The organism is Spongiactinospora sp. TRM90649 (assembly GCF_029382225.1).
Classification (GTDB): Bacteria; Actinomycetota; Actinomycetes; order Streptosporangiales; family Streptosporangiaceae; genus Spongiactinospora.
This window is the reverse complement of record NZ_JARLTC010000021.1, coordinates 1-111,862: the sequence shown is the minus strand read 5'-3', so window position 1 is coordinate 111,862 and position 111,862 is coordinate 1. Positions and strand designations below refer to the sequence as shown.

Genomic DNA, 111,862 nt, shown 5'->3' with positions numbered 1-111,862 from the left:
TCGGTGGTGGTGGCCAGGGCCTCCGTGGCCGATTCGCCCGCGCTCACCGTCGCGAGGTCCAGCACCGACAGCGGGACTCGGGCATCGCCCCTGGCGATGCCCCTGATCTCGTCGCTCACCTCGGGCACAACCTGGAGCATGCCCGCGGGTATTCCGGGTGACGCTCCGCCCCTGGTGGGTAAGCAGAGACTTTATGACGATGGGAATCGATCCGCGGGAACTGCCGGACGAAGATCTTCTCCGCGAGCTGCGGCACGTCCACGAGACACGGACGGACACGCTGCGGCACGGCTCCGACGACGCGCTGGACAACCACACGGTGCGCACCAGGGAACTCGAGACCGAGTACCTGAGGCGTTACCCCGAGCGGGAGATCGACCCCGAGCGCCTGCGGGAGGGAGCGCGGCAACGTGTCTAGGAAGACGACCGGTCCGGCCGCACTGCACGACGTCCAGGCCCTGTCCGACGCGCAGACGCACGTGTACGAGGCGGTGGCGTCGCTCGCGGTGGACGGCCGGATCGCACATGTGTCCGACGTCGCCCAGATGACCGGGTGGCCGGAGCACGACGTACGGCAGGCCCTGGTGACACTGGTGGAGAACGGCTGGCTGATCCAGAAGGGCGACGGGTTCGTGATGGGTCCACACGACTGGGGGCTGGACTACCGGTAGGCGACTGGGAAAGAGTGTCCAATATCCTCGTAAAGGAGGATCTATGACGCCCTCGGATGTGGGCGCACTCGACCCCGCCGCCGCCAGGGAGCTGTTCCGCAGGGGCCTGCGCACGCCCACGGCGGGCTGGTGCCTGGGCTGGACCCAGGCGAACCTGCTGGCCGTGCCCCGGTCCTTCGCCTACGACCTGCTGCTGTTCGGGCAGCGCAACGCGAAGGCGTGCCCGGTGCTCGACGTGGGCGACGCGGGGGCGACCGCCACCGCGATCTTCGCCGGCGACCTGCGCACCGACCTGCCCGGCTACCGCGTCTACGAGAACGGCGAGCCGATCGCCGACGTGCGGGACGCGACCGGGCTGTGGCGCGAGGACCTCGTGCCGTTCCTGATCGGGTGCAGCTTCACCTTCGAGGACGCGCTGATCCGCGCGGGAGTGCCGGTCCGCCACGTGGAGGCCGGGGTCAACGTGCCGATGTACCTCACCTCGGTGAAGTGCGAACCGGCGGGGGCCCTCGGCGGGCCGCTGGTGGTGTCGATGCGGCCGGTCCCTGCCGGGCTGGTGCCCGAGGCGATCCGCGTCACCGCCCGCTACCCGGCGGTGCACGGAGCGCCCGTGCACGTCGGCGATCCGGCGGAGATCGGCATCGCCGACCTGGCCAGGCCCGACTTCGGCGACCCGGTCGAGGTGCGCCCGGGGGAGATCCCGCTGTTCTGGGCCTGCGGGGTGACCCCGCAGGCGGCGGTGATGGCGAGCGGCGTGCCGTTCGCCATCGGTCACCTGCCCGGCCACATGGCGATCACCGACGCCCGCGACCACCGGTTCCAGGTGCCCTAGCCGTCCGCGGGCTCCGCGCGGGACAGGGCGACCACCGGGATGACGCGGTCGGTGCCGGCCTGGTGCTCGGCGAAGAACGAATGGCGTTCGACCGCCGCCGCGAACAGCCGGTCGCGCTCCTCGCCCTCGGTGGGCACGGCCCTGGCGCGGTACTTGTCGGAGCCGACCTCGACCGTCACGGACGGGTCGGCGATCAGGTTGTGGTACCAGTCGGGATGCCTGGGCGCGCCCATCACGGAGGCGAAGACCAGCAGGCGGTCGCCGTCGCGCAGGTACATCATCGGGGCCGTGTGCGCACGGCCGCTCCGGCGCCCGGTGGTGGTGAGCAGCAGCAGCGGGCGATCCGCGAAGGGGCCCGCGCCGCCGTTCGCGCGGAACTCCTCGATGGTCCTGCGGTTGATCTCCTTGATGTCGTCCAAGTTCATGCCGTCATGCTGCCCCCCGATGCTGTCAGAAACTGTCAGGTACGGGCGGGGCGTCCGGTTACGGCGAGTCGTCCGCGAGGATGACGCCGGGGTGTGAGAGTCCCCCTATCCTGGGATCAAACGGGAGCTTCGAGGGGGTCAGGTGGCGATCTCAGACGGGGAACGGCGAGTGAGTCCCGGCCGTGCGGCCCCGCGTGAGCCCGGCACACCCGGCGACGCCGCGGCCGGCGCGGGCGCTCCGGGTCCGGTGCCGCCGGAGCCCGCCACCCCGGCCGGACGGCCGGCCTATCCGCCGCAGGGCGATTCCGGTGAGACGCGGATCGGCGACGCCGACGTCCTGAAGGAGGACGCGGCACGGCGGTCGGGCCTGCGCGGCTGGCGCGAGGGGATCCGGGCCACGCCCGGCGGGAGTCTCGCCCTCAAGATCGTCGTCGGGGTCATCGGGGCCGCCCTGGTCATCGGGGGCCTGATCATGGTGCCCTTCCCGGGGCCCGGCTGGCTCGTGGTGTTCGCCGGGTTCGCCGTGCTGGCCACCGAGTTCGCCTGGGCGCACCGGGTGCTGCAGTTCGGCAAGCGCACCCTCGCCTCCTGGACCGACTGGCTCAAGGAGCGCGGCTGGACGGTCCGCATCCTGGTCGTGGGCGTCACCTTCCTCGTGGCGGGGGCCATCATCTGGGCGGCGCTCAAGCTGAGCATGGGCATCGACGTCATCGCCATGACGCGGGACTTCTTCTCCCGCCCCTGATCTCGCGTGGTAGATGTAATCCCATTTGTTAATGGTGTAATTTTTCGCGACTAAAGCGGTTTATGATGCCGACGTGAGATTATCCATCCGTATCGGGGTGCTCGCGGGTTGCCTGACACTGGCCGCGCAGACGAGCACCGCCGTGGCGGCACAGGCCGCCGAGGAGATCGCGATCGACCTTCCCGACACGGGGGTCAAGTTGCACGAGGACGCCGCCGATCCGGTGCTCGTCAGGACTTTCACCATCAAGGACGATGTGTACCTGCGTCCCAAGGACAGCGATGATTTCGTGAAGAAGGCCGGTTATACCGAAATCACCGTGGCCCCGGGCGGCGCGCTGGCCGCAGGTCTGCGCGACAAGTACTCCAAGGCCGGGTACGACCAGGTGATCATCATCGACCAGGGCGGCGGCGCCGCCAAGCCGATCCGCACGGTCAAGCGGCCCTACATCACCGCCTCGCTCTTCTGGTCCCGCGACGGCCGCCAGATCCTGGGCACCACCCAGCGCAAGGTCGGCAAGAAGTGGGTGACCTCGGGATTCACCCTGGTGGACGTCGCCGGGCGGACCAGCCGCCTGGTGCAGGTGCCGAACCTGAAACAGGACACCGTCTTCGAGTGGGCCCCCGACGCGCGCGGCGTGATCGCGGTCTACGACAAGAAGATCCGCGAGTACGACCTCAAGGGCAAGCTGCGCCGCACCCTCGACATCGGCACCACCGTCTCCGGCGACGACGTGTACTCGCCGTCCGGCAAGCGGCTGCTGACCTGGTGCCCGAGCCGCTACCGTGAGGACGTCTGCGTGTCCGACCGGGTGTCCGGCAAGATCGTCAAACGGGTCGCCTGGGACCCCGAGTACCTGTGGGGCTGGTGGGACGAGACCCACTTCGTCGGCGTGGTCAAGAAGGGCCGGGCCTACCAGTCGGTCGTCGCCGACCTGACCGGCAGGACCACCCGCGTCCTCGCCGACATCACCGCCAACGCGTGGAAGAAGGACGACGTCTACCTGTCGTACTCCCGCCGCTGACCCGGCGCCCGTGAGCGCCCGGCTCAGCGGATCACGATCGTGTGCTCTCCGCGCGGCACCAGCCTGCCGATGACGGGCGCTCCCGGGATCTCCCCGGCGAGCAGCAGCCCGCCCGAGGTCTGCGCGTCGGCGAGCAGGAGGAGCACCTGCTCGTCCGCGCCCCCGGCGTCCAGGTGGGGGGCGACCCAGCTCAGGTTGCGCCGGGACCCGCCCGGCACGTGGCCGTCGCGCACCGACTCCCTGGCGCCCTCGATGAACGGCACCGCCGAGGCGTCCAGCTCGGCGGTGACTCCCGAGGCCCTGGCCAGCTTGTGCAGGTGACCGAGCAGGCCGAAACCGGTCACGTCGGTGGCGCAGCGCACCCCCGCCCGCACGGCCAGCTCGGCGGCCCCGGCGTTCAGGGCGGTCATCACCTCGACGGCCTGCGGGAACACCTCCCCGGTCGTCTTGTGCCGGTTGTTCAGCACCCCAGAGCCGATCGGCTTGGTCAGCGACAGCGGCAGGCCGGGACGGCCCGCGTCGTTGCGCATCAGCCGCTCCGGGTCGGCGGTGCCGGTGACCGCCATGCCGTACAGCGGCTCGGGGCCGTGCACGCTGTGCCCGCCCGCCAGATGGCACCCGGCCTCCGCCGCGACGACGGCCCCGCCGCGCAGCACCTCGGCCGTCACGTCGTACGGCAGGCCCTCGCGCGGCCAGCACAGCAGGTTGAGCGCGACCAGCGGCTTGCCGCCCATCGCGTAGACGTCGGACAGCGCGTTGGCCGCCGCGACGCGCCCCCAGTCGAAGGGGTCGTCCACGACGGGCGTGAAGAAGTCGGCGGTGCTCACGATCGCCTGCCCCGCCGAGATCCTGACCACGGCGGCGTCGTCGCCGGTGTCCAGGCCGACCAGCAGCTCGCCGTGCTCGCCGCCGTGCCCGCCGCCGGGGGCCGGCAACCGCGCCAGCACCTCCTCCAGCTCACCGGCCGGGATCTTGCACGCGCAGCCGCCGCCCTGGGCGTAGTGGGTCAGCCGGAGCGTCGTTCCGCCGTCCGGGCTGATCGCGGGAGCGTTCATCGGACCTCCAGATGCCGGGCGGCGGAGCGTGCCAGGTGCCGCCACAGGGCCCGCAGGCCGAGCCGCAGCGCGGCGGCGCGCCTGCCGGGGGCGACGAGGGTCGCCGTCCGCAACGGTAACCGCACGCCGCGCAGCAGTTCCATGCCTCCCGAGCCGTCGATCGCCACCGCCATGGGCACGGCGCAGGCGTCGCGTGGGCGGGCGGCGCGCAGCACGGGCAGCTCGGCGGCCAGGTGCGGATCACGGCAGGACCGCGTCACGACCGGGACGGTGAGCAGGCCCGCCAGCGCGGCGGCGATCGACGAGCACCCCCCGCACGCGCCGTCGTGCACCAGCACCAGCCGCGTCACGCCCCTCACCGCGTCACCCCCGCGGCCAGCGCCACCACGGTCGCCAGGGCCGTCGCCAGCGCCATCGGACGGCGGGCGGACCGCCAGCGCCCCTGCCACGCGGCGCCCGCCGTCCGGTCGTGGACGGGCGCGGCGGCGGCCACGATCCAGCGGGCCGCGGCGAACCCGGCCGCCGCCGCGAACGCCCCCGGCAGCGGCACCGCAAGCAGCAGCGCGGCCAGCAGCAGATGCGGCAGCGCGGACGGCGAGTAGGTCCGCATCCCCGTCCCCATCTCGAACCCGAACTGCAGCGCCCCGGCGACCGGCCCCGCGCCGGCCACGTGCTCGGGCACCAGCCGCCGGTTCTCCGGCACCTTCACCCGCAGCAGCCCCGCCTCACGCGACAGCACGACCGCCGCCAGGACGGCGAGCGCCGGCAGACGCGCCCAGACGGGCGTCAGCGCCTGGACGACCGCGCCCAGCGCCCCCGCGACGAGGGCGACCGCGCATGCGCCGGCGAGCAGGCCCACGCCGAACACGGCCAAGGCGCCCAGGGGAGTACGTCCGCGCCAGACCGGCGCGCTCAGCAGGAAGGCCGAGTTGTGCGTTCAGGTGCTGCCCGAGTTGGCGTATCCGGCGTTGAGCCCGGCCCACAGGAACAGCGCGGGCGCCGGAGCGCCCAGGGCGGCCAGCGCCCCCGCCCCGGCCACGATGGGCAGCGCGACGGCCCAGGGGGCCAGCACGGCACGCCGCAGGCGCGCGGGAGCCGTCATACCGCGCACATCGCGATGGTCAGGCCCCGGTAGCTGTCGCCGTCGTTCCAGGTGACCTCGGTGACCGCGTCGGAGCACCGGTAGACGCTCCCGGCGGCGGTCCACCGCCAGGCGTTCCTCGCGCCGGTCGTCCCGCAGAAGGAGTCCGTCCGCAGCGACATGTACTCCTCCCCGACGTCGGTGTTGCTCCGGTACCCCTCGAAGTGCCACTTCGAGTCGTTGCACGGGTAGGAGCCGATCCGCCAGCCGCCGTAACAGACGGCCGGGCCGGAGAACCAGTTGGCGGGGGCCTCCGTGTAGCCCTCGGGGTAGGCGTCGGAGCAGTTGGAGGAGGTCCACTCCGAGGCCGGGCCCCGCGCGGCGCGCGCCTCGCGCCGGGTCAGGTACCACTCGAACGGCGCGAGCGTGGCCGCCAGGGCGGCCACGAGCAGCCCCTTCAGCAGCGTCCTGCGCGGCGTGGCCGGGTCCGCGATCCGCGCGCGCACCCGGCTGGGCACGGGGGAGACGGACGCGTCCGCGGGGCCGCCGTCGGCGCCGATCTGCGGGATCACGTCAACGGGGTCAGCGCGCATGGCCGTCTGGTCCTCCTGGGATCGCGGGTACGGCGGGCTCGGGCAGGATGCGGGCGAGCAGCGCCGGGATGTCGGTGTCGCCGTAGACGAAGTGCCGGTGAGTGACGGCCCCGGCCGCGCCCACCAGGTAGACACACGGCGTGTAGCCCTCGTACAGCTCGGCCCACATCGCGGCGTCGGCGATCAGGGTCTCGCCGGACGGGTCGCGCAGCCGCTCGGCGGCCTCCTGCCCCGCGACCAGGCCGATCAGGCGGACCTCCGCCCGGTCGGCGGCGAACGCGCGGGCCGCCCGCCACAGACGCGGGCAGATCGGGCACCCGGCGTCCATGAGCAGCACCAGCGACACCACGTGGCCGGAGCCGGGCAGCAGCGGCGCGGGCGCGTGCCGGATGTCCTCGGCGCCCGCCCGTCCCCGTTCCAGGGCGCGCAGGCGCGCGTAGACCGCCCCGACGGCCAGCACCGTGAACCCGGACACGACCAGCGACAGCAGCGCCAGCGCCGTCGCGGCGTTCACCGGCCCCGCCCCGGTCCGCGCATCACGCCTCCCACCGGACCCGGATGCCGGCGAGCACGGCGTCCACCGCGTCGCCCGCCGACTGGGCGCGGATGTTGGGCGCCGCCGGATGCGCGGGGAAGATCACCGTGTAGGCGGCGGTGCAGGTCGCGTAGATGTAACGCCACTCGAACGGCGTGCCCCTGAGCGCGGCGTGGTGGGCGGGGTCGAGGTCGAGCCGCTCCTTCCACACCTCCGCCTCGCCCAGCGGGGCGCCCCGCCACTCGGGCAGGCCCGGCTTGGCCGAACCGGCGTCCCTGATCGTGACGATCAGGTGCTTGCTCATCCCGGCGACGATTGTGCCGTACTGGCGGATGCCCGCGCCCCTGCGAGGGCCAAGATTGGCCCCCTCGGGCGCGTCGCGGAACCGCACCGACCGGGTGATCCGCTCCAGCACGTCCTGGCGCGGGGCCGGGCCGCCGAACCACGTCGTCGCCTCGTGGTACGGACCCGCCCAGACCAGGCAACTGTTGGAGCGGTCGGCCGCCTCGTACACGATCAGGTCGTGGCCACGGCGGGTCACGACGCGCGGGCTCGCACCCGGGAGGATCTTCTTGGGGATCACCGCGTGCTGGCCGACCGGCGCCAGGTCGAAGGCGCGCAGCAGGCGCGGCCCCGCCATGCGGGTGTGGCCGAACCATCGCAGCGTGCCCGCCGCGGGCGGCAGGTCCACCGTGACCCGGGCGCCGTCCGCCGACCTGAGCACGGCTCGCGCCGTCGTCGCGACCATCCGGCCCCTCTCCGTCGAAGTCGTGAACTCCGGGTCAGGCTAGGGGGCCGCGGGGCGGGGACGACGGCGCAACACACCACATGGGCAACGCTTGAACCGAACGCGTGTCAGGCGATGGGACGGGCCGCGGGCCAGTTCGTCGTCGTGCTGAGGGCGCGGTCGACGAATGACTGCGTCCAGACGCGGTCGCCCGCCTGGTAGCGCATGCTGGAGGTCTCGTGAGGTCTACAGGTACAGCCCGGTGCCGTGGTCGGTCTGCGGGGTGGCCACGGCGTGCAGGTCGCGCTCGCGCATCACCAGGTAGAGCTGCCCGTGCACCTCGACCTCGTACTGTTCTTCCGGGTTGAACAGCACCTTGTCGCCGACCTTGACCGAGCGGGCGTTGACGCCGACCCCGCAGACCTCGCCCCAGGCAAGCCTGTTGGCCATCTTGACGGTGGCGGGGATGACGATCCCGGCGGTGCTGCGCCGCTCCTCGGTGTCTCGTTCCACCTTGATCATCACGCGGTCGTGCAGCATCTGGATCTCGAATTTCGGCTCAGCCACAGACGAAGTCTATGCACCCCGGCGGATCGTCATGGCAGCCGCAGCTCGGCGACCACCGTCTTGTGGTCGGTGCCCGCCAGCGGATGGGCGCGGAAGGCGAGCGTCGCGATCCGCTGGTCGGCCAGGACGTGGTCCAGCGTGACCCCTGGCAGAGTGGACCAGCCCTGCATCGGCCACGTCGGCGTGAGCCCGTGGCCGGTGACGTCGGCGGCGTCGCGGTAGCCGCTCGCCACCAGGTCGCGCATCGGGGCGTGGTCCAGCGTCGCGTTGAAGTCGCCCGCGAGGACCGTGAGGGTGGCGCCGGGCCGGGGCAGGGCGCGCAGGCCGTCCGCCCAGCAGGCGTACTTGTAGTCGTAGGCGGGGGCGCATGGATGAACGGAGACGATCTCCACCGGCGGCCCCGAGGGCAGGGACAGCAGCGCGCGGGACTGGCCGAAGTTCCCCAGGTCGATCGGGGTCAGCTCGCGGACCGGGAACCTGGCGTAGACCGCCGAACCGCCCACGCCGGGACGGATCAGTGACTCGGTCCGGTAAGGCAGCAGGGCGCGCAGGCCGTGCTCGTCGAGTGCCAGCGCGGCGGCCGGGGTGATCTCCTGGAGGGCCATGACGTCGGGGCGCTCGCGGCGGATGAGCTTGGCCAGGGCGTTGGCGTCGGCGCCGCCCTTGGCCAGGTTGGCGGCCATGACCCGCAGGTTCGGGCCGCCCGCCGGGGGATTGCCTTCGGCGAACGCCCTGGGCAGGACGGCCAGCGCCAGGCAGATCGCGGCGGCGGCGCACGCCGTACCGGCCAGGCGGCGGCCCAGCAGGAACACCACGGCGCAGACGGCCACCGAGGCCAGGGCGACATAGGGAGTGAAGGCGACGAGCTGCACCCACCGGAACCCGGCGTCCCACCCGGTCAGCCGCAGCACCGTCCAGGCGAGCACCGGCGCGGCCGGCAGCCAGGCCAGGGCGCTCACCCATCGGCCGCGCCGCCGTCGCCCGCGCGTCGTCTCCGGCGGTACGTCCGTCACGTCCAGACCCATGGGCGGAGCGTAAACGATCACATCCGCGGAACGCCGGGCCCGCACGGGATCTGCACGAGTCCTGCGCGGAATCCCGTCGTGAGCGGGTTTTCGTGAGGAGCCTAGGATGCGGCGGCCGCGCTCGGCACGCGGCGGCGGGCCTCGGGGACGATCAGCGGGGTGCCGGTCTGCGGATCCTCGATGATCTCGCAGCGCAGTTCGAACACCTCGGCCACCAGTTCGGCGGTCACGATCTCACGCGGATCGCCCTCGGCGACGATGCGCCCGTCGCGCATCACGAGCAGGTGCGTGGCGTAACGGCACGCCTGGTTCAGGTCGTGCAGCACGGCGACCAGCGTGCGTCCCTGCTCGTGCAGCTCGGCGCACAGGTCGAGCACCTCGATCTGGTGGGCGATGTCCAGGAACGTGGTCGGCTCGTCGAGCAGCAGGATCGAGGTCTGCTGGGCCAGCACCATGGCCAGCCAGACGCGTTGCCGCTGCCCGCCGGACAGCTCGTCCACCGGCCGGTCGGCGAGGTCGCGGACGTCGGTCGCGGCCATCGCCGCCCCCACCGCCGCCTCGTCGTCGCGCGACCACTGGCGCATCAGCCGCTGGTGCGGGTAGCGCCCGCGCGAGACCAGGTCGGCGACGGTGATGCCGTCGGGCACGATCGAACTCTGCGGCAGCAGCCCGAGACGCCTGGCCACCTCCTTCGACGGCAGTGAGGTGATCACGCTTCCGTCCAGGTAGACGGACCCGGCGCTCGGCTTGAGCATCCGGGCCAGCGCGCGCAGCGTGGTCGACTTGCCGCAGGCGTTGGGGCCGATGATCACGGTGAACGACCGGTCGGGGATGGTGATCGAGAGGTCGGCGGCGATCTCGCGTTCGCCGTAGCCGAGGGTGAGGCCGCTGCCGTGCAGTCGCGCGTCCGTGCCGTTGAAGCCCAACGTCGCTCCTTCCGCCTTCGATGAAGGTTAGCCTAACCTCATCGAAACGCATGGAACGGGTCGGGATCAATCCCCGCCGGCACTCGATCGCTACACGTGCGAGCCCCGCACCTCGACGATCTCCGCCAGTGGGAACTCCAGGTAGTCGCCGGCCTCCTCACACCAGGCGTCGAGCACCCCCGGCCGCAGCTCGCCGTGGCTGATCGTCGCCGTCAGGCCGTCGGTGAGGGTGATCGCCGCCCGCACCCCGCGATCGACGACGAACCCGAGCAGCGACTGCTGCGCCGTGGGCAGCCGCGTGGCGTTCCGGCCGATCACGGCCCAGGTGCGGCCGCCCTGCTGGCGCTCGGGGTCGCCCATGGTGAGCAGCCGCCTGGCGTGCTCGCGCGGATCGGGCACCGGCTCCATCAGCGCGCCCGGCGGGGCCTCCAGCTCGGCCACCTGGCCGCCGGGCAGCAGGATGAGCCGGCCGCCCTGCGGTTCCTCGATCTTGGCGCGGCGGATCGTGATCTCGCCGGTGTCGTCGACGGGCACCGGCGCGTAACCGGCCTCGCGCAGCGCCGCGAGCGTGCGGTCGGCGGGGGCCGACCCCGCCAGGACCGTCGGCGCGAGCACCCGCAACCCCAGCCGGGACAGCCGCCGGTTGGCCGCGATCTCGGCCAGCAGGACCGGGTCGGACGCCTGCACGATGCACGACACGGTGGTCACGGTCACCTCGCCGTGCCGCCGCGCCACGTCGTGGATCAGGTAGTTCAGCGGCTGGGGGACCGTGCCCACCGTGGCCAGGTCGTCCAGCAGGCCCTCGGGGGTGTCGCCCGCGTCGAGCGCCCTGCGCACGCTCTGCCGGGAGAACCGCCAGACCGACGCGGAGGCCGCCCCTCGCGACTCGCGGTCGGCGGCGCGGTCGAGCAGCGCGGCCAGCTCCGCCGACGGCGGGCCGGTGACGACGGCCGTCAGGTCGGCCCCGAACAGCGCGCTGCGCCGGACGCTGGCCAGCGCCCTGGCCGAGCACTCCACCAGCGCGGGGTCGTGCTCCACGGCGGGCGAGCAGTCGTCGTTCTCACTGCCCGCCAGGCGATCCAGGACGGCCAGCGCCCGCCCGAGGTCGGTGATCGCGTCATGCGCGATCAGGCCGAGCAGCCGGGCCTCGTCCAGCACGGCCGGGGTGATCTCGGCCAGCAGCGCGATGTCCAGCGTGGGCGCGTACCAGTGCACGTGACGCACCAGCTCGGCGCGGCTCGTATGCGCGGTGGCGGCGGGCAGCCCGGCGAGCACGCCGAGCACCGAGCGGCGAATCCGGGCGATCATCGGGCCCGCCGAGTCGTCGCCGAGCACCGTCGTGTACTTGCCGTCCACCCTGCGCAGCGAGGAGCGCTCCATTCGCCACCACGCCGAGAGCAACGTGCGCAGCCGGGCCGCGCCGTCGTCGAGCCGCCAGTGGTCGAAACGGTCGGTCGGCACCAGGCCCCCGGCCCCTTCGTCCCACGCCAGCAGCCTGGCCACCGCGCAGATCTCCAGCAGCAGCCGGGTCTCGTCCTCGTCGCAGGCGGTCTCCTTGGCGACCCTGCGCACCTCGCGCACGCCCACGCCGCCGCTCTTGAGCAGCGGCAGCGGGGTCTTCGCGGTGTTGTCCAGCAGCGCCGCGCAACGTTCCACCACATGCGGCGCGGCCAGCGCCATCAGATGGTCGACCTCCTCGGGATCGACCGGGAGGGTGGCCAGCTCGGGCGGGGCCTGCGTCAGCGGCGGGTGGTAGCCGGGGCCGCGCACGGCGAGCGCCACCTCGCGCGGCATCTCCGCGACGTTCCAGCTCGGGCGGTACAGCAACCCGTGGTCGGCGGCCCACTTCTCGGGGGTGCCGGGGGTGACGAACCGCCCGCCGTCCACGTCGCGCACCGGGCCGTCCCAGGCGAACTCCTCGGCCAGCTTCCTGCCGCCCGCCGGGGCCGTCTCCAGCAGGGCCTCGACCTGGGCCGGGTCGGTCAGGATCTCGGTCACCTTGGCCGCGACGCGGCGTTTGGGCCCGTGCGAGGCGACGCCGAGGCCGCGCGCCAGCGAGCGCAGCGCGTCGGTGCTGATCGTCCAGGAGTTGAGGTAGCTCGACAGCGGCTCACCGAGCCCGCACGGGGCGGCCCACCAGCGCGACACCGCCTGCGCGAGGTGCACCCTGCCGTCGTCGTCAGGCCAGCCGAGCGCGTGGTCGAAGAGCCGGTCGAGCCAGGGCCGGACGTCCTCCTCGCGCACGTCGAGCAGCCGGGCCAGCTCGGCCGGGGTGGGCGAGCCGCCGAGCACCGCGCACGCCTGCGCGGTCTCCAGGCACGGCAAGGGCAGCCCGCGCAGCGCCTCCATCACCGCGAAGCCGTTGCCGAGGCGCTGCGCCAGCGTGTCGAGGCGGCGCGGCCACGGGGCCGCGATGGCGTCGGGCCGGTTGGCGAGGAGGCGGGCGAGCCGGTCTTCATCGAGGGTTCTGAGCCAGCCGAGCAGGTGATCTTCCATCTCTCAGCTCTCTTCGGGGGTCGCGCGGGACTAACCGAGTGCCATAGGCAACCACGGTAATGCAGATCACATCCTTGACGGGATGAGCCGGCCACAATAGAACGCGTTGCATGACCCCCGACATCGATATCTTCTCCGCGGAGCCATACGGGCTGGGCGTTCCCCACGACCAGTTCGCCTGGTTACGGGCGAACGCCCCGGTCTTCTGGCACCCGGATCCCGACTGGCCGGGGTTCTGGGCGCTCACTCGCCATGAAGACGTAACTTATGTTTCTCGTCATCCGGCACTGTTCTCCTCATATCGCCGCTCGTCAATGCTCTACGACGCGGATGAGGAGCGTCTGCGACGAGATCGCATGATCCTTCTGAATCAGGACCCACCCCGGCACACCGCATTGCGCGCGGTGGTCAACCGTGGATTCACCCCACGCGTGATCGCGCGCCTCGAAGACCACATCCGTGCCGTGTGCCATCGGCTGATCGACGGAGTCGGCACCGGGAATGTGGACTTCGTCACCGAGATCGCCGCGCCGCTGCCGCTGCACGTGATCTGCGAGCTGCTGGGAGCGCCCCCCGAGGACCACGAACGGATCTTCCGCTGGTCCAACCGGCTGATCGGCTTCGACGACCCCGAGGTGCGGGCCGCGCACACCGATCCGATCAACAGCCTGTTCCACTACGGCGTCACCCAGGCCGACGCCCGCCGCGAACGCCCGGCGGACGACCTGATCAGCCGGCTGGTCAGCGGGGAGGACACGCTGAGCGAGGTGGAGGTCGGGATGTTCGTGACCCTGCTGGCGGTGGCGGGCAACGAGACCACCCGGCACGCCGTCAGCGGCGGGATGCTGGCCTTCTTCGAGCACCCGGGGGAGTGGGAGCGCCTGCTCGCCGACCGGTCGCTGCTGCGGACCCTGCCCGACGAGGTGCTGCGGTGGGTCTCGCCGCTGATGGCCTTCCGCCGTACGGCGACGCGGGACACCGAGATCCGCGGGCAGCGGATCCGCGAGGGCGACAAGGTCGTCCTGTACTACGCCGCCGCCAACCGCGACGAGGACGTGTTCCCCGACGCCGGGCGCTTCGACATCGGCCGGGACCCCAACCCGCACGTCGCCTTCGGCGGCGGGGGACCGCACTTCTGCCTGGGGGCGCACCTGGCCCGGCTGGAGCTGCGCGTGCTGTTCGAGGTGCTGGCCGAGCGCATGCCGGGCATCCGTCCCGCCGGACCGGCCAGACGGCTGGTCTCCAACTTCATCAACGGGATCAAGGAGCTGCCGGTCACCGTGTGAGCTCGGGCGTCCCAGGTGGATCGCTCGGCCGGCATTGCGCCGTCTGAGCGGCGAGGACCGCCCAGACGATCTTGCCGTACGGCGGGAGCGGTGACCAGCCCCATCGGGCGCTGAGCGACTCGACGATGTGCAGCCCGAGCCCGCCGGGCTCCAGCGGCCCCGGGTAGCGCAGCACCGGCCCGGTGGCGCCCGGGTCCGCGATCGCGCAGGTCACCAGGTTGCCCCGGCGTACCAGCGAGAGGCGGATCTCCTCGATCCTGGAGTCGCGTTCCGGCCGCCGTTCGGCGGCGCGCGCCGGGTCTCCCAGGGAAAGGCCGTGCCGAAGCGCGTTGGTGGCCAGCTCCGAAACGATCAGCTCCATGTTCTCGTTGAGCTCGGGAAGCCCCCATCCGGTGAGGGTCCCCATGGCGAAGCTGCGGGAGGAGTGTACGGACTCGGCGCTTGGCGGCAACACGAACGTGGCGCTGGCCGGCGTGGCGTCGGGGGTGATGGTCAGCAGATCGCGCGCGGCGTCGGGCCACCATCCCACCGGAGGCCACCAGCCCAGCGTGGTCCATTGACCGAAGGCCCGTAGTACTCCGTTGTGAGCGGACTGCACAGGATCATGATGGTGCAAACTAGCGTGCAGGTGCAAGAGCGGATGCACGTGCATCGGGGTCGTGCAGGCGCTACCGTTACCCCTTGAACCGGTAAATCGGCAGCAAAGGGGAAGTCGGCCGCGGGTCCTGATCTTCGGCCCGCAAAGTGACAGACTGTAAATAACGGAAACGACCAAGGAGCAGCACGTGTCGATGGATCCGCCGGGAACCGGCTCGACTGTCCGGCGCATCATGCTGGGCGCGAGCCTGCGCCGGTTGCGTGAGAGCAGAGGACTCACCCGTGAGGCGGCGGGATTTCACATCCGCGCCTCCGAGTCCAAGATCAGCCGGATGGAGCTCGGACGCGTCGGATTCAAGACCCGTGACGTAGAAGACCTGCTCACGCTGTACGGTGTGCTCGACGACGCCGAGCGGCGGAGCCTGCTGGAGATGGTCCGCGAGGCGAACACCCCTGGGTGGTGGCACAAGTACGGCGACGTCCTGCCGGGCTGGTTCAACACCTATGTCGGACTGGAAGAGGCGGCGAGCGTCATCCGCACTTACGAGGTGCAGTTCGTTCCCGGCCTGCTTCAGACGACGGCGTACGCGCGGACCGTGGTCCAGTTGGGTTACCCCGACGACTCTGCGGATGACATCGAGCGACGCGTGCATCTGCGCATGCAACGGCAAGAGCGCCTGACCAAGAAGGACGGCCTGCGGTTGTGGGCCGTCATCGACGAGGCGGCGCTGAAACGGCCCATCGGCGGGCCGGCCATCATGCGCGAGCAGCTTCACCATTTGCAGGAGGTCGCCACCCTGCCCAACATCACCATCCAGGTGATGCCTTTTCGGTTCGGCATGCACGCCGCCGAGGGAGGCGCCTTCAGCATTCTGCGGTTTCCCGAGTCCGACCTGTCGGACGTCGTATACGTCGAGCAGCTCTGGGGTGCCCTCTACCTGGACAAACGTGAGGACGTTGACCCGTACCTGACGGCCATGGAGCAGTTGTGCGTGGAAAGCACCACTCCTGGGGGCACTGCCGAGATCCTCGGCGAACTTCTCAGAGAGATCTAAATGAACCTCACCTACAACGGCATGCCCGCACATGACCTGATCGACGTGAGCTGGCGCAAGTCCCGGCGGAGCAATTCGACGGGGAACTGCGTTGAGCTGGCGAAGCTTCCGGACGGAAGTGTCGCGGTCCGAAACTCCCGGTTCCCGCAGGGGCCCGCGCTCATCTACACGCGCGAGGAGATGCGGGCGCTCGTCATGGGGGTCAAGGACGGCGAGTTCGACAGCCTGCTCGTGTAACGCCGTTTTCACATCCGGCGCACCGGCTTAACAGGGCGCGCGGGATGATTTAACGGGGTGGTCTCGTCCGTCCGGCAGATTCGGGCCCACGATCGGTTCGTTGGGGGCCTGAAGCATGCTCGATCAGATGACCTTGTATCCGGTGGCGGACGACGTGCTGTTCGCGCCAGGCGGGCGCGTCGTGATCCGGACCTACGGCGTCGCGGCCGCGGCGTCGGCGGACGGTATGCCACGCGACGTGTCCTATCGGACCTGGGTCGTCGGGGTGCGCGACCATCCGCGCTACTGGAGGTGGACCCACTACGAGGACGCCTGCCACGGCCACCGCAAGGTGCTCGAATGGCTGACCGGGCGTGGTCCCGCGCCACACGCGGAGGCCGCCTGAGCCCGGCCCGGCGGTTCGCGAGCGCCGGCGACGGCGGTCGATCCGGCATGCGCTCGTGGGGGCGGTCGTTCTCATCGCGTGGTCAAGGGGTGCCGTAGCCCACACGGCGCCCTCCAGATATTCGGGTGCCGTAGCCCACACGGCGCCCACCCGCCGCCACGCGGTGCGCACCCGACTCATCCGACCCCTCCGTCGTGCTCCAAAACCGTTAGACGCGCGAGTTCCAGTGGAGGATTACCGGAATGTCGTGTTCGTAGCCGAGTTCGCTGAAGGTGCCGGTATCGAGCCGGAACAGTCGGCCGTCCTTCGGTGGCAGTCCCAGCCACCGCGCCGCCAGCACCCTCAGCATGTGCCCGTGGGCGACGACGGCAACGGCGCCGTCCGTCGCGCGGGCACGCGCGATCACCTTGTCCGCGCGCTCGCCCACCTGCGCGATCGATTCGCCGGGATGGTCCGCGTCACCGGGCACCACGCCATCACGCCATAGGTACCACCCCGGACGGGTCTCCCTGATCCGCCTGGTCGTGATGCCCTCATAACCGCCGTAGTCCCACTCCCACAGATCGGGCTCGACCTCGTAGCGGGCGAGCCCGGCAAGCTCAGCCGTCTCCCGCGCCCGCCGCGCCGGACTGACCAGCGCGAGCTCGAACTCGCGCCCCTCCACCAGCGGCGCGAGCGCCCGAGCCTGCCCCTGCCCCCTCGCCGTCAACGGCACATCCGTCCGCCCGGTATGCCGCCCGTCCCGGCTCCACTCCGTCTCCCCATGCCGCAACAACGTCATCGTCTCCATAACCCCTCCATCCTCCCCACCCCTACCCGATCTCTCCCTCCCAGCCGAGTCCCGGGACGGATACGGCCAGGCAGAGCCACCGCTGCCCCGACAGCGCACGCTATCCACCGGACGGCATGGCATTCGCTATGCCGTAGGCGCGCAGGCCGAACCTGTCCTGCGAGGGGCGCTCGGCGGGTAGCCGACCCCTGTGTCCCGGTTATGACCTGGGTATGCCGAGTGTCTGTTGGCGCGTTCGTCGCCTTGGGTCCGGGTGACGGGCGATCCTTAGCGCGTCAGGCAGCGGCGTCGGCGCTGCTTCGCGTCTCAGGACCCTGAGAAAGGTCGGCGAGGTTGCGACGGTGGATCTTGAGCAGGATGTGGGCGGCAAGGGCGTAAGGCGGACCGTAGAAGAAGGGTGGAACGCCCACGCCTGTGCCGTTCCTGTAGCAGTTGTAGCCGTCGGGGAGAAGTAGATCCTCGGGGGGCGGGCAGTGGGTCAGGTCCGACCAGGGGCCGACGATGTTGGCGGCGAAATTGATCACTGCGAGAACTCCAAGGAAGACCGCCAGGAGCAGGGTGGTCCGATCTCGCCACTTTCGCCGGAGCAAGGCCGCCGCGGCCACCATGGGTACGGGGAGGGCGAAGGCCAGCACGGCGATTTCGGCATTCCACAGCGGCCGAATGATGTCCATGCCGACGTCGCCCAGATAGCCGATCCCGAGTCCCTGAGACAGAGGGAGGATTCCGATTCCGTCGATGACGTCGAAGTCGTAGTAGAACAGGCCGGTGCTCGCGATGATCTCGCTGCCGAACCAGGCGATGGCCGTGGGGAGCAGCGCGAGCAAGGCGGCGGCCGACCACCTCTGTATCCGCATAAGTCCTGCTTTCCACTTCAATATTCAGTGAATCCGCCGTCTCGTGCAACGCACGCCACTCGTGGAGTCGGCGTCCCGCCAGTCCCTGATGAAGTCGTCGCCGTCGCGGACGTCCCACATCACGTCGTGCTCGGTGAGGGCGAAGAAGTCGGCGTCGGTCTTGTCGCGTACGTGGTCGAACGCCGCGTCCGGAGTCTCGGCTCCGTCGCTCATTCCGGTGTGCGAGTGGAACTCATCAGTGTAGAGGGATTTGCCGAGGTAGGTCGGCCGATCCGCGGGGGCCGCCGAGGCGGGGGAGGCCGGTACGACGACGAGGGTGCCGGCCGCTAGGGCGATCGCGGTGATCGCACCGGGCCAGGCAGGTGATTCGTGGGTGTCAGGGTGGGTGGGAGGGGCATGTGTACGCCCCGGCTCGGTCCCGTCGGCCGGGGTGCGGGAGCGTAAGGTCATCGGGAAGTGCTCATGGAAGGGCGGGCCGGGCATGGAACCCGTAGCGGTCGGACTGGTGGGAGCGGGGCCGTGGGCGGTGCGGACGCACGCTCCGGTGCTCGCGGCAGGGCCGCACACCAGGCTGGCGGGGGTGTGGGCGCGGCGGCCGGAGGCGGCGGCGGGGCTCGGGGCGCCGGTCTATGAGCGGCTTGAGGAGCTGTTCGACGTGTGCGAGGCGGTGGCGTTCGCGGTGCCGCCCGCCGTCCAGGCCGAGCTGGCGGTGCGGGCGGCGCGCGCCGGGAAGGCGCTGCTGCTGGAGAAGCCGCTCGCCGCCGATCTCGACGGGGCCGAGCGGGTCGCGGAGGCCGTGGCGGAGACGGGCGTGCCGTCCCAGATGGTCTTCTCCTGGCGGTACGCCGAGGGGGTGCGCGCGTTCCTGACGGCGGCGCGGGACCTCGCCCCCTTCGGGGCGCACGCCGCGTACGTCTCGGGTTCGCTGCGGCCCGAGTCGCCGTTCGCCACGCCGTGGCGGCTGGCCAGGGGCGCGATCCTGGACATCGGCCCGCACATGATCGACCTGGTGGACGCCGCACTCGGCCGGGTGGTCGGCGTGCGGGCGCGCGGCAACGTGCTCGGGTGGGCCGGGCTGATGCTCGAACACGAGGGCGGCGCGCTCAGCGAGATCTCCCTGTGCATGAGCGCGCCGGGCGAACGTCACGCCGCCGTCACCGTGTACGGCGAGAACGGCCGCGCCACCGTCGATCACACGGCGCTCAGCGGCGACGCCGTCTTCCCGGCCATGGCCGCCGAGTTCGCCGGGACCGTCCGCGAGCGGTCGCCGCATCCCCTCGACGCCGCGCACGGCCTGCGCGTCCAGCGGCTCATCGCCGCCGCGGAGGCCCAGCTCACCTCGTGAGAAGAAAATCGGGGCGCCATGCAAAGACATGTAGAGAACGGTTTCCCGGCTCCGACCCCCTCATGACACGGCGCCGAAGGGGCGCCCCACGAGAGGACGGCAGTCAGATGAGCAGGGTCGTTTGCGACATGGCGATGTCGGTGGACGGTTTCGTGGCGGGCCCGAACCAGAGCCTGCGGAACCCGATCGGGGAGAACGCCGAGAACCGCCTCCACGGGTGGATGTTCGAGGACTCGGAGGCGCACGCGGAGGCGATCGCGGCCATCGTCGACGCGGGGGCCTTCATCATGGGCCGCAACATGTTCTCCCCGGGGCGCGGCGAGTGGGACCTGGACTGGAAGGGGTGGTGGGGCGACGAGCCGCCGTACCACGGGCCGGTCTTCGTCCTCACCCACCACGCGCGTGAGCCGATCCCGATGGAGGGCGGCACGACGTTCCACTTCGTCACCGACGGGATCGACGCGGCCCTCGCCCTGGCGCGTGAGGCCGCCGGGGAGCGCGACGTGTCGATCGCGGGCGGCGCCTCGACGGTGAACCAGTACCTGGCCGCGGGGCACATCGACGAGCTGCGCCTGCACGTGACCCCGGTGATCCTGGGCAGGGGAGAGCGGCTGTTCGACGGCGTCGGCGACATCGACCTCGAACCGGCAGGCCCGGTGACCGGCGACTCCCGGGTCACCCACACGAGGTACCGCGTCGTCCGCTAGCGGTGGTTCGGCACCTTGACGGAAGCGTCGGCAGCGGGATTGATAGCGTTTGTCCGACGCGCTGCGCGCAGCGAAGTCCGGTGTGAAACCGGCGCTGTCCCGCAACTGTGATGGCCCCCCAGCCAGAGCCAGGTCGCCTGCTCGCCGCGCCGACGTCACAGCCCTCGTGGAAAAGGGTGATCCGTCGTTTCACGGGTCTCTCGGTTCCCGGCGACTTCGGAAGGAATCCTCGTGAGGCCCTTGAGAACGGCCTACGCGGGTGCCCTGCTGGGGGTGCTGGTGCTGGCCGGATGCGGTCAGACAGGCACTTCGGGCGAAGGCACGGCCGCGTCGGTGTCCCCCTCCCCCTCCACCTCCGGCGCCTCGGCGGGAACGGGCTTCCCCGTCACCGTCGAGGCGGGCAACGGGTCCGTGACCATCGCGGTCCGGCCCCAGCGCATCGTCTCGCTCGCCCCCACCGCGACCGAGAGCCTGTTCGCCATCGGCGCGGGGGCGCAGGTCATCGCGGTGGACGACCAGTCGAACCATCCGGCGGACGCGCCCAAGTCGGCGCTGTCGGGCTTCAAGCCCAACGCCGAGGCGATCATCGCGCAGAAGCCCGACCTGGTCGTGCTGGCCAACGACATCGGCGGGATCGTGGGCACTCTGCAGAAGGTGAAGATCCCGGTGCTGCTCGAACCGGCCGCCACCAAGCTGGAGGAGAGCTACGACCAGATCACCGACCTCGGGGCGGCGACCGGGAACGCGCCGGAGGCGGAGAAGGTCGTCGGCGAGATGAAGGAGAAGATCGACAAGCTGGTCGCCGACGCGCCCAAGGACCACAAGCTGACGTACTACCACGAGCTGGACGTCACGCCGTACTCGGCGACCTCGGACACCTTCATCGGCCAGATCTACGGCCTGTTCGGGCTGACCAACGTGGCCGACGAGGCCCCGGACCCGGCCGGGGGCTACCCGAAGCTGTCGGCGGAGTTCGTGGCCAAGGCCGACCCGGACCTGATCTTCCTCGGCGATACCAAGTGCTGCGGGCAGTCCAAGGACACACTGGCCAAGCGCCCCGGCTGGTCGGGCCTGTCGGCGATCAAGAACGACCGGGTGGTCCAGCTCGACGACGACATCGTCTCCCGGTGGGGTCCCCGGGTCGCCGACTTCGCCGAAGTGGTCGCCACGACCGTGAAGAAGGCCGCGGCGGAACAGTGAGGCACCACCTCTCCCTGACCCACCCCCGCCGGGCGCGATGGTGGTGAGTACGCGGGAGCGGAGCACGGTGCGGCTGCGGCCCTGGTGGATCGTGGCCGCGCTGGTGCTCCTCACAGCCGCCCTCCTGGCCGGGCTGCTGGCCGGGGCGGCGGGCCTGCCGGTGCGCGGCGTGGTGCTGCAACTGGCCGACTGGCTGCCGTTCGTCTCGGTGGACTCCGGGCTGGCCCCCATCGAGCAGGGGCTGCTGCTGGAGCTCCGGCTGCCCCGGGTGCTGCTCGCCGCGGTGGTCGGCGGGCTGCTGGCCGTGGCCGGAGCCGGATACCAGGGGGTGTTCCGCAACCCGCTGGCCGATCCGTACCTGCTGGGCGCGGCGGCGGGCGCGGGCCTGACGGTGACGCTGGCGATCGTGCTGGTGGGCGGGGACGCGGCGTCGGCTGCGGTGCCGCCGATGGCGTTCGTGGGCGCGATCGGCGGCGTGCTGCTGGCGTACGCGCTCGGCCGCAGCGCGCGGCGCGGCGGCGACGGGACGGCCACGCTGGTGCTGGCCGGGGTCGCGGTCACCTCGTTCCTGACCGCCATCCAGACGTTCGTCCAGCAGCTCCGGGTGGAGGAGCTGCAGCGCATCTACGCCTGGATCCTCGGCGACGTCGCCGGGGGATGGGAGGACCTGCGGCTGATCGCGCCGTACGCGCTCGTCGCGGCGGGGGCGATGCTGCTGCACGGCCGCATGCTGGACGTGCTGTCGGTGGGCGACGACGAGGCGGTGAGCCTGGGCGTGCGGGCGAGCCGGGTACGGCTGGCCGTCCTGCTCGCCGCGTGCCTGGCCACGGCGGCTGCCGTGGCGGTCAGCGGGCTGATCGCGTTCGTCGGCATCGTGATCCCGCACGTGGTGAGACGCCTGGCGGGCGGGTCGTACCGGATCGTGCTGCCGCTGTCCCTGATCGGCGGCGCGGCGTTCCTGGTGCTCGCGGACCTGGTGGCGCGGACCGTGCTGGCCCCCGCCGAGCTGCCGATCGGCGTGGTCACCGCGTTCGTCGGCGCGCCGTTCTTCGTGTTCGTGCTGCGGGTCACCCGGCGGGTGGAGACGTGAGCATGATCTCGGTCACGGACCTCACGGTGACCCTCGACGGCCGCCAGGTGCTCGGCGGCGTCGATCTCGCCGTGGCGCGCGGCGGCTGGCTGGCGGTGATCGGCCCCAACGGGGCCGGGAAGTCGACGCTGCTGCGCGCGCTGGCCGGAGTGCTGGCCGGCCGGGGGGAGATCCTGCTGGACGGCGAGCCCGCCACCGGCCTCACCCCGCGCGGCCGGGCCCGGCTGGTCGCCTTCGCCCCGCAGACCCCGGCGCTGCCGCCGGACATGACGGTCTTCGACTACGCATTGCTCGGCCGCACGCCGTACATCTCCTACCTGGGGCGGGAGAGCAGGAGCGACCGCGAGGTCACAGAAGGGGTACTGGAACGCCTGGACCTGGGCGCGTTCGCCGCCCGGCGGCTGGGTCACCTGTCGGGCGGGGAGCGGCAGCGCGTGGTGATCGCCAGGGCGCTCGTCCAGCAGGCCCCGGTGCTGCTGCTCGACGAGCCGACCACGGCCCTCGACCTGGGGCACCAGCAGCAGGTCCTGGAGCTGGTGGACCGGCTCCGGCTGGCCGACCGGCTCACGGTGATCTCCACGCTGCACGACCTGAGCGTGGCGGGCCAGTACGCCGACACCATGACGCTGCTGGCCGACGGCGCCTCGGTGGCCTCGGGGACCCCGGCCCAGGTGCTGACCGAGGAACTGATCGCGGCCCACTTCGGCGCGAACGTGAAGGTCGAGGCGGGCCCGGACGGCAGGCCCCAGGTGCATCTGATGCGAAGGGATCGGTGATCACGGGTGTGTCCTGAGTGCGCTGACGGCGGTTGCCCCGCATGCGTGCGGCCGGCCGCCATGGGCCCCCGGCCGGTGCTGAGCCGCCGGACCGAGGACGGCGAGCCGCTCGGCGCGCTGCTGTGGGAGTTCGGCCCTGGCTGGCGGATGATCTCCTCCGCGATGCTCGGCGGCGGCATCGGGCCGCGCGAGTGGGTGCTGAACGCGCAGGTGGTGGCCGGGTACGCGCGGATGGACCCGGTGGAGCACCTGACCGGCCTGGCGCCGCCGGGCACACCGGGCGTGGGGATGATGACCGCCGCGCACGTCGAGCGGTACGCGCTGTGCGAGGACGGCGGGGTCCGGGCGGTGGCCACGGTGGGGCTGCGGGTGCCGACCTGGGCGGCGGCCCCGGCGGACGTGCCCGACCTGGAGCTGGCGCCGATGGTGGGCGGCGGCGGGGCGCCCGCGCCCGGCACGATCAACATCGTGGTGGCGGTGCCCGCTCCGATGACCGACGCCGCGCTGGTCAACGCGGTGATGACGGTGACGGAGGCCAAGACGCAGGCGCTCGCGGAGGTGGGCTTCCCCGGCACGGGGACCGCCTCGGACGCGGTGTGCGTGGGCGTCCGCGATCCCGGCGCCCCGGCGCGGCACGACTCGCCGGGGGCGGAGGAACTGTTCGGCGGGCCCCGGTCGCACTGGGGGGCGCGGGTCGCGCGGGCCGTCCACGCCGCGGTACGGCGGGGCGCCGCCGACTGGGCGGCGTTCGCCGCGCGGGACGGCGTCGGCTGGGACGCCGCTCCGCCCTTCCTGTCACGTTCCAGTGAAACGTGACCAGGACTCACATAAGCAGATTGCCCTGGTGAACCAATTTGGTAACGCCTTTTGGTGTTTCGCCCGTGTCCACCCATAAAAGTATTGACTTATGTCGTCCGGTTGGGAACCTTGTCGTATCCCGTTGGCTGCTCCCGTGGGGGGAAGGCGTGATGCGGCGCCCTGGCCCGTTGACCCTGCTCGCGTTAGGCACTCTCACCGCCGTGACCGGTCTGTCCGGCGCGGCCGTCCCCGCGTGGGCGCATGAGCATCCCAGCGGCATCACCGACCTCGTCACCCCCGCGCTCGTGCGGGTCGAGGCCGTCTCGCACGTGAAGGTCACGCTGCTGGATCACATCGGCAAGCTTCAGCATGTGGAGCGGTCCTACGACGTACCGATCGGCACGGGGACCGGGTTCGTGGTGAACCCGGAGGGCGCGGTGGTCACGCTGACCAACGTGGTGAAGACGGACGATGACGTGGCGGTGTACGCGGCCAACAAGATCTTCGCCGAGCACCACAAGGTGGACATCGACGATGACTTCGACCGGCACACCCTGAAGGACGAGTTGCTCAACCGGCATCTGCAGGAGTGCTACCCGCCGAAGACGTCGACCACGAGTTGCCTGACTGAAGTATCCACCCGGATTAAGATATTTCCGAATATCCTGCCCACCGAAAAGGAGGGCATCTCCGCCGAGATCGCGCACACCGGTGACCAGCCGGAAGCCCCGGCGGTGCTCCTGCCCACCGGGCGCGCGGAGGGCGGCACCGGGATGCCGACCGCGCCGCTCGCCGTCCAGGTGCCCGACAAGGCCGGATCCCCGGTCTCGGTCGCCGGGTTCACCGGACGGCCCGCGGCCGACCGCCCGCACACGATCGACATCGCCCACCTGGACGCGGGCGGCTCCGGCAGCTCCGGCAGGCCGTTCAAGAACCCCGAAGGCAAGGTCGACGAGCCCGCGAAGATGGGCGCGCTGATCGACAAGGGGCTCAGCGGGGCACCGGTCATCGGCGACAAGGACGGCGCGGTCGTCGGCGTCCTCGCGGGAGGCGGCTCCGAAGGCCGCATGATCGGCGTCAGGGAGGTCACCAAGGCGCTGGCCGAGGCCAAGGTCAAGCCCAGGCGCGGCCCGATCGACGCCGCCTTCGAGGTGGCGCTGACCCGCTTCCACACCAAGTACTACGGTGACGCCGTACCGGCGCTGGGGCGCGTCCTGGAGCTGTATCCGGGGCACGTGATCGCGACCCGCTACCTCAAGACCGCCCAGGAGAAGCGCGACGGCAAGGAGGACGCGGGGGCCAAGGCGGCGGTGCCCCCGAGCACCGGCGGCGGCATCCCGCTGTGGCCGTTCATCGCCGGGGCGGGACTGCTGGTCCTGATCGTGCTCGGCGTCGCCCTGCTCCTGCTGCGCCGCCGCGCCAAGGACGAGGACACGGGCGTACCGACATCGGCCCCCGCCTCAGCGGCGCGGGCTCCGATGGTGCCCGAACCCGTGGCCTCCGCCGCACCACCGACGGGACCATCGACCGGCCCATCCACGAGCCCATCCACTGGCCCATCCACTGGCCCGCCGACCGGGCCGCGGATGCCCGTGCCGTCTCCGGGTGAGGACCCGTCGCGGGGCGAGCCGTCCCCCACCGACGTGACACGGATCGTCTCCCGAGCGTCCTTCCCCGCCCCGTCCGCCCCGCAGACCGGTCCGATCCCGGCCGAGCAGGGCGGCGCCCAGTCCCAGCCGCTGCTCACCGCCCGGCCACCGGTCCAGCCCGCCCAGCCGTCAAAGGCGCCCGTCTCCACCACCCAGCAGGGCGCGACGGGCAAGACGCAGCGGTTCTGCACCGCCTGCGGGATGGGCATGGGCCCGGCGCACCGGTTCTGCGGCTACTGCGGTCACCCGGCCGAGACGTGATGCCGGTGAACGAGCGCTCCCTGATCGGCCAGGAGGTGGCCGGCTACCAGGTCGAGGAGATCATCGGCAAGGGCGGCATGGCCGTGGTCTACCTCGCCACCGACCCCCGGCTCAGCCGCCGCGTGGCCCTGAAGATCCTGCACCCGGTGCTGAGCACCGACGACCGGTTCCGCCAGCGCTTCGTGCTGGAGTCACGCACCGTCGCCGGAATCGACCACCCCAACATCATCCCGATCTACGAGGCCAACGCGGACGGCGAACTGCTCTACATCGCCATGCGCTACGTGGACGGCATGGACCTGCGGCGGCTCTTCATGGACCGCGGCCCGCTGGAGATCAGCCAGGTCAACCGGATCTTCGCGCAGGTGGCCGCCGCGCTGGACACCGCGCACGCGCACGACCTGATCCACCGCGACATCAAGCCCGCCAACATCCTGGTCGCCGGGGGAACGAACGCCGAGCACGTCTACCTCACCGACTTCGGCATCACCAAGCACCGCACGTCGATCTCCGGGCTGACCCAGACCGATCAGTTCATCGGCACCCCCCGCTACATGGCGCCCGAGCAGATCAACAAGGACACTATCGACGGCCGCTGCGACCAGTACGCGCTGGCCTGCGTGGTCTACGAGGCGATGGCCGGGCGCCTGCCGTTCCAGCGGGACAACGACATCGCGCTGCTGTGGGCGCACCTGGCCGAGGCCCCGGCCCCGCTCAGCTCGCTGCGCCCGGAACTGCCGCTGGAAGTGGACGGCGTGATGGCGCGGGCCCTCGCCAAGTCGCCCGACCAGCGCTTCGCGAGCTGCGGGGAGTTCGTCGCCGAACTGCGCGACGCGATCGGCGGCAGGAGCACCGGCACCTTCTCGATGCCCGTCGGGTCGCCGGTCGCACCCCCCGTAGCGCCGCCCACGGCGTCACCCATTGGCGCTCCCGTGGCGGCCGACCCCGTGCCGCAGTCGTGGCCGGGCTCGCCGGTCACCGGACCATCGGCCGGAACCCCCACCGTCCCGGTCGCCGCGCCGCCCAAGGCGCGCGGCGGGCGCAAGGGCATCCTGATCGGGGCCTCGGCGGCCGTCGCGGTGATCGTGGCCGCGGCCGCGGTGCTGTCCATCATGCTGCGCGGCACAGGCGAGATCGAATGGGCCAGGTACGACGGGTCGAAGGCGGCTCCGCTGCGCTTCGACTACCCTCAGGACTGGACCACCAAGACGCACGCAGACCTGTTCACCGTCGCCTCGCCGCACGGGACGGAGTTCGAGCGGCTGTTCGTCACCCCGGTCAGCGCGGACTGGACCGAGACCAACCGGCTGCTGCGCGCCGACCCCGCCACCGCGACCGGCCTGTACGTGCAGGTTCTGGACACCCTCGACCCGAACGCCCAGGCCCAGGAGCTCCAGGAGACCCTCCAGTCGTCGATGCCCGGCGGCGTGAGCATCACCTCGGGCGTGGTGCAGGTGTCGGTCGGCGGGCGTCCCGCCGTGCGCATCGAGGGCGCTCTCGCCGACCCCCAGGGCGGCGGACGGCTGGACTTCGTCGGCTACGCGATCGACCGTCAGGGGGCCGCTGCGTTGCTGGTGTACTTCTGCGCCCCGAACACCTGCCAGGACACGGTCGCGCAGCGGATCGCCGGGAGCGTGGATCTGCTGCCCGGCTGAGGACGGCCCGGGCCGGACGGGCCGTCACACCGGCCTTCACACTTGGGGCTCACTTGCAAGCCGGTTGGCTGGGTGATTTGTCCGGTATGCAAGGGGGCCTGTGCGGGTTTAGGCTCCGGAAGACGTGCTCCTGGAGGTGCAGGGATGGGTACGAAGCCCCCGATCCGCATCATGATCGCAGACGATCAGGCGATGGTCCGCGCCGGTCTGCGCATGGTGCTCGAATCCGAAGAGGACATGCGGGTGGTCGGGGAGGCGGCCGACGGCGTGGACGCGGTGGCCGTCGCCCGCCGTACCGAACCCGACATCGTGCTCATGGACCTGCAGATGCCCCGCATGGACGGCCTGGCCGCGACCACGGAACTGCTCTCCCGCCCCAACCCGCCCAAGGTGGTCGTGCTCACCACCTTCGACACCGACGAGAACCTCTACGCCGCGCTGCGCGCCGGGGTCAGCGGCTTCCTGCTGAAGGTCTCCCCGCCCGAACAGCTCGTCGAGGGCGTCCGGGTGGTCGCCGCGGGCGAGGCGCTGCTCGACCCCGCCATCACCACCCGGGTGATCGCCTCCTTCGCCGGCCGTCACGACCCGGTCCCGCCGCCGCGCCTGGCCGAGCTGACCCCGCGCGAGCTGGAGGTGCTGCGCCTGCTCGCCAGGGGCCGCAGCAACGCCGAGATCGCCGGAGAGCTGTTCGTGGGAGAGGCCACCGTGAAGACGCATGTCGCGCGGGTGCTGATGAAGCTGCACCTGCGCGACCGCGCCCAGGCGGTGGTCTTCGCCTACGAGGCCGGGGTCGTGCGCCCCGGCTCGGCCACCGGGTCCACCGGGGTCGCCGGGTCGCGCAGCGCCACCGGATAGCCCGCCGCCCACTCCTCGGCCGTCATCCGCAGGATCCGCACCCCGACGGCGCCCAGCGCCACGGCGGGCGCCACCCAGAACGGGATGGTCAGCGGCCCGTAGGGCACCAGCATCGAGCCGCCCAGCCCGGCGATCACCACGGTGGGCACCCACCAGTGCACCGCTCCCGCCCGCCACACGGCGACCGTCAGCAGCGGCAGCCCGATGAAGCCGAGCCACAGCCACGGAATGGTGAAACCGAAGGTCACACCGGGCAGGTCGAGCACCTCGTTGGTGAGGCGCTCGGCCTCCTCGGCCGGGTAGCGCGCGCCGAACCACCACGACACCGGGTCGGTGAGCAGCAGCGCCGACATGCTGATGTATCCGACGACGGTCATGGTCCCGGCGATGTTGCCGAACACCACGGCCCGGCGGCGGGTCAAGTGCATCAGCCCGAAGGCGGCGATCGCGGTCAGAATCCAGCTCCAGTGGTAGAGCACCGACTGGAGCTGGGCCAGCGCCGGGTTGTCGCCGAAGCTGACGGCCTCCCGGTCGTCGCCCCAGGTGCCGGGGTCCACGACGACGGCCGCCGCCTGCAGCAGCGGGGCGACGATCAGCAGCACTCCGCTGGAGACGCGCCTGAACCTGGTCGAGTCATTGAGCATGGCGGCCCCCCATGGTCGCGTTCGTTTCCACGGTCCGGCCGTGACCGATGTGGCCGCCGTACCGTCCGGGCTCGGACGCTACCTGCCGGAATGTTCCCGGGGCGTCCGCCGTACGGGGGACCGGCCGTCCGTCGCGCGGGGGAATTCGGGCCGTCCGGCGTGCCGGATTACGTGGAACCCGATCGCCCGGCGGTGTGGAATTCCGGAGGACGCGCGTCGTCACCGGGGCCGCGGCTCGCGGACGAAGTCCGGTTGCGCCTGTTCCGAGGGGCATCGCGCCGTAAGCTCTGTCACGTCGTCGAATCCACGGAGGGGATCCGCTGATGAGCGCGAAGGTGGTCGTCGTCACGGGGGCGGGAGGTCCGGCGGGACAGGCCGTCGTGCGCCGCCTGTCCGCCGAGGGGGACACGGTCGTGGCGGTGGACCACCGCCCGCATCCCGAGGTCGCGGGCGTCCAGCAGGTCACCGTCGACCTGCTGGAGCCGCACGCGGTGGGCGACCTCGCCCGCCAGGTCGCCGCCGAGTACGGCCGGGTGGACGGCGTCGTGCACCTGGTCGGCGGCTGGCGCGGCGCCAAGACCTTCGGCGAGGCCTCGCTCGAAGACTGGGAGGTGCTGCACGACCTGCTGATCCGCACGCTCCAGCACGTCTCCCTGGCCTTCGACCCGCTGCTGTCCCGCAGCGACAACGGCCGGTTCGTGATCGTCTCGGCGAAGGTCGCCCAGGCGCCCACCCAAGGCAGCGCCGCCTACGCCGCGGCCAAGGCCGCCGCCGAGGCATGGACGCTCGCCATGGCCGACGCCTACGAGGGCACCGGCGCCGCAGCCACCATCCTCGTGGTCAACGCCATCGTTCACGACGCCATGCGCGCCGAGAACCCCGAGGCCACCTTCCCCGGCTTCACCGACGTCGAGGACCTTGCGGAGATGGTCGCGGGCCTGTGGGAGGCCCCCGTCAAGGAGGTCAACGGCCGCCGCCTGGACCTCTCCAAGTGACCTTCGCACGCCGCCACGACCCGGCCGCCCGCGGCTTCGCCAGCGACAACCACGCCGGCGTCCACCCGGAGGTGCTGCGGGCGATCGCGCTGGCCAACGAGGGCCACCAGCCCGCCTACGGCGACGACGTCTACACCGAGGCGATGGGCGAGGCGTTTCGCGCCCACTTCGGGGCCGGCGCGCAGGTCTGGCCGGTGTTCAACGGCACCGGCGCCAACGTGGTCGGGCTGCGCGCCATGTGCGCCCCCTGGGAGGCCGTGATCTGCGCGGAGAGCGCCCACGTCAACACCGACGAGGGCGGGGCTCCCGAGGTCACCGGCGGGCTCAAGCTGCTCACCGTGCCCACCCCGGACGGCCGGCTCACCCCCGACCTGATCGACCGGCGGGCCATCGGGTTCGGCGACCCGCACCGGGCCCAGCCCAGGGTCGTGTCCATCTCCAACGCGACCGAGCTGGGCACGATCTACACCCCGGAGGAGACCAGGGCGATCTGCGAGCACGCCCACGGGCTCGGGCTGGCCGTCCACCTCGACGGCGCGCGCCTGGCCAACGCCGCCGCCGCGCTCGACGTGCCGCTGGCCGCGCTGAGCACCGACGCGGGCGTGGACGTGCTCTCCTTCGGCGGCACCAAGTCCGGCCTGCTGTACGGCGAGGCCGTCGTGGTGCTCGACCCCGGGGCCGCGCGCGGCGTGGAGTACGTCCGCAAGACGGCCATGCAGCTCGCCTCCAAGTCGCGGTTCGTGGCCGCCCAGTTCGAGGCGCTGCTCGGCGGCGACCTGTGGCTGCGCAACGCCCGGCGGGCCAACGCGATGGCGGCGCGGCTGGGCCGGGCGGTGGCCGACGTGCCCGGCGTCCGCGTCACGCGGCCGGTCGAGGCCAACGTGGTCTTCGCGGTGCTCCCGCCGGCGGCGTCGGCCCGGCTGAGCAAGCGGTTCCCCTTCTACGTCTGGGACGAACCGGCGGGCGAGGTCCGCTGGATGTGCGCGTTCGACACCACGGAAGACGACGTGGACGCCTTCGCGGCGGCCGTCGCCGAGGAGATGGGCGGCACCGGGTAGGCGGGTCAGGGCTCCCGCAGCGCGAGGCGGGCGGCCTGCCGTCCGCCCATGCCGTGCGCGCCGCCGCCCGGCGGCGTGCTGGAGGAGCACAGGTAGACGCCCCGCAGCGGGGTGCACCACGGGCGGGGGGAGAGCACGGGACGGCAGGCGAACTGCCACAGGCTGGCCAGCCCGCCGCCGATGTCGCCACCGACCAGATTGGGGTTGCGCCGCTCCAGCTCGGCCGGGCCCCTGGCGGCGCGCGCCAGCACCAGGTCGCGGAAACCGGGCGCGAACCGCTCGATCTGCGCCTCGATCGCCTCGGTCATGTCCACGGTGGAGCCGTTCGGCACATGGCAGTAGGCCCAGAGGGTGTGCCGGCCCTCGGGGGCGCGGGACGGATCGGCCGCGCACGGCTGCACCAGCAGCACATAGGGCCGCCGGGGATGCCGCCCGGCCGTCACCTCGGCCTCGCTGAGCGCGATCTCGGCGAACGTGCCGCCGAGATGGACGGTGCCCGCGCGGGCCACGGCAGGATCGCGCCAGGGCACCGGGCCCGACAGCGCCCAGTCGAGCTTGAACACCCCGGGGCCGTAGCGGAAGCGCGCCAGGCCGCGCCGGTAGCCGGGCGGCAGCCGGTGCCCGGCCATCCGCAGGAACTGGCGGGGGGTGACGTCGAGCAGCACGGTGCGCGCGGCGGGCAGTTCGGCGAGATCGCCGACCCATTGGCCGCTGACGGCCTCGCCGCCGAGCTCGCGCAGCCTGGCCACCATGGCGTCGGCGACGGTCTGGGAGCCGCCTCGCGCCACCGGCCAGCCCACCAGGTGGGCGAGCGTGGCCAGCGTCAGGCCGTATCCGGCGGAGAGCGCGGCACCCAGGTCGAGCATGGAATGCGCGGACATGCCCGCCAGAACCGCTCGCGCCCGCTCGCCGCGGAACACCGTGCGGGCCAGCGCCGTGGCGGGCAGCAGGCCGAGCGCGCCGAACCTGGCCGCCGCCAGCGGCGCCCCGGGCACCCCGAGCGGCGCGAGCAGCGTGTCGATCAGCGGCGTCCCGGCCCGCACGGCCGCGCCGACGGTCTCCAGCCAGGCGATGCCGTCGCGGCCCAGCCCGGCGGCCGTGCGGGCCGGATCGCGGTGCACCAGGACGGCCGGCCCGTCGTCGAGCGGGTGCGCGCCCGGGATATCCGGATGCGCGAAGTCGATCTTGAGATCCAGCTCCCGGAACGCGGGAGAGGCCAGCGTGACGGCGAGCACCGAGGCGCACACGTCGTGCGCGTAGCCCGGCAGCGTCAGCTCCTCGGTGCGCAGCCCGCCGCCGAACCGCTCGGCGCCCTCGACGAGCAGGACCCGCCGCCCGGCCGAGGCCAGCGTCAGCGCGCCGGTCAGCCCGTTGGGGCCGGAACCGACCACCACCGCGTCGAAACCGTCGGCCCGCACTCGTGCGCCTCCCCCCACAGAGCGCCCGGACATCCCGGATCGCTCATACCTTTCACGCCTTTCACGCCTTTCACACCTTGTGGCCGGTTTCCTTCTCATAGGCGGTGAGCTGCTGCTCCAGCGCCTTCATCAGCTCGAAGACCTGGCTGGGAGGGAGCCGGATGCGGCTGACGATGCGGGTCGGCACGCTCAGGATGCGTTGTCCCGACTGCGGGTCGCCGGTGAGCTGCGGTGGCCTCGTGATCACGGCGAAGTCGAGGACGAAACCATCGCGGGTGTGCCAGACCGATGCGAAGTTCGCGTACATTCCCGCTTCGACCTCGGCCGAGATGCTCACCTCAAGATGGCTCTCCGGCTCGTCGTTCACTGTCTCTCCGTCCTTCGCGGCTGTGGGGGTGGAGGGGGAGTGGTTCGCCCTGGAATCGGGACGTCAGTCGAGGATCGTCGGCAGCGGCGTCGCGCCGCGCTCACGGAGCATGTCGGTCATCAGCTTGATCTCGCCGCTCTGACCCTGGGTGATGTTCCTGGCCATGGTGGCGACCTCCTCGCGGTCGGACAGGCGCAGCAGCCCGTCGGCCATCTGCACGCCCCCCTCATGGTGTCGGATCATCAACTGCAGGAACAGGATCTCGGAGTCCTTGCCGGTGGCCTGTCGCAGCCGTTCCAGCTCGGCGGCGGACGCCATGCCCGGCATCGCCGTGCCGGAGGCCCCGGCCGTCCCCGGAGCACCGGCCGCGTGCCCGCCGTGCCCGGCCATCCACGCCATCCGCGGGCGCTCGCCCGCCTGGTTCAGCCCCCACTGCTGAAGCCAGGCCATGAACATGCCGCGCTGTGCGGTCTGCGTGATGATGATGTCACTGGTCAGCGAGCGGAGCCGTTCGTCCTTGGTCGCGTCGCGGGCGGCGAAGGCCATCTCGACGGCCTGGGCGTGGTGGAACGCCATGTCCCTGGCGAAGCCCGCCTCCGGCGAGGCGTCGGAGGGAGTGCCGTAGCGGCCGGCGAAGAGCAGGGCGGCGACGGCGGCGGCCACCACGACGCAGACGGTGACGATCAGCGTGCGGCGCCTGGGCCTGGCTGGGGTTTCAACAGGGACGTCCATCGTGCGCCCAGAGTACCCGCGATCTCCGGTAAGCGGCGTGAAGCAGGCGCAAGGCACCTTTATCCTCCACATACATAAGTTACGAATAAGGTGACCCCTACTTGGGCCCGCCGATGGAGGAACGATGTCGTCGAAGGAGAAATCGCAGGCGAGGCGTGAGCATCTCGCGCGGATGCGTGCCGAGCAAAAGCGCAAGGAACGTCGCACCGCCATGCTCATGTGGGGCGCCGGCGGTCTCGTCATCATCGTGCTCGTCGGCGCCGTCGCCTTTTACCTGATCCGCGAGAGATCGCTGACGTCGCTGTCAGAGGTGGCCACCGCGAGCTACCCCGCCAGCCAGCACAAGGAAACGAAGATCAGTTACAAGGAGACCCCGCCGATGGGCGGGGAGCACAACTCCATCTGGCAGCGTTGCGGCGTCTACGACGAGCCGATCAACAGCGAGCACGCCGTCCACTCGATGGAGCACGGCGCGGTGTGGATCACCTACCGCCCCGACCTGGCCAAGGCGCAGGTGGACAAGCTCAAGCAGCTCGCCGCCGAGGAGTACATGCTGCTGAGCCCCTACCCGGGGCTGCCCTCACCGGTCGTGGCCAGCTCGTGGAACAACCAGCTCAAGCTGCCCAACGCGGAAGACCCCAAGCTCCAGCGCTTCATCTCGAAGTACCGCAACAGCGCGACCACCACTCCGGAGTTCGGCGCCTCCTGCGAGGGACCGAACAGCACCGACAAGACGGCGGCACAGGAGCCGATCCCGACGACCGCGCCGAAGAGCACCCCGGACACGATGGCCACCCCCACGCCCAGCTCCTGAGCGTCCGCCCGGCGCCTGGCACCGTCAGGTCAGCGCGTCCTCCACACTGACGAACTCCAGCCCGTGCGCCTCGGCCACGGGCCGGTTCGTCAGTGAGCCGGCGTGCGTGTTGAGACCGCGGGCCAGGGCCGGGTCGGCCCGCAGCGCCGCCCGCCAGCCCAGGTCGGCGATGGTCAGCGCGTACGGGACCGTCACGTTGGTCAGCGCGTAGGTAGAGGTGTGCGGCACCGCGCCCGGCATGTTCGCCACGCAGTAGAACACCGAGTCGTGGACCCGATAGACCGGGTCGGCGTGCGTGGTCGGATGCGAGTCCTCGAACGACCCGCCCTGGTCGATGGAGATGTCCACCAGGACGGATCCGGGGCGCATCCGCGAGACCAGCTCGTTGCCGACGAGCTTGGGCGCCCGCGCCCCCGGCACCAGCACCGCCCCGATGACCAGGTCCGCCTCCAGCACGGCCCGCTCGATCTCGTAGGCGTTCGACGCGATCGTCTGGAGGTGGCCCTGGTAGATCACGTCGGCCTGGCGCAGCCGGTCGATGTTCTTGTCCAGCAGCAGCACCTCGGCCTGCATGCCCAGGGCGATCGCGGCCGCGTTCATCCCAGACACCCCGGCGCCGATCACCACGACGCGGGCCGCGTGCACTCCTGACACGCCGCCCATCAGCACCCCGCGCCCGCCGCCCATGCTCATCAGGTGGTAGGCGCCCACCTGGGGCGCGAGCCGTCCGGCCACCTCCGACATGGGCGCGAGCAGCGGCAGGAAGCCGGCGGCCGTCTGCACCGTCTCGTAGGCGATCCCCGTGATCCCCGCGTCGAGCATGGCCTTGGTGCACGGCGCCGAGGCCGCCAGGTGGAGATACGTGAAGAGCACCTGGTCCTTGCGCATCCGGTGGTACTCCTCGGCGACCGGCTCCTTGACCTTGAGCACCAGGTCGGCCTCGCCCCACACGTCGTCCGCCGTCGGCAGGATCGCCGCCCCGGCGGCCTCGAAGTCGGCGTCGAGGATCGCCGACCCCACCCCGGCCTCGCGTTCGATGAGGACCTGGTGCCCGTGCCGGACGAACTCGTGCGCTCCCGCCGGAGTCAGGGCCACCCGGTATTCGTGGTCCTTTACCTCGCGCGGAACTCCGATCTTCACGGCCCCTCCTCGGCTCGCCCTCTTTCACTGTGAGTTCCCCGGAGGAGGCGGACCATGGCGCAGGATGGATTGAATCGCGAGGGCTTGATGACAATTTGTCAACGACAGCGTGGCTTTACGCGCGGATTACCCGCAGTTGGCGACGATCGGTAGGCTCTGCCGCGAGCACCGTTCCGAATATGGGGTCGACACCGATGGAGAAGCAGCCGGTTCCGGGCATGGAGCCCGGGCCGCCGTCCTCCGCGCCGGGGGATGACGCGCCGAGGGCCAGCAGGGTGACCACCGCGCTCCTGGCCATCGCGCTCGTCGCGGTCGTGGTCACCAGCGGAGTGCTGGGCACGGTCGCCGTGCTGATGACCACGAATCCCGACGTGCTGCCCGGGGGCACGCCGCCGAGCAAGCTGGCCGCGCCGATCTACTTCGCGCCCCTGACGGCCACACGGCCCGCGCCCTGTCCCGGGGTGGAGGCGCTGCTCGACGAGGCGGGCACCACGTGCTACCTCGCGGCGGCCGGCGTCGAGGTGACGTCGGTGCACGCCATCGAGGCGGTCGAGGAGTCGAAGGGCACCTACGCGGTGCGGATCGCGCTGCCCGCGCCGTTCCGCGACCAGGTCGGCGCGCTGACCCAGGAGGCCGTCCGCGAGCAGATCGTCGTCGTCGCGGGCGACCGGGTGATCGCCGCGCCGAGGGTGGCGGAGGCCATCACCGAGGACAGCCTCAGCATCTCGGGGGCGTTCACCAAGGAGGTCGCCGACGGCATCGTGGCCCGGCTCCGGGGACCCGGCGCCGAGTGCCCGCCCGGTACGGTGCCCAGCGGCCTGGGGCAGACCGCCCCGCAGACGGCGCCCCAGACGGCCCCGCAGACCGCCCCGGAGACGCTGCCGCAGACTCCGCCTCAAACAGGGCCTACCGGCACGTCCGAAACCACGGGTCCGGGTCCGGTGAACCCACCCTCCTCCGGTCAACCGGGCGCGTCCCAGCCGCCGGGCGGCGGACGGCAGGCGCAGCGCGGCGCGCCCCAGCCCGGCGTCACCCCGCCGGGAGGCGCCCCCACCGGGCAGGGCCAGCCGACCGGGCAGGACCAGCCCACCGGTCAGCAGCAGCCCACCGGAGCGGTGCCCAGCGGCCAGGGCCAGCCCACGGGCCAGGCGCCCACCGATCAGGGGCAGCCCACCGTGCCGCTTCCCACCGATCAGGGCCAGCCGGGCACCACGCCGCCCGCCGAGTCGCCCGCGCCGTCGTTCACCTGTGTCCCGGCCGCGCCCTCAGACGGGGCGACCGCCCCCGGGGTTCCCACCGGCACCGTGACGGGCGCGACGACCCCTCCGGTGGCGCCGCCGACGACCGCGCCCGCCACCGCCCCTCTGCCGGACGGGGCGCCCGACACGAGGTTCGCCACGTGCCGGGAGGCCAACGACGCGGGGTACGGCCCCTACTACAAGGAGACCCACCAGGAGTACTTCTACTATCCCGACCGCGACCACGACAACGTGGCCTGTGACCTGGACGAACTTCGCTGACCGGACGGCGTTTTTCGCCCACGGCGGACTCTTCTTTCACTGTGCGTTAGACGGCATTGACCGTGCGTTAGAGTGTGCCTACGTTCAAGCGTTGGCAAGCCCCACGCACCTCACCACGGTCGGGAGTTCGACGATGGCTTTGAAGTTCCTCGGCAAAGATCCAGCCAGTGACGTTGACGATTGCCCCTCGGTCTGGGTGGACGAAAGCGATGGAAGCATCGTGATCCAGGGCAGGGAGGTAGAAGACCCTGAGACCAGGGTGCTGATGACGGCGCGAAACCCGGTCGCCGAAGGAGAGCGGGTGGTCAGAATCCCGTTTCGGATGGCTCCGCTCCTCCTGGAAGCGTGCCGTGACGCCGACCCGCGGCGATCACAGTGACCTGATCGCATCGGCCCTGATCGCGTCGGCCCCGGTTGTGCCGGTGTGTCACACTGACAGCACCGTCGGTGGCGGGGGCGCCGCCGTTTTCGAGCCGGTCGCTGCGATCGGCAGTCTGTGAGCTGGTTATGGGATCCGCGCAAGCGCTGTCGCCTCGACTGACACCCGTTCGCCGTCCACTGGGGGCCCTCCCCTCCAGCAGTGTGCTGGCCGCCCGCCGACTCATCGCGCAGCGGCTGCGCGAACTGAGGCTCGACGCGGGCCTGAGCGCCCGCGCCCTCGCGGCCGCGGCTGGCTGGCACGAGTCGAAGTCCAGCCGGATAGAGAACGCCAAGACAGTCCCGTCCGACGCCGACCTGCGGGCCTGGTGCGGCGCGTGCGGGGCCGAGGGGGAGATCGAGGAACTGATCGCGGCCGCCAGGCAGGCCGACGAGATGTACGTCGAGTGGAGGCGGGTGCACCGCGCGGGGCTGCGGCGGACCCAGGAGTCCGGCATCGCGCGTTACGAGGCGACGAGGCACTTCCGGGTCTACTGCTCGCACGTGGTCCCGGGGCTGTTGCAGACCGCCGACTACGCCCGCGCCCTGCTGGCCTCGGTCGCGGCGTTCCGCGGGTTGCCCGACGACTCCGAGGCCGCGGCCGAGGCGCGGCTGACCCGCTCGCGCGTGCTGCACGAGGGCGATCACCGGTTCGCCATCCTGATGGAGGAGTCGGTGCTGCACTACCGCATCGGCGACGCCGCCATCATGGCGGGCCAGCTCGATCACCTCGTGGCGGTGATGGCGCTACCGCGCGTCTCGCTTGGGGTGATCCCGCAGACCGAGTCGCGCCGCCTGTGGCCCGTCGAGGCCTTCCACATCTTCGACGACACGGCGGTCAAGGTGGAGCTGCTCACCGCGTCGGTCAACGTCATCCAGCCACGTGAGATCGCCCAGTACGCCAAGGGTTTCGACGAGCTGGCGGGGATGGCGCGGTACGGCAGGCACGCCCAGGAGCTGATCACGGTCGCGCGGCAGGACCTCGCCTGAAGCGGCAGGACCTTGCCCAAAGTCGCGTGCAAGTTCGTGCAAGCTCGTTGAGCCGGGAAACGGCGCGTTCCTATCGTCGGAGGCATGCCTCCCAGCGCTACGGGCCCGGCTGAGACCCCGCCGCTACGAAACCGGCCGACAGAGTGGTCTGCCGATCGATTCGAGGCCCAGCGCCGTCCGGCGCGGAAGCGCTTCCAGGTTCGCCCGGGGCTTCCGCGCCGTCCGGCGGTCCCGGAGTGCACGACCGACCGGAAAGGCGTGTCATGGCTCATGGCGACTGGACCATCGTCGGAAGGGTGGCCATTCGTTATGCGAACGGACGCCAGATCGTGGTGGCCCCCGACAGCCGGTTCCGGACCCTGGACGAGGCCATCCGGCACTGGGAGTCCGGGGAGTCCGAGCGGCGGAAGCGGGAACTCGCCGAGCTGGGGCACGTCGTCAACACCGCGCTGAAGCGGATGGAGCGGGCCTGCCGGCGCACGAACGAGATCAAGTTCGAGACGGGGGATCTTGTGTGATGAGCACTCTCGGGGGCCGGACGACCCCCCGTCACGCGGGAGACCCGCCCTGGCGTGGCCCTGAGCAACACCCGGCCTCCGAGAGACCACGGCCACGCACGGCCCCGCCGCGCTACGCGGCGCCGTGAACTCCTGCCGCGGGAAGCCGGTCCCGCGGCAGGTCCCCGGCCCCGGCCCGGCCGCTCGACATTCCGCTGGGCCCGGCCGCCGAACGGCGCGTCCGGGTCAGCCGCCGAACAGGCCGACCGCGAAGAAGAGCACGAACAGCGCGGCCACCACGTAGAGCAGCGGATGCAGCTCTCGCCACCGCCCCCGACCCAGCTTGACCGCCACGTAGGCGATGATCCCCGCGCCCAGCCCGGTGGTGATGCTGTAGGTGAACGGCATCAGGGCGATGGTCAGGAAGGCCGGGATGGCCACGTCCAGGTCCTGCCAGGGCACGTTGCGCGCCTGCGTCATCATCAGCGCGCCGACGACCACCAGGGCGGGCGCCGCCGCCGCGGCCGGCACCACCGTGGTGATCGGGGTGAACAGCAGGGTGAGGCCGAGCAGCGCCCCGGTGACCAGGCTGGCCAGGCCGGTGCGGGCGCCCTCGCCGACGCCCGCCGCCGACTCCACGAAGACCGTGTTGGCCGAGGCGCTGGCCGCGCCGCCGAGCGCCGCGGACACTCCGTCCACGGTGAGGATCGCGCCCAGCCGGGGCACCCGGCCCTGTTCGTCCACCAGGCCCGCCTCGTCGCTGACCCCGATGATGGTGCCCATCGCGTCGAAGAAGCCGGACAGCACCAGGGTGAACAGCACCACCGTGGCGGTCACCGCGCCCGCCGTGACGAACCCGCCGAACAGGTCGAAACGGCCGAGCAACTCGAAGTCCGGGGCCGAGATGATCGACTCCGGCACCCGGGGGGCCACCACGCCCCACTCCGCCGGGTCGATCGTGACCAGCTCGTTCACCACGATCGCGACGACCGCGGTGACCACGATGCTGATCAGGATCGCGCCCGGCGTGCGCCGGGTGTAGAGGACGATCATCAGCAGCAGGCCGAAGCAGAAGACGGTCACCGGCCACCCGGTCAGGTGCCCGGTCGAGCCGAGCTGGACCGGCGTGCCGGTGCCCCTGGCCACGAACCCGGCGTCCACCAGGCCGATCAGCGCGATGAACAGGCCGATGCCGACGCTGATCGCGTGCTTGAGCGCGAGCGGGATGGCGTTCATGATCATTCGCCGCACGCCGGACAGCGCGAGCGCCACAATGGCGATGCCTTCGAGCACCACCAGCCCCATGGCCTGCGCCCAGGTCATGTGCGGCGCCGCCTGGTAGGCGACGACCGCGTTCAGGCCCAGTCCGGCGGCCAGCGCCAGCGGCGCGTTGCCGACCACCGCCATGAGCAGCGTGCTGACCGCCGCGGCCAGCGCCGTCGCCGTGGTGAGCTGGTGGATGCTCAGCCTGGCCCCGGTGACGTCGGTGGCCCCCGCCAGGATGATCGGGTTGAGCAGGATGATGTAGGCCATCGCCACGAACGTGGTCACCCCGCCGCGCACCTCGGCGCCCACGGTGGTCTCCCGGCCGCGCAGCTCGAACAACCGGTTCAGCCAGTCCACGCGTCCCCCTTCGCGGCGACGGGGGGACGAGGACCGTTCTACCCAGATGCGGGCATAGCGATGTGCGCCGGGCTGATCGGGACGCGGGCCAGCGCCAGTCCCGTGGCGTCGCGCACGGCGGCGGCGATGGCCGGGGTCGAGGACAGCGTCGGCGGCTCGCCCGCCCCGCGCAGCCCGTACGGCGCGGCCGGATCCGGATACTCCAGAATCGACACCCGCATCGGCGGCATGTCCAGGATCGTGGGGATGAGGTAGTCGGTGAACGACGGATTGCGCACCAGCCCGTCCACCACTCGCACCTCCTCCATCAGCGCCAGGCCCAGTCCCTGCGCCGACCCGCCGTGGATCTGCCCCTCCAGTGCGACCGGGTTGAGCGCCCGACCCACGTCCTGCACGGCGGCCAGCTCGACCACCTTCACCAGGCCGAGCTCCACGTCGACGTCCACGACCGCGCGGTGCACGCACAGCGCGAGCTGGGTGTGGGAGGCGCCCTGACCGGTCGCCGGATCCATCGGATACGTCGGACGGTGCCGGTAGACGCGGGTCTCCTCGATCGGGCCGAAGCGCTCCAGCAGCCCGGCCGCCGGCAGGCCGGGGTGCCGCCTGGCCAGCGCGTCCAGCCGGTCGCGGACCGCCTGGCAGGCCGCCCTGACCGCGCCCCCGGTGACGTACGACTGGCGGGACGCCGAGGACGACCCGGCCGAGGCGACGGTGGTGTCGGCGGGCGCGATCGTGACCTGGCGCACGCCGTAGCCGGCCAGCTCGGTGCGGGTGATCTGCTCCTGGACGGTCACCAGGCCCTGCCCGACCTCCGCCGCGGCCGTCCGGACCAGCGCGTGCGGCTCGCCGCCCGAGACCGAGAGGCGCACCACGGCGGTGGAGCTGTCGTCGAACCCCTCGGAGAAGCAGATGTTCTTGATGCCGACGCCGTAGCCGACGCCCCGCCGCACCCCTTCGCCATGGGTGGCCTGCGAGACGCCGCCCGGCAGTTCCCGCAGGTCGGCCGGTACGGCGGGCGGCGGCAACGGGAACCCCTCCAGCTCGCGCAGCATCGCCGCCAGCGGCGCGGGGGAGTCCACGACCTGCCCGGTGGCCAGGCGGGACCCCTGCGAGACCGCGTTGCGCACCCGGACCTCCACCGGAGACACCCCGCAGGCGGCGGCCAGCCGGTCCATCTGCGACTCGTAGGCGAAACACGCCTGCACCGCGCCGAACCCGCGCATGGCCCCGCACGGCGGGTTGTTGGTGTAGACGCCGTAGGCGTCGATCGCCACGTTCGCCACCTCGTAGGGCCCGACGCCCAGCGAGGCCGCGTTGCCCACCACGGCGGGGGAGGTGGAGCAGTACGCGCCGCCGTCGAGCACGATCTCGGCCTTGACGTAGATCAGCCGCCCGTCGCGGGTGGCCCCGTGCTCGTAGCGCATCAGCGCCGGATGCCGGTGGACGTGCCCGAAGAACGACTCCTCCCGCCCGTAGACCATCTTCACCGGCCGGCCGGTGCGCAGCGCCAGCATGCAGGCGTGCGTCTGCATGGACAGGTCCTCACGCGCGCCGAACGCGCCGCCCACCCCGGCCAGCGACAGGCGGACCAGCTCGGGCGGCAGCGCCAGGCACGGCGCGATCTGGTCGCGGTCGGCGTGCAGCCACTGGGTGGCCACGAAGAGGTCCACGCCGCCGTCCGGCGCGGGCACCGCGAGCCCGGACTCCGGGCCGAGCGGCGCCTGGTCCTGCATGCCGACCTCGTACTCGCCGCGCACCACGACGGGCGCGCGGAACTCCGAGCCGGTGCGCACCGGCTGATGGCGCAGCACGTTGCCGGAGTCGTGGACCTTCGGGCAGCCGGGGTCGAAGGCCGCCCGGCGGGCGTCGGTCACCGGCTCGGTGGTCTCGTAGCGGACCGCGATCGCCGCCGCCGCCCGCCTGGCCTGTTCCGGATGGTCGGCGGCCACGAGCGCGACGGGTTCCCCCTGGTAGCGGACCCGGTCGATGGCGAGTACCGGCTGGTCCCTGCGGTTGAGGCCGTAGTGCTTGTCGCCGGGGACGTCCTCGTGGGTGAGCACCGCCAGCACGCCCGGCATGGCCAGTGCCGGGCCCACGTCGATGGAGCGGATCCGCGCGGCCGGGTGGGGGCTGCGCAGCGTCGTCCCCCAGATCATGTCGTCCAGCCACAGATCGGAGGAGAAGGCGAACTCGCCCGTGACCTTCAGCGTGCCGTCGGGGCGCGGGGCGGGCCGCCCCACGCCCAGGACGGGCGCGCCGGTGTCGATGCTGGTCACATCGGCAGTACATCAGCGCGGCCGGGAAAGGGCCTATGGGCTCGGCGATCAAACCGGGCGTCCGCCCCGCGCGTGTGGTTGTAGCTTCCTCCAAATGGCGGGGGTATCGTTACCTGTGCGAATACGCGAACTCCTGTCCATGGAAAGGCTCGGCCTTTCCCTGCTCGCCGGCGGTGAATATCTCGACCGGGAATTCACCGGCGTGCACATCACCGATCTGCCCGATCCCGGGCGTTATCTGGGCGGCGGTGAGCTGGTGCTCACCGGGTTGATGTGGCGGACGGACCCCGCCGATTCCGAGCGTTTCGCCGAGGCACTGCGCGGGGCCGGGGTGGCGGCGGTGGGCGCCGGCCGGGCCCGGCTGGGCATGATCCCGGACGACCTGGTGCGGGCCTGCGCCGAGCGCGGGCTGCCGGTGTTCGCGGTGCCAGAGGAGACCTCGTTCCGCGAGATCACCGAGGTGCTCGGCGCCCGGCTGACCGTGGACGTTCGCGACGCGCTCGGCAGGCACCGCCGCCTGGTGGCCGCAGTCGCCGAGGGCGCCGGGCTGACCGCCGTGTTCGACCTGACCGCCCGTGAGCTGCACCTGGACGCCGCGGTCGTCTCCGCGACCGGCGAGGTGATCGTCGGCGACCTGGCGGGCGCCCCGCTGGACCGGCTCGCCCACGTCTACCTCACCGCGCCCCGGCTGCCGCACGTGGCGCCCATGCCGGACGGCCGCTACACCGTCTTCGGCGTCTGCCGGGGGCACCGGGCCGCCGGATGGGCCCTGATCTGCGCCGGAGACCTCACCGAGCAGGTCGACCTCGGTTACGAGCTGGCGGCCTGCGTCGCCCTGGAGCGGACCCGGCTGGAGGAGGGACGCCGGGTGGAGCGCAGGCTCGCCGAGCAGCTCGTCTCGCTGGCCGTGGCCGGGGGCGAGCCCGCCGAGGTGGCGACCCGGTTCTCGGCCTGCGGGATCGACCCCGCCGAGCCGTACGCGGTGGTGGCCGCCGTGGCGGCCAGGCCCCGCGCCGGGCGCGGCCCGGACGCGCCCACGCTGGGCGGGCAGATCGTGGAGGAGCTGGCGGGCGGCGGCGTCGTCGCCCACGCGGGGGCGGACGGCGCGGTCGCCGTGGTGCCCCTCGGCGACCGCGAGACCGTCGCCGAGCTGGCCGGACGGCTGCGCGACGGCGCACGGGCGCTGGCCCAGGGCGTGCCGGAGATGCGCGTCTCGATCGGCGTCAGCGGCGCGCTCACCGGCGCGGCGGCGCTGCGCGGCGGCGCGGAGGAGGCCGGGCACGCCAGAAGGCTCGCCGAAGCCCGTAACGGGGGTGTGGTGACCAGCGATGAGATTTACACGCACGACCTGCTGCTGGCCACGGTCCCGGGGGATGTACGGCGGTCGTTCGCCGCACGCCTGCTCGACCCGCTACTCGACTACGACGGCAGACACCAGTCGGAGCTCGTGCGTACGCTCGGCGCGTTCCTGGACTGCGCGGGCTCCTGGAACATGTGCGCCGAGCGCCTGCACGTGCATGTCAACACAGTGCGATACCGCATCCGCAGAGTGGAGGAACTGACCGGCCGCGACCTGTCCACGATGACCGACCGCGTCGATCTCTTTCTCGCTCTACGGATTACTTAACAGCATCGCGGGGCGTCGGTGTTTACCGCGGGAGACGTAGAGACCTCCGCAGTCATAGCATTGACTGGCACGGCCGAGAGGGCCGTGTACAGGACGGCCAGGGCGAAGAGTGTGAGGCGTCGACGCATGGTGGTGCTCCCGTCACTGGGTTTCGTTCGACGACATTGTTCCAAGGGGTGCCGGTGAGTCAAGATCTGGTGGGCCAGCGCATTAAGACAATCCGCAGGCAGCGCGGACTTTCCCAAGCTCAGCTCGCGCATCCGGAGCTGAGCGACAGTTATGTGTCACTCATCGAGAGCGGGAAACGCACACCCACCCCGGCGGTCCTCGACCTGCTGGCGCGCAAACTGGACTGCTCGCTGAGCTATCTGGTCAACGGCGTGACCGCCGAGCAGATGCAGGAGCTCGAACTGGAGCTGGGCTACGCGCGGATCGCGCTGGAGAACGGCGAGGTCTCCGAGGCCCGCAGGCGTTACGCCGACCTGGTCGCCGACAACAACGTGGCGGGGCTTCTCACCGTCCGGATCGACGCCGAGTTCGGGCTGGCGCGGGCGATGGAGGCCGGGGGCGACCTCGACTCGGCGATCGCCACCCTGAACGGCCTGCGCGCCTCGGCCGGTGACGGCATGAGCCCCGAGCGGCACATCGCGGTGGCGATCGCGCTGTCCCGCTGCTACCGGGAGCGCGGCGACTTCGCGGCGGCCGTCCAGATCTGTGAGCAGATCCTGATGGGGCCGGTGCGTCCCGCCTGGACCGACGATCTCGTCGAACTGGGCGCCACCCTGCTGGCGGCCTACGACCTGCGCGGCGACCTGCTGCGGGCCCAGCAGTTCTGCGCCGAGCTGATCGCCGCCGCCGACCTGCTCGGCAGCCCCCGCGCCACCGTCGCCGCCTGCTGGAACGGCGCGCTGCTGGCCGAGGTGGTCGGCCGCAAGGAGGAGGCGCTGACCCTGGCCACCCGGGCGCTCGCGGTGCACGCCGAGATCGGCGACCAGCACAACCTGGCGCGGGTGCGCCTCGCCTACACCTGGCTGCGGCTGCGGCTGCGCCCGGAGGAGGCGGAGGACTGCCGCGCCGCGCTGCTGCACTCGCAGCGGGAGCTCGCCGAGTCGTCGGCGAGCGTGGCCGACCAGGCGCGGTGCGAGCTTGAGCTGGCGCACGTGGAGCTGGCCCTCGGCAACTTCTCCCGGGCGATCCACCACGCGGTGGCCGCGCACGACCTGGTCTCCAGCGCGACCAACGGGCTGGGCGCCGACGCCCAGCTCCTGCTGGCCGCCGCCTACGCGATGGCCGACCGCCGCGTCGAGGCGCGCACCGCGATCGACGCGGCCAAGCGGTGGCTTGAGCAGGTGACACCCGCGCGACGGGCGGCGCAGGGCTGGCGGACGGTCGCCGAGGTGCTCGGCAAGCTCAACGACGGCCCCGGTAGCGTCGCCGCCTACCAGCGGGCTCTCACCAGCGTCGGGCTGTGACGACGGTACCGGGACGTGTAACGACGGCACCTCGGCCGGCGATGAATCAGACGCGCACGGTCTGGCGCCGGCCGAGATCCGGGGGAGGGGCGGAGATCCCGCACCCTGCCGGCACTGCGCCCCGGGGGTTCGTCGACTGCGGTGATCGGTGCAGCCGATCAGCTTTCTAGCAGCAGAAGATGTCCTTCGCGTTGGTGATGATTTGCGTGCCCGGCGGACCGGCGTACGCGGCGCTAGTATTGGCCACGACAGCCAGGATGGTCGTGCATAGCACGGTCAGGGCGGAGACAGCGAGGCGTCGACGCATGGTGGTGCTCCCGTCACTGGTTTTCGTTCGACGACATTGTTCCAAGGGGTGCCGGTGAGTCAAGATCTGGTGGGCCAGCGCATTAAGACAATCCGCAGGCAGCGCGGTCTGTCCCAAGCTCAGCTCGCGCATCCGGAGCTGTCCGACAGCTATGTATCTCTTATCGAAAGCGGGAAGCGGACGCCAACTTCGGCGGTTTTGGAGCTGCTCGCGAATAAGCTCGACTGCTCGCTGAGCTACCTGGTCAACGGTGTGACCGCCGAGCAGATGCAGGAGCTCGAACTCGAACTCGGCTACGCCCGCATCGCGCTGGAGAACGGCGAGGTCTCCGAGGCCCGCAGGCGTTACGCCGACCTGGTCGCCGACAACAACGTCGCGGGCCTGGTGCAGTTCCGCCTCGACGCCGAGTTCGGCCTGGCACGGGCGATGGAGGCCGGGGGCGACCTCGACTCGGCGATCGCGACCCTGAACGGCCTGCGCGCCTCCGCCGGTGACAGCATGACGCCGGAACGGCACGTCGCCGTCGCCATCGCGCTGTCCCGCTGCTACCGGGAGCGGGGCGACTTCGCGGCGGCCGTCCAGGTCTGCGAGCAGATCCTGATGGGGCCGGTGCGTCCCGCCTGGAACGACGACCTGGTCGAGCTGGGCGCCACGCTCCTGGCCGCCTACCAGCTCCGCGGCGACCTCATGCGCGCCAAGCAGTTCTGCGCCGAGCTGATCGCCGCCGCCGACCTGCTGGGCACCCCGCGCGCCACCGTGGCGGCGTGCTGGAACGGTGCGATGCTCGCCGAGGCCCTGAACCAGAAGGAGGAATCCCTGGTCCTGGCCGAGCGGGCGCTCGCCGTCCACTCCGAGAACGGCGACCCCCGCAACCTGGCGCGCGTCAAGCTCGCCTACACCTACCTGCGCTTCCGCATCCGCCCCGACGAGGCCGAGAACTGCCGGGAGGCGCTGCTGCGCTCCCAGCACGAACTGGCCGAGACCTCCGCGGGCAGCGGCGACCAGGCCAGGTGCGAACGCGAGCTGTCCCGGGTGGAGTTCGCGCTCGGCAACTTCGACGAGGCCGTGGTCCACGCTGCCGCCGCCCACGACCTGGTCTCCAGCACGACCAACGGCCTGGGCGCCGAGGTCCAGCTCCTGCTGTCCGGCGCCTACGCCATGCTCGGCAAGCGGAACGAGGCCCACGCGGCGATCGACGCGGCCAAGCGGTGGCTGGAGCAGGTGACGCCCGCGCGGCGCGCCGCGCAGGGCTGGCGGACGGTCGCCGAGGTGCTCGGCAAGCTGGACGACGGCCCGGGCAGCGTCGCCGCCTACCAGCGGGCGCTCACCAGCGTCGGGTTGTAGCCGGGTCAGGGGGCCCAAAGGCGGTGCTCCGAGGTCCGGACCGGCCCGTGGTCTCGGTAGCCTGGGGGCGTCATGAAGACTTTCCCGTTGGGCGCCGTGCTGGCCGTCCTCTTCGCCGTGTCACTGGGCGGGGCCCTGGCCCCGCCCGCCCTCGCCGACGCGGCCTTCGCCCCCTCGGGGGATGAAGGGCCCGGTATGTGGTTGTGGATCATCATCGGCGGCCTGGCGGGCGTCGGCATCGGCATGGTTCTCAGCCTGCGCGGCAAGAAGAAGCGGTGACCCGGTGAACAGGAGCGTGCGTCTCGCGCTGGCCGCCTCCGCCGCCGCGGTGGCCGCCCTCGTGGTGGCGATGTACGTCGGGGGCGCGGCCACGCCGCGCATCATCCCCGGCCTGCCCGACGAGGGCATGCTCACCAGGTGGGGCCTGCCGCTGTCCAAGCTGGTGATGAACGCCTCCGGCGTGCTCACCGTCGGCGCGCTGCTGGTCTCGACCATGCTGCTGCCCAGCGACAAGGGGCTGCTGGCCAGGCCCGCCCCGGAATACGTCAAGGCCGCCTCCTGGCTGGCCCTGGCCTGGGCCGGGGCCACCGCCGCCACGATGCTGTTCACCGTCTCGGAGATCTGGGGCGCGCCGGTCTCCCAGGTGCTGAACGGCAACGAGCTGCTCAGCTTCGCCAGCCAGAGCTCCCAGGGCGTTGCGCTCACCCTGGTGGTGCTCTTCGCCGTCGCCATCGCCCTGTTCTCCCGGGGCGCGATCACCACGGGCGCGTCCGGCGGGCTGCTGGTCCTGGCCGTGGCCACGCTGCTGCCGCCCGCGCTGACCGGCCACTCCTCCTCCTCGCCCAACCACTCGATGGCCACCAGCGGCATCGCCTTCCACCTGATCGCCCTGGCCCTGTGGGTGGGCGGGCTGGTCGTGCTCACCGTGCACGCCATGCGCGGCGGCCCGCACCTGCCGATCGCCGCCGCCCGGTTCTCCCGGATGGCGCTGTGGTGCTTCGTCGGCATGGGCCTGTCCGGGGTGTTCATCACCCTGGCCCAGCTCACCACCCTGTCCGACCTGTTCACCTCCAGCTACGGCCTGCTCATCGTGGCCAAGACGACCGCGTTCTGCGTCCTCGGCGTGCTGGGCTACCTGCACCGCGAGCGCACGCTGCCCCGCCTGGCCAAGGGCGAGCCCCGCTCCTACATCCGGCTCGCCACCGGCGAGACCGTGCTCATGCTCGCCACGGTCGGCCTGGCCATGGGGCTGGGCCGCACCCCGCCGCCGCCCGCGCCGGTGCCGATCGACCGCGCCTTCGAACTGCTCGGCTTCCCGGTGCCGCCGGAGATCTCGCTGGGCAACCTGGTCTCCCTGTGGTGGTTCGACCTGTTCTTCGCCGTCGTCACGGCGCTGCTCGGCGGCCTCTACGCGGCCGGGGTGATCCGTCTGCGGCGGCGCGGCGACCACTGGCCGTGGGGCCGCACCGCGGCCTGGGTCGTCGGCGTCCTGATCCTGCTGCTGGTCACCCAGAGCGGTGTCGGCCGCTACGCCAAGGTGCTGTTCAGCGCGCACATGGCCGAGCACATGGTCATCTCCATGCTGGTGCCGATCTTCCTGGTGCTCGGCGCGCCGGTGACGCTGGCGCTGCGGGCGCTCAAGCCCGCCGTCCGCCGGGGCGACCGGGGGCCGCGTGAGTGGATCACGGTCATCCTGCACAGCAGGGCGGCCCGGTTCCTGGCCCATCCGGCGATCGCCACCACGATCTTCATCGTCTCCACCTACGCGCTGTACTTCACGCCGCTGTTCGCCTCCGCGATGGAGAGCCATCTCGGCCACATCGCGATGTCGGTGCACTTCCTGGCCAGCGGCACGCTGTTCTTCTGGGTGATCATCGGCGTCGACCCGGCCCCGCACTCGCTGCCGCACGTGGGCAGGCTGCTCACGCTGTTCGTGACGATGCCGTTCCACGCGTTCTTCGGCATCGCGCTGATGATGATGACCACCCCGCTCGCGCCGACCTACTACGACCAGCTCGGCCGCACGTGGGGCACCTCGGCCGTGGTCGACCAGCAGACCGGCGGCGGGATCGCGTGGGGGTTCGGCGAGATCCCGACCCTGATCGTGCTCATCGCGCTGGCCATCCAGTGGTGGCGCGACGACGACCGCAAGGCCCGGCACGCCGACCGCAGAGCGGACGCAGTCGCGGCGCGCACCGGCGGCAGCGGCGACGCCGAGCTCGACGCCTACAACGCCTACCTCGCCGAACTGGAGAAGCGCGACCGCGCCGAGTGACGCGCGCTCCGGGCACCTCCCGCCGCGCGGTGTGAGGGCGGGGCCGCGTGGAGTAGCGGCGAGGCCACGCCCTTGTATCCTCACCAGCGACATCTCTCACCTGGCCGGTAGCCTTTGAGCCGGGGGGAGACGCGCATCACACCACGACACGCGCCGTCTCGCGTTCTTCGCCGAGCCGGCGCGGGTGAGCGTCCACGCGGAGCGCGCGAGGTGCCCCCGTGCGAGAGGACGCATGGCAGTGACCGAAGAAACGCGCATGCGCGGGGGCAGTCCGGGGCTGGCCGAGGCCCTGGAAGACCACCTTGACCGCTGGTCCCGCCGTACGGGCGTCACGGTCGAGACGTGGGCGCTGCCGGAGGGCGACGTCGAGCCGCGCGTGTCACGCGCCGTGCTGGTCGCCTTCCGCGAGGCGCTGGCCAACGTCGAACAGCACAGCAGGGCCACGACCGTGTCGGTCGCGGTCACCCTCGGCGCGTCCGGGCTGCGCATGACGGTCAGCGACGACGGCATCGGCTTCACCGCGCCGCGGGGCGGGCGCGGCACCGCGATGATGCGCGCCGCCTTCGCCGAACTGGGCGGCTCGCTCACGATCGGCGGCGTGCCCGGGGAGGGCACGACCGTCACCGGCGTCATACCCACCCGCTGAGGCGGGTCAGGGGAGGGTGAGGATCTCCCGGCCGGAGTCGGTGACCAGCACGGTGTGCTCGAACTGCGCGGTGCGGCGGCGGTCCTTGGTGACGGCGGTCCAGCCGTCGGGCCAGATGTCGTAGTCGATGGTGCCCAGGGTGAGCATCGGCTCGATGGTGAACGTCATGCCCGGGACCAGAGTGGTGGTCAGCGACGGGTCGTCGTAGTGCGGCACGATCAGCCCCGAGTGGAAGGTGGTGCCGATGCCGTGCCCGGTGAAGTCGCGCACCACGCCGTAGCCGAACCGCTTCGCGTACGCCTCGATGACCCGGCCCACCACGTTGAGCTGCCGGCCCGGGGCCACCGCCCGGATCGCCCGCTCGGTGGCCTCCCGGGTGCGCTCGACCAGCAGCCTGGACTCCTCGTCGACCTCGCCGACCAGGTAGGTGGCGTCGGTGTCGCCGTGCACGCCGCCGATGAACGCGGTGATGTCGACGTTGACGATGTCGCCGTCGCGTAGCACGGTGTCGTCGGGGATGCCGTGGCAGATGACCTCGTTGATCGACGTGCACAGCGACTTGGGGTAGCCGCGGTAGCCGAGCGTGCTCGGGTAGGCCCCGTGATCGCAGAGGAACTCGTGGCCGATCCGGTCGAGCTCGTCGGTGTTCACACCCGGCGCGACGTGCTTGCCGACCTCTTCGAGGGCCTGGCCCGCCAGCTTGCCCGCCACGCGCATCCGCTCGATGATCTCGGCGGACTTCACGTCGGGCTCACCGGTCTTCGGCGCCTTTTTGCCGACGTATTCCGGCCGCTGGATGTGGGCGGGCACTTTGCGCATGGGCGAGATCCGCCCGGGCCGGAGCATTGTCGTCATGGGCGCAAGTCTAGTTGGGCCCTGGACCGGGCAGGATTCATCACGTGAGCGGCAAATGGTGGTTCTGTCTGACGCATATGCAGGTCGAGCCCGACGAAGGCTGTCCCGACAAGGACCGCATGGGCCCGTACGAAACCCGCGAGGCCGCGGCGCGCGCGCTACAGACGGCGGCCGAGCGCAACGAGGCGTGGCGGAAGGCCGACAAGGAGTGGGACGGCGACTGAGCGCGCGCGTGCGCGGCTCGCGCGCCGTCCCAGCACGATGAGCCACCCGGGGATCAGCGGGCGGGCACCGCCGTCCGCGCCCGGGCGATGACCCTTGCGCGGTCGCCGGGCATGAGCGTGACGCTCTTCAGCAGCACCGCCTCCGGACCGGCGCCCGCAGGGGCCTCAAGGTCGAAGCGGTTCAGCACCTCGCGGATGATGACGCGCATCTCCAGCAGCGCGAGCTGCGCGCCCACGCAGTAGCGGCGCCCGCCCCCGAACGGCATCCACGAACGGCGGGCGCGCTCGGCGGCCTCCTCGTCCCGGCCCTCGCCGGCGGGGAGGAAGCGCTCCGGCCGGAACTCGTCCGGATCGGGGAAGGCCGTGGGGTCGCGGTGGATGAGCGCGATCAGCGGCGCGACGTACCACCCCGCCGGGATCTCGTGCCCGCCGATCGCGAGCGGACGGTCGAGCAGGCGCGGAGCCTCGTAGACGACCGGGCGCGAACGCAGCGCCTCCTTGATCACGGCGTCGAGGTACTCGTCCCCGCCCGCCGCGAGGTCGGCTCGGAGCCGGTCCAGCACCCGGGAGTCGCGCACCAGCCGCTCGAACGTCCAGGCCAGGCCGGTGGCGGTGGTCTCGTGCCCGGCCAGCAGCATGGTGATCAGCTCGTCGCGGATCTCCTGGTCCGTCATCGGCTCGCCGTCGGCGTCACGGGCTGCCAGCAGCCGGGACAGCACGTCGGTCGCGCCCTCGACGGGCGCGGCGCGCCGCTGCGAGATCTCGTCGTGCAGCAGCGCGTCCACGGCCTCGCGCAGCACCGCCACGCGGGTGGTGGCCAGATACGGCACGCGCCGCAGCAGCGGCGAGGCGGTCATCCGCTCCCGCAGCCCGACGGGCAGCATCATGAACTGGGACGATCCGCTCTCGTCGATGAGCCGGGGGAGCAGCGTCCGCAGCCGCCCGAACCGCGCCGCGTCGTTGATCCCGAACACCAGCCGGATGATCACCTCCAGGGTGATCTCCTGCATCCGGTCGCGGAGCCGGAACGGCTCGTCCGTGGGCCAGGTGTCGAGCGCGCGGAGGGTGATCCGGGTGATCTCGTCGCGGTAGCCGGAGATCGCCCGGCCGTGCAGGGGCGGGCTGAGCAGCTTGCGGTGCCGCCGCCAGGGCTCGCCGTCCAGGCTGAGCAGCGAGTGCCGGCCGACGACCGGCTCCATGAAGTCCTTGCGCACCTGCCCGGCCCGGCCGCCGCCGTCGCCGTCGAGGGCGTAGACGCGCTCGGCCAGCTCTGCGGTGGTGATGTAAACCTCCGGCGGGAAGCCGAGGTACCTGAGCGTGAAGATCGGGCCGTGGCGGCGGGCGGTCTCGCCGAAGAGCCCCATCGGGTCGCGCAGGAACCGGTAGGTCTGGCGGAAGACCGACTTACGGGGGCCGGGCGGTGGTGAAGGCATCGTGTGTCCTCTCGTCTGATCTATTCGATCGTACGCCCTATGCATTTGAATAGATTTGTATCATGTCCTCTGTGTCACGTGAACAGCCGGTGGGCGGACACCGGGAAAGACTCCTCGCCGGGGCCATGCTGTGCCTGCGGGAGAAGGGCTACGCCGGGACCACGGTCCGCGACCTCGTCGCCGTTTCCGGCACCAACATGGCCTCGATCGGCTACCACTTCGGCGGCAAGGAGGCGCTGCTGCACGAAGCCCTGGCCGACTGCTTCGGCCAGTGGGTCTCACGCGTGGAAAAGGCGCTCTTCGACCGCGACATCACGGACGAGGGCCTGGCCGGGGCGCTGTCCCGCGCCCTGTCGGTGCTGTTCGAGGTGTTCAGGGAATCCCGCCCGATGCTGGTCTCCTTCATCGAGGCGTTCCCCCCGGCCGCCCGCTCCGAGACCCTCCGCGCCAAACTCGCGGCCACCTACGCCGAAACCCGCGCCGCGGGCGTGGCCATGGTCCGCCGCGCGGCGGCCGAGGCGGGCGTCGAGCCACCGTTCGACCCGGAGGTCTTCGTCACGGTGGTCATCGCCCTGCAGGACGGCCTGATCCTGCAATGGCTCATCGACCCGGACAACGCCCCAGACGCCCAACAGGTCATCCGAACCTTGTCCGCCCTCTCGGTGGCCCTCAACCCCCCTCCCGGCTGAATGCCGCAGGTGGCGGTGCTGCCGGTGGGCGGGGGCGGGCCGGGGTCTGGCGGGTCAGTCGATCTGGGGGCCGCTCACGCGTTCGAGCAGGCGGGCCAGGCGGTCGCGGAGGCCGCCGCCGCGACGTTCGGCCGCGGCCATGCTGACCAGGTGCTGGGCCGCGTCGAACGACAGCGGGGCGTCGGCGGGGACCGTCAGCGCGTCGTGCGCCAGGCCGCTCAGTTCCGGATCGCCTTCGTCGCCGTCGAGCGCGAGGATCGTCGCCCCGGTGCGGCGCGCGTCGTCCAGCCGTTCCAGCAGCGGGACGGAGGCCCCGTGCTCGGTCACCACGAACAGCGTCTCGCCGCGCCGCGTCGCGCGCAGCCGCTCCAGCCCGACCCGCAGATGCGGCGGCGCCCCCACCGGGACCGACCAGCGCACCAGCGTCGGCGCGAGCTGCGGCATGCCCGCCAGCCGGGCCTCGTCGTCCAGATGCGCGGCGACGTGCCACGGCTCCTCCGCCGGAGTGCCCACCACCAGCAGCCCGCCTGGGGAACGGGTCGCGCGCAGCCCGAGCGCGAACTCGCGCGTGCGCTCCACCCATCCGGTAGGAGCCAGCGCCTCGCGCAGGAATTCGACCGACGACGCGTCCATGTCCTTCATGCTGCCTCAGCGACCCCGGAGGCGCCGGGCTATTCACCTCCTGGCATGATCTGGGCTTACGGTGATTGAAGGAGTGATGATTGTGGCGGACAGTGCGATTCCCGACGTCAGCGGGCTCTCATTGGGAATCCTCGGCGGCACGGGCGACCAGGGCAAGGGCCTTGCCCGGCGCTTCGCGCTGGCCGGGCACAAGGTGCTGATCGGGTCCAGGAACGCGGAACGCGCCCAGCAGGCGGCCGAGTCGATCGGCCACGGCGTGGCGGGCGGAGAGAACGCCGCCGTCGCCACCGAGAGCGACATCGTGATCATCGCCGTGCCGTGGGACGGCCACAAGGCCACGCTGGAGTCGCTGCGCGAGCAGCTCGCGGGCAAGATCGTGGTCGACTGCGTCAACCCGCTCGGGTTCGACAAGCGCGGTTCCTACGCTCTGCCGGTCGAGGAGGGCAGCGCGGCTGAGCAGGCCGCCGCCGTCCTGACCGACAGCCGTGTCGTGGCGGCCTTCCACCACGTCTCGGCGGTCATCCTGCTCGACCCCGAGGTGCCGGAGATCGACCTGGACGTCTTCGTACTCGGCGACGACCGCGAGGCCACGGACACCGTCCAGGCCCTCGCCTCCCGGATCCCGGGCATGCGCGGCATCTACGGCGGCCGACTGCGCAACGCCCACCAGATCGAGGCCCTCACCGCCAACCTGATCTCCGTCAACCGCCGCTACAAGTCCCACGCGGGCATCCGCGTCACCGACGTCTGACCGATCGCGGTCACAGCGCCGCCGCGCCGTACGGGCACCTTGTCGTACGGCGCGGTGGTCATATCGTCGGCGAAGGCGGGCGGGGGGTGCGGCCGGTCGTTCGCATGCCGTTGCGCACCACGATCCTGAGGATGCCGGCACCGAAAACGAGAGAGCTGGCGCCCCAGCAGCGCGCCAGTGCCATGAAGCCCGCGTTCACGTGCTCGCCGTTTCCTACGGGGTCCGGGGCGAGCTTCATGGCGATCAGCGGAAGCATGAACAGGACCGGCTCGTACGGCAAGCCCTTCCAGCCGACGTCCCGCCCACCGCCGCCCGGTCACCGGCGCTCACCGGGCGCGTCACGTCTCGCCGTCACGGCACCGGCTTCCAGGGCACCGGAGTCGTGGCGATCCCTCATTCGCCGCGAAGCCCACCCCCTTGAAACGGCGTCCCACGCGATCGGCGGACCGTCTCCCGGGAATGATGGATTTTCCGTCTGGGCCCCGTGTCCGGCATAAGATCGGCCGTTATGCACGACAGCTTGAGCTTTCTATTGTTGCTGATTCCGGTGATCGCGCTCGGCCACGCGATCTACCGTTCCTTTGCCTACGGCGCCGACACCGCCACCGTCGTCCGTAACGGACTCGTCGCCGCTCTCGTCCTCGCGGTCGCGCAGCGGCGGAGTTGACGGGCGGCCCGGCTCAGACCGTGAATCCGAGGTCTCGTGCGTAGAACTCCACCGCCCGCTCATATCCGCCGACCTGCCTGCCCTCGGCGAGGAGTCGCAGCAGATCCTGGACGGCCTCCTGGTGCTTCCCTAGATTGTGCAGGGCCATCGCCCGGAACGCGCGCAGCCCCCGATCGCCGGGAAACTCCGTCAGCCCTTCGTCGAAGGCCGCCAACGCCTCCTCATAACGCCCGCACACGCGCAGCGTGCTGCCGTAGCCGGTCCACATGCCGAGTCGGTCGCTCGCGCCCGCGGCCAGCGCCCTTTCGTAATAGGGCAGCGCCTCGTGCTCGTTTCCCAGCGCGTCGTTGGCATACGCGAGCTGCCGAAGGACCTCTGGGTCGCCCTGGTCCCGAGTCAGCAGATCGGCCAGTCGCTTCCGGAGTTCCTCATCACCCATGAAGATCAGTATGCCCTCACGCTCGGGAGGATCTTATGTCAGATCTCTATATCGCCGACCACCGCCGCCCGGTCACCCGATGGCTGCCCGATTCGGCCTGCGTCACCTGGTGTTCCGGCCTCGACGTCGAACAGGTCGCTCATTGCTTCGGCGCGGAGCCGGAGAGCGCCACGCCGATGACACTCCTGGACGCCGAGATGGAGCACTACGACGAAGCCTGGCAGACCGTCCTGGTCGGTTCACTCGACGGCTGGACCCTGGCCATCGAACCGAACGGCGGCGAAGCACGCTCCACCGGTGTCCTGACCGCGCTCTCCACGGCCGGCCGGGCGTTCGGCCTCTACTGGAACGGCCCGGTGCACACCGAGTTCAACTACGCGGCACAAGGGTGCTTCATCGCAGCAGTACCCAGATCCCCCGTCACCGAGTGGCCCGCCGCCATCCAAGGCGTGGTCGCCCCGCATATCGCCGGCCTGCCCTTCCCGACCACTCCCGACGATCAATGGTTGAACTCCGCCTTCGCCCTCGCCACCCGGCTGAGCGACACCCACATGACCGTCCGGTGGCTGCACACGGAACACTCTCGCTTCGTCATATCGACCGAGATCTGCACCTTAGCCGACATCTCCCCGGCGGACGTGACCCCGCGATGAACCGGGAGTCCTGTAGCCGCGCACTCAGGTGGCTCAGCCGTTCCGGCCGATCTTTAGATCTCGTACGGGGAGGGATGCCTGGTCATTCCCTTACCTGCTGTCACACTCAGCCCATTTTCGCCTGACTCGCCCATTGGGCCCCTGGATCGTGCATAGGTCTGCAATTGCTGTGGAACGTACCAACTTGAGATCGCCGAACATGGTCAGTGCGATCACCGCATGCCAATCATTTGAAGATCACCCGTAAACATGATACAAGTCGAGATGAATGCTGATCCTCTTCCTGTGACCCCGCACGTCTATTGGCGTAGCCGGAAAGTTGAGCCGGATGATGACTGCATCGAGAGCGTCGGGTGCCGCACTGCGATGGCGTAACGCGCGGAACATCGTCGCCCTGCGTGTCTTGATAAAGCTATCCGTACCCACCACGCTGGGATTTTTTGCCAACTTGGTAGCCAATAGCGTCTCTGACGGGCAAAGACTGGCATCGGTGCCGGGTCGCCTCGGCTGGTGGAATCTCCTACTGCCCATAGGAGTTGCCTTGCTCATTTTTGACCTTATAAACGATATATTGACGCAGCGTGCCGCCGCGGCCGCCGAACGGAAGGCACACTTGGAATCCCTGAAGCGGCTGAAGGAGAGCAATCGTCAGATAATCTTATCGCTCTTACAGTTGATAGGCAGGAGCCCGCGACGCGGAAACGTCAACGTGCATCTCTTCTATGCGGACGGTGTAGACGGTCGGACGGTGCTTCGTAAAGATCGTCTTGTCTACTATGAATGTGAGGACCTGCCGCTCAACCATTCCCTTGACATAGCGTACCCCGACGTTGACGAGCTGGTCATATGTGACTCCTACAGGGGCGATGAGATAATTTACGAAGAGCTTCCGGTGACGCACCCGGAGCGGTACAACGCGCGAATCAAAAATAAGGTGGACCCGCAGATCACATGGGTGCTGGCGTTGCCCATGCACCGTGAGAACGAGACGCCGGCGGGCGTCCTGTGTGCGTTTGGAAACAAGAGGGTGCTGGCGGAGGCGGCCGTTCGCAGAACGTTTCAGGGTCTGGCGGTCGGCGTGACGGACGTCATAGTCCGCCTCAAGGTGCTGGAGACGGAAGAGGAGAAGAGGGCGGCCGGGCATGGATGACATGCATCCCAGTGAGCAGGCGATGGGGGAGGCGATAAAGATCGCTGAAGGCGCGGAGTCGTCGGGAAACTATCCGGTCGGTTCCATCGTCATAGGCGGCCGAATGACGGTCATCGGGGCGGGGTTCACCGAATTGCACTCGCAGCCGGATCCGACCGCGCATGCCGAGATACTCGCCCTTCGGCGCGCGTGCAAGGCCGTGAACAGCAGATACCTGCCCGGCTACTTCCTGTACACGACCTTGGAGCCGTGTCCGATGTGCACGTCCGCCGCGATATGGGCCAAGGTCGAGGGAATCGTCTACGGGGCGAGCCTGGAGGATGCCTTCGACTTCGCCGGCAGGTCCGGGTCGGATCACTCGTGGCGGCGGATAAACATCAAGTCGTCCTATGTGGTGGCCCGGGGCGCGCCTGTTCTCACACTTCACGAGAGATTCATGCGTGATGAGTGCCTCAAACTAGTCTGAGTGCTTCCATGTATGAGCCCTATGATTACGTTGCCATCTCGGGAGGCGTTCTGGGGTCGTTCCGTGCCTACACGGAACGCGGAGACGTGGCCTTCCGGCCCGTCTACCGGCGTGCCGGCTGTGCATGGGCGAAGCTGACGCCGTCGACTGCGGCGGCCCTGCCGGGGCGAAGACACCTGCTGCTGGACCGGGATTGTGCGCTGGCCAGGGCGGAGGAGGTCGCTCTCGTGGCCCCGTGGAGGTCCCGGGCAGTGGACGCATCAGGCTCTTATGCGAGAGACCAGCCCGCCGCGCTACGGGGGTTGGTGTCCGAGATGCACTCCCGGGGGGCTCATGCGTACCTTTACGGGTCGCGTCTGCTCGGCCGGAATTCGGCCGGCTCCGACTGGGACTTCATCGTCGAGTGCCGGGGCGATCTCGCCGAACTTCTGCGAAGCTGCAACGCCCGGCCGGACGCTTTTCCCAGATGGCCGGAGATCTCAAGTGTCGCTGCGTCGTACGAGGTCAACACACTCGGCTCGACCAGCAGGAAAGATGTTCTCAGGATACTACGGAAAGGCTGGTGCGCGCTGCGGGTCGACGGGGCGGTGGCCGACTTCTTCCTGGCGGGCAGCGGAAACAGCAGAATTCCGGACGTGCGGTCCGGAAAGGTAATTCTGACCGATTGCGAAGGTGTCATCGAGCCTGGTTCTGGACAGAGCTTCGGTATGCCGCGCTGGATACGTATACGTACCCCGACCGCGCGGATAGTGCACCTCCATCATGTCTCGTGGATACTCTGCGGGCTTGAGCGAATGGCCGGATCAAGGGTGATGCTAAGGGATGTTCTGGTAAGTGGTGCCTCTGATCTCTGGCTGAGCCCCTGGATCTCCAAGCTCTCTTTCAACGCGTAGGGATCACGCTGGGCTCATGGCTCGCCACTTCAGCACTCACTGTATGCTCTGCTGGCGCCTTTCTCGCCACTGCAACCGTGCATGTCCATTCTGCCTGTCCACCAGTGGCCCGCGCGTCGAACATCCCGAACACGATCCGTTCATGATCGCGAATAGGCTGGTGGAACTGGGAGTCGAAAAGATCTCCTACTCCGGTGGCGAGCCGTTCGAGTATCCGCTGATCGCCTCTCTGGTGCGTCATGTGCGCGTCCTGGGCATGATTCAGCTCGTCACGACGAACGGTGATCGGCTGTTGACCGGAATTCCCGAGTGGATCGGGGTGTTCGAGTACGTGAAACTCTCTTTCTATGGATCGCGTTCCTCCCACGATCGCTTGATGGGGAGTGGGAACTACGATCAGCAGTTGTCGCTGGCCAAGCGGCTCATCGCCGACCACGGTGTCATCGTGGGTGCCAACTACATGCTGTCAGCGGAATCTCTGGTCGATGTCGGGGATTTTCTCGACGACGTGGCCGTGCACGGCTTCAACGACGTGTTGTTCCAGACCTATATTTATAACCGGCGTGCACACGTCGACTCCAGGTTCGGGCTTCGGGACACGCCGCAGGCCCTGGCCGAACTGAGGGATACGCTGTCCGGCCGCGCGGATCGCCTGCCGGGAGGAATGAAAGTACACGATTACTCGCGTCGCGACTGGTTCATCGTGCTCGACGACTCGGGGCGGCTCACCCTTCCGTCGAGCACGGTGGATCAGGACTTTGTGATGGGCCGGGTGACCGATGAGACGCTCCAAATCGCCCCCGAGGTGCGCGTCTCGGCGAGGACGGCACTCGAAACTATCTGGAAACGGCGGCATGACACGGAAGCGATCATTGATCTTGGATGACCGAACGGGCCTCCGGCCGGTCATCCCCGCAGCGGTCGCAGTTCGGGCCGCTTCGCCGTTCGGCCGTCGCCGGATGAGCGACCTCGCAGGCGGCGGAGTGCCCAGGGGCCCAGGAAGGTCGTGGCCCAGACCGCCTCGGTGCGGGCGCGGCGCCAGGCGCCGGGCGGGGGAAGGGGGGAGAGGGGCTCGGTCCAGGAGGCGTCGCTGCCGGGGAGTCGCAAGGTGTGCGCCACCGCCGCCGCGATGCGGGCGTGGCCGAGGGGGGTGGCGTGCAGGCGGTCGGGGCTCCACAGGCGGGGGTCGGTGGTGACCGGGTGCGGGAAGGTGTCCACCAGCAGGGCGCCGTGGCGATGGGCCGCCGCGCGGATGCGGTCGTTGAGGTCGATGACCCTCGGCCGCAGGCGTCGCATCAGCGGGGCGATGCGGGCGACGTCGGGGAAGGTGAAGGTCACCACCTGGGCGCCGGTGGCGCGGAAGGCGGCCAGCATTGCCTCCACCTCGGCCGCGACGGCGGCGGCGTCGAAGCCCGGCCGGGGCATGTCGTTCATGCCCGCCATGACGGTCACCAGGTCGGGCCGCAGGGCGAGGGCCGGGGCGGTCTGCTCGGCCCGGATGCGGGCGGCCAGCCGCCCGCGAACCGCGAGGTTGGCGTAGCGGAACCCGGGCTCGGCCGCCGCCAGCGACTCGGCCAGCCGGTCGGCCCACCCCCGGTAGCCGATCGTCTCGTCGCCGTCGTTCATCCCTTCGGTCTGACTGTCGCCGACCGCGACGTATCTCAGGTATCCCATCGCCCCGCCTGCCTTCGTGATCGGCCGGGTGTCACTTCGCCGCCGCCGAGCGCCGCCGCAGTACGGCGAGCGCCCACTCGCACCAGCGCCGGTTCTCGTGCTCGAAGGACAGCCCGCGCGCCAGCGTCAGATAGGGGCCGATCCGTTCGGCCCCGGCGAGGAACTCGTCCTCGTCGCGATCGCCGAGCAGCCGGCCGCGCAGGCGCTCGTATCGGGCGATCTTGGCCTCGGCCCACGCCTTGCGCTCCTCGATCGCCGCGCGGACGGCGTCGGCGTCACCGGCGTCCACCGCCTGGACCTGGACCATCAGCTCCTCGCGCATCGCGCCCGGGCGGGGCGGCGTGGCGGTGAACTCGCGCAGGGCGCGCAGGCCGTCGTCGGTGAGGGAGAACAGCCGCTTGTCGGGGCGGCGCTCCTGCTGGACGACGCGCGCCTGGACCAGGCCCTCGGCGAACATCCGGTCGAGCTCGCGGTAGAGCTGCTGCGGCGTGGCCATCCAGAAGTTGGCCACCGACGCGTCGAAGCCCTTGGCCAGGTCGTATCCGGACGCCTCGCCTTCGAGCAGCGCGGCCATCACCGCGTGGCGCAACGACATGGCCCGACCATATCGCCGAGTTGACTATTCAACAATGTGACTATCGCCACGGACGCCTCGCCTGGACGCGCGCCACCTGCCGGGCTAGCGTCGCACATGATTCGCCAACATAGTCAACAAGTTGAATAGGGGGCGGACATGTCTTCGTTCCGCGAGGCCGTCGAGGCTCGGGACCTGGCGGCGATCGAGGCGCTGCTGGCCGACGACGTCGTCTTCACCAGTCCGGTCGTGTTCCGGCCGTATCCGGGCAAAGCGCTCACTGCGGCCATCGTCCGCGCCGCCGTCCGCGTGTTCGAGGACTTCCGGTACGTCCGGGAGATCGTGGACGGCCGCGACCACGCGCTGATGTTCGAGGCGACCGTGGCGGGCAAACGGGTCCAGGGCTGCGACTTCCTGCACTTCGACGACGACGGCCTGATCGACGACCTCACGGTCATGGTCCGCCCGCTGTCGGGCGCCAATGCCCTCGCCGAGGCCATGGGCGCACAGTTCGACCAGATCACCCGCGAGGCCGTCCGTACCTGACGGCCCAGGCCCGCGTGAGTACCACGCGGCCGAATGGGCCTGGCCGGGGGTCGCCGGCGTCGCTAGTGTGAACGGATGATCACCAGGGCGCCGGGCTGGTCGCCGGGAGGACCGGAGTCGCGGGCTGGTGGGGCTCTACGTGGTGTGCGGCATCGGCCGCCAGTAGACGACCACTCCATCGGGGTCTCTCGCCATGCCCCCAGAGTTCGCCTCGCCGCCCTGTCTGTGAACGGTGACGGCGCGACTTCATGGCGTCAGATCTGTTCGGGCCAGGCCCGTCGTGGGGTCGTAGGGGTAGGAGACGTGCTGGTGGACCATCGACCAGCCGTCCGCCGAGCGGCGGAACACGCGGGTGCCCCGGGACCAGCTCTCGCCGATCTCCCCGCCGGGCCGTCCAGCCGTCATCCGGTTGAGGCCCCAGGCCACGGCCAGGTCGCCGCGCACCAGGATCCGCAGGTCGGGCACGTCCCAGCCGACGGGGCCGGTCGCGGCGCGCAGCCCGGCGTCGCAGACCTCGCGGACGTCGGCAGCCCCGGTGTAGCGCAGCGGCGTCTCGTGCTCGTAGGAGACGACGTCGCCGGCGATGTGCGCCATGATGCCGTCGAGGTCTCTGGCCGAGGTGCCCTCGAACCAGTCCTGGTGGATCGCCCGGATCTCGTGCTCCGACTCGGCGTCGTCCTGGTCGCCGGTGTGGGCGAAGGAGTGGTGTTCGTGGGCGACCACCCAGCGGTCGCCGTCCCGGCGCAGGCCGATCGTCAGGCGCAGCCGTCGCTCGGGATGCCGGGCCAGCTCGGCGGGGGTGCCGCAGCGCAGCAGGGCATGGGCGAAGGCCACGTCCGCGCCCGCCGTCACCTCCAGGGAGGTGATCTCGAAGACCGCGCCGGACGCCTGCCATTCGAAGAACGGCGGCCACGTGCGGCGGTACTCGCCGAGGCCGCGCACGCCGTCGTGCGGCGGCGGGACGTCGAACATCACGATGTCGTCGGCGTGGTCGGCGAGCACGGCGTCGAGGTCGCCCGCGTGGACGGCCCGCGCCCACTCCTCGATCATTTCCTTGATCCGCGTCTCTTCGGTGGTGCCCATGTGTCTGCCCTTCTCCGGTGGGGTCGTACGCGACTACAACCCCCGGCGGACGGCGAACTCATCGCTCCGCGCCGGATCTCTTTCTCAGCCGCTCAGCTCGGCGGGTAGCCCGAAGGCCGTGAGGTCGGCCGTCAGGAACGAGACCACCTCGCTGATCAGCCCGTCGCGCAGCGCGACGACGTCGAGCCCGGCGGCCACGAAGCGGCCGGCCCCGGCGTCCCACATGTAGGTGCCGAAGGCCAGTTGGCCGTTCGCCGCCGCGCGCACGACCCGCCACCGCCGCGTCAGCGGGCCCTCGCGCAGGAAGGCGGCGATGCCGTCCGTGCCCTCGTACCAGGCGGTCAGCGGCGGCATGGAGTACCTGGCGTCCTTGGTGAGCATCGCCACGATGGCCTCGACGTCACCGGCCTCCCACGCGTCGGCGTAGCGCCGGGCGAGATCGCGGACGGCGGGCTCGCCCAGCGCGCTCAGCGTCGCCCGCTGGGTGGTCTCGGGGAGTAGGCCGTCGAGGGTGCGCCTGGCCCGTTGCAGCGCGCTGTTGACGGCGGCCACGCTCGTGCCCAGCGCGTCGGCGACCTCGGCTGCGCTGAAGCGCAGCACCTCGCGCATCAGCAGGACGGCCCGCTGGCGTCCCGGCAGGTGCTGCGCCGCGGCGACGAAGGCCAGCTCGACGCTTTCGCGGGCGAGGAGCCTGGCCTCCGGCCCGCCCGGGTACGGCTCGACCCACGCCGTCTCGGTCACGGGCGCGGTACCCGGGCTGAGGTCGGTGGGCAGCTCCCTGCGGCCCCTGCGCTCGATCTCGGTGAGACACCGGTTGGTGGCGATCTTGTAGATGAGCGGCCGGACCGCCGACGCGTCCTCGATCCGATCGACCGTCCGCCAGGTCCGGACCAGCGTCTCCTGCACCATGTCGTCGGCGTCGTGGGCGGAGCCGAGCATCCGGTAGCAGTGCGCGTGCAGCGCGCCCAGCAGCGGATCGACCAGCCGCCCGAAGGCGTCGCGATCGCCTTCGCGCGCCGCCGCGAGGTCGTCGTCCGCTGTCGTCCCGGTGCCCTTCATCCTCCCAGGATGCACGGTGTCAGGTGCGGCCGGTGCGCATCAGGATGGCGAGCTGCCCGGCCAGCGCCTGCGCCAGCTCGGCCGGGGTGGGCCGGGTGATCTTGTGGTGGATGCCGAGCGCCAGCTCCGCCAGGCCGGGCGGATCGTGCCGAGTGGCGGTCCAGACGCCGTCGATCAGGGTGATCTCCCAGCCGGGGAAGGTCTGCTCCAGGGCGGCGAGGCGGTTGCGCGTGGTCGGGGTCAGTTCGTCCATGTCACACCGCACCGTGTGTCGTCGTGGTGGGCGACCAGGGTGGTCGCGCCGTACTCGTAGCCGATCGCGCAGATCGGCAGGCGGGCCGTACGGACCCGCCCCTGCCCGCCGGGGATGTCGTGAAGCGCGCGCCGGAGGCGCTCCTGCCGAGGCCGGTGACCTCCCAGACCGCCAGCGGGTGCCGCTCCAGATCGGGTACTTGCTCGGCGTCCACGGTTGCACCTTTCCGTCACTTTGCGATTACGTAGCGTAATAGAATCGTGGACGGCGGCGGCCCGGGAAGACGTTGACCGTTGGCCTGCCGCGCCGGGGCAACGGTCAACAGGGCAACTGGGCAACAGGGCAACAGGCGGAACACCCGGGAAAGGACGGTCGAGTGGCTGCTTTCGGGGAAAAGGTTCGCGAGCTGATGCGTGAGCGCGGCTTCTCATTGCGCGGCGTGGCAAAGGCGATCAATTATGACGTCGGATACCTGAGTAAAGTGCTCAACGGTCAAAAGCCGCCGTCCGTTGCGCTGGCTCAGCGGCTTGATAACGTATTGGGTGCGAAAGGCGCTGTGGCGGCGTCGGTGCCGCCTCCGGCTTCCGCCGAGGAGGTGGACGCGACGAAACGCCGTGACGCGTTGCGGCTGGGCCTGGCCGCCACCGTCGTCCCCGAGGTCCTGCATCGCGTGCTGGGCGATTCCGTCGCCGAGGCGATGGAGTTCACCCGCCTGAGCGGTGAGAGCGTGGTGGGAAAAGGCACGCTTGAGCACCTTGAGTCTGTTGTAGCGAGTCTCAATGCCGCTTATTGCTATGGCGATCAGACCACCGCCGAACTCTTCGCGATCACCCGCGCCTATCGGTTGAAGGTCGCGAAACTCCTGCAAGGAGCGCACACCCTCGCGGAGGGGCGTGAGCTCTACGTTCAGGCGTCGTGGTTGTCGGAACTGCTCGCCTGGGCGGCCCACGATCTCGGGGCGTCACCCGCTGCCGAGGCATGGGCCGTCGACGCGTTCGAGCACGGGGATCAGGCGGGCCACGACGAGCTGTGCGCGTGGGCCACCGACGCCATGGCGTCGATCGCGTTCTACGGCGGTCGCAATGACCACGCGATCGCCGCCGCCCGCAGGGGCATCGCGAAGACGCCCGCCCGACACCCGTTGCAGATCCGGCTGCGCATGCAGGCGGCGCGCGCGCACGCCCGGGTCGGGGAGGCCGGCGACTTCCAGGCGCTGTTCGCCGAGGCCATCGCTGAGAACGATCGGCTGCCGTCCCGTCCTCCTGGGCACCTGGGGACGGACACCGCGCCGACAGTCGAGTTCTCGCTGACGAGCTACCCGGCATCGGCCTGGACCTGGCTCGGCGACTTCGAGAAGGCGCGGGGCTACGCCAGGGCGGCGGTGAGTGCGCAGGAGTCCCTGCCCCTGGGCGTGAACACGGCGGCCAGGGAGGCGATAGCGCGTGCGGAGCTGGGCATCGCCCTGGCCGAGCTGGGCACGCCCGACGAGGCCGCCGCGCTCGGGCAGCAGGCGCTGACCTGTCCCCGCCTGATCCGTTCGGTTCGCACCAAGGCGCGCGACCTCGACCGCGTTCTAACCAGGCGCTACCCCGGGCTGGGGGTCGCCCGCGACTTCCATGAGGCGTATGCCAACGCGGTGGGGAGCCGTAATGTGACGCCTGATCGTACGTGAATCACGGAGGTGTCAGGCGATGCGGCGGTTCGACGGCAGGGTCGTGATGGTCACGGGGGCGGCGCGGGGCATCGGACTCGGGATCGTCGAACGGCTGACGAGTGAGGGCGCCGCCGTCGCCGTGGCCGACCTCGACATCGAGGCCGGGCGCGCGGTCGCGGAGCGACTGACCGGCGAGGGCCGCAAGGCCGTCGCCGTGACGTGCGACGTCACCTCGCCAGAGAGCGTCGCAGCGACGGTGGGCGAGGTCGTCGAACGGCTGGGACGCCCCGACGTGCTGGTGAACAACGCCGGGGGCGGGCTGTCCCTGCCCGACTTCGACGAACTGACCACCGGAGATTGGCACCGGCAGCTCGACGTCACGCTGATGGGGGCGGTCCACTGCGTCCAGGCCGCCCTGCCGCACCTGTCCGCCTCGCCGTACGGCGGGGCCGTGGTGAGCGTCGGGTCGATCAACGGGCTGGCCCCGTTCGGCTCGCTCGCCTACTCGGCGGGCAAGGCGGGCCTGGTCAACCTCACCCAGAACCTCGCCGCCCGCTACGCCAGGCGGGGCGTGCGCTTCAACGTCGTCACACCGGGCACCACCCGCACCCGCGCCTGGGACGACCAGCCGGACGCGCTGGAGCGGATCGAGCCGACCATCCCGCTGGGCCGGATCGGACGGCCCGCCGACATCGCCGCCGCCGTCGCCTTCCTGGCCTCCGACGACGCGGCATGGATCACCGGCGTCACCCTCCCCGTGGACGGCGGCGCTCTGCTCGGCGCCGGTCGCGCCTTCCAGAACACCGACGGCGAAGGAGCCGCCGCTCACGGCGGGTAGGGCTGCCACTCCGCTGACGTTCAGGTGTGGACCTCAGGCAGTGATCAGCGGATGTCGCGGCTCCGGTCGCCTCACATTTCCAGCGGCTATTTCGTTGGACTGGTAACCGGATCGCAGGGCACCAAATGATGATCACCATGGAGGACCCATGTTCGCCGCCTACGCGACGATCACCATCTTCGGCGCACTCCTGTACGGCAGCGCAGCGGTCGTCTACCTGATCGGTCACGAATTCCCGAAGGCCCAACTGGACATCAAGGGCCTGCCGCGATCGTGGGTGCCGGTCCTGGGCATGATGCTGGCCTTGGGCGCCTTGGGGTTGCTGGGCGGGTTCGTCATCCCACTGCTGGGGACTCTGTCCGCCTACAGCCTCGTGGTGTATTTCGCCATCGCGCTTCTCGCGCACCTGCGAGTGGGGTCCAGAAAGCTTGGAAACTGGGCCTTGTTCTTCTGCACGGCGGTGGCCGCGCTGGGCGTGGACCTGCTCTACCACTGGTGGTGATCCACCCCCGGACGGTCAGAGCCGGCCCGCGTCCTGGGCGATGCGGATGGCGTCGATCTTGTTGCGGGCACCGGTCTTGGTGATCGCGCTGGTCAGGTAGTTGCGGACCGTCCCCGCCGACAGGTTGAGGCGAGTGGCGATCTCCTCGGCCGTGGCGCCGCGCGCGGTCTCGCGGAGCATGGCGGTCTCGCGCGCGGTGAGCGGGCTTTCGCCGTACGCCATGGCGGACGCCACCAGTTCCGGACGGCCGCCAGCATGTGCGGGAAGCTCGCCCAGTAGCCGCCGAAGACGAACATCGGCAGGAAGACGGCGAGCACGAGCACGACCAGGTCGATCGTGACCCCGCCGGGCGGCGCGCCCCGGAACGCCGCCCGGAGCTGCCGCACGCAGGGCACGTAGAAGGCGACCAGGCAGGCCACCATCAGCGCGATCTGACCCGGTGTGGCCAGGGCCACGATCATCATCACCGCGACCAGTGGATAGCCGATCATGATCGTTGTGACGACACCGACGGCCAGACGTTGGGGAGACACGACGCTGATTATGACCGCCGGGGCTCCCACCGGAACCAGCGGACGATCACGAAGATCGCGAGCGCCGCCCACGCGAGTAGTCTGACCGGGGGCCACAGCGCCGCCTCCAGGTCTCCGGCGAGCGTGCCCGGGGCGTAGGCGAGGCGGGCGACCTCGACCACGGGGTCGGTCGGCAGCACCTGGAAGACCGCCCGCACGCCCGAGGGCATCAGGCTCGTCCAGGAACAGCACGTCGGGACGGCCGAGCGTGGCCATGGCCAGGTCGAGTCTTCGCCGTTCGCCGCCGGAGAGCTGACGCACCTTGGTGTCGGCGCGCGCGGTCAGCCCGGCCAGCGCGAGCGCCTCGTCGAGCGGGCGCGGCGCGGCGGTGAAGTCACGCCACGCGGAGATCGTCTGCCGGACCGTCAGCTCGTTGAAGAACCCGGCCTCCTGCAACATGACTCCGGTCCGTCTGCGGGTCTCCGCGCGGTCGCGGATCGGGTCGAGACCGAGGATCCTGATCGTGCCGGCGTCCGGAACTGGAAACCGGCCAGCATTTCCACTGTGGTGGTCTTGCCCGCGCCGTTGCGGCCGAGCAGGGCGAAGATCTCGCCCTCGGCCACCTGGAAGGAGACGTCCTTGACGGCCTCATAGTCGCCGTAGCGCTTGCGCAGGCCGTCCACCGTGATCGCTGCTGTGCTCGTCACATGCTCGATTGTGGGCACACGGCCCGGGCGGCGGCAGTGAGAAATTCACGACTTGCGATGCTTGAGGCATGAGCGAACTACGGCGTGAGACGCGTGTCGTCCACCATCCGCAGCCCCCGGTCGAGGGCGGACGGCCGATCGCCGTGCCGCTCTACCAGACCTCCGGCTTCGCGTTCGACGACCCGGCCGTCTTCGCCGACGGCATGGGGCGGCCGGACGGCGCGTTCGTCTACGGACGGCTGAGCAACCCCACCGTGCGGTCGCTGGAGCAGGCGGTGAGCGGCCTGGAAGGCGGCGCGGCGGCCATCGCCACCGCCTCGGGCATGGGCGCGATCAACACGGTGCTGCTCGCGCTGCTCGGCCCCGGCGACCACGTGATCGCCCAGCGCGCCCTGTACGGCGGGACGGCGGGCGCGCTCACCGAGCTGACCGCCCGCTTCGGCGTTCAGGTCACCTACGTGGCCGAGGACGACCCCGAGGCCATGCGCGCCGCCATCGGGCCGCGGACGCGGCTGCTGTACCTGGAGACCATCGCCAACCCCACGACCCAGGTGGCCGACCTGCCCGCGATGTGCGCCGTCGCCAGGGAGGCCGGGGTGCTCACCGTCGTGGACAACACGTTCGCCTCGCCGCTGCTGTGCCGTCCGCTGGAGCACGGGGCCGACGTCGTCGTCCACTCCAGCACCAAGTACCTGAGCGGGCACGCCGACGTGCTGGGCGGCGTCGCGGTCTTCGCCACCGACGAGCTGTACCGCAGGGTGTGGGCGTTCGCCGTCGAGCTGGGGGCCACGGCCGACCCCTTCGCGGCCTGGCTGACCCTGCGTGGCATGCAGACCCTGCACCTGCGGATGGAGCGCCACTGCCACAACACGCGGACCCTGGCCACGCGGCTGGACGGCCACCCGGCCGTCACCGTCGTGCACTGGCCGGGCCTGCCCTCGCATCCCTCGCACGCCCTGGCCGTCCGCCTGCTGCCGGACTTCGGCGGGGTGTTCTCCTTCGACCTGGCGGGCGGTCGCGCGGCGGGGGAGCGCTTCATGGCCGCCGTGCGGCTGGCGCTGCTCGCCCCCTCACTCGGCGGCGTCGAGACGCTTGTCATGCACCCGGCGACGACCTCCCACCGGATGCTGAGCGCCGAGGAGCTGGCCCGGCAGGGCATCGGCGAGGGGACGGTCCGCGTGGCCGTCGGCGTCGAGCATGTGGAGGACCTGTGGGCCGACCTGGCGCAGGCGCTCGCCGTCGCGACCGCCTAGGCGGACGCGCCCGGCGTTCCCTGACCGGGCAGCAGGTGGTCGAGCAGGCCCAGGCGGTCCACCGCCAGCGCACCCGCCACCGCCAGGGTGGCGATCGACCAGCCCACCGGGCCCACCGGCACCGAGCCGAAGAAGTGACTCAGCCCCGGCGTCTGCACCACCGCGGCCAGGGCCGCCGTCGAGCCCAGCGCGCTCACCAGCACCGTGCGGTCCCAGCCCCCGGCCTGGAGCGTCTGGGCGAGCTGCGCGCCGACCAGCGCCAGCAGCCCGACCGTCCGCGCGCGGGCGGGTGAGCCGGTGAGCCGGGCGGCGGGCCAGGCCGCTCCGGCGGCCCCGGCGGTGATCACCGCCCGCCGCACGATGTCGTGGGTGAGCACCTGCCCGAGCGAGGACTCCGGGCCCTCCTGGAGCAGGCCGTCGGCGGTCTCGCGGGTCGGCGCGCGCAACGCGATGGCCAGCGAGGGCGCCAGGTCGGTGAGCATGTTGACCAGCAGGAGCTGCCGGGCCGTCAGCGGCGAGCGGCCGGTGGCCAGCGCGCCGAGCAAGGTGAACGCGATCTCGCCGAGGTTCCCGCCGACCAGGATGGCCAGTGCCTCGCGCACCGACGCCCACAGCGCCCGGCCCTCGACCAGCGCGGACACGATCGTCTCCAGCCGGTCGTCGGCCACCACCAGGTCGGCGGCGGCCCGTGCGGCGGGGGTGCCGGTACGGCCGAGCGCGATGCCCACGTCCGCCAGCCGGATGCCCGCCGCGTCGTTGGCGCCGTCGCCGGTCATCGCGATCGTCCGGCCCAGCCGCTGGAAGCAGCGCACCACCTCGACCTTCTGGGCGGGGGTGCAGCGGGCCACGACGTCCACGCCGGGCAGCCGCCGGTCCAGCTCGCCGGGGTCCATCTCCGACAGGTCGGCCCCGGTGAGCACGCGCGGGTGACGGCCGTCGGGGATCAGCGTGGCGGCGATCGCGCTCGCGGTGCTGGGGTGGTCGCCGGTGAGCATCACGATCTGCACCCCGGCGGCGCGCAGGCGGGCCACGGCCGGGGTGGCGGCCTGCCGTACGGTGTCGGCCAGGCCGAGCAGCCCCACGAACACCAGGCCGGTCACGTCGTCCTCCCCGAGATCGCCACCGCCGCCACTGCCGGTCGCGGCGGGACGGCGTTCGGCGACGGCCAGGACCCGGTGCCCGGAGGCCGCGAGCGTCTCCACCGCCTCGTCCACCCGCCGTCGTTCCCGTGCGGAGAGCGGCACGCTCTTCCCGTTCACCCGGATCCGCGCGCAGCGCGGCAGCACCGTCTCCGGCGCGCCCTTCACGCTCAGCAGCCGTGTCTGCCCGGCGCGGCCCACGGCGGCGTGGAAGCCGCGCGACGGCTCGAACGGCAGCGCCGCCTCCTCCCGCCAGCCCCGCGCGCCGGTCTCGCGGGTCACCCCCGCCCGCTCACCGCCCTCGGCGACGGCGGAGTCGGTCAGGTGGCTGTGCTCGCCGTCGCCGTCGCGTTCCGGGGTGGCGCGCAGCGCCGCGCCCAGGACGCGGGTGAGTGCGTCGTCCAGCTCCGCCAGGGGACGCTGGGAGCGGGCGTCGGCCACCGTGGTGAGCCGGATCTCGCCCTCCGTGAGCGTGCCGGTCTTGTCGAAGCACAGCACCTCGACCCGGCCCAGCGCCTCGATGATCGCCGGGTCGCGCACGTGCACACCGTGCCCGGACAGCCTGCGGGTGGCGGCGAGCTGAGCGGCGCTGACCAGCAGCGGCAGCCCCTCGGGTACCGCAGCCACGGCCAGGTTGACGCCCTCGGCCAGGCTCTCGCGCAGCGCGCGGCCGCGCGCCAGGCCGGACAGCGTCACCGCGGCGGCCGAGCCGAGCGCGATGGGCGTGGTGGCCCTGGTGATCTGGGCCAGCCGGTCGGCCACACCGCTCGTCCGCGCCTTCTCCCCGGCGGCGGCCATCGCGCGCCCGGCCTCGGTGTCCGCGCTCACCGCGACCACCACGGCCCTGGCCGTACCAGCGGCCACGGACGTGCCCTCGTAGAGCATGCTGCGCCGGTCGGCGACCTCGCGGGCGTCGATCGGCGCGGGGTCCTTGCGGACCGGCAGCGACTCGCCGGTCAGCGCCGACTCGTCGGCCTCCAGCCCGTCGGCCTCGATGATCCGGCAGTCGGCGGGCACCACCTGGCCCGCCGACAGCAGCACGATGTCGCCGGGCACCAGCGCGGCGGCGTCCTCGTCGCACTCCCGGCCCTCGCGCAGCACCCGCGCGGGGACCTCGATGTGGCGGGCGAGGGCGGCGAGCGTCCTGGCGGTGGCCGTCCGCTGCGCGCCGCCGACCAGCGCGGACATTCCCATGACGGCCACGACCAAACCGGCGTCCACGATGGAGCCGAGCACGGCCGACCCGGCGGCCCCGGCGGCGAGCACGGGCGTGAACGGATTGTTCAGCTCGGCGGCCACGCCGCCGAGCAGCGACGGGTTCTCGGCGGTGGGGCGTTCGCGCGGGCGGCGGGGGGCGGGCGCCCGCGGCAGGCCGTCGGGGTGCGCGCCGAGTTCGGTCAGCACGTCCTCGACCGGCATGGAGTGCCAGGCGACGCGCCTGGCCGGTTCACGGACGGGGTCGCGGACCGCGCGCCAGGCCCGCCAGGCTCCGTAGCCGATGGTCACGCAGGTGGTGGCGCCGACGGCGGTGAGCGCCTGCTTGGCGGAGCGCTCCTCGGGGCCGGTGAGGGCGAGGATCGCGGCGACGGCGGTGCCCGCGCGGGCCAGCCGCACGCCGTCCCGGCTGACCTGGCGGGCCGCCGCCGTCGCGCCGAGCAGGTGCACGACGGAGGACGGGCCGCCGGGCAGGATCACGTGCGCGCCCCAGGGCGGCGGGCCGCCGTCGGCGGGCACGCCCACCCCGCAGTCGGCGGCGGCCAGCGCCGGGCCGTCGCGGGACACCACCAGCACCCCGGCGCCCTGCCGCTGCGCGTCGCGCACCTGTTCGGCCAGGTCCCCGGACTCGTCGAGGGTGATCAGGCGCAGCCCGGCCGCGCCGGTGGCGGCCTCGATCGGCTCGGCGTACGGCGAGCCGTCCAGCACCCGCTCGTCGAGCGCGACCGTGTCGATCCGGTCCAGAAGGCGCAGCGCGCGCCGGTCCACGACCACCATGCCCCGGCGGGCGAGCACCGTGCCCAGCTCGGAGGCGAACGCCTCGCGTCCGGCGAAGACCGGCTTCGGCGTGAAGATCATCGAGGTCTGCAGGCCACGCCGGGGCACCCCGGTCACCAGCGCGCCGGTGACCCCGCCCAGCGGGGCTCCGGTCAGCAGCAGGTCCGCGTACCGCTCGGCGGGCCCCGGTGGCAGAGGCGCCGGCCGTACGGCGGGCGCCAGGTACGACGCCGCCCGCTCGGGCGTCCCGGTCAGCTCCGGCTCCACCGCCCGCCACGCCCCGGCCAGCGCCAGTGCCTCGCGCACCTGCACGATCCGGTGCGCCGTGTCCACGAGCAGCCCGGAGATCCCCGGCGCGAGCCCCTGCGCGGCGGCGCCCAGCACCGGCAGCCACGCCTTCAGCGCGTCGGCGTGGGCGGCGCGGCCCGCGGCCTGGCGCAGCCTGGGCATGGTGTCCACGAGCCCGACCAGCCCGGCGGCCTCGGCGGGCAGCGGCGTCCGGCCGAGCACCCACTCCAGCACGGTCACCGCCATGCCGCCCAGGTCGGCGGCCAGCATCAGCGCGGGCGGCGGCTCCTCGGGGTGCGGGTGCTCGGTCTCCTCCTTGGTCCGGCGCTCGACCTCGCCGAGCGCCGCGACCAGCGCGGCGGTGCGCGGCGCGGGGTCGCCCACCGCGACGATCACCCGGCCCGCCGGCTCGTTGACCCGCGCCCAGAGCACCCCGGGCACGGCCGCCAGCGCGCTCTCGACGGCCGCTGCGGGGGCGGGGCGGCTGCGCAGCTCAAGGTGGACCCGGCCGGGATACGACCACGTGGGGCGGCCCGCGAACGGGCCCGCGAGCGTCGTGGCGACGTCCGCGACCCAGCGCAGCGACGCGCGCAGGCGGTCGGATCCCAGTGGCATGACCGGCCAATACCCGGTATCGGGGGTTAGGTCGGCTGCCAGGTGAAACCTTGGCTAATCACTGATACGCCAGAAATTCGCTACTTTGGAGCGTCGGTTGTGCACGGGGGCGGAGGGCGGCCATGGATGTGACACGCGTCGAGGTCGAGCGGGCGGCGGAGCGCATCGCCGGATATGTCAGGCGGACACCGGTGATCGAGGCTGAGCCGGGGGTCTTCCTCAAGCTGGAGTACCTCCAGCACGCCGGATCCTTCAAGCCGCGCGGGGCCTTCAACCGGATCCTCACCGCCCGCGAGGCGGGCGTGCCGCCCGCGTCCGGGGTGATCGCGGCGAGCGGCGGCAACCACGGGCTCGCCGTCGCGTACGCCGCCCGCACGCTGGGCGTGCGCGCGGAGATCTTCGTGCCGGAGGTGACCGCCCCGGTGAAGGTCGCCGGGCTGCGCGAGCTGGGGGCCGAGGTCAACCAGACCGGCGCGGTGTACTCGGACGCGTTCGCCGCCTCTCTCAAGCGGGCGGCGGAGACCGGCGCGCTCGACGTCCACGCCTACGACCAGCCGGAGGTGGTCGCCGGACAGGGCACGCTCGGGCTTGAGCTGCGCGAGCAGATCCCCGGCCTGGACACCGTGCTGATCGCGGTCGGCGGCGGCGGGCTGGTCGCGGGAGTCGCCGCGGCGCTGGGCGACACGGCGGAGGTGGTGGCCGTGGAGCCGGAGCGCATCCCGACGCTCGCGCACGCCCTGACGGCGGGCCGTCCGGTGGACGTGGAGGTCGGCGGCGTGGCGGCGGACGCGCTGGGCGCCACCCGCCTGGGCTCGATCGCCCACCGCCTGCTGGCCGAGGAGCGGGTGGCGCGGGTGCGTAGCGTGCTGGTGAGCGACGAGGAGATCACCGAGGCGCGGCGCGAGCTGTGGCGGTCGTTCCGGATCGCGGTGGAACCCGCCGGGGCCGCCGCCTACGCGGCGCTGCTCGCGGGCGGGCGCCGGCCGGGGGAGCGGGTCGCGGTGGTGCTCTGCGGGGCCAACACCGACCCCGCGGACCTCGTCGTCCGGGGGGAGTGAGCGTGCTCCGTCCGGCGCGCGGGGCGCACGCCGGACGGGACGGCCCTTGACTAGCGGTAGCTGTGCTCGGGGGCGGGGAACACGCCGCTGGTGACCTCGTCGGCGAAGCTGCGGACCGCGCTGTCCATCGCCCCGGCCAGGTCGAAGTACTTCTTGACGAACTTCGCCGGGCGCTCGGTCAGGCCCATCAGGTCCTGCCAGACGAGCACCTGGGCGTCGCACGATGGCCCGGCGCCGATGCCGATGGTGGGAATGGACAGCGAGGTGGTGACCCGCTCGGCGAGCTCGGCGGGCACGCACTCCAGCACGACGGCGAACGCGCCCGCGTGCTCCAGCGCCTTGGCGTCGGCCATCAGCTCGTCACCGGCCTGGCCCCGGCCCTGCACCCGGTAGCCGCCGAAGGCGTTGACCGACTGCGGGGTGAGCCCCAGGTGGGCCATCACCGGGACCCCGGCCGAGACCAGCGTCTCGACCTGGGGGAGCACCCGGCGCCCGCCCTCCAGCTTGACGGCGTGCGAGCCGGTCTCCTTCATGAAGCGGGCGGCGGTCTCCAGGGCCTGCTGCGAAGAGGCTTGGTAGGAGCCGAACGGCAGGTCGGCGACCACGAGCGCGCGCGAGGAGCCGCGTACCACGGCGGCGGCGAGCGGGATGAGATCGTCGACCGAGACGGGGATGGTGGAGTCGTACCCGTAGACGACCATCGCGGCGGAGTCGCCCACCAGCAGGACCGGAATTCCGGCCTGGTCGAAAACATGGGCGGTCATCGCGTCGTAGGCGGTCACCATGGGCCAGCGCTCGCCGCGTTCCTTGGCGGCGGCGATGTCGCGGACGGTCACTCTCCGGCCGGCCTGGCCGCCGTACAGCGTGGTCGGCGGGCCGGACGGGGTCGAACCGGTGGCGGGTCGGGCGACGGCTGACAGTGCAGAGGACATCGTGGATCCCTCCTGGTCTCGAAGCGCCCCTGTGGCGTCTCCGGACCCTTCGATGATGGCATGCCGGGCATGTCCGTAACACCCCTGCTGTCAACGCTCCCCCCAGTCGTGGTAATCCGGGGAAAAGGCCGGGCGCGGTGACCCGGTGGGAATCTGTCAGGGGCCTCATGGAGAATGCATCCGGAGGTATCCGACGAGATGGATCTAAAGCCCTACAAATGGGTCATGGCGGTACCGGGCGTACGCTCGCTGATGTTGGTCGGTCTCGTCGCGCGGATCCCGCTCACGGCCGCCGGTCTGGCCCTCACGTTCCATGTGATCGAGACCATGGGGCTGAGCTACGCGCAGGCCGGTCTGGTGGGCGCGGTCGTCACCGTGGGAATGGCCGTCGGGGCCCCGGTGGCCGGGCGGTTCATCGACCGGCGCGGGCTGCGCCCGGTGATCGTGGTGACCACGGTCGCCCAGTTGCTCTTCTGGTTCGCCGCCCCACTGCTGCCGTACTACGCGCTGCTGGCCGCCTCGGCGGTGTCGGGCCTGCTCAGCCTGCCGCTGTTCAGCGTGATCCGGCAGTGCCTGGCCGCCATGGTCGGCCCCGCCCGGCGCAGGTCCGCGATCGCCCTCGACTCGATGGCGGTCGAGCTGTCCTACATGATCGGCCCGGCGGCGGCCGTCGGGCTGGTGACCGGCCTGGGCAGCGGCTGGGCCATGGCGCTGATCGGCCTGGGGCAGGTGGGGGCGGGCGTGGCGCTGCTGGTGCTCGACCCGCCGATCCGCGCGGAGGACGACGTCCCGGCGGGCGCGCCCGCGGCGCCCCGCCGTCAGTGGCTCGGCGCGAGGCTGATCACCCTGCTCGGCACGGTCGCCGCGCTCACGTTCGTGCTCACCGCCACCGAACTGTCCCTGGTGGCCACGGTGCGCGAGGACGGCGCGGCCACCTGGACCGGCCTGGTGATCGGCCTGTGGTGCTTCTACTCCCTGATCGGCGGCTTCGTGTACGGCGGGCTGTCGCGCCCCATCTCCCCGCTGACGCTGATCGCCGGGGTGTGCGCGCTGACCGCGCCGCTCGGCCTGGTCGGCGGCGGCTGGTGGTGGCTCTGCCTGGCGCTGGTGCCCGCGGGCATGCTGTGCGCCCCGGCCCTGGCCGCGTCGGTGGACGCCGTCATGGACGTGGCCCCCGCCTCTGCCCGGGGTGAGGCGATGGGCCTGCACGCCACCGCGCTGACCATCGGGATGGCGGCGGCCGGGCCGGTCGCCGGGGCGGTCATCGACGCCCACGGACCCGGCTGGGCGTTCATGGTGACCGGGGTGATCGGGGCGTTGCTGGTGGGCGCGGCCGTGCCGTTCTGGCGGCGCAAGCCGGGGGCGGTCAAGGCGGAGGAGGCCGACGCCGTCGCGGTGTGACGGGTCTCACCCGGGTAGGGGCACCTATTTCGAAACGGGACGGTTGCGTATCGGAAAGTAGATCCGCTACGGTTGCGTTGCGAAACTTGCGCGTATCGAAATCTAGGCACCCCGCTCGGGAGTTCCCCCTTGGACGCACAGCAGGGTCACCCACGGCGGTGGCCGATCCTCGGTGTGCTGGTATTCAGCCTGCTCGCCGTGGTCCTCGACAACACCATCCTCAACGTCGCGCTGAAGACGATCGCCGACCCCGTGGAGGGGCTGGGCGCGACGCAGAGCCAGCTCGAATGGGCGATCAACTCCTACACCCTCGTCTTCGCCGGTCTGCTGTTCACCTTCGGCGTGGTGGGCGACCGCACCGGCCGCAGGCGAATGCTGATCATCGGCATGCTGCTGTTCGGCCTGGCCTCCCTGGCCAGCGCCTACGCGCAGGACCCGATGCAGCTCATCGTGGCCAGGGCCTTCATGGGCGTCGGCGGCGCGGCGATCATGCCGGCCACCCTGGCGATCATCTCGGTGGTCTTCCCGCCGCACGAGCGCGGGCGGGCGATCGGCGTCTGGGCCGGCGGCGTCGGCCTGGCCGTCGCGATCGGGCCGATCACCGGCGGCCTGCTGATCGAGCACTTCTGGTGGGGCTCGGTCTTCCTGGTCAACGTCCCGGTGGTGCTGGTCGGCATCGTGCTGATCTCGCTGGTCGTGCCCGAGTCGCGCGACCCCAAGCCCACCAGGCTCGACCCGGTCGGCGTGGTCCTGTCGATCATCGGTCTGGTCGCGCTGACCTACGGCATCATCCGCGGCGGTGAGCTGGCCACGATCGCCAGCCCGCAGGTGCTCGTGCCCGGCCTGCTGGGCGTCGCCGTGCTGGCGGCCTTCATCTGGTACGAACGGCGCATCGACCACCCCGCCTTCGACGTCACCTACTTCCGCAACCCCCGGTTCTCCTCCGCCATCGGCATGGTGGGCATCGCGTTCTTCGCGATGATGGGCACGATGTTCTTCCTGATCTTCTACCTGCAGACGGTGCTGGGCTTCACCCCGCTGCAGTCGGGCGCGCTGATGATCCCCTTCGCCGCGGCGCAGCTCATCTTCGCCCCGCTCAGCCAGCGGATGGTGACGCGGTTCGGCGGCAAGGCGTCGGCCGGGGTGAGCATGGTGGTGGTCGCCCTGATGCTGGCCTCTTACGCGCTGATGGACGCGAACACCCCGATCCTGCTGATCGAGGTGGTGTTCTTCGTGCAGGGCGCGGCGATGGCCAACATCATGCCGCCCGCCACCACCGCCATCATGGAGTCGCTGCCCAGGGACAAGGCCGGCGTCGGCTCGGCCATGAGCAACACGGTACGCCAGGTCGCGGGGGCACTTGGCGTGGCGATCCTGGGCTCACTGCTGTCGGCCACCTACCGCGACGGCATCGCGCCCGCGCTCGGCATCCTGCCCGAGGCCGCCCGGCACGACGCCGGGGAGTCGCTGCCCGCCACCATGGCGGTCGCGCACGGCCTGGGCGAGCGCGGCCTCGCGCTCATCGAGCCCGCCAAGGCCGCCTTCGTCGACGGCATGCACGTCACCGCGCTGGCCGCGGCGGCGATCGCCCTGATCGGCGCGCTGGGCGTGCTGCGCTGGCTGCCAGGCAAGGACAAGGATCAGAAGCCTCCGCTACAGCGGGAGCACGACAAGGAACCGGCTGTAGTGTGAGTGTCTGATGACGACGCATGGAACGGCCGAAGGGACGGTCCGCACGGCGGGCCGTCCCCGTTCCGCGAAAGCGGAGAGGGCCATCATCGAGGCCGCGCTCGACCTCATGGGCGAGGGCATGACCGTGTCCGAGCTGACCATCGAGGCGATCGCGACGCGCGCCGGGGTGGGCAAGACCACGATCTACCGGCGCTGGTCCAACAAGGAGGACCTGGTCGTTGACGCCCTGGCGACGCTCAAGGCCCCCATCCCGCCGCTGCCGGGCACCTCGGTGCGCGACGACCTGGTGGTCTACCTCCGCACGGTGCAGCGCGAGGCGGCCGACCCCCGCAACCGGTGCGTGATGAACATCGCGATGAGCGAGTCGGACCGCCATCCCCGGCTGGCCGCGCGGGTTCGCGAGGTCACCATCGAGCCGCGCCGGGCCGTCCTGCGCGGGGTGCTCAGCCGGGGCATGGCCACCGGCGAGCTACGGCCCGACCTGCACCTGGAGATCGCGATGGCGAGCGTGGTGGGCACCATGATGTGGTACACCAAGTGGCTCACCGAGCAGGACGCCGCGCTCGACGACATCGCCGAGACCGTCACCGACGAACTGCTCGTCGGCCTGCGCGCCGCCTGACCGTCACGAGGGCCGCTCGCGCCAGCGGTTCGTGATGGGCAGCCTGCGGTCCCTGCCGAAGTTCTTCGGCGTGATCTTCGGACCGGGCGGATACTGCCTGCGCTTGTACTCCGCCAGGTCCACCAGCCGGATCACCCTGGCCACCAGCTCCGGGTCGTGCCCGGCCGCGATCAGCTCCGTGGCGCCCATGTCCTTCTCCACGTAGTCGTCGAGGAGACGGTCCAGCAGATCGTAGGAGGGCAGCGAGTCGGTGTCGAGCTGCCCGGGGCGCAGCTCCGCGCTGGGCTCCTTCTCGATCGAGTTCTCCGGGATCGGCGGGCGCTCGAAGCCGTGCAGGAACTCGCCCGGCCCGCGCTGGGCGTTGCGCCACCGGGAGAGCTGCCAGACCATCGTCTTGGGCACGTCCTTGATCGGCGCGTAGCCGCCCGCGGAGTCGCCGTAGAGCGTGGAGTAGCCGGTGGCCAGCTCGCTCTTGTTGCCGGTGGTCAGCACCAGGTGCCCGTGCTCGTTGGACAGGCTCATCAGCAGCATGCCGCGCACCCGCGCCTGGAGGTTCTCCGCCGCCAGGCCGCTGAGCTTGATCTCCGTCTCGAAGGCGTTCACGATGCCCTCGATCGGCACGAGCCGGTGCCGCAGGCCCTGGCGGTCCACCAGGTCCTGGGCGTCGCCCACGGAGTGGTCGGAGGAGTGACGGGAGGGCATGAGCACCACGTGCACGTTCTCGGGACCGATCGCGTCGGCGGCGATGGTGGCCGTGAGCGCGGAGTCGATGCCCCCGGAAAGGCCCAGGATCACCGAACTGAAGCCGTTCTTGGCGGCGTAGTCGCGCACGCCCAGCACCAGCGCGGTGTAGACCTCGGCCAGATCGTCGAGCCGCTCGGCCACCCGGGGCGGCGCGGGCTCGGCCTCGCGGGCGGTCACCTCGGGCAGGCGGATCCGCTCGACGGTGATGGTGGTGCCGTCGCCCGCGTCGAACGGGAACGTGCCGGGCTCGGCGCCGGGCGCCGCGGCGGGGACCTCAAGGTCGGTGACGAGGAACTCCTCGACGAACCTGGCGGCCCTGGCGAGCACCTCGCCGTCCGGGCCGACGACCACCGAGTCGCCGTCGAAGATCAGCTCGTCCTGGCCGCCGACCTGGTTGGCGTAGGCGAGCGCGCACCCGGCCTCGCGCGCCCGGCGCGCGATCAGGTCGAGCCGCACGTCCTCCTTGCCCCGCTCGTACGGCGAGGCGTTGGGCACCACCAGCAGGCCCGCGCCCGCCTTCGAGACCACGGAGACCGGCCCGCCGTCCTGCCAGAGGTCCTCGCACACCGCGACGGCGACGTCGGCCCCGTTCAGCCGGAAGATCGGCAGCCGGTCGCCCCTGACGAAGTAGCGGTATTCGTCGAACACGCCGTAGTTGGGCAGATGGTGCTTGGCCGTGCGGGTGACCACGGCCCCCCGGTGCAGCAGCGCGGCGGCGTCGAGCGGCGCGCCCTTGGGCTGGCCGACGCGCGGCGCGAGCCCGGCCCGGCCGACGTAGCCGACGACGACCGGGATCTCGCCCAGCCCCTCGGCGGCCAGGCGACCGGCCAGCGACTCCAGGGCGGCGATGGACGCCTCCACGAAGGAGGTGCGCAGCACCAGGTCTTCCACCGGATAGCCGGTCAGGACCATCTCGGTGAACACCACCAGGTGCGCGCCTCGGTCGGCGGCGCGGCGGGTCCAGTCCACGACCTTGCCGGTGTTCCCCGCCAGGTCGCCGACGGTGGGATTGGTCTGGGCCAGGGCGATGCGCAGGTGTACCACGTGACCAGCCTATTACCGGCGATCTCCGAACCTACGCGGACCCTCCGTTGGACGGCGGTCCTTCGCGGGCGAGCACCGCCTGGGCGGTCTCCTGCTCGCCGGGCAGCGGCAGCACCGCCGTCACCTGGACGCCGCGCCGCTGCGAGGTGATCGTGCAGCTTCCGCCCAGCTCGGCGGCCCGCTCCCGCATCGAGGAGAACCCGACGCCCGGACGGTGTCCCGGCGGCAGCCCCCGCCCGTCGTCGCGGACGGTTATGACCAGCGCGTTCCGGCGGGGGGAGTGCCGGACCGTCACCGCGGCGGTGCGCGCGCGGGAGTGCTTGCGCACGTTGGTCAGCGCCTCCTGGACGATCCGGTAGACCGCCACCTCCATCGCGGCCGGGAGGCACTCGGGCAGGCCGTCCGCCGTCACGGTGACGGGCAGACCGGCCTCGCCGGCCAGCGCGCGCACCGCCCCGGCCAGGCCCAGATCGTCCAGCGACGGCGGGCGCAGCCCGTAGACCAGCTCGCGGATCTCCTGGCTGACCGAGTCCATCCCGCTGCGCAGGTCGATGAGCAGCCGGTCGGCCGACTCCGGCGACCCGCGCAGCGACGACCGCGCCACGGTGATCGACATCGACATGTTGGCCAGCGCTTGGCCGAGCCCGTCGTGCAGGTCGCGGCGCAGCCTGCGGCGCTCCTCCTCGCGGGCGTTCAGCATCCGCTCCCTGGAGCTCTGCAGGTCGGCGGCCATGAGCACGGCGTGGCCCACGTCCGCCACGTACGGCGTGAGCACCCTGATCAGCCGGTCGTTGTAGGCGGAGGCGAACCGGCGCGGCCCCGGCGGGCCGAGCAGCATGCGGCCCACCGGCTCGCCGTGCCAGACCAGCGGCACCTCGCGAAAGGAGGGCCCCACCCGCCCGGCCTCGGCGCCGGGAACGCCGCGCGGCTCGACCGCGACGCCGGTCACCCCGAGCGCGTCGCGGACCGCCTCGGTGACGGCGACGAGCGCGCCGCGCGGGTCGGTCGCGCCGATCTCGCGGGCCAGCCGCCTGGCCAGGTCGCGGGGGTCGCCGTGCCTGCCGTACATCATCAGGTCGGTCAGCCGGCGCAGCCGGGCCACCAGCGGCTGGAAGAACACGCCGGTGCACAGCGCCGCGCCGAGCCCGGCGACCCGGTCGTAACCGGACACCAGCATCCCGGCCAGGCCGCCCACCCCGAAGTAGACGGCCCCGACGATCACGACCACGCCGGTGATCACCACCGTGCGGCTGATCACCGTATCGATCCCGTACAGCCGGTAGCGCAGCACGGCGAAGGCGATGGCGATCGGCAGCAGCCCGGTCCACAGCGAGCCCGGCAGCCAGAAGTCCTGGCCCAGCAGCAGGAACACCACATAGCCCGCGAACGCCGCCAGCGGCCAGGCGATCTGCCGGCGCGTGGTGGGATCGCCCAGCAGGAAGCGCAGCACGAGGGACGCCAGCGCCACCACCACGGCCGCCAGCGTGCCCGTCATCGTGAAGTCCTGGATCGCGCGGTTGTACGGGCCCAGCGCCTCGATCGCGAGCGGGTTGGGGATCACCTGGGGCAGCCGATACCCCGTGAGGGGCGGCGTGGGCCGCACGGCCGCGCGGATCCCCTCCGTCACGGTCACCGCAAGGGCGAACGCGGCGACCGGCCGCCAGCGGCGGGACGGCAGCCGGCCGTCGGGGGAGTAGAGCGGCACCAGCCCGGCCAGCACGCCCCCGCCGAGCGCCCAGCCGACCACCCCGACGATCCGGTAGTACCCCGCGCTCTCCAAGTCTCCGCTGGAGGCCGACGACAGCATGAGCGCCATGCAGAACACGTTCACGGCGCAGCCCAGGCCGCCCCCCGCCATCAGCCAGCCGATCAGCAGGCGCGGCCGGTGCGCCACCACGAACGCCCCCACCGCCGGGAACATCAGCCCGGCGGCGTGGTCGGGGAACAGCGGCGTCTGCGGCTTCCACGCGAGCGGCAGCTGCGCGGCGATGAGCACGGCCGCCGTCGTCATGACCGCCCCCGCCACGGCCACGGTCACCGTCAGGCCGCGCGCCCAGACGGGCAGCGGCGCGACCCTGGCCGCGACCCTCGCTTCGTTCGCCCGGTCCGCGCTCACCGGGCGCTGCCCATCCGGTTCACCAGGCCGGACTCGTAGGCCACCACCACGATCTGGGCCCGGTCGAACAGCCCCAGGCGCTCCAGCAGCTCGGCGACGGAGGCCGAGACAGCGCTCTCCGGCATGGAAAGCGTGGCGGCGATCTGCCGGTTGGTCAGGCCGCGCGCCACCAGCCTGATCAGGTCCAGCTGGGCGTCGGACAGACCGGCCAGCTCGGGCGGCGCGGTGGGATCGGCGCGACCGGTGAAGGCGGCGATCAGCCTGGTGGTGAGGGCCGGGTCGATCAACGCGTCCCCGGCGGCGGCGGCCCGCATCGCGGCCACGAGCTGCTCGGGCGGGGAGGTCTTCAGCACGAAGCCGCTCACCCCGGCGCGCAGCGCGGCGTAGAGGTTGTCGTCGGTGCCGAAGGTGGTCATCATGACGACCTTGGGCGGGTCGGGCTCGGACAGCACGCGCCGGGCGGCGGTCAGGCCGTCCAGGCGGGGCATCTGGATGTCCATCAGGACCAGGTCGGGGCGGGTGCGGCGGATCATGGCGATGGCCTGCTCGCCGTCCTCGGCCTCGCCCGCCAGCTCCATGCCGGGCTCGCTGTCCAGCACTACCCGAAGGCCGGTCCTGACCAGGGCCTGGTCGTCGGCGACCACGACGCGCAGGCGCTCGCCGTCGCCGGCGGCCGGGACGTGCGCGGGCGGCGGCGCGGTCCTGGCGGCGGGGGCGGCGTCCAGGTGCGCGGCCTGGGCGAGCATGTCGCCCTCCAGACGCGAGAGCACGGCCGACAGGTCCAGCCCCAGCTCGTCGCGCCAGACCGCGCGGGCCCTGCGGATCGCGCCCAGGGCGTCGCCCTGACGGCCCGCGCGGTACAGCGCGAGCGCCAGCACCCGCCAGGCCTCCTCGCGCAGTGGATGGGCCGCCGCGTGCGCCTCCAGGTCGGGCACCAGCGACGCGGCGCGGCCGAGCGCGACCCCGGCGGCGGCGCGGCGCTCGACCGCGATCAGGCGCAGCTCCTCCAGGCGTCCGGCCTCGGTCGCCGCCCACGGCAGGTCGGCGAACTCGGCGAGCGCGGGGCCGCGCCACAGGCCGAGCGCGGTCTCCATCAGGTCCCACTCGGCGGACGGGTCGCGCTCGCCGTCCGCCACCTTCTTCACCAGCGACTCGAACCGCCAGGAATCCACCTGCGGAGGTTCGGCGCGCAGCGCGTAGCCCGGGGGAGCGGACACCAGGACGCCCGCCTCCTCGCGCGGCGCGCGGTCCGGCTCCAGCGCGCGGCGCAGCCGCGACACATACCCCTGGATCGTCGAGAGCGCCTGCGCGGGCGGCTCGCCCGGCCATAGCTCGTCGATGAGCATGCCGACGGGCACGGCACGACCGCCCGCCACCAGGAGCCTGGCCAGCACGGCCATCTGCCGCTGACCGCCGAGGTCCAGGACGGTGTCGCCGTGGCATGCCCGAAAAGGGCCGAGTGCAAGAAGTGTCAACATTTCAGCCGCTAGCGTAAGCCCGGTAGGGCGTCATCGATACGGCAACTTCCACCAGCTTTGCCCACATGGGGGGAGCGTTCCAAGTGGCCGTTCGCCGAATCGCGCCACTTCCGGCGATTCCGACCCGACGGGTGGCTCCACCGTCTCTCATGTGCACTCCTTTCCCCCGGGCGGGGACGCGCGAGGTGAAACCGGCGCCCGCGATCCCCCGCGACGTGGGGGACGCGGCCACCGGAACCGCGACGATCCGTACCCGTATGGCAGTGGACGCTATGCGCGGCCGATCTCCATCGGATCAACGGTCGTTCAACGGCATTTTCGGACGGTTGCCGCGCTCCATCCGCTACCGGCATCCTTGCCACTAACGTGGTGCGCGTCAGACGTCACTCGGGGCACTCGCCGACCGCTGGTCAGCGGGGCCTCACAGCCGCCGGTCGTAACGTGTGCGAAACACGCAGCGGGCAGACTGGTAGGCGACCGGACATGTCTTCCCGCTGATCACGGCATGTGGGTCGTACGGCACGGCAGCGATAGGAGACGCCTTGGACCGCCAGCAGGAGTTCGTTCTTCGCACCCTGGAAGAGCGTGACATCCGGTTCATCCGGCTGTGGTTCACCGACGTGCTGGGGTTCCTCAAGTCGGTCGCCATCGCGCCCGCCGAACTGGAGGGCGCCTTCGCGGAGGGCATCGGCTTCGACGGCTCTGCCATCGAGGGCTTCGCCCGCGTCTACGAGTCCGACATGCTGGCCAAGCCCGACCCCTCCACCTTCCAGATCCTGCCCTGGCGCAGTGAGAGCCCCGGCGCGGCCCGCATCTTCTGCGACATCCTGATGCCCGACGGCTCGCCGTCCCACGCCGACCCGCGCTGGGTGCTCAAGCGCACCCTGGCCAAGGCGTCCGACATGGGCTTCAGCTTCTACACCCACCCCGAGGTGGAGTTCTTCCTGCTGCGCGGGCGGCCCGAGGCCGGCGTGCGGCCCCAGCCGATCGACGACGGCGGCTACTTCGACCACACCCCGCACAGCTCCGGCCACGACTTCCGGCGCAACGCGATCATGATGCTGGAGTCGATGGGCATCTCGGTGGAGTTCAGCCACCACGAGGGCGCCCCCGGCCAGCAGGAGATCGACCTGCGCTACGCCGACGCGCTCACCACGGCCGACAACATCATGACCTTCCGGCTGGTGATGAAGGAGGTCGCGCTGGAGCAGGGGGTCTGGGCGAGCTTCATGCCCAAGCCGTTCACCGAGCACCCCGGCTCCGGCATGCACACCCACATGTCCCTGTTCGAGGGCGACCGCAACGCCTTCTACGAACCGGGCGCCGACTACCAGCTCTCCAAGATCGGCCGCTCCTTCATCGGCGGGCTGCTGCGGCACGCCGCCGAGATCACCGCCGTCTGCAACCAGTGGGTCAACTCCTACAAGCGCCTGTGGGGCGGCGCCGAGGCCATCGCCGGCCTCGGCGGCGAGGCCCCCGCCTACGTGAGCTGGGGCCACAACAACCGCTCCGCCCTGGTCCGCGTGCCCATGTACAAGCCGCACAAGAGCGGCTCCACCCGCATCGAGTTCCGCTCCCTCGACTCCGCCTGCAACCCCTACCTCGCCTTCGCGGTCATCCTGGCCGCCGGCCTGAAGGGCATCGAGGAGGGCTACGAGATGCCCCCCGGCGCCGAAGACGACGTCTGGGCCCTCACCAGCGCCGAACGCCGCGCCCTCGGCATCGCCCCCCTGCCCCAGTCCCTCGATGAGGCCATCGTCGCCATGGAACGCAGCGAACTCGTCGCCGAAACCCTCGGCGAACACGTCTTCGACTACTTCCTGCGCAACAAGCGCAGCGAATGGCAGGACTACCGCCGCCAGGTCACCGAATACGAACTGGGCCGCTACCTTCCGGTGCTGTGAGAGGCCGGTGCTGTGCGAGCGCTCACCTGCTGAAACGTGGCCGGGTCGGCTAGGGTGGCCCGCGTGAGCACGCGTGAGGCGGCCCCCGGGCGATTAGCGTGCCTGGGCGCGCGGGTCAGGTCGGTGGTGTCGGCCGGGCGGAGGGAGGGGCGGCCCGCTCCTCTCGTCGAGATCGTGCTTCTGCTGGTGGTGGTCCTGCTCTTCACCCGGCTGCACGGCGCGGCCACCGGCGAGGCCGCCGTCGCCACCGCCAACGCGCGAGTCCTGCAGTCCATCGAGCGGGCCCTGCGCATCGACATCGCCCTGGGCGCGAACCGGTGGCTGACCGAGCACCCGGTCTTCATCCAGCCCGTGGTGCTGTACTACCGCCTGTACTACTTCGTGGTCCTCTGCGTGCTGGTGTGGATCTTCATCCGCCGCGCCGGCGCCTACGTCAGGGTCCGCCGGACCCTCGTCGCCATGAGCTTCCTGGTGCTGCCCGTCTTCTTCGCGCTGCCCATGTCGCCCCCGCGCTTCGCCCTGCCGGGCGTCGTCGACATCATCGCCGAGCACGACATCCTGGGCGGCCACGCCGCCCGGGGCATCGAGAGCGGCCAGAACGTCTACTCGGCGATGCCCAGCATGCACACCGCCTGGTCCCTGTGGTGCGCCTACGCCGTCTGGTCCGCCTTCCGCCCCACCCACCCCCGCGCCGCCTGGCTCGCCTGGCTCTTCCCCCTCGGCATGGCCGCCGTCGTCCTCCTCAGCGGAAACCACTACGTCCTCGACATCGCCGGCAGCATCACCCTCCTGACCGTCGCCATCGCCCTCACAGCCGCCTACTCCCACCTGTCGCGGACGGGCCTGCGGCGGGGCTGACGTCCGGGTGGTCAGCGGGCTGTGCGTGGCTTGTCAGCCTGTCTCGGGAGCATTGCGGCACAACGACCCGAGGAGCGGAAATGACCGCAGGCTACGCGGTACGGCTGGACGCCGTGCGCAAGACATACGGCGGTGGCGGGGGCGCGGTCGAGGCGCTGGCCGGAATCACCATCGACTTTCCCAAGGGGAGCTTCACGGCCGTGATGGGGCCGTCGGGATCCGGCAAGAGCACCTTCCTGCAGTGCGCGGCCGGGCTGGACCGGCCGACTTCGGGCTCGGTGGAGTTCGACGGCACCGAGATCACCAGGCTGGGTGAGGCGGCGCTGACCCGGTTACGCCGGGACCGGGTGGGGTTCGTGTTCCAGGCGTTCAACCTGCTGCCCGCGCTGACCGTCATGCAGAACGTGACGCTGCCGCTGAAGCTGGCGGGCCGGCGGCCCGACGAGGCGGAGGTGGCCAGGGTGCTCGACCGGGTCGGGCTGACCCAGCGGGTGGGGCACCGTCCCGCCGAGCTGTCGGGCGGGCAGCAGCAGCGGGTCGCCATCGCCCGCGCCCTGGTCACGAACCCGGCGGTGATCTTCGCCGACGAGCCGACCGGCGCGCTGGACACCCGGACCGCGCTGGAGGTGCTGGAGCTGCTGCGCGACTCGGTGCGCGCCTCGGGGCAGACGATCGTGATGGTCACCCACGACCCGGTGGCCGCCTCCTACGCCGACCGGGTGGTGTTCCTGGCCGACGGCGTGCTCGCCGGGACGCTGTGGAACCCGTCGGCCGACGAGGTGGCCGAGCGGATGACCAAGCTGGGCGCGTGGGACCGCCGGGGGAGTGAGATCTGATGTGGGGCCTGGCACTGAGCAGCCTGCGCCACCGGAGCAGCGCCTTCGCCGCGACGTTCGCGGCCATGTTCATCGGCGCGGCGATCGTCACCGCGTGCGGGGGCCTGTTCGCCACCGGGGTGACGCTGGCCGTCCCGCCGCACCGGCTGGCGGGCGCGGCGGTCGTCGTCACCGGCGACCAGACCTACAGCCTGCCCAAGGCCGACCCGCGCGACGAGGAGGAGGACGTCCAGTGGGGCACCTTCGCCGAGCGGGTACCGCTGGACGCCCGCCTGGTCAAGGCCGTCGCCGCCGTTCCCGGCGTGCTGTCGGTCGAGCCGGTCCACGACGCGTCCGGCGGGCGGCTCGACGCGATCGGGGTCGGCGCGAAGGACGCGAAGAACGCGAAGGACGCGGAGGAACTGGCCCAGCGGATCACGGCGACGGTGCTTCGGGGGCACGCCGCCGTGGCGCTGACCGGTGACGACCGCGGCCTGGCGGAGTTCCCCGAGGCCCTGCCCAGCCGGGAGAACCTGATCATCCTGTCCGCCGTCTTCGGCGCGCTGGGCATCATGATCGCGATGTTCGTGGTGGGCGGCACGCTGAGCCTGTCGGTGCAGCAGCGGCTGCGCGAGATGGCGCTGCTGCGGGCGATCGGCAGCACGCCGGGGCAGGTCCGGAGGATGGTCACCGGCGAGGCCCTGATCGTGGCGGCGGGCGCGACCCTGCTCGGCTGTCTCGCCGGACCGCTGCTCGGCCGGTGGCTGTTCGACCGGCTCGTCTCCGCGGGCGTGGTGCCTCCCGTCGTGGAGTTCCGCCAGGGGCTGCTGCCCGCGCTGGTCGCGGCCGCGATCTCGCTGCTGACCACGCTGGTCGCCGCGCTGGCGGCGGCCCGCAGGGCGGCGAACGCCAAGCCCGCAGAGGCTCTGGCCGAGGCCGCTCTGCCCGCGTGGCGGCTCGGCCGGGGACGGCTGGCGATCGTGCTGCTGTGCGTGCTGGGCGGTGTCGCGCTGGCCTTCGTCACCATCCTGGTGATGGCCAAGGCCCTGGCGGGCAGCACGGCCGGCCCCGCCGTGCTGGTGTGGGCGATCGGCCTGGCGCTGCTCGCGCCGCCGCTGTCCAGGGCGCTGATCGGGCTGCTGTCCGGCCCGATCCGGGCGGCGTCGGGACCGGCGGGCTACCTGGCCGTGCTCAACGCGCGGGCCAGGGCGGTCCGGATGGCCGCCGCGATCACGCCGGTGATGCTGGCGACCGGGATGGCCACCGCCAACCTGTACATGCAGACCACCCAGTCCGACGCCGCCACGGCCGCCTACGTGGCGGGCCTGCGCGCCGACGCCGTGCTGAGCGCGGACGGCAGGGGCATCCCGCCCGGCCTGCTGGACGAGGTCCGCGCGACGCCGGGGGTCACCGCGGCCTCGGAGTACGCGCTGAGCACCGGCTTCGTGGAGAGCCCGCACGACAACTGGCAGCGCGAGGACGGCTGGCCGCTGCGCGGCGTCACCGCCGACGCCGCCGCCAAGACCACCGCCCTGAGCGTCACCGAGGGATCCCTGGCCGGCCTGAAGGGCGACACGGTGGCCCTGTCGGCCGAGCACGCCCGCAACATCGGCGGCGGCGTGGGCATCGGCGACGAGCTGACCATGCGCCTCGGCGACGGCCAGGCGGTACGCCTGCGGGTGGCCGCGCTGCTGGACACCCCCATCGGCGACGAGCTGTTCGTGATGCCCGCCCGGATACTCGCCCCCCACACCACCTCGGGCCTTCCGGCCCAGATCCTGGTCGCCACCGCCCCCGGCACCGATCCCGGGACGCTGGCCCTGCCGGGCGTGCGGGTGCTGGACCGCGAGCAGGCCGCCGCCGGGTTCGGCGAGCAGCAGCAGACGCAGGCGTGGGTGAACTACCTGATGGTCGGCCTGATCATGATCTACACGGCGATCGCGCTGGTCAACACCCAGGTGATGGTGACCGCCGCGCGGCGCAGGGAGTTCGGCCTGCAGCGGCTGACCGGCTCCACCAGGGCGCAGGTGCTCCGGATGACCGGCATCGAGGGGCTGATGGTGGCGGTGATCGGGGTGGTGCTGGGCACGGTCGCCTCGGTGGTCACGCTGGTGCCGTTCAGCATCACGGTGGCGGGCTCGCCGCTGCCGTCCGGGCCGATCGTGATCTACCTGGGCATCGTCGGCGTGGCCGTCGCGCTGACGCTCGCCGCGACGTGGGTCCCGACGTGGCTGGTCACCCGCTCCCGGCCCGCGGAGGCCGCGACCGCCGCCTACTGAACCGCCTGCGAACCATCGCTCCCGGGTGTGTCCCCCCGCGAACTCGGTCGCGGGGGGACACGTGTGCGTAACCCGGGGCTCACGGGCCGGATACCCGGGTCTGTTTAGCTGTGGCGACAGGTACTCGATAAGGTGTCCTCTTTACCGAAATATCGAACGAGTCACCTGGCTAGGTGATTTAGGGGGTAGCGCATGACGGCACCGCCCGAGCTGCGGACCGTGGTGTCGGTACCGGCGCGTTTCCGTGGACCGGAGACAGCCGCGAACGGCGGGTGGATCGCCGCCGTGGTCGCCGGGGCACTGGGCGACGGAGAACCGGGCGACACCAGCGGCTCCCCGGTGGAGGTGACCCTGCACGCACCGACGCCGCTGGACACCGATCTCGCCCTGGCCAACCACGGCAACGCCGTGACGTTGTGCCGGGACGAGCAGGCTCTCGTCGAGGCCATCCCGGTCGCCGAACCGCTCGACGAGCCGGGGTTCGTGTCGTTCAACGACGCCGCCAGGGCCGAGGCGGGATTCGCGGGCCTCACCGGGCACCCGTTCCCCGAGTGCTTCGTGTGCGGCGCCCGCGAGCCCGGCGACGGCCTGCGGATCTTCCCCGGCCCCGTGCGGGGCTCGGACGGCCTGTACGCCGCCGGATGGCGGGTGCCGACCAGCGTCACCGACGACGGCGTGGTCCCGGTCCCCGTGATCTGGGCCGCCCTCGACTGCGTGGGCGGCTGGGCGGTCATGCCCAAGGGGGAGCGCGCGTTGCTTGGCAGGCTCACCGCGCAGGTCCACCGCAGGGTCTACCCGGGCGGCACCTACTCGGTGGTGGGCGCCCCGGCGGGCCGGGACGGCCGCAAACTGGGCGCGCGGAGCGCCATCTACGAGAGCGACGGCACGCTCGTGGCCGTCGCGAAGGCGATTTGGATCGTTCCGCGTTGAACGGCTGAACAAATGAGAACTAATGGGGCTCATGCGACGTCCAACAGTGGATGACTTCCAGAGCACTGAGCCCCGGCGACCCTGAGCGCATCGGCGGGTACCTGCTCGCCGGGCGTCTGGGGGAGGGCGGACAAGGCGTCGTCTTCGACGCCTACGACCCGGCCGGGCGGCGGGTGGCGATCAAATTGCTGCACGCCGAGGCCGACCGGGCACGCATGGCCAGGGAACTGTCCGCCCTTTCCCGGGTCGCACCGTTCTGCACCGCCTCGGTGCTCGCCTCCGACATGGAGGCCACGCGGCCGTACATCGTCAGCGAGTTCATCGACGGCCCGAGCCTGCGCGACGCGATCAACGAGGGCGGCCCGCTCGACGCGGGCGGGACGCACCGCCTGGCCATCGCCATGGCGACCGCGCTGACCGTGATCCACGCCGCCGGCGTCGTGCACCGCGACCTCAAGCCGGACAACGTGCTGCTCGGCCCGGACGGCCCCCGCCTGATCGACTTCGGCATCGCCCGCACCGACGAGACCAGGCTGACCGCCACCGGCATGGTCACCGGCACCCCCACCTACATGGCCCCCGAGATCATCACCGGGGACCGGGCCGAACCCTCGGCCGACGTGTTCGCCTGGGGCGCGATCATGCTGTACGCCGCGACCGGGGTCGAGCCCTTCCACGCCGACAACCTGGGCGCGGTGATGCACCGGGTGCTGGCCGTACGGCCCGACGTGTCGCCGCTGCCCGAGTCGCTGCGGCCCCTCGTCACCGCCGCGCTGTCCAAGAAGCCCGGGGAACGCCCCACCGCGAGCGGGCTGCTGCTGGCCCTGCTCGGCGACAGCGACCCCGCCGAGGGCGCCAAGGTCGCAGAGGACCTGCGCGGCGACGCGTCGCCGACCCTCGGACTGCTCGCCGAGGGCGTGTACTCCCGGCTGCCGCCCGCCGGGCAGGAGGTCGTGCCGGAGATCCTGCTGCGGCTGGTCAGCGTCGAGGACGGCAGGCTGGGCACCCGCCCCGCCGCCCGCGCGGAACTCGGCGAGAGCGAGGCCGTCGCCCAGGTGCTCCGCGAGTTCGTCTCGGCCGGCCTGATCCGCGAGGAACGCCGCCGCGAGCGGTCCGTGGTCCAGTTGTCGCGCCCCGGGCTGCTGATGGCCTGGACCCGGCTGCGCGAGTGGGCCAACGGCGAGCGCGACGGCCTGCCCGTGCAGCGGCGGGTCACCGAGGCGGCCACGCTGTGGGAGTCCGGCGGGCGCAAGGACTCCGACCTGCCGCAGGGCAGCGTCCTTGAGGAGGCGATGGCGTGGGCCGCCACCGGCAGGCGGCACGTCACGCTGACCCCGCTGGAGGCGGACTTCCTCAACGCGGCGACCGTCCTGACCCGGCGCAGGGCGCGCAACCGAAGGCTGATCGCCGCCACGCTGGCCGTGCTGCTGGTGGTCGCGCTGGGCGCCACCGTGCTGGCCGAGCAGCGGCGGGTGACGGTGACCCGGCAGAGCGAGCGGCTCGCCGTCCAGCTCAACGAGGCCGTGGCGCGGCGGCTCGCCGCGCAGGCCGCGGCGATGCGCCAGGGCGACCCGGCGTCCGCGATGCGCCTGAGCGTGGCCGCCTACCGGATCGCGCCGGTGCGCGAGGCGGTCGGCGCGCTGCACGACTCCCTCACCCAGCGGGAGACCTCCGTCATCACCCCGCCCGCCTGGAACTTCCACTACACGCTGTCCGTGGACGGCACCCTGCTGGTGGGGGCCGGGCCCGACGCCATCACGCTGCACGATCCCGTCACCGGGCGGCTCGTACGCAGGGTCGCGGCGCCGGGGCTGGAGGCGTCCGGAATCGCCTTCGGCGCGACCAAGGACCACGCCCTGGTGGACACCCCGAGGGGGCAGCGGCTGTGGGACCTGCGCACCGGACGCGAGCGGCCAGGGAACTTCGGAGAGGAGCGGACGAAGGCCGCCTTCGGCGCCGACGGCACCACCATGATGACCTTCAAGGGGGACGAGTTCCTGGTGTGGGACGTGCGCGACGGCCGCGAGCTGCTGTCGGTGCCCGCCGACGAGGCGTGGGACCGCGCCCTCGGCGGAGGCCGGTATTTCGCGACCGCGTCCTCCTCCCCGGAGGGCCGGCTGCGGTTGTACGACCTGCGCACGCGCGAACGGATGCGCGTCCCGGTCATCGCCGGCGAGATGGGGATGATCAATCGGGTCGCGCTGAGCGCCGACGGTGAGACCATGGCCATGCAGTCGGACACCGGGATCGTGCTCGCGGAGACCGTCACCGGCAAGCGGCTGAAGACCCTGCCGGCCTACGGCGGCGACGCCTACCTGTGGTTCGCCCCGGACGGCAGGGCGCTGATCGTGCAGCGTGACACCGCCGTCGATGTGATCAGGGTCTCCGACGGCGTGCGCATGCTGTCATACCGGCTCAAGGCCGGGGAGATCCAGGAGCAGACGATTCGGCTGACGCCCGACGCGAGGAGCCTTCGTCTCATCGGCCCCTCCGGCGCGGTGATGACCTTCGACGTCTCCGGCGAGCTGACGGCGCGGCAGGTCCCCAAGCGCAAGGCCCTCGACCATGTGTCGTATCCGGACGGCGCGTCCGGGGCCCTGAGCCCGGACGGCAGGTGGGCGGCCGTCGGAACCGGTCCGTCGCTGCGCCCGTCGGGGGAGTTATGGGACGCGGCGCGCGGCGTACGCCGTATCCGGATGGCCATGCCCGCGGGCGAGACCTTCGGCAACTGGTTCGCGACGCCGGTGTTCACCCCGGACGGCCGGACACTGGCCGTGGCGCAGGGCGACTCTCCACGCGTGCATCTGTGGGACGTCGAGCGCGGGACCAAACTCGGTGAGATCACCTGGAAGGGCTACGCCGCCACCGCGCTGGCCTTAACTCCGGACGGCGCGCGGCTTGCGGTGGCGGCGTCCACCTTCACGGGCACGGACGACTTGCACTGGGTCCAGGTGTGGCGGATCCCTTCGCGTACGCCCACCGGGCCGAGGGTGCCGATGACCGCGAAGGTCCTGGCCCTGGCCTATGCCCCCTCGGGCGGCGTGCTCGCCGGAGGCGACACCGCCTCGGTGCTGATCCCACCCGGCGGCGGGAAGGCGAGAGGCGTCCCGAAGAGCGGCGAGGTGCGCGCGCTCGCCTACGCGCCCGACGGCCGCACGCTCGTGCTCGGCGACGCCGCCGGCGGCGTGCAGTTCTTCGACCCGGCGACCCTGCGCCCGCGCGGCCCGGTCGTACCGGCGCATCCGGGCAGGACGAGCCTGCTCGCGTACGCGCCCGGCGGCGGGCTCCTGATCAGCTCGGGTGGCGGCGACATCGGCCTGTGGGACACGGCCGGCGGAGTGGTGCGCCTGGACGGGCTCCCGGCGGGGGAGGGCGCGCTGAAGGACCGGGAGGTGCTCGCCGTCGCGTTCTTGGACAAGGGGGCGGCGCTGCGGGTGCTCCGGGCGGACGGGACCATCACCGACCGCCCGCTCGCGCCGCCACGCGTGGCGGCGGAGGTGTGCCGCAGGGCGACGGCCGGGCTGACCCCGGCGGAGTGGGCGCGGTATGTGCCCGAAATTCCCTATCGGGCGACTTGTCCCTGATGGGGGTAATTAGGGAAAATTTGTTAATAATAGGGGTTATGGCGATAACTGTCATCGAGCACGGCGCGGACGCGCCCATCGGAGCGTTCGGGGACTGGCTGTCCGGGGAGGGCGCCGAGATCGCGGTGGTCCGGCCGTACCTGGGCCAACCGGTGCCGGACGCCGCGCCCGGCGGCCTGATCGTCCTCGGTGGCGAAGGATCCGCCTGGGACGACGAGGCCCAGCCCTGGCTGCCCGCCACCAGGGACCTGATCGCGCGCTGCGTCGCGGACGGCGTGCCCACCCTGGGCATCTGCCTGGGCGCCCAGCTCATGGCGCTCGCCTGCGGCGGGGCCGTCGAGCACGGCGCGGCCGGGCTCGAAATCGGCCTCGGCGCGATCGTCTCCCTCCCGGCCGCCGCCACCGACCCCCTGTTCGGACTCACCGCCGAGACCTGCGCCGTGACATACCACCACGACGCGGTCACCGTCCTGCCGCCGGGCGCGGTCCCCTTGCTCACCGGCGACGTCTACCCGAACCAGGGCTACCGGCTCGGCGAGACGGCCTGGGCCGTGCAGTTCCACCCGGAGGCCACGTACGAGATCTTCGCCTCCTGGACCGCCGCCACCGCCGGGCCGCTGGGCGCCATGGGCCTGTCGGTGACCGACCTGAACGCCCAGGTGGAACGGGCGAGAGACCGGCTGGCCGCGACCTGGGGGCCGGTCGCCCGCACATTCGCCGGTTTCTGCCGGAGCGAAACCCCGGCCGTTCGCGATTCTCGCTCGTAATCGCGAGATTACGCACGGAAACCACTGAGGACGCCACGGGGGCTTAAGGTTTACCGTGTGCGACGATGCCCCGACGGTGTGGTGCTCCGATCGTGATCGAGGAGGGCCGCACGCGAGCCGAGACCAACGCCCCGCCCGGCGGCGCCGCTCGTGCCGCGCGCGGGGAAGGAACGGTGATGACGGTGCCCCGCATGGAGACCACGGCAGGGCGGCTGGCGCGGCTCGGCTTCGCCGAGGGCGCGCGGGCCGAGCGCCTGCTCGACGAACTCGGGCCGGAGGCGGTGGGCGACCTCGGCCTGCTGTCCGATCTGGTCGCCGTGGCCGACCCCGACCTCGCGCTGACGTCGCTGAACCGGCTGGCCGAGCGCGACCCGAGCGTGCTGGGCGCGCTGCGCGGCGACCCGGGGCTGCGTGAGCGGCTGCTCGGCGTGTTCGGGGTGAGCGCGGCGCTGGGCGAGCACGTGGTGCGCCATCCCGGGCACTGGCGGCCGCTCGGAGATCCGTCGGCCGTCCGCCGGGCCTCCCGCGAGGAGCTGCGTGCCGACCTGCTGCGGGCCGTCGGGGCCGATCCCGGCGACCCGGAGCCCAGGGCGGGCGAGAGCGGCGTGGAGACCGCCGCCGCGCTGCGCGTCGCCTACCGGGGCCACCTGCTGTGCCTGGCCGCCCGCGACGTCACCGGGTCGGCCACCTTCGGCGAGGTCACCTCCGAGCTGTCCGACCTCGCCGGGGCCGCCCTGGAGGCCGGTCTGGCGATCGCCAGGGCCGACTCCGCCGCGTCCGACGACGCCGGGGCCGCGCGCCTGGCCGTGATCGGCATGGGCAAGTGCGGTGCCCGCGAGCTGAATTACATCAGCGACGTCGACGTGGTCTTCGTCGCCGAGCCGCGCGAGGGCGTGGACGAGACCAAGGCCCTGCGCGCGGCCACCCGCCTGGCCCAGGGCATGATGCGCGCCTGCTCGATGAGCACCCCCGAGGGCGCGCTGTGGGAGGTCGACGCCGCGCTGCGCCCCGAGGGCCGCTCCGGCCCGCTGGTCCGCACCCTCGCCAGCCACCTGGCCTACTACCGCCGCTGGGCCAAGACCTGGGAGTTCCAGGCGCTGCTGAAGGCCCGGCCCGTCGCGGGCGACGCCGAACTGGGCGCGGCCTACACCGCCGCCGTCGGCGACCTGGTGTGGCAGGCCGCGACCAGGGAGAACTTCGTCGAAGACGTGCAGGCCATGCGGCGCAGGGTCGAGGCGCACGTCCGCGCCGACGAACAGGACCGGCAGCTCAAACTCGGGCCGGGCGGGCTGCGCGACATCGAGTTCGCGGTCCAGCTCCTGCAACTCGTGCACGGCAGGCACGACCCGCTGCTCCGCCGCCGCGCCACCCTGCCCGCCCTGGCCGCGCTGTCCAGGGGCGGCTACGTCGGCCGCGACGACGCCAAGACCCTCGCCGAGGCGTACGCCTTCCTGCGCCAGGTCGAGCACCTGCTGCAACTGCACCGGCTGCGCCGCACCCACGTGGTGCCGCACGACGTCACCGACCTGCGCCGGATCGGCCGCGCCCTGGGCATGACCACCGACCCCGTCGGCGAGTTCACCACCCGCTGGAAACGCCACGCCATGGAGGCCAGGCGGCTGCACGAGAAGCTGTTCTACCGGCCGCTGCTCCAGGCCGTGGCGCGGCTGCCCGGCGACGAGACGCGGCTGTCCACGACCGCCGCAAAGGCCAGGCTGGAGGCGCTCGGCTACGCCGACCCCGAGGGCGCGCTGCGTCACATCGCCGCGCTGACCACCGGGGTGTCCCGCCGCGCGGCGATCCAGCGTACGCTACTGCCCGTGATGCTCGGCTGGTTCGCCGACGCGCCCGACCCCGACGCCGGGCTGCTCGGCTTCCGCCAGGTCAGTGACAAACTCGGCACCACCCCCTGGTATCTCCGCCTGCTGCGCGACGAGACCGCCGTCGCCTCGCGGATGGCCAGGCTGCTGGGCACCAGCCGTTATGTGACCGGGCTCCTTCTGCACGCCCCCGAGGCCGTCGCGATGCTCGGCTCCGAGGCCGAGCTGCCGGCCAGGCCGGCGCGGGCGCTGGCGGCCGAGGCCGCGGCGGCGGTGGGACGCCATGACGACGCCGAGAGCGCCGTCGTCGCGGCGCGCGCGCTGCGCCGCAGGGAACTGTTCCGTACGGCGGTCGCCGATCTCGTCGGCGAGCGCGACATCGAGCAGGTGGGCATGGCACTGTCGGAACTGAACGACGTCACCATCCAGGCGGCGCTCGACGCCGCACTCGGCAAGACCGAGGCCGATCGGGGAGCCGTGTCACCCACCCGGTTCACCGTGATCGCGATGGGACGCCTCGGCGGGTTCGAGTCGTCCTACGCCAGCGACGCCGACGTGATGTTCGTGCACGACCCCTTGCCGGGCGCGGGGGAGAAGGAGGCGAGCGACGCCGCCTACGCGGTGGCGGGCGAGCTGCGGCGGCTGCTGGCCGTGCCCGCCCCCGACCCGCCGCTGCACATCGACCCCGACCTGCGCCCAGAGGGCCGCCAGGGGCCGTTGGTGCGCAGCCTGGCCTCCTACGCCGCCTACTACGCGCGCTGGTCGGCCCCCTGGGAGGCGCAGGCGCTGCTGCGGGCCCGGTTCTCGGCGGGCGACCCCGGGCTCGGCGAGCGCTTCACCGCGCTGATCGACCCGATGCGATACCCCAAGGGCGGCCTGTCCGATTCGGCGGTCCGTGACATCCGGCGGCTCAAGGCCCGGATGGAGGCCGAGCGGCTGCCCAGGGGCGCCGACCCCGCCATGCACACCAAACTCGGCCCCGGCGGGCTGTCCGACGTCGAGTGGGTGGCCCAGCTCATCCAGCTCCAGCACGCCGCCGACGTTCCCGAGCTGCGCACCACCCGCACCCTCGACGCGCTGCGCGCCGCCGCCGACGCCGGGCTGCTCACCGCCGCCGACGCCGAGACCCTGTCCACCGCGTGGCGCTTCGCCTCGCGCATCCGCGACGCGATCATGCTGATCAAGGGCAGGGCGGGCGACTCGATTCCGAGCGGCATGCGCGAGCGGGTGCTGCTCTCCCGCGCCTTGGGCTACGCCCCCGACGCCTCAGAAGACATGCTCGACGACTACCGCCGGACCACCCGCCGCGCCCGCCAGGTGGTCGATCGCGTCTTCTACGGCTCGGACACCGGCTGAATCTCGTCGAATTCGTTGCGGGCGGCGCGGGCGGCGTGTATCAACAGTGCGGGTGATCAACGATGATATCCGTCTATCTTGACCTGGCCATCGGCCTGGCCGTCGCGTTCCTGCTGCTCTCCCTGCTGGTGAGCGGACTCAACGAGGGCGTGGTCCGGCTGCTCGCCATCCGCAGCAAGTTCTTATGGGCGTACCTGCGCGACACGCTCGACGGGCCCTCCCCGGACGGCAAGTCGTGGATTCCGAAGCGGATCCGCGACGTCTTCTTCAAACTGCCGTTCGCCGAGGACCCACGGCCCGAGCACACACCCGAGCCCGCCCCCGCCGTGGTGAGCGCCCCCGGCGTCCCGGGCCCCTCCGGCGACTCCGGTGACGAGGCGCGGGGCGATGCCCGGCCCGACCTGACCCTCAACCTGTACGAGCGGCTACGCGAGATCGACCATCCCAAGCGCGGCCGCACCGCCATCTCCACCATCCCGCCGCCCCGCTTCGCCTTCGCCGTCATGGAACTGGTCTCGGCCGAGCCGAAGGGCGTCCCCGGCCTGCTCGACCGGCTCAACGCCGCGGGCAGCCCGCTGTACGGCCACCTGTCCGGCGTGTGGAAGAGCGCGGCCAACGACCTGGAGCGCTTCCGCAAGGGCACCGAGGAGTGGTTCGACGGCGAGATGCAGCGGCTCACCCTGCTCTACCGGCGGTACGTCCGCTGGGTGGTGGCCTCCATCGGGCTGCTCGTCGTGCTGCTGTTCAGCATGGACGCCCTGGAGTACGGCAAGGCGCTGCTGCGCGACAACGCCTTCCGCGCCGGGGTGTCGTCGATCGCGGGCGGCGGGGCCGAAGGGCTGGCCGCCCTGAAGGACCGCTGCACCGCGACGGGGGCCTCGGCCGAGCCGTACGCGTGCGTCACCGAGACGCTCAGCTCGCCCGCCCTGACGCAGATCTTCGAGCACTCCGTGGTCAGCATCCGCATGCCCCCCGACGGCACGGAGGGGAGCCCCGCCGTCACCTGGAACTTCAGCGGGTGGGCGTCCAGGCTGATCACACCGGGGCACTGGCCCGGGTTCCTCATCTCACTGGCCGCGCTGCTGTTCGGCGCGCCGTTCTGGTGGGACGCCCTGCGCAGGATGACCGGCATGCGCGGCCGGTTCGGTAAGTGACCGCCTCGCGTCCGTAGCGAGGTCCGCGGTCCGCGGCCGGTGGATCCGGAACCGGAGGTGACGATACGGTTCCGGCCTCGCCGCCCGCGGCGGTTGCGGGACCGCGCTCGGCCCTCGGCCTCGAACCGGCCGGCCGGGCCGAGGTCCATGGCGAACCCGCGCCGGCGAACTCGTCCCGCAACCGGCGGCCCGTCGGCCCGCCGACCGGCCGTGAAGCCCTTTGACGGGGACGGTGGGCACGGCGCCACTTCCGTGCCCACCGCGGCAACCGGTCGTTCTCGCCGTCGCGACCGCGGACTCCGGCCGTGCGCCGGGCGCTCCCGTGCTCGGCGGCGCCCACCGCCCGGCCCGCCTGCCTACGCCGTACGGCCACGCGACGCGAAAATGCGATCAGGGACTCGCGGCTTTCGCGTACCCACCTCCCCTCCAAGAGCAGGCGAGAACCACGCTAAGTCGCGATGGATAAGCTCAAAGTAAGAGTCCGGGGGAAACCGCCAGGGGCCGTCGATCGCGGCCTCGCGGCGGCGACGGACGGCCCCTGAAGGGTGATCGGCTGATCAGACGTCGTAGTACAGCTCGAACTCGTGCGGGTGCGGGCGCAGGCGGATCGGGTCGACCTCGTTCTCGCGCTTGTAGGCGATCCAGGTCTCGATCAGGTCCGGAGTGAACACGCCGCCTTCGAGGAGGAAGTCGTGGTCGGCCTCCAGGGCGTTGAGGACCTCGGTGAGCGAGCCGGGCACCTGCGGGATGTTGCGGGCCTCCTCCGGGGGAAGCTCGTAGAGGTCCTTGTCCACCGGCTCCGGCGGCTCGATCTTGTTGCGGATGCCGTCGATGCCGGCCATCAGCATGGCGGCGAAGGCGAAGTACGGGTTGGCCGACGGGTCGGGCACCCGGAATTCGATGCGCTTGGCCTTCGGGTTGGAGCCGGTGATCGGGATGCGCACGCACGCCGAGCGGTTGCGCTGGGAGTAGACCAGGTTCACCGGGGCCTCGTAGCCCGGCACCAGGCGGTGGTAGGAGTTCACCGTCGGGTTGGTGAAGGCCAGCAGCGCCGGGGCGTGCCTGAGCAGGCCGCCGATGTAGTAGCGGGCGGTGTCGGACAGGCCCGCGTAGCCGACCTCGTCGTAGAAGAGCGGCTCGCCGTCCTTCCAGAGCGACTGGTGGCAGTGCATGCCCGAGCCGTTGTCACCGAAGATCGGCTTGGGCATGAAGGTGACCGTGTGGCCGTACTCCAGCGCCGTGCTCTTGATGACGTACTTGAAGAGCATCATGGTGTCGGCGGACTTCATCAGCGGGCCGAACCTGAAGTTGATCTCCGCCTGGCCCGCGGTGCCGACCTCGTGGTGCTGCATCTCGACGTCGATGCCGACTTCCATGAGCTTGGTGACCATCTCCGAGCGCAGGTCGGTGAAGTGGTCCATCGGCGGCACCGGGAAGTAGCCGCCCTTGTAGCGCGGCTTGTAGCCCAGGTTGCCGCCCTCGGCGGCCTTGCCGGTGTTCCAGGCGCCCTCGATCGAGTCGATGTAGTAGTAACCGGCGTTCGCCGAGGTCTCGAACCGCACGTCGTCGAAGATGTAGAACTCGGCCTCGGGACCGAAGTAGGCGGTGTCGGCGATGCCGGTGCCCTTGAGGTACTCCTCGGCCTTGCGTGCCACGTTGCGCGGGTCGCGGCTGTACGCCTCGCCCGTCAGCGGGTCGTGCACGAAGAAGTTGATGTTGAGCGTCTTGTGCTCCCGGAACGGGTCGAGGACCGCCGTGGTGGGGTCCGGCAGGAGCAGCATGTCCGACTCGTGGATCGCCTGGAAACCACGGATGGACGAACCATCGAACATCAGGCCGTCGCTGAACACGCCGGCGCCGAAGTTCTCAACGGGGAAGGTGAAGTGGTGCGTCGTGCCCGGCAGGTCCGTGAACCTGACGTCGACGAACTTCACCTCTTCGTTCCTGATGAACGTCAGGACCTCGTCTGCGGAGTTGAACACTCTCGAACCTCCCATGGGCAAGGGCTAGCAATGCCGACCGTACGAGCGGGCCGTTTCCTACCCGTGTCTCGTTTGTTTCGCACGTGTTAAGCGGATCGTCCCGGCTCGGGGGCGCGTCGCGGGCGGGTGAAGTGCGGGACCGCGCTCCCGGCCGGATACGGTACGTGTATGAGCAGCAGGCAGGGCCCCCGCTGGACGCAGTCGTTGCTGATCGGCATCCGGGGCGACGACAAGCCCGGCGAATCCGGTGATTCCGGTGAGTCGGAGGCCCGCCTCGGGCTGCCCCGCGAGGGCAGCGGCTCGATGGCGAGCTGGCCGCGCCGGGTCGGCGCACTGCTGATCGACTGGCTCATCTGCACCTGGGCGATCACCCAGGGCATCTTCGGCGTTCCCGCCAACGAGTACCCGCTCGTGCCGATCGCGATCCTCGCGGCCGAGTACATCCTGCTCGTCGGCACCATGGGCATGACGCTCGGCATGCGGCTCACCGGCATCCGGGTGGCCTCGGCAGACGGCGGCAGGCCCGCCGTCCCGGCCGTGCTGCTGCGCACGCTGCTGCTCTGCCTGGCCATCCCCGCCCTGGTGTGGGACCGCGACCGGCGCGGCCTGCACGACCGCGCCGCGGGCACCGTCGTCGTCCACCTCTGATCCGCTGTGACCCGCGCCTGACCCGCGCCGCCGACAGACGGCTCAGCGCGCGCAGGTGAAGATCGCGGTGCCCGGGAGGTGGGCGCCGCGCAACGGGCTCCAGCCGCCCCACTCCCGATCGTGGCCGCGCGGCCACTCGGGTTCGAGCAGGCGGGTGACGCGCATCCCGGCCGCCACGATCAGCCCGATCCAGTCGCCCATCGTGCGGTGGTGCTCGACGTAGGCGGGCGTGCCGTCGGCGCCGACCTCCACGTACGGCGTGCGGTCGAAGTACGACCGGTCGGCCGTCAGCCCCGGCGCCCCCGGGTCGTCGGGGAACGCCCACCGCACCGGATGGCTCACCGCGAACACGAACAGCCCGCCCGGCCGCAGCACCCGCCGCACCTCACCGAGCACCGCCCCCGCGTCCGCCACGAACGGCAGCGCCCCGAACGCCGAGCACGCCAGGTCGAAGCTCTCCGCCGCGAACGGCATCCGCCGCGCGTCGGCCTGCACCGACGGCAGCGCCACCGAGGTCTCCTCGTCGATCCGCCGGGAGTGCGCGAGCTGCCTGGCCGACAGATCGAAACCGGCCGCCTGGGCGCCCTGAGAGGTCAGCCAGCGCCCGGCCTGTCCCGCGCCGCAGCCCACCTCCAGCACCCGGCGGCCCGCGACGTCGCCCAGCAGGCGCGCGTCGGCCTCGTCGAGCCCCTCGGGGCACCACACGAAGCCCACGTCGCGCAGGAACTCGCCGTGCTCACCCTGGTACCAGTCGGCGGCGGAGTCCCACCAGCCCCGGTTGGCGCGGGCGGTGATCTCCGCGCCGACCTCGCGGCGGGCGACGCCGTAGGTCTCGGGCGTCAACGGATCTTGGGCCGGGGACCGCCGCCGCGCGGCATCCGCGCGTTGCGCGGCATCGGGCCCTTGGGCACCGGGATGTTCTGCGGCAGCGCCCGCAGCCGGGACTTGACCTCTTCCACGGCGGGCTTCTTCAGGTTGCGCGGCAGCTTCATCAGGTGGCGCTGCAGCTTGGGCAGCGGGATCTGGCCCTCGCCGTCGCCGCACTGCACGTCGTAGACGGGCACCTCCATGGCGACGCGCTGCAGGCGCTTCTTCTCCGCCACGAGCATCCGCTGCACGCGCGAGCCGGGGCCTTCCGACACCAGCACGATGCCGGGGAAGCCGACCACGCGGTGGATGACGTCCTGGTCGCGGTTGACCGCCACGGCGGGCGTGACGTCCCACTTGCCGCGCATGCTCTGCAGGATCGCCGCCGCGGCGCCGAGCTGGCCGTCGAGCAGGCTGTACTGGGCGCGCTGCGCGAACTGGCCGAAGATGACCAGGCCGACGATCAGTGCCAGCGGGATGCCCAGCACGAGCATGTACCAGAACCAGCCGGTGACGACACCGATCACCACTGCCAGGGCGAACGTGCCCAGCGCGGACGCGTAGACGATGGGCATCCACTTGGGATTCGCCTGTTTGATGATCTGCGCGATCATCCGGAGCTGCTTCATACGCCCCGGGCGGTCTGCGTTCGCGGGGTCTGAGGGCTTCTTCGCCATGTAACGAAGCATACAAACGGGACGGTCAGCAGGCGAAAACGAACCCGGCCTCCGGATGGGACCGGGGACCGGGAACGGTGGGCGCGAACCTCTAGCCCGTGGTGGTCTGGCGGGATTCGACGGCCTGCTGGTAAAGTCTGCCCGCCCGGTAGGACGAGCGGACCAACGGGCCGGACAGCACGCCCGCGAAGCCGATCCGCTCGGCCTCGCCCTGCAGCTCGACGAACTCCTCCGGCTTGACCCAGCGGTCCACCGGATGGTGGCGCGGGGAGGGCCGCAGGTACTGGGTGAGGGTCAGCAGGTCGCAACCGGCCTCGTGCAGGTCGCGCATCGCCTCGACGATCTCGTCACGGGTCTCGCCCATCCCCAGGATGAGGTTCGACTTGGTGACCAGCCCGGCCTCGCGGGCCATCGTGAGCACCCCCAGCGAACGGTCGTAACGGAACCCGGGGCGGATCCGCTTGAAGATCCGCGGGACGGTCTCGACGTTGTGCGCGAACACCTCGGGAGCGCTGGAGAAGACCTCTTCCAGCAGCCCGCGCTCACCGTTGAAGTCGGGCACCAGCAGCTCGACGCCGCAACCGGGCACCGCCGCGTGGATCTGCCTGGCGGTCTCGGCGTACAGCCAGGACGCGCCGTCGGGGAGGTCGTCGCGGGCGACGCCGGTCACCGTGGCGTAGCGCAGCCCCATCCGCTGGACGGACTCGGCCACCCGGCGCGGCTCGTCCCGGTCGTAGCCGGCGGGCTTGCCGGTGTCGATCAGGCAGAAGTCGCAGCGCCGGGTGCACTGGTCGCCGCCGATGAGGAAGGTCGCCTCGCGATCCTCCCAGCACTCGTAGATGTTGGGACAGCCCGCTTCCTCACAGACCGTGTGCAGGCCCTCGCGCCGCACCAGCGATTTCAGCGCGGTGTATTCGGGGCCCGTCTTCAGCCTGGTCTTGATCCAGGGGGGCTTGCGCTCGATCGGGGTCTGGCTGTTTCGCACCTCAAGGCGGAGGAGCTTTCGGCCATCAGGAGCAACGGTCACGCATCCAGCTTATGTCCCTGCCGGGCGCGGGCTCGACGGGGTCCTGCCCCTACGCTTTTCGGGCGTCGCGGGCGTCAGCCGAGCAGGCCGAGACCGGGCAGGGCGCGGGTGTAGTGGGGGAGCAGCTCGTCGTCCACCGCGGCGGACTCGCCCTCGGTCAGCAGGTCGTCGGCGGCGGTGCCGGGGGAGTCCGCGGCGCGCTCCAGGGCGACCTGCCGTACGACGGGGGCCTTCTCGCCGCGCAGCGCGGCGGAGTGCAGCGGGGTGATCAGCCTCCCGGGCGCGGCCATGGCCTGCTCCACACCCGCGAGCGCGGCCGGCGTGGCCGCCAGGGCCGCCCGCCGGGCCGCCTCCTCGGTGGCGCGGCGCTCGCCGCCGCGCACCATGCGCCGCAGCACGTGCTCGATCAGCAGCACCGGCCCGCCCAGCACCCGCCCGAGCACCCGGCCGAAGAACCCCGCGACCTCGTAGGAGGTGTCGGGGGCGAACGCGCCGAGCGTCATCTGCATCTGCCGGTTGGCCTCCTCGCGCGAGGTGAGCGGGGCGCTGGCCAGCAGCGCGCCGCGCCATTCGCCGAGCGTCGCCAGGGCGCCGCCGAGGACCAGGTCGTCGGTCTCGTTCCCCCTGGAGAACGCCTTGGCCAGCAGGGCCACCCGGTGGCCGGGGTCGAACGCCAGCCACAGCGGCAGCCCGATGGTGAGCACGCGCCTGCGCCGCAGCCCGATCCTCTCGTAGGACGCGCCGACCGCGAGGTCCCGGATCATGATCATCTCAGGTTCGGGGACGCCCATCCGGGCGGCCACGCGTGAGGCGGCGGCGTGCAGGCGGGGGGTCGCGGCCGGGTCCAGCGGCTCGGCGTCCCGGGCCGCGCGGGCCGTCCTGGGGCGCAGGGTGACGCCGATGGCGGTGAGCAGCCCGCCGAACAGCCAGGAGAAGAGGTACTGCGGGGCGCGGACGATCGTCCAGACGCCGGTCGCCAGGAAGGCGAGCGTGCTCAGATGCACGATGGAGGCGAGCAGATAGGCGGCGATTCGCCGTGCCCAGTCGGCGGCTTCGGCGGACGGCGCCGGAGAGGCCATGGTCCTGGGGGCAGCCATCCGACCAGCATGACAGCCGATAGAGGAGATGTCAGGAGATCATGGCCGCAGAACGTCTTCTTCCGGCAAGTCGTACGGCTCGGCGCCCAGCGCCTCGGCGAGACGCTTCTCCGCGTACGGGACGACCTCGTCCACCACGATCCGGCGGCCGGTCTCGGCCGAGAGCGAGGTCACCCGCGCGCCCTCGATCCCGCACGGCACGATGCGGTCGAACCAGCTCACGTCGGTCGCGCAGTTGAGCGCGAACCCGTGCATGGTGACGCCCTGGCTGAAGCGGATCCCGATGGCCCCGACGCCTCGGGCGTCGTCGCCCTCGCCGACCCAGACCCCGCTGCGGCCGGGCACGCGCCGGACGGCGACGCCGAAGTCGGCGCACACCTGGATGAGCACGTCTTCCAGCAGCCGGACATAGCCGTCGACGCCGAGCGCGGAGGACAGCTTGATGATCGGGTAGCCGACCAGTTGCCCCGGGCCGTGCCAGGTCATCCGCCCGCCCCGGTCGACGTCGATCACGGGGGTGCCGTCGGCGGGACGCTCGTGCGGGGCGGTGCGCCGGCCCGCGGTGTAGACCGGCGCGTGTTCGAGCATCATGCAGGCGTCGGGGGCGGCGCCGCTCACCCTTCCGGCGTGGATGCGGCGCTGGAACTCCCACGCCTGCTCATAGGGGACGTCGACACCGAGGCGCACGATCGCCAGCGAGCCGCCGTCGCCGCGAGAGCGGGGCGCGACGGTGGGGACGGCGGGCAAGGTGGGGCGCATGTGCCGATTGTGTCGTTCCCTCACGCCACCAGGGTAGTACTCAGGAGGTGAGCAACCGCGGCTCGATGCGCAACTCCTTGACGCCGCCCGTGCCGTCCGCCTCGACGCGGTAGGCGTAGCCGTTCGGGTCGATGGTCACCGCCTGCACGAACTCGGTGCCCACGTAGTGCAGCGCCACGCCCTCGTCGGCCGCGTAACCGGTCGGCAGCTCGCCCGAGGCGATCGACTGGTGCAGCAGGGGCCGCCGCTGCGGCTCGGAGTTGTAGTGCACGCCGCAGGAGTAGGGGAGCAGGGCCAGCCCCTCCGCCCACGGGCGCAGTTCCGGGCCGAAGGAGTCGGTGTTGCCGCCGACGTGCCAGCACAGCGCCCCCGCGCTCTGCCCGGAGAGGACCACGCCGGCCCGCCACGCCTCGGCGAACGCCTCGTTGAGCCCGTGCGCCTGCCACAGCGCCCCCAGGTTGGCCACGCTGCCGCCGGTGACGTAGATGGCGTCCTGTTCGAGGATCCATTCCCGGGGATCTTCGACGTTGGGCATCGGGAAGACCGTCAGGTGGCTGAGCTCGACGTCGAATTTCTGGAATGCGCCGTACATCTTCGCCAGCACATCGGTGTCGTCGCCGACCGCGGTCGCCACCAGGCCGAGCTTCGGGCGGTCCTGACCGGTGAGGTCCAGTGCGTACCTCATCAGGGGACTTGGCTCCCAGAACGCGTAGCAGCGCATCTGTCGGAACGATCCACCGCCGATGGCGAGGATATGGGATTGACCGGCCCTGCTCATACGGCTCTCCATAATGGGTGACATATGAATGAGTGAATTAGAGTATTGCGGAGAACGCTTCGTTGATAGACTTATGGCGAAATAGGTAGCCGCTTTCCGTCAGTCTGCGCGGGATGGCCCGGGGCCCCGCCAGGATGCCCTCGTCGGCGAAGCCCCCCAATGCCAGGCGGAGCGCGACCGGCGGTACGCCGAGTGGCAGCGTCGGACGACGCAGCGCCTTGGCCAGGGACCGAGTGAAATCTACATTGTTCACCGGGTTAGGGGAAGTCACATTGACCGGCCCAGTTATTTCGGGTTTCTGTAGGATGTATCGGACAGAGCCCACCCAATCTTCGAGGCTCACCCACGACCAGAACTGTCTGCCCGACCCCATCGGCGCACCCAGTCCGAGTTTGAAGACGGGCAGCATCCGGGCCAGCGAACCGCCCGACGCGCTGAGCACCAGCCCGCTGCGCAGGGTGGTCACCCCGATCCCGGCCGCCGCGGCCCGCTGCGCCTCGGCCTCCCAGCGGACCACCAGGTCGGGCAGGAAGCCCTGACCCGCCGGATCGGACTCGTCCACGATCCGGTCGCCGGTGTCGCCGTAGAAATGGATGCCCGAGGCCGACAGCAGGCGCTCCGGCTTGCGGTTCAGCCCGCTCAGCGCGTCGACCAGCGTGCGGGTGCCCTCGACCCGGCTACGCACGATCTCCCGCTTGTAGGCGTCGGTCCAGCGGCGGTCGCCGATGCCCGCCCCCGCCAGGTGGACCACCGCCCGCGCGCCCTCCAGTGCGCCGGGGTCGATCAGGCCCTCCGCCGGGTTCCAGAACGATTCGTCCTGGCCCTGCGCCGCCCTGCGCACCAGGCGGACGACCCGGTGCCCGTCGTCGCGCAGCGCGGCGCCCAGGGCGGACCCGAGCAGACCTGACGCCCCCGTCAAGATGATCGTCATACCGCCAACCTACGCCCTCGCCCCCGTGATCGTCCGGCAGGCACGCAGTTCCCGGGCGGGGGACCGCTACGTGCAGCGGGCGACGGCCAGGGCGTCGAGCAGGCGGTGCGTGGCGGCTCCCAGGGCGGCCCGCGCGGCGGCCGGGTCGTCTGCCTCGGCGATGACCAGCCCCGCCCGCATCAGCCCGCCGTAGAGCAGCTCCGACAGGGGCCCGGCGGGCTGGGGCGCGAACATGCCCGTCTCGACCGCCTTCTCGATGCCCGAGGTGAGCAGGTGGCGGGCGCAGCGGGGGGACTGGTACGCCGGGTCGGCCCAGCCGAGCACGGAGGGGCCCTCGCGCAGCAGGATCCGCTGGACGGCGGGCTCCAGGCAGGCGTCGAGGAAGGCGTCGACCCCGGCGCGCAGGCCTGCCGCCGCGTCGCCGCCGACGGCGGTCGTGGCCGCGAGGACCCGGTCGTGGATGTCGGCCTCGATCGCGCTCAGCGCGGCGCGGAAGACCTGCTCCTTGTCCGCGAAGTGGTGATAGAGGGCGCCCCGGGTGACGTTGGCCCGGGTGACGATCTCGCCGGTGGAGGAGTCGGCGTATCCCTTCTCCGTGAAGAGGGCGATCGCGGCGTCCACGAGCGCGCCGCGCGTCGCCTCGCCCTGTTCCACCTTCCGGTTGCGCATGCACCCATGGTAGGGATCACCGCGCAGCGCGATGGATGTTCACCTTCTCGTCCAGGCCGAGCAGCGCGGGGTCCCGTCTTCCGGCGGCGGTGAGCAGGAACTCCAACGGGTCGGCGCGCACGGGCGTGACGCCGGGGGCGGGGTCGCCGTAGCGGCGCTGACCGAAGCCGGGCAGGTCGAGGACGGCGGGTCCCCAGCCGCGCGAGCGGAGCTCTCCGTCCATCCAGGCGACCGAGGCGGTGAGGCCGGGGCCGCGGTCGCTGGGGCGGCCCGTCGCCACGCGTACGTCGTCGTCGTGGACGTAGGTGTCGTACCAAAGGACGCGCACGCCGTCGCCGAGCGTGCGCCGGACGGCCGGGATCGGCTGCTCCCACGCCGCCTCCGCGCCGGCCAGCAGGGGCTTGAGGCCGGCGACGGCCTCGCGCAGGGCGGCGGCGAGGTCGGGGGTGTCGCGCAGGGCCGCGGCCTGCTCGTCGGGGCTGCGGGTGCCGATGGTCAGCGCGACGGTGTCGGCCGCTCCGCCGAGGACGTGCGCGGCCACGTCGCGCACGGCCCAGGCGGCGCAGCGGGTGGGGGCGTCGAGTTCCTCGCGGGACAGGCCGCCGATGAGGTCGGCGAAGGCCGCGTACTGGTCCAGCAGGCCGTCCACGGCCTGTCGCGGGGTGAGATCGGGCGCGAAGGGGCGTTCGGTTAAGTCGGTCATGAGGGCAGCATTACATACATGCAGCCTGTACGTACAGGCTGCATGTGAAATTGCGGTGGAAACGGCGGAAGCCGGGGCCGATGGCGTCCATCGGACCCGGCTTCCGCTAGCCGGTCTGTTCGCCCGCCCGGGGGCGGGGCGGCCCTAGGAGGGCAGGCCGAGCTGGTTCTCGAAGCGGCCTTCCTCAAGGCGGCGCTTGATGGTGGTGAGGAACCTGGCGGCGTCGGCCCCGTCGATCAGACGGTGGTCGTAGGTCAGGGCCAGGTAGACCATCGAGCGGACCGCGATGACCTCGCCGAGGTCGGGGTCGTCCACCACGACGGCCCGCTTGACGACCGTGCCGGTGCCCAGCATGCCGACCTGCGGCTGGAACAGGATCGGCGTGTCGAACAGCGCGCCGCGGCTGCCGGTGTTGGTGAGCGTGAACGTGGCACCGGCCAGCTCGTCGGGGCTGACCTTGTTGGCGCGGAACCGGTCGGCCAGGTCGGCGATCTTACGCGCCAGGCCGGGCATGTTCAGGTCGCCGGCGTCGCGCACCGTCACCGCCGCGAGGCCCTTCTCGGCGTCGACCGCGATGCCGAGGTGCTCGACGTCGTGGTAGGTCACCTCGTTGGTCTCGCTGTTGATCACCGCGTTGAGCTTCGGGTGCTGCTTGAGCGCCTCGACCGCGGCCAGCGCGAAGAACGGCAGGAACGACAGCTTGACGCCCTCGCGGCGCAGGAAGTCGGCCTTGGCGCGGTCGCGCAGCCGCGCGATGCGGGTGACGTCGACCTCGACGACCGTCGTGAGCTGGGCCGAGGTCTGCAGCGACTCGACCGTGCGCTTGGCGATGGTCTGACGCAGCCTGGACATCTTCTCGGTACGGCCGCGCAGCGCGGTGTCAGCCTGCACCGGCTCGGGAGCCGGCGCGGGCGCGGCCTGCTGCGGGGCGGCCTGAGCCGCCTGCGGCGCGGGCTGCGGGGCCGCGGCGGCGGCCGAGGCCTGCTCACGCCGGCTGCGCGCGGCCTCCAGCACGTCCTGCTTGCGGATCCGGCCGCCGACGCCCGTGCCGTTCAGCGAGTCGAGGTCGACCCCGTGTTCGGTCGCGAGCTTGCGGACCAGCGGCGTGACGTAGGGCGCCTCGCCGGTGGAGGGCAGCGGCGTGGGCGGCGGCGGGGCCTGCTCCGCGGCGGCCGGGCGCGGGGCCTGGGGCGCCGCCGCGCGGCGACCCGG

112 protein-coding genes, 1 pseudogene and 1 riboswitch (1 of these 114 cut by a window edge) are annotated in these 111,862 nt (G+C 71.8%); of the genes and pseudogenes, 59 read left to right on the top strand and 54 right to left on the bottom strand.

The features are described from left to right. Positions 1-140, bottom strand: partial view of an LLM class flavin-dependent oxidoreductase gene (locus tag P3X83_RS24340; RefSeq protein ID WP_277307505.1) — the 5' end (the start) only. 919 nt of this gene lie to the left of the window's left edge; only the first 140 of its 1,059 coding nucleotides appear in the window; its start codon is at positions 138-140; the stop codon falls past the left edge of the window. Positions 141-199: 59 nt separating this feature from the next. On the opposite strand from P3X83_RS24340, the gene P3X83_RS24335 reads away from it, so the two are divergent. Genes P3X83_RS24335 through P3X83_RS24325 form a run of 3 tightly spaced genes read left to right on the top strand, consistent with a single transcriptional unit; the run spans position 200 to position 1,503 of the window. Then, positions 200-418, top strand: a complete 219-nt coding sequence (locus tag P3X83_RS24335) for a DUF6158 family protein (RefSeq protein WP_277307504.1) — start codon at positions 200-202, stop codon at positions 416-418. Next, complete coding sequence (locus P3X83_RS24330) at positions 411-671, top strand: hypothetical protein (protein WP_277307503.1); 261 nt, start codon at positions 411-413, stop codon at positions 669-671. Before P3X83_RS24335 ends, P3X83_RS24330 begins: the two co-directional genes overlap by 8 nt. Before the next feature lie 43 nt (positions 672-714). Further along, complete coding sequence (locus P3X83_RS24325; RefSeq protein WP_277307502.1) at positions 715-1,503, top strand: putative hydro-lyase; 789 nt, start codon at positions 715-717, stop codon at positions 1,501-1,503. On the opposite strand, the gene P3X83_RS24320 is transcribed toward P3X83_RS24325, so the two are convergent. Continuing rightward, positions 1,500-1,928: a nitroreductase family deazaflavin-dependent oxidoreductase gene (locus P3X83_RS24320; RefSeq protein WP_277307501.1), complete on the bottom strand. Its 429-nt coding sequence runs from the start codon at positions 1,926-1,928 to the stop codon at positions 1,500-1,502. The genes P3X83_RS24325 and P3X83_RS24320 overlap by 4 nt on opposite strands. A gap of 169 nt (positions 1,929-2,097) precedes the next feature. Here P3X83_RS24320 and P3X83_RS24315 point away from each other — a divergent pair, with 169 nt between their 5' ends. After that, positions 2,098-2,673, top strand: a complete 576-nt coding sequence (locus tag P3X83_RS24315; protein ID WP_277307500.1) for a TIGR02611 family protein — start codon at positions 2,098-2,100, stop codon at positions 2,671-2,673. 73 nt (positions 2,674-2,746) lie between these two features. Further along, positions 2,747-3,697, top strand: a complete 951-nt coding sequence (locus P3X83_RS24310; protein ID WP_277307499.1) for a hypothetical protein — start codon at positions 2,747-2,749, stop codon at positions 3,695-3,697. 23 nt (positions 3,698-3,720) lie between these two features. Here the strand turns inward: P3X83_RS24310 and selD are convergent, their stop codons facing one another. The 11 genes from selD to P3X83_RS24255 all read right to left on the bottom strand — a co-directional run bounded on the left by selD (position 3,721) and on the right by P3X83_RS24255 (position 12,702). Further along, positions 3,721-4,752, bottom strand: a complete 1,032-nt coding sequence (selD, locus tag P3X83_RS24305) for a selenide, water dikinase SelD (protein WP_277307498.1) — start codon at positions 4,750-4,752, stop codon at positions 3,721-3,723. Next, positions 4,749-5,111 carry a hypothetical protein gene (locus P3X83_RS24300; RefSeq protein WP_277307497.1) on the bottom strand — a complete coding sequence of 121 codons (363 nt, stop codon included), beginning with the start codon at positions 5,109-5,111 and terminating at the stop codon, positions 4,749-4,751. Before P3X83_RS24300 ends, selD begins: the two co-directional genes overlap by 4 nt. Continuing rightward, the gene (locus P3X83_RS24295; RefSeq protein WP_277307496.1) at positions 5,108-5,626 is read right to left on the bottom strand and encodes a hypothetical protein; all 519 of its coding nucleotides are present in this window, start codon (positions 5,624-5,626) and stop codon (positions 5,108-5,110) included. The genes P3X83_RS24300 and P3X83_RS24295 overlap by 4 nt, the downstream gene beginning before the upstream one ends. Before the next feature lie 63 nt (positions 5,627-5,689). Continuing rightward, positions 5,690-5,854, bottom strand: a complete 165-nt coding sequence (locus P3X83_RS24290; protein WP_277307495.1) for a hypothetical protein — start codon at positions 5,852-5,854, stop codon at positions 5,690-5,692. After that, positions 5,851-6,426 (bottom strand): hypothetical protein, encoded by a 576-nt coding sequence (locus P3X83_RS24285; protein ID WP_277307494.1) that lies wholly within the window; start codon positions 6,424-6,426, stop codon positions 5,851-5,853. Before P3X83_RS24285 ends, P3X83_RS24290 begins: the two co-directional genes overlap by 4 nt. Then, on the bottom strand, positions 6,416-6,940 hold the full coding sequence (locus P3X83_RS24280) for a hypothetical protein (protein ID WP_277307493.1): 525 nt from the start codon (positions 6,938-6,940) through the stop codon (positions 6,416-6,418). The genes P3X83_RS24285 and P3X83_RS24280 overlap by 11 nt, the downstream gene beginning before the upstream one ends. A 22-nt stretch (positions 6,941-6,962) precedes the next feature. Then, on the bottom strand, positions 6,963-7,709 hold the full coding sequence (locus tag P3X83_RS24275) for a hypothetical protein (protein ID WP_277307492.1): 747 nt from the start codon (positions 7,707-7,709) through the stop codon (positions 6,963-6,965). A gap of 225 nt (positions 7,710-7,934) precedes the next feature. Next, positions 7,935-8,255, bottom strand: a complete 321-nt coding sequence (locus P3X83_RS24270) for a co-chaperone GroES (RefSeq protein ID WP_277307491.1) — start codon at positions 8,253-8,255, stop codon at positions 7,935-7,937. Between the two features lie 29 nt (positions 8,256-8,284). Further along, positions 8,285-9,280, bottom strand: coding sequence for an endonuclease/exonuclease/phosphatase family protein (locus P3X83_RS24265; protein ID WP_277307490.1), 996 nt, complete (start codon positions 9,278-9,280; stop codon positions 8,285-8,287). 101 nt (positions 9,281-9,381) lie between these two features. Beyond that, entirely contained in the window at positions 9,382-10,206 is an 825-nt protein-coding gene (locus P3X83_RS24260) for an ABC transporter ATP-binding protein (RefSeq protein ID WP_277307489.1), read from the bottom strand. A 90-nt stretch (positions 10,207-10,296) separates the two neighbouring features. After that, positions 10,297-12,702, bottom strand: a complete 2,406-nt coding sequence (locus tag P3X83_RS24255; protein ID WP_277307488.1) for a helicase-associated domain-containing protein — start codon at positions 12,700-12,702, stop codon at positions 10,297-10,299. A gap of 356 nt (positions 12,703-13,058) precedes the next feature. Between P3X83_RS24255 and P3X83_RS24250 the strand changes: the two genes are divergently transcribed. After that, on the top strand, positions 13,059-13,988 hold the full coding sequence (locus P3X83_RS24250) for a cytochrome P450 (protein WP_277307487.1): 930 nt from the start codon (positions 13,059-13,061) through the stop codon (positions 13,986-13,988). On the opposite strand, the gene P3X83_RS24245 is transcribed toward P3X83_RS24250, so the two are convergent. After that, positions 13,978-14,586: an ATP-binding protein gene (locus P3X83_RS24245; protein WP_277307486.1), complete on the bottom strand. Its 609-nt coding sequence runs from the start codon at positions 14,584-14,586 to the stop codon at positions 13,978-13,980. The genes P3X83_RS24250 and P3X83_RS24245 overlap by 11 nt on opposite strands. Positions 14,587-14,818: 232 nt before the next feature. Here P3X83_RS24245 and P3X83_RS24240 point away from each other — a divergent pair, with 232 nt between their 5' ends. The 3 genes from P3X83_RS24240 (at position 14,819) to P3X83_RS24230 (ending at position 16,262) form a co-directional block, all read left to right on the top strand. Next, complete coding sequence (locus P3X83_RS24240; protein WP_277307604.1) at positions 14,819-15,640, top strand: helix-turn-helix transcriptional regulator; 822 nt, start codon at positions 14,819-14,821, stop codon at positions 15,638-15,640. Further along, positions 15,641-15,877: a DUF397 domain-containing protein gene (locus P3X83_RS24235; protein ID WP_277307485.1), complete on the top strand. Its 237-nt coding sequence runs from the start codon at positions 15,641-15,643 to the stop codon at positions 15,875-15,877. It abuts the gene before it with no gap. A 127-nt stretch (positions 15,878-16,004) separates the two neighbouring features. Continuing rightward, a complete protein-coding gene (locus tag P3X83_RS24230; RefSeq protein WP_277307484.1) occupies positions 16,005-16,262 on the top strand; it encodes a hypothetical protein in 258 nt (85 codons plus the stop codon). Between the two features lie 208 nt (positions 16,263-16,470). Here the strand turns inward: P3X83_RS24230 and P3X83_RS24225 are convergent, their stop codons facing one another. From P3X83_RS24225 to P3X83_RS24215, 3 genes are all read right to left on the bottom strand, one after another. Continuing rightward, positions 16,471-17,052, bottom strand: a complete 582-nt coding sequence (locus P3X83_RS24225) for a histidine phosphatase family protein (RefSeq protein WP_277307483.1) — start codon at positions 17,050-17,052, stop codon at positions 16,471-16,473. Positions 17,053-17,327: 275 nt separating this feature from the next. Continuing rightward, the gene (locus P3X83_RS24220) at positions 17,328-17,879 is read right to left on the bottom strand and encodes a hypothetical protein (RefSeq protein ID WP_277307482.1); all 552 of its coding nucleotides are present in this window, start codon (positions 17,877-17,879) and stop codon (positions 17,328-17,330) included. Positions 17,880-17,933: 54 nt separating this feature from the next. Then, on the bottom strand, positions 17,934-18,359 hold the full coding sequence (locus tag P3X83_RS24215; RefSeq protein WP_277307481.1) for a hypothetical protein: 426 nt from the start codon (positions 18,357-18,359) through the stop codon (positions 17,934-17,936). Positions 18,360-18,390: 31 nt separating this feature from the next. On the opposite strand from P3X83_RS24215, the gene P3X83_RS24210 reads away from it, so the two are divergent. From P3X83_RS24210 to P3X83_RS24170, 9 genes are all read left to right on the top strand, one after another. Then, complete coding sequence (locus tag P3X83_RS24210) at positions 18,391-19,254, top strand: Gfo/Idh/MocA family oxidoreductase (RefSeq protein ID WP_277307480.1); 864 nt, start codon at positions 18,391-18,393, stop codon at positions 19,252-19,254. A 107-nt stretch (positions 19,255-19,361) separates the two neighbouring features. Next, complete coding sequence (locus tag P3X83_RS24205; RefSeq protein WP_277307479.1) at positions 19,362-19,961, top strand: dihydrofolate reductase family protein; 600 nt, start codon at positions 19,362-19,364, stop codon at positions 19,959-19,961. Positions 19,962-20,036: 75 nt separating this feature from the next. Further along, positions 20,037-20,094: riboswitch (cobalamin riboswitch) on the top strand. Positions 20,095-20,192: 98 nt separating this feature from the next. After that, on the top strand, positions 20,193-21,161 hold the full coding sequence (locus P3X83_RS24200) for an ABC transporter substrate-binding protein (RefSeq protein ID WP_277307478.1): 969 nt from the start codon (positions 20,193-20,195) through the stop codon (positions 21,159-21,161). A 37-nt stretch (positions 21,162-21,198) separates the two neighbouring features. Beyond that, positions 21,199-22,251 (top strand): iron ABC transporter permease, encoded by a 1,053-nt coding sequence (locus tag P3X83_RS24195; protein WP_277307477.1) that lies wholly within the window; start codon positions 21,199-21,201, stop codon positions 22,249-22,251. 2 nt (positions 22,252-22,253) lie between these two features. Further along, positions 22,254-23,027: an ABC transporter ATP-binding protein gene (locus tag P3X83_RS24190; RefSeq protein WP_277307476.1), complete on the top strand. Its 774-nt coding sequence runs from the start codon at positions 22,254-22,256 to the stop codon at positions 23,025-23,027. Between the two features lie 45 nt (positions 23,028-23,072). Then, positions 23,073-23,843 (top strand): adenosylcobinamide amidohydrolase, encoded by a 771-nt coding sequence (locus tag P3X83_RS24185; protein ID WP_346742743.1) that lies wholly within the window; start codon positions 23,073-23,075, stop codon positions 23,841-23,843. Between the two features lie 203 nt (positions 23,844-24,046). After that, the gene (locus P3X83_RS24180; protein WP_277307475.1) at positions 24,047-25,735 is read left to right on the top strand and encodes a hypothetical protein; all 1,689 of its coding nucleotides are present in this window, start codon (positions 24,047-24,049) and stop codon (positions 25,733-25,735) included. Next, positions 25,735-27,390: a serine/threonine-protein kinase gene (locus tag P3X83_RS24175; protein ID WP_277307474.1), complete on the top strand. Its 1,656-nt coding sequence runs from the start codon at positions 25,735-25,737 to the stop codon at positions 27,388-27,390. Before P3X83_RS24180 ends, P3X83_RS24175 begins: the two co-directional genes overlap by 1 nt. Before the next feature lie 171 nt (positions 27,391-27,561). Continuing rightward, complete coding sequence (locus P3X83_RS24170) at positions 27,562-28,245, top strand: response regulator transcription factor (RefSeq protein WP_277307473.1); 684 nt, start codon at positions 27,562-27,564, stop codon at positions 28,243-28,245. On the opposite strand, the gene P3X83_RS24165 is transcribed toward P3X83_RS24170, so the two are convergent. Next, positions 28,167-28,889, bottom strand: coding sequence for a hypothetical protein (locus P3X83_RS24165; RefSeq protein WP_277307472.1), 723 nt, complete (start codon positions 28,887-28,889; stop codon positions 28,167-28,169). The genes P3X83_RS24170 and P3X83_RS24165 overlap by 79 nt on opposite strands. Before the next feature lie 323 nt (positions 28,890-29,212). On the opposite strand from P3X83_RS24165, the gene P3X83_RS24160 reads away from it, so the two are divergent. Together P3X83_RS24160 and P3X83_RS24155 are read left to right on the top strand one after the other, a co-directional pair. Then, positions 29,213-29,884 carry an SDR family NAD(P)-dependent oxidoreductase gene (locus P3X83_RS24160; protein ID WP_277307471.1) on the top strand — a complete coding sequence of 224 codons (672 nt, stop codon included), beginning with the start codon at positions 29,213-29,215 and terminating at the stop codon, positions 29,882-29,884. Next, complete coding sequence (locus tag P3X83_RS24155; RefSeq protein ID WP_277307470.1) at positions 29,881-30,942, top strand: beta-eliminating lyase-related protein; 1,062 nt, start codon at positions 29,881-29,883, stop codon at positions 30,940-30,942. The genes P3X83_RS24160 and P3X83_RS24155 overlap by 4 nt, the downstream gene beginning before the upstream one ends. A 5-nt stretch (positions 30,943-30,947) precedes the next feature. On the opposite strand, the gene P3X83_RS24150 is transcribed toward P3X83_RS24155, so the two are convergent. From P3X83_RS24150 to P3X83_RS24140, 3 genes are all read right to left on the bottom strand, one after another. Continuing rightward, positions 30,948-32,360, bottom strand: coding sequence for an NAD(P)/FAD-dependent oxidoreductase (locus P3X83_RS24150; protein ID WP_277307469.1), 1,413 nt, complete (start codon positions 32,358-32,360; stop codon positions 30,948-30,950). Between the two features lie 70 nt (positions 32,361-32,430). Further along, positions 32,431-32,727 (bottom strand): DUF3467 domain-containing protein, encoded by a 297-nt coding sequence (locus P3X83_RS24145; protein WP_113980360.1) that lies wholly within the window; start codon positions 32,725-32,727, stop codon positions 32,431-32,433. A gap of 63 nt (positions 32,728-32,790) precedes the next feature. Then, on the bottom strand, positions 32,791-33,459 hold the full coding sequence (locus P3X83_RS24140) for a DUF305 domain-containing protein (protein WP_277307468.1): 669 nt from the start codon (positions 33,457-33,459) through the stop codon (positions 32,791-32,793). 172 nt (positions 33,460-33,631) lie between these two features. Between P3X83_RS24140 and P3X83_RS24135 the strand changes: the two genes are divergently transcribed. Further along, positions 33,632-34,273 carry a DUF3105 domain-containing protein gene (locus P3X83_RS24135; RefSeq protein ID WP_277307467.1) on the top strand — a complete coding sequence of 214 codons (642 nt, stop codon included), beginning with the start codon at positions 33,632-33,634 and terminating at the stop codon, positions 34,271-34,273. Between the two features lie 24 nt (positions 34,274-34,297). On the opposite strand, the gene ald is transcribed toward P3X83_RS24135, so the two are convergent. Next, entirely contained in the window at positions 34,298-35,413 is a 1,116-nt protein-coding gene (ald, locus tag P3X83_RS24130) for an alanine dehydrogenase (RefSeq protein WP_277307466.1), read from the bottom strand. Positions 35,414-35,592: 179 nt separating this feature from the next. On the opposite strand from ald, the gene P3X83_RS24125 reads away from it, so the two are divergent. From P3X83_RS24125 to P3X83_RS24110, 4 genes are all read left to right on the top strand, one after another. Continuing rightward, positions 35,593-36,933 (top strand): excalibur calcium-binding domain-containing protein, encoded by a 1,341-nt coding sequence (locus tag P3X83_RS24125; protein ID WP_277307465.1) that lies wholly within the window; start codon positions 35,593-35,595, stop codon positions 36,931-36,933. Beyond that, positions 36,911-37,312 (top strand): hypothetical protein, encoded by a 402-nt coding sequence (locus tag P3X83_RS24120; RefSeq protein WP_277307464.1) that lies wholly within the window; start codon positions 36,911-36,913, stop codon positions 37,310-37,312. The genes P3X83_RS24125 and P3X83_RS24120 overlap by 23 nt, the downstream gene beginning before the upstream one ends. Positions 37,313-37,515: 203 nt before the next feature. After that, positions 37,516-38,340: a DUF5753 domain-containing protein gene (locus P3X83_RS24115; RefSeq protein ID WP_277307463.1), complete on the top strand. Its 825-nt coding sequence runs from the start codon at positions 37,516-37,518 to the stop codon at positions 38,338-38,340. Between the two features lie 296 nt (positions 38,341-38,636). Continuing rightward, positions 38,637-38,858 carry a hypothetical protein gene (locus P3X83_RS24110; RefSeq protein ID WP_277307462.1) on the top strand — a complete coding sequence of 74 codons (222 nt, stop codon included), beginning with the start codon at positions 38,637-38,639 and terminating at the stop codon, positions 38,856-38,858. A gap of 225 nt (positions 38,859-39,083) precedes the next feature. On the opposite strand, the gene P3X83_RS24105 is transcribed toward P3X83_RS24110, so the two are convergent. Further along, complete coding sequence (locus P3X83_RS24105; protein ID WP_277307461.1) at positions 39,084-40,460, bottom strand: NCS2 family permease; 1,377 nt, start codon at positions 40,458-40,460, stop codon at positions 39,084-39,086. A 38-nt stretch (positions 40,461-40,498) separates the two neighbouring features. Then, complete coding sequence (locus P3X83_RS24100) at positions 40,499-42,736, bottom strand: molybdopterin cofactor-binding domain-containing protein (RefSeq protein ID WP_277307460.1); 2,238 nt, start codon at positions 42,734-42,736, stop codon at positions 40,499-40,501. A gap of 139 nt (positions 42,737-42,875) precedes the next feature. On the opposite strand from P3X83_RS24100, the gene P3X83_RS24095 reads away from it, so the two are divergent. From P3X83_RS24095 to P3X83_RS24070, 6 genes are all read left to right on the top strand, one after another. Continuing rightward, positions 42,876-44,363, top strand: coding sequence for a PucR family transcriptional regulator (locus P3X83_RS24095; RefSeq protein WP_277307459.1), 1,488 nt, complete (start codon positions 42,876-42,878; stop codon positions 44,361-44,363). Positions 44,364-44,545: 182 nt separating this feature from the next. Next, positions 44,546-45,835, top strand: a complete 1,290-nt coding sequence (locus tag P3X83_RS24090) for a helix-turn-helix domain-containing protein (RefSeq protein ID WP_277307458.1) — start codon at positions 44,546-44,548, stop codon at positions 45,833-45,835. A 355-nt stretch (positions 45,836-46,190) separates the two neighbouring features. After that, positions 46,191-47,486 carry a helix-turn-helix domain-containing protein gene (locus P3X83_RS24085; protein ID WP_346742742.1) on the top strand — a complete coding sequence of 432 codons (1,296 nt, stop codon included), beginning with the start codon at positions 46,191-46,193 and terminating at the stop codon, positions 47,484-47,486. Between the two features lie 72 nt (positions 47,487-47,558). After that, complete coding sequence (locus P3X83_RS24080; RefSeq protein WP_277307456.1) at positions 47,559-47,765, top strand: hypothetical protein; 207 nt, start codon at positions 47,559-47,561, stop codon at positions 47,763-47,765. A gap of 4 nt (positions 47,766-47,769) precedes the next feature. Further along, positions 47,770-49,761 (top strand): cytochrome c oxidase assembly protein, encoded by a 1,992-nt coding sequence (locus tag P3X83_RS24075; protein ID WP_277307455.1) that lies wholly within the window; start codon positions 47,770-47,772, stop codon positions 49,759-49,761. Positions 49,762-49,999: 238 nt separating this feature from the next. Beyond that, positions 50,000-50,407: an ATP-binding protein gene (locus P3X83_RS24070; protein WP_277307454.1), complete on the top strand. Its 408-nt coding sequence runs from the start codon at positions 50,000-50,002 to the stop codon at positions 50,405-50,407. Between the two features lie 6 nt (positions 50,408-50,413). On the opposite strand, the gene map is transcribed toward P3X83_RS24070, so the two are convergent. After that, the gene (gene map, locus P3X83_RS24065; protein ID WP_277307453.1) at positions 50,414-51,262 is read right to left on the bottom strand and encodes a type I methionyl aminopeptidase; all 849 of its coding nucleotides are present in this window, start codon (positions 51,260-51,262) and stop codon (positions 50,414-50,416) included. A 44-nt stretch (positions 51,263-51,306) separates the two neighbouring features. On the opposite strand from map, the gene P3X83_RS24060 reads away from it, so the two are divergent. Beyond that, a complete protein-coding gene (locus P3X83_RS24060) occupies positions 51,307-51,486 on the top strand; it encodes a hypothetical protein (protein WP_277307452.1) in 180 nt (59 codons plus the stop codon). 53 nt (positions 51,487-51,539) lie between these two features. Here P3X83_RS24060 and P3X83_RS24055 read toward each other — a convergent pair whose 3' ends face one another. Beyond that, positions 51,540-52,919 (bottom strand): cytochrome P450, encoded by a 1,380-nt coding sequence (locus tag P3X83_RS24055; RefSeq protein WP_277307451.1) that lies wholly within the window; start codon positions 52,917-52,919, stop codon positions 51,540-51,542. A 71-nt stretch (positions 52,920-52,990) separates the two neighbouring features. On the opposite strand from P3X83_RS24055, the gene P3X83_RS24050 reads away from it, so the two are divergent. After that, a complete protein-coding gene (locus tag P3X83_RS24050; protein ID WP_277307450.1) occupies positions 52,991-53,608 on the top strand; it encodes a TetR/AcrR family transcriptional regulator in 618 nt (205 codons plus the stop codon). A 54-nt stretch (positions 53,609-53,662) separates the two neighbouring features. Here the strand turns inward: P3X83_RS24050 and P3X83_RS24045 are convergent, their stop codons facing one another. Next, the gene (locus P3X83_RS24045; RefSeq protein WP_277307449.1) at positions 53,663-54,241 is read right to left on the bottom strand and encodes a hypothetical protein; all 579 of its coding nucleotides are present in this window, start codon (positions 54,239-54,241) and stop codon (positions 53,663-53,665) included. 85 nt (positions 54,242-54,326) lie between these two features. Between P3X83_RS24045 and npdG the strand changes: the two genes are divergently transcribed. Further along, the gene (npdG, locus tag P3X83_RS24040) at positions 54,327-55,001 is read left to right on the top strand and encodes an NADPH-dependent F420 reductase (protein ID WP_277307448.1); all 675 of its coding nucleotides are present in this window, start codon (positions 54,327-54,329) and stop codon (positions 54,999-55,001) included. A gap of 58 nt (positions 55,002-55,059) precedes the next feature. Here the strand turns inward: npdG and P3X83_RS24035 are convergent, their stop codons facing one another. Further along, positions 55,060-55,281 (bottom strand): hypothetical protein, encoded by a 222-nt coding sequence (locus P3X83_RS24035; RefSeq protein ID WP_277307447.1) that lies wholly within the window; start codon positions 55,279-55,281, stop codon positions 55,060-55,062. Between the two features lie 228 nt (positions 55,282-55,509). On the opposite strand from P3X83_RS24035, the gene P3X83_RS24030 reads away from it, so the two are divergent. Continuing rightward, positions 55,510-55,668 carry a hypothetical protein gene (locus tag P3X83_RS24030; protein ID WP_277307446.1) on the top strand — a complete coding sequence of 53 codons (159 nt, stop codon included), beginning with the start codon at positions 55,510-55,512 and terminating at the stop codon, positions 55,666-55,668. Positions 55,669-55,681: 13 nt separating this feature from the next. Here the strand turns inward: P3X83_RS24030 and P3X83_RS24025 are convergent, their stop codons facing one another. Then, the gene (locus tag P3X83_RS24025; RefSeq protein WP_277307445.1) at positions 55,682-56,107 is read right to left on the bottom strand and encodes a tetratricopeptide repeat protein; all 426 of its coding nucleotides are present in this window, start codon (positions 56,105-56,107) and stop codon (positions 55,682-55,684) included. 35 nt (positions 56,108-56,142) lie between these two features. Here P3X83_RS24025 and P3X83_RS24020 point away from each other — a divergent pair, with 35 nt between their 5' ends. From P3X83_RS24020 to P3X83_RS24000, 5 genes are all read left to right on the top strand, one after another. Then, complete coding sequence (locus tag P3X83_RS24020; protein WP_277307444.1) at positions 56,143-56,760, top strand: DUF6461 domain-containing protein; 618 nt, start codon at positions 56,143-56,145, stop codon at positions 56,758-56,760. Between the two features lie 541 nt (positions 56,761-57,301). Then, positions 57,302-57,910, top strand: coding sequence for a hypothetical protein (locus P3X83_RS24015; protein ID WP_277307443.1), 609 nt, complete (start codon positions 57,302-57,304; stop codon positions 57,908-57,910). Continuing rightward, complete coding sequence (locus P3X83_RS24010; RefSeq protein WP_277307442.1) at positions 57,903-58,376, top strand: nucleoside deaminase; 474 nt, start codon at positions 57,903-57,905, stop codon at positions 58,374-58,376. The genes P3X83_RS24015 and P3X83_RS24010 overlap by 8 nt, the downstream gene beginning before the upstream one ends. 8 nt (positions 58,377-58,384) lie before the next feature. Further along, complete coding sequence (locus tag P3X83_RS24005) at positions 58,385-59,269, top strand: nucleotidyltransferase domain-containing protein (RefSeq protein ID WP_277307441.1); 885 nt, start codon at positions 58,385-58,387, stop codon at positions 59,267-59,269. Positions 59,270-59,285: 16 nt separating this feature from the next. Continuing rightward, the gene (locus P3X83_RS24000; protein ID WP_277307440.1) at positions 59,286-60,155 is read left to right on the top strand and encodes a radical SAM protein; all 870 of its coding nucleotides are present in this window, start codon (positions 59,286-59,288) and stop codon (positions 60,153-60,155) included. Between the two features lie 20 nt (positions 60,156-60,175). On the opposite strand, the gene P3X83_RS23995 is transcribed toward P3X83_RS24000, so the two are convergent. Both P3X83_RS23995 and P3X83_RS23990 read right to left on the bottom strand, forming a co-directional pair. After that, positions 60,176-60,943: an SGNH/GDSL hydrolase family protein gene (locus P3X83_RS23995; RefSeq protein ID WP_277307439.1), complete on the bottom strand. Its 768-nt coding sequence runs from the start codon at positions 60,941-60,943 to the stop codon at positions 60,176-60,178. A 31-nt stretch (positions 60,944-60,974) separates the two neighbouring features. Beyond that, entirely contained in the window at positions 60,975-61,538 is a 564-nt protein-coding gene (locus P3X83_RS23990) for a PadR family transcriptional regulator (RefSeq protein WP_277307438.1), read from the bottom strand. Positions 61,539-61,676: 138 nt separating this feature from the next. On the opposite strand from P3X83_RS23990, the gene P3X83_RS23985 reads away from it, so the two are divergent. Beyond that, positions 61,677-62,063: a nuclear transport factor 2 family protein gene (locus P3X83_RS23985; protein WP_277307437.1), complete on the top strand. Its 387-nt coding sequence runs from the start codon at positions 61,677-61,679 to the stop codon at positions 62,061-62,063. 246 nt (positions 62,064-62,309) lie between these two features. On the opposite strand, the gene P3X83_RS23980 is transcribed toward P3X83_RS23985, so the two are convergent. The 3 genes from P3X83_RS23980 to P3X83_RS23970 all read right to left on the bottom strand — a co-directional run bounded on the left by P3X83_RS23980 (position 62,310) and on the right by P3X83_RS23970 (position 64,458). Continuing rightward, positions 62,310-63,146 carry a nuclear transport factor 2 family protein gene (locus tag P3X83_RS23980; RefSeq protein ID WP_277307436.1) on the bottom strand — a complete coding sequence of 279 codons (837 nt, stop codon included), beginning with the start codon at positions 63,144-63,146 and terminating at the stop codon, positions 62,310-62,312. Between the two features lie 84 nt (positions 63,147-63,230). Next, on the bottom strand, positions 63,231-64,205 hold the full coding sequence (locus tag P3X83_RS23975) for a sigma-70 family RNA polymerase sigma factor (protein ID WP_277307434.1): 975 nt from the start codon (positions 64,203-64,205) through the stop codon (positions 63,231-63,233). Between the two features lie 19 nt (positions 64,206-64,224). Next, positions 64,225-64,458 carry a hypothetical protein gene (locus P3X83_RS23970; RefSeq protein ID WP_277307433.1) on the bottom strand — a complete coding sequence of 78 codons (234 nt, stop codon included), beginning with the start codon at positions 64,456-64,458 and terminating at the stop codon, positions 64,225-64,227. Positions 64,459-64,834: 376 nt separating this feature from the next. Here P3X83_RS23970 and P3X83_RS23965 point away from each other — a divergent pair, with 376 nt between their 5' ends. The 3 genes from P3X83_RS23965 to P3X83_RS23955 all read left to right on the top strand — a co-directional run bounded on the left by P3X83_RS23965 (position 64,835) and on the right by P3X83_RS23955 (position 67,452). Continuing rightward, positions 64,835-66,130 (top strand): helix-turn-helix transcriptional regulator, encoded by a 1,296-nt coding sequence (locus P3X83_RS23965; protein ID WP_277307432.1) that lies wholly within the window; start codon positions 64,835-64,837, stop codon positions 66,128-66,130. A 19-nt stretch (positions 66,131-66,149) separates the two neighbouring features. Further along, positions 66,150-66,950 (top strand): SDR family NAD(P)-dependent oxidoreductase, encoded by an 801-nt coding sequence (locus P3X83_RS23960; protein ID WP_277307431.1) that lies wholly within the window; start codon positions 66,150-66,152, stop codon positions 66,948-66,950. 148 nt (positions 66,951-67,098) lie between these two features. Continuing rightward, positions 67,099-67,452: a DoxX family protein gene (locus P3X83_RS23955; RefSeq protein WP_277307430.1), complete on the top strand. Its 354-nt coding sequence runs from the start codon at positions 67,099-67,101 to the stop codon at positions 67,450-67,452. Positions 67,453-67,467: 15 nt separating this feature from the next. Here P3X83_RS23955 and P3X83_RS23950 read toward each other — a convergent pair whose 3' ends face one another. The 4 genes and pseudogenes from P3X83_RS23950 to P3X83_RS23935 all read right to left on the bottom strand — a co-directional run bounded on the left by P3X83_RS23950 (position 67,468) and on the right by P3X83_RS23935 (position 68,671). Further along, on the bottom strand, positions 67,468-67,674 hold the full coding sequence (locus P3X83_RS23950; RefSeq protein ID WP_277307429.1) for a helix-turn-helix transcriptional regulator: 207 nt from the start codon (positions 67,672-67,674) through the stop codon (positions 67,468-67,470). 319 nt (positions 67,675-67,993) lie between these two features. Further along, positions 67,994-68,194 (bottom strand): hypothetical protein, encoded by a 201-nt coding sequence (locus tag P3X83_RS23945; RefSeq protein ID WP_277307428.1) that lies wholly within the window; start codon positions 68,192-68,194, stop codon positions 67,994-67,996. 61 nt (positions 68,195-68,255) lie between these two features. Beyond that, a pseudogene (locus P3X83_RS23940) lies at positions 68,256-68,462 on the bottom strand (ATP-binding cassette domain-containing protein); the annotation flags it as partial. Then, positions 68,390-68,671 carry an ATP-binding cassette domain-containing protein gene (locus tag P3X83_RS23935; RefSeq protein WP_277307427.1) on the bottom strand — a complete coding sequence of 94 codons (282 nt, stop codon included), beginning with the start codon at positions 68,669-68,671 and terminating at the stop codon, positions 68,390-68,392. The gene P3X83_RS23935 and the pseudogene P3X83_RS23940, both read right to left, overlap by 73 nt. A 68-nt stretch (positions 68,672-68,739) precedes the next feature. Between P3X83_RS23935 and P3X83_RS23930 the strand changes: the two genes are divergently transcribed. Then, positions 68,740-69,924, top strand: a complete 1,185-nt coding sequence (locus tag P3X83_RS23930; protein ID WP_277307426.1) for an aminotransferase class I/II-fold pyridoxal phosphate-dependent enzyme — start codon at positions 68,740-68,742, stop codon at positions 69,922-69,924. Here the strand turns inward: P3X83_RS23930 and P3X83_RS23925 are convergent. Then, a complete protein-coding gene (locus P3X83_RS23925; RefSeq protein WP_277307425.1) occupies positions 69,921-73,958 on the bottom strand; it encodes a cation-translocating P-type ATPase in 4,038 nt (1,345 codons plus the stop codon). The genes P3X83_RS23930 and P3X83_RS23925 overlap by 4 nt on opposite strands. A gap of 122 nt (positions 73,959-74,080) precedes the next feature. Here P3X83_RS23925 and P3X83_RS23920 point away from each other — a divergent pair, with 122 nt between their 5' ends. Continuing rightward, on the top strand, positions 74,081-75,016 hold the full coding sequence (locus P3X83_RS23920) for a threonine/serine dehydratase (protein ID WP_277307424.1): 936 nt from the start codon (positions 74,081-74,083) through the stop codon (positions 75,014-75,016). 50 nt (positions 75,017-75,066) lie between these two features. On the opposite strand, the gene panB is transcribed toward P3X83_RS23920, so the two are convergent. Then, positions 75,067-75,948: a 3-methyl-2-oxobutanoate hydroxymethyltransferase gene (panB, locus tag P3X83_RS23915; protein ID WP_277307423.1), complete on the bottom strand. Its 882-nt coding sequence runs from the start codon at positions 75,946-75,948 to the stop codon at positions 75,067-75,069. Positions 75,949-76,173: 225 nt separating this feature from the next. Between panB and P3X83_RS23910 the strand changes: the two genes are divergently transcribed. The 3 genes from P3X83_RS23910 (at position 76,174) to P3X83_RS23900 (ending at position 79,663) form a co-directional block, all read left to right on the top strand. After that, positions 76,174-77,349, top strand: coding sequence for an MFS transporter (locus P3X83_RS23910; protein ID WP_277307422.1), 1,176 nt, complete (start codon positions 76,174-76,176; stop codon positions 77,347-77,349). Between the two features lie 174 nt (positions 77,350-77,523). Continuing rightward, positions 77,524-79,041, top strand: coding sequence for an MFS transporter (locus tag P3X83_RS23905; RefSeq protein WP_277307421.1), 1,518 nt, complete (start codon positions 77,524-77,526; stop codon positions 79,039-79,041). 7 nt (positions 79,042-79,048) lie between these two features. Then, positions 79,049-79,663 (top strand): TetR/AcrR family transcriptional regulator, encoded by a 615-nt coding sequence (locus tag P3X83_RS23900; RefSeq protein WP_277307420.1) that lies wholly within the window; start codon positions 79,049-79,051, stop codon positions 79,661-79,663. Between the two features lie 3 nt (positions 79,664-79,666). Here the strand turns inward: P3X83_RS23900 and P3X83_RS23895 are convergent, their stop codons facing one another. The 3 genes from P3X83_RS23895 to P3X83_RS23885 are packed head-to-tail and all read right to left on the bottom strand — an operon-like array spanning position 79,667 to position 85,045. Next, positions 79,667-81,451, bottom strand: coding sequence for an NAD+ synthase (locus P3X83_RS23895; protein WP_277307419.1), 1,785 nt, complete (start codon positions 81,449-81,451; stop codon positions 79,667-79,669). A 31-nt stretch (positions 81,452-81,482) separates the two neighbouring features. Then, entirely contained in the window at positions 81,483-83,567 is a 2,085-nt protein-coding gene (locus tag P3X83_RS23890) for a sensor histidine kinase (RefSeq protein ID WP_277307418.1), read from the bottom strand. After that, entirely contained in the window at positions 83,564-85,045 is a 1,482-nt protein-coding gene (locus P3X83_RS23885) for a BTAD domain-containing putative transcriptional regulator (protein ID WP_277307417.1), read from the bottom strand. Before P3X83_RS23885 ends, P3X83_RS23890 begins: the two co-directional genes overlap by 4 nt. Before the next feature lie 542 nt (positions 85,046-85,587). Here P3X83_RS23885 and glnA (P3X83_RS23880) point away from each other — a divergent pair. From glnA (P3X83_RS23880) to P3X83_RS23840, 9 genes are all read left to right on the top strand, one after another. Continuing rightward, positions 85,588-86,949 (top strand): type I glutamate--ammonia ligase, encoded by a 1,362-nt coding sequence (glnA, locus tag P3X83_RS23880; protein WP_277307416.1) that lies wholly within the window; start codon positions 85,588-85,590, stop codon positions 86,947-86,949. Between the two features lie 63 nt (positions 86,950-87,012). Further along, positions 87,013-87,807 carry a phosphatase PAP2 family protein gene (locus P3X83_RS23875; RefSeq protein ID WP_277307415.1) on the top strand — a complete coding sequence of 265 codons (795 nt, stop codon included), beginning with the start codon at positions 87,013-87,015 and terminating at the stop codon, positions 87,805-87,807. 80 nt (positions 87,808-87,887) lie between these two features. Next, complete coding sequence (locus P3X83_RS23870; protein ID WP_277307414.1) at positions 87,888-88,643, top strand: ABC transporter ATP-binding protein; 756 nt, start codon at positions 87,888-87,890, stop codon at positions 88,641-88,643. Then, complete coding sequence (locus tag P3X83_RS23865; RefSeq protein WP_277307413.1) at positions 88,643-90,901, top strand: ABC transporter permease; 2,259 nt, start codon at positions 88,643-88,645, stop codon at positions 90,899-90,901. Before P3X83_RS23870 ends, P3X83_RS23865 begins: the two co-directional genes overlap by 1 nt. Before the next feature lie 192 nt (positions 90,902-91,093). Then, a complete protein-coding gene (locus P3X83_RS23860; protein WP_277307412.1) occupies positions 91,094-91,831 on the top strand; it encodes a hypothetical protein in 738 nt (245 codons plus the stop codon). Between the two features lie 50 nt (positions 91,832-91,881). Continuing rightward, complete coding sequence (locus P3X83_RS23855) at positions 91,882-95,415, top strand: WD40 repeat domain-containing serine/threonine-protein kinase (RefSeq protein WP_277307411.1); 3,534 nt, start codon at positions 91,882-91,884, stop codon at positions 95,413-95,415. Positions 95,416-95,453: 38 nt separating this feature from the next. Then, positions 95,454-96,182: a type 1 glutamine amidotransferase gene (locus P3X83_RS23850; protein ID WP_277307410.1), complete on the top strand. Its 729-nt coding sequence runs from the start codon at positions 95,454-95,456 to the stop codon at positions 96,180-96,182. Positions 96,183-96,358: 176 nt separating this feature from the next. Then, the gene (locus P3X83_RS23845) at positions 96,359-99,358 is read left to right on the top strand and encodes a bifunctional [glutamine synthetase] adenylyltransferase/[glutamine synthetase]-adenylyl-L-tyrosine phosphorylase (RefSeq protein ID WP_277307602.1); all 3,000 of its coding nucleotides are present in this window, start codon (positions 96,359-96,361) and stop codon (positions 99,356-99,358) included. Positions 99,359-99,420: 62 nt separating this feature from the next. Continuing rightward, positions 99,421-100,512: a hypothetical protein gene (locus tag P3X83_RS23840; RefSeq protein ID WP_277307409.1), complete on the top strand. Its 1,092-nt coding sequence runs from the start codon at positions 99,421-99,423 to the stop codon at positions 100,510-100,512. A 557-nt stretch (positions 100,513-101,069) separates the two neighbouring features. Here the strand turns inward: P3X83_RS23840 and glnA (P3X83_RS23835) are convergent. Next, positions 101,070-102,494, bottom strand: coding sequence for a type I glutamate--ammonia ligase (gene glnA, locus P3X83_RS23835; RefSeq protein ID WP_277307408.1), 1,425 nt, complete (start codon positions 102,492-102,494; stop codon positions 101,070-101,072). Between the two features lie 168 nt (positions 102,495-102,662). Between glnA (P3X83_RS23835) and P3X83_RS23830 the strand changes: the two genes are divergently transcribed. Further along, on the top strand, positions 102,663-103,142 hold the full coding sequence (locus P3X83_RS23830; RefSeq protein WP_277307407.1) for an RDD family protein: 480 nt from the start codon (positions 102,663-102,665) through the stop codon (positions 103,140-103,142). Between the two features lie 42 nt (positions 103,143-103,184). Here the strand turns inward: P3X83_RS23830 and P3X83_RS23825 are convergent, their stop codons facing one another. The 10 genes from P3X83_RS23825 to sucB form a co-directional block, all read right to left on the bottom strand. Further along, positions 103,185-103,985: a class I SAM-dependent methyltransferase gene (locus P3X83_RS23825; RefSeq protein ID WP_277307406.1), complete on the bottom strand. Its 801-nt coding sequence runs from the start codon at positions 103,983-103,985 to the stop codon at positions 103,185-103,187. Then, positions 103,982-104,686 carry a DUF4191 domain-containing protein gene (locus P3X83_RS23820; RefSeq protein ID WP_277307405.1) on the bottom strand — a complete coding sequence of 235 codons (705 nt, stop codon included), beginning with the start codon at positions 104,684-104,686 and terminating at the stop codon, positions 103,982-103,984. Before P3X83_RS23820 ends, P3X83_RS23825 begins: the two co-directional genes overlap by 4 nt. Positions 104,687-104,777: 91 nt before the next feature. Next, positions 104,778-105,713, bottom strand: a complete 936-nt coding sequence (gene lipA / locus P3X83_RS23815) for a lipoyl synthase (protein ID WP_277307404.1) — start codon at positions 105,711-105,713, stop codon at positions 104,778-104,780. Positions 105,714-105,787: 74 nt separating this feature from the next. Next, entirely contained in the window at positions 105,788-106,810 is a 1,023-nt protein-coding gene (locus P3X83_RS23810; protein WP_277307403.1) for a hypothetical protein, read from the bottom strand. A gap of 39 nt (positions 106,811-106,849) precedes the next feature. Continuing rightward, positions 106,850-107,569: a lipoyl(octanoyl) transferase LipB gene (gene lipB / locus P3X83_RS23805; RefSeq protein ID WP_277307402.1), complete on the bottom strand. Its 720-nt coding sequence runs from the start codon at positions 107,567-107,569 to the stop codon at positions 106,850-106,852. Positions 107,570-107,609: 40 nt separating this feature from the next. Further along, entirely contained in the window at positions 107,610-108,254 is a 645-nt protein-coding gene (locus P3X83_RS23800) for a peptidase E (RefSeq protein WP_346742741.1), read from the bottom strand. 130 nt (positions 108,255-108,384) lie between these two features. Beyond that, on the bottom strand, positions 108,385-109,278 hold the full coding sequence (locus P3X83_RS23795; protein ID WP_277307400.1) for a TIGR01777 family oxidoreductase: 894 nt from the start codon (positions 109,276-109,278) through the stop codon (positions 108,385-108,387). Positions 109,279-109,344: 66 nt separating this feature from the next. Next, the gene (locus tag P3X83_RS23790) at positions 109,345-109,947 is read right to left on the bottom strand and encodes a TetR/AcrR family transcriptional regulator (protein ID WP_277307399.1); all 603 of its coding nucleotides are present in this window, start codon (positions 109,945-109,947) and stop codon (positions 109,345-109,347) included. Positions 109,948-109,963: 16 nt separating this feature from the next. Next, the gene (locus P3X83_RS23785) at positions 109,964-110,650 is read right to left on the bottom strand and encodes a maleylpyruvate isomerase family mycothiol-dependent enzyme (RefSeq protein ID WP_277307398.1); all 687 of its coding nucleotides are present in this window, start codon (positions 110,648-110,650) and stop codon (positions 109,964-109,966) included. A 144-nt stretch (positions 110,651-110,794) separates the two neighbouring features. After that, positions 110,795-111,862: 2-oxoglutarate dehydrogenase, E2 component, dihydrolipoamide succinyltransferase (gene sucB / locus P3X83_RS23780; RefSeq protein WP_277307397.1), on the bottom strand; the 1,068-nt coding region annotated here is incomplete at its 5' end.

Bases quoted from the DNA above. Each gene is read 5' to 3' on its own strand.
- P3X83_RS24190 (WP_277307476.1), top strand. From the start codon at position 22,254: ATGATCTCGGTCACGGACCTCACGGTGACCCTCGACGGCCGCCAGGTG.
- P3X83_RS24275 (WP_277307492.1), bottom strand. From the start codon at position 7,709: ATGGTCGCGACGACGGCGCGAGCCGTGCTCAGGTCGGCGGACGGCGCC.
- P3X83_RS23995 (WP_277307439.1), bottom strand. From the start codon at position 60,943: ATGGGATACCTGAGATACGTCGCGGTCGGCGACAGTCAGACCGAAGGG.
- P3X83_RS24080 (WP_277307456.1), top strand. From the start codon at position 47,559: ATGAAGACTTTCCCGTTGGGCGCCGTGCTGGCCGTCCTCTTCGCCGTG.
- P3X83_RS24225 (WP_277307483.1), bottom strand. From the start codon at position 17,052: ATGGAGACGATGACGTTGTTGCGGCATGGGGAGACGGAGTGGAGCCGG.
- P3X83_RS23945 (WP_277307428.1), bottom strand. From the start codon at position 68,194: ATGCCCTCGGGCGTGCGGGCGGTCTTCCAGGTGCTGCCGACCGACCCC.
- P3X83_RS24055 (WP_277307451.1), bottom strand. From the start codon at position 52,919: ATGCCTTCACCACCGCCCGGCCCCCGTAAGTCGGTCTTCCGCCAGACC.
- P3X83_RS24290 (WP_277307495.1), bottom strand. From the start codon at position 5,854: ATGACGGCTCCCGCGCGCCTGCGGCGTGCCGTGCTGGCCCCCTGGGCC.
- P3X83_RS24125 (WP_277307465.1), top strand. From the start codon at position 35,593: ATGGGGTCGACACCGATGGAGAAGCAGCCGGTTCCGGGCATGGAGCCC.
- P3X83_RS24205 (WP_277307479.1), top strand. From the start codon at position 19,362: ATGAGCAGGGTCGTTTGCGACATGGCGATGTCGGTGGACGGTTTCGTG.
- selD (WP_277307498.1), bottom strand. From the start codon at position 4,752: ATGAACGCTCCCGCGATCAGCCCGGACGGCGGAACGACGCTCCGGCTG.
- P3X83_RS24195 (WP_277307477.1), top strand. From the start codon at position 21,199: ATGGTGGTGAGTACGCGGGAGCGGAGCACGGTGCGGCTGCGGCCCTGG.
- P3X83_RS24000 (WP_277307440.1), top strand. From the start codon at position 59,286: ATGGCTCGCCACTTCAGCACTCACTGTATGCTCTGCTGGCGCCTTTCT.
- P3X83_RS24165 (WP_277307472.1), bottom strand. From the start codon at position 28,889: ATGCTCAATGACTCGACCAGGTTCAGGCGCGTCTCCAGCGGAGTGCTG.
- P3X83_RS23910 (WP_277307422.1), top strand. From the start codon at position 76,174: ATGGCGGTACCGGGCGTACGCTCGCTGATGTTGGTCGGTCTCGTCGCG.
- P3X83_RS24005 (WP_277307441.1), top strand. From the start codon at position 58,385: ATGTATGAGCCCTATGATTACGTTGCCATCTCGGGAGGCGTTCTGGGG.
- P3X83_RS23785 (WP_277307398.1), bottom strand. From the start codon at position 110,650: ATGACCGACTTAACCGAACGCCCCTTCGCGCCCGATCTCACCCCGCGA.
- P3X83_RS23960 (WP_277307431.1), top strand. From the start codon at position 66,150: ATGCGGCGGTTCGACGGCAGGGTCGTGATGGTCACGGGGGCGGCGCGG.
- P3X83_RS23920 (WP_277307424.1), top strand. From the start codon at position 74,081: ATGGATGTGACACGCGTCGAGGTCGAGCGGGCGGCGGAGCGCATCGCC.
- P3X83_RS24135 (WP_277307467.1), top strand. From the start codon at position 33,632: ATGCGTGCCGAGCAAAAGCGCAAGGAACGTCGCACCGCCATGCTCATG.
- P3X83_RS24325 (WP_277307502.1), top strand. From the start codon at position 715: ATGACGCCCTCGGATGTGGGCGCACTCGACCCCGCCGCCGCCAGGGAG.
- P3X83_RS24215 (WP_277307481.1), bottom strand. From the start codon at position 18,359: ATGACCTTACGCTCCCGCACCCCGGCCGACGGGACCGAGCCGGGGCGT.
- P3X83_RS23975 (WP_277307434.1), bottom strand. From the start codon at position 64,205: ATGAAGGGCACCGGGACGACAGCGGACGACGACCTCGCGGCGGCGCGC.
- P3X83_RS24010 (WP_277307442.1), top strand. From the start codon at position 57,903: ATGGATGACATGCATCCCAGTGAGCAGGCGATGGGGGAGGCGATAAAG.
- P3X83_RS23850 (WP_277307410.1), top strand. From the start codon at position 95,454: ATGGCGATAACTGTCATCGAGCACGGCGCGGACGCGCCCATCGGAGCG.
- map (WP_277307453.1), bottom strand. From the start codon at position 51,262: ATGACGACAATGCTCCGGCCCGGGCGGATCTCGCCCATGCGCAAAGTG.
- P3X83_RS24230 (WP_277307484.1), top strand. From the start codon at position 16,005: ATGACCTTGTATCCGGTGGCGGACGACGTGCTGTTCGCGCCAGGCGGG.
- P3X83_RS23900 (WP_277307420.1), top strand. From the start codon at position 79,049: ATGACGACGCATGGAACGGCCGAAGGGACGGTCCGCACGGCGGGCCGT.
- P3X83_RS24240 (WP_277307604.1), top strand. From the start codon at position 14,819: ATGCTGGGCGCGAGCCTGCGCCGGTTGCGTGAGAGCAGAGGACTCACC.
- P3X83_RS24140 (WP_277307468.1), bottom strand. From the start codon at position 33,459: ATGGACGTCCCTGTTGAAACCCCAGCCAGGCCCAGGCGCCGCACGCTG.
- P3X83_RS24285 (WP_277307494.1), bottom strand. From the start codon at position 6,426: ATGCGCGCTGACCCCGTTGACGTGATCCCGCAGATCGGCGCCGACGGC.
- P3X83_RS24020 (WP_277307444.1), top strand. From the start codon at position 56,143: ATGTCAGATCTCTATATCGCCGACCACCGCCGCCCGGTCACCCGATGG.
- P3X83_RS24030 (WP_277307446.1), top strand. From the start codon at position 55,510: ATGCACGACAGCTTGAGCTTTCTATTGTTGCTGATTCCGGTGATCGCG.
- P3X83_RS24170 (WP_277307473.1), top strand. From the start codon at position 27,562: ATGATCGCAGACGATCAGGCGATGGTCCGCGCCGGTCTGCGCATGGTG.
- P3X83_RS23830 (WP_277307407.1), top strand. From the start codon at position 102,663: ATGAGCAGCAGGCAGGGCCCCCGCTGGACGCAGTCGTTGCTGATCGGC.
- P3X83_RS23845 (WP_277307602.1), top strand. From the start codon at position 96,359: ATGACGGTGCCCCGCATGGAGACCACGGCAGGGCGGCTGGCGCGGCTC.
- P3X83_RS24210 (WP_277307480.1), top strand. From the start codon at position 18,391: ATGGAACCCGTAGCGGTCGGACTGGTGGGAGCGGGGCCGTGGGCGGTG.
- P3X83_RS23925 (WP_277307425.1), bottom strand. From the start codon at position 73,958: ATGCCACTGGGATCCGACCGCCTGCGCGCGTCGCTGCGCTGGGTCGCG.
- P3X83_RS23865 (WP_277307413.1), top strand. From the start codon at position 88,643: ATGTGGGGCCTGGCACTGAGCAGCCTGCGCCACCGGAGCAGCGCCTTC.
- P3X83_RS24235 (WP_277307485.1), top strand. From the start codon at position 15,641: ATGAACCTCACCTACAACGGCATGCCCGCACATGACCTGATCGACGTG.
- P3X83_RS24175 (WP_277307474.1), top strand. From the start codon at position 25,735: ATGCCGGTGAACGAGCGCTCCCTGATCGGCCAGGAGGTGGCCGGCTAC.
- P3X83_RS23930 (WP_277307426.1), top strand. From the start codon at position 68,740: ATGAGCGAACTACGGCGTGAGACGCGTGTCGTCCACCATCCGCAGCCC.
- lipB (WP_277307402.1), bottom strand. From the start codon at position 107,569: ATGCGCCCCACCTTGCCCGCCGTCCCCACCGTCGCGCCCCGCTCTCGC.
- P3X83_RS24025 (WP_277307445.1), bottom strand. From the start codon at position 56,107: ATGGGTGATGAGGAACTCCGGAAGCGACTGGCCGATCTGCTGACTCGG.
- P3X83_RS23870 (WP_277307414.1), top strand. From the start codon at position 87,888: ATGACCGCAGGCTACGCGGTACGGCTGGACGCCGTGCGCAAGACATAC.
- P3X83_RS23985 (WP_277307437.1), top strand. From the start codon at position 61,677: ATGTCTTCGTTCCGCGAGGCCGTCGAGGCTCGGGACCTGGCGGCGATC.
- P3X83_RS23990 (WP_277307438.1), bottom strand. From the start codon at position 61,538: ATGTCGTTGCGCCACGCGGTGATGGCCGCGCTGCTCGAAGGCGAGGCG.
- P3X83_RS23980 (WP_277307436.1), bottom strand. From the start codon at position 63,146: ATGGGCACCACCGAAGAGACGCGGATCAAGGAAATGATCGAGGAGTGG.
- P3X83_RS23810 (WP_277307403.1), bottom strand. From the start codon at position 106,810: ATGGCTGCCCCCAGGACCATGGCCTCTCCGGCGCCGTCCGCCGAAGCC.
- panB (WP_277307423.1), bottom strand. From the start codon at position 75,948: ATGTCCTCTGCACTGTCAGCCGTCGCCCGACCCGCCACCGGTTCGACC.
- P3X83_RS24250 (WP_277307487.1), top strand. From the start codon at position 13,059: ATGATCCTTCTGAATCAGGACCCACCCCGGCACACCGCATTGCGCGCG.
- P3X83_RS23885 (WP_277307417.1), bottom strand. From the start codon at position 85,045: ATGTTGACACTTCTTGCACTCGGCCCTTTTCGGGCATGCCACGGCGAC.
- P3X83_RS23970 (WP_277307433.1), bottom strand. From the start codon at position 64,458: ATGGACGAACTGACCCCGACCACGCGCAACCGCCTCGCCGCCCTGGAG.
- P3X83_RS24160 (WP_277307471.1), top strand. From the start codon at position 29,213: ATGAGCGCGAAGGTGGTCGTCGTCACGGGGGCGGGAGGTCCGGCGGGA.
- P3X83_RS23800 (WP_346742741.1), bottom strand. From the start codon at position 108,254: ATGAGGTACGCACTGGACCTCACCGGTCAGGACCGCCCGAAGCTCGGC.
- P3X83_RS24045 (WP_277307449.1), bottom strand. From the start codon at position 54,241: ATGGACGCGTCGTCGGTCGAATTCCTGCGCGAGGCGCTGGCTCCTACC.
- P3X83_RS23855 (WP_277307411.1), top strand. From the start codon at position 91,882: ATGACTTCCAGAGCACTGAGCCCCGGCGACCCTGAGCGCATCGGCGGG.
- P3X83_RS23840 (WP_277307409.1), top strand. From the start codon at position 99,421: ATGATATCCGTCTATCTTGACCTGGCCATCGGCCTGGCCGTCGCGTTC.
- P3X83_RS23955 (WP_277307430.1), top strand. From the start codon at position 67,099: ATGTTCGCCGCCTACGCGACGATCACCATCTTCGGCGCACTCCTGTAC.
- P3X83_RS24255 (WP_277307488.1), bottom strand. From the start codon at position 12,702: ATGGAAGATCACCTGCTCGGCTGGCTCAGAACCCTCGATGAAGACCGG.
- npdG (WP_277307448.1), top strand. From the start codon at position 54,327: ATGATTGTGGCGGACAGTGCGATTCCCGACGTCAGCGGGCTCTCATTG.
- P3X83_RS23820 (WP_277307405.1), bottom strand. From the start codon at position 104,686: ATGGCGAAGAAGCCCTCAGACCCCGCGAACGCAGACCGCCCGGGGCGT.
- P3X83_RS23795 (WP_277307400.1), bottom strand. From the start codon at position 109,278: ATGACGATCATCTTGACGGGGGCGTCAGGTCTGCTCGGGTCCGCCCTG.
- P3X83_RS24095 (WP_277307459.1), top strand. From the start codon at position 42,876: ATGGAAAGGCTCGGCCTTTCCCTGCTCGCCGGCGGTGAATATCTCGAC.
- P3X83_RS24320 (WP_277307501.1), bottom strand. From the start codon at position 1,928: ATGAACTTGGACGACATCAAGGAGATCAACCGCAGGACCATCGAGGAG.
- P3X83_RS24265 (WP_277307490.1), bottom strand. From the start codon at position 9,280: ATGGGTCTGGACGTGACGGACGTACCGCCGGAGACGACGCGCGGGCGA.
- P3X83_RS23860 (WP_277307412.1), top strand. From the start codon at position 91,094: ATGACGGCACCGCCCGAGCTGCGGACCGTGGTGTCGGTACCGGCGCGT.
- P3X83_RS24335 (WP_277307504.1), top strand. From the start codon at position 200: ATGGGAATCGATCCGCGGGAACTGCCGGACGAAGATCTTCTCCGCGAG.
- P3X83_RS23950 (WP_277307429.1), bottom strand. From the start codon at position 67,674: ATGGCGTACGGCGAAAGCCCGCTCACCGCGCGCGAGACCGCCATGCTC.
- P3X83_RS23790 (WP_277307399.1), bottom strand. From the start codon at position 109,947: ATGCGCAACCGGAAGGTGGAACAGGGCGAGGCGACGCGCGGCGCGCTC.